The organism is Variovorax sp. LG9.2 (genome assembly GCF_035018885.1).
In the GTDB taxonomy this organism is placed as follows: domain Bacteria; phylum Pseudomonadota; class Gammaproteobacteria; order Burkholderiales; family Burkholderiaceae_C; genus Variovorax.
The window spans coordinates 170,936-270,993 of the sequence record NZ_JASJXB010000005.1 but is presented as its reverse complement, the minus strand read 5'-3'; the positions used below and the strand labels follow the sequence as shown (position 1 = coordinate 270,993).

93 protein-coding genes (1 of these 93 cut by a window edge) are annotated in these 100,058 nt (G+C 64.5%); 51 read left to right on the top strand and 42 right to left on the bottom strand.

Translation table 11 applies throughout. The features are described 5' to 3' along the window. On the top strand, nucleotides 1–564 hold a 564-nt coding region (locus QN413_RS07850; RefSeq protein WP_323496054.1), incomplete at its 5' end, for a HAMP domain-containing sensor histidine kinase. Nucleotides 565–840: 276 nt separating this feature from the next. Beyond that, complete coding sequence (locus QN413_RS07845) at nucleotides 841–1,431, top strand: NAD(P)H-dependent oxidoreductase (RefSeq protein WP_323496053.1); 591 nt, start codon at nucleotides 841–843, stop codon at nucleotides 1,429–1,431. A gap of 14 nt (nucleotides 1,432–1,445) precedes the next feature. On the opposite strand, the gene QN413_RS07840 is transcribed toward QN413_RS07845, so the two are convergent. Continuing rightward, on the bottom strand, nucleotides 1,446–2,102 hold the full coding sequence (locus QN413_RS07840) for an OmpH family outer membrane protein (protein ID WP_323496052.1): 657 nt from the start codon (nucleotides 2,100–2,102) through the stop codon (nucleotides 1,446–1,448). Between the two features lie 111 nt (nucleotides 2,103–2,213). Between QN413_RS07840 and QN413_RS07835 the strand changes: the two genes are divergently transcribed. Then, a complete protein-coding gene (locus QN413_RS07835) occupies nucleotides 2,214–2,471 on the top strand; it encodes a hypothetical protein (RefSeq protein WP_323496051.1) in 258 nt (85 codons plus the stop codon). 40 nt (nucleotides 2,472–2,511) lie between these two features. Continuing rightward, nucleotides 2,512–3,369 (top strand): glutathione-dependent disulfide-bond oxidoreductase, encoded by an 858-nt coding sequence (yghU, locus tag QN413_RS07830; protein WP_323496050.1) that lies wholly within the window; start codon nucleotides 2,512–2,514, stop codon nucleotides 3,367–3,369. 46 nt (nucleotides 3,370–3,415) lie between these two features. Here the strand turns inward: yghU and QN413_RS07825 are convergent, their stop codons facing one another. From QN413_RS07825 to QN413_RS07805, 5 genes are all read right to left on the bottom strand, one after another. Continuing rightward, on the bottom strand, nucleotides 3,416–4,630 hold the full coding sequence (locus QN413_RS07825; protein WP_323496049.1) for an OmpA family protein: 1,215 nt from the start codon (nucleotides 4,628–4,630) through the stop codon (nucleotides 3,416–3,418). Beyond that, nucleotides 4,624–5,919, bottom strand: coding sequence for a hypothetical protein (locus QN413_RS07820; RefSeq protein ID WP_323496048.1), 1,296 nt, complete (start codon nucleotides 5,917–5,919; stop codon nucleotides 4,624–4,626). The genes QN413_RS07825 and QN413_RS07820 overlap by 7 nt, the downstream gene beginning before the upstream one ends. A 580-nt stretch (nucleotides 5,920–6,499) precedes the next feature. Beyond that, the gene (locus tag QN413_RS07815) at nucleotides 6,500–7,612 is read right to left on the bottom strand and encodes a substrate-binding domain-containing protein (RefSeq protein ID WP_323496047.1); all 1,113 of its coding nucleotides are present in this window, start codon (nucleotides 7,610–7,612) and stop codon (nucleotides 6,500–6,502) included. Next, nucleotides 7,609–8,760: an ABC transporter permease gene (locus QN413_RS07810; RefSeq protein ID WP_323496046.1), complete on the bottom strand. Its 1,152-nt coding sequence runs from the start codon at nucleotides 8,758–8,760 to the stop codon at nucleotides 7,609–7,611. Before QN413_RS07810 ends, QN413_RS07815 begins: the two co-directional genes overlap by 4 nt. Next, nucleotides 8,757–10,340 carry a sugar ABC transporter ATP-binding protein gene (locus QN413_RS07805; protein WP_323496045.1) on the bottom strand — a complete coding sequence of 528 codons (1,584 nt, stop codon included), beginning with the start codon at nucleotides 10,338–10,340 and terminating at the stop codon, nucleotides 8,757–8,759. Before QN413_RS07805 ends, QN413_RS07810 begins: the two co-directional genes overlap by 4 nt. Nucleotides 10,341–10,487: 147 nt before the next feature. Here QN413_RS07805 and QN413_RS07800 point away from each other — a divergent pair, with 147 nt between their 5' ends. Further along, nucleotides 10,488–11,498 carry a LacI family DNA-binding transcriptional regulator gene (locus QN413_RS07800; protein ID WP_323496068.1) on the top strand — a complete coding sequence of 337 codons (1,011 nt, stop codon included), beginning with the start codon at nucleotides 10,488–10,490 and terminating at the stop codon, nucleotides 11,496–11,498. Nucleotides 11,499–11,514: 16 nt separating this feature from the next. Here the strand turns inward: QN413_RS07800 and QN413_RS07795 are convergent, their stop codons facing one another. The 4 genes from QN413_RS07795 to QN413_RS07780 all read right to left on the bottom strand — a co-directional run bounded on the left by QN413_RS07795 (nucleotide 11,515) and on the right by QN413_RS07780 (nucleotide 15,370). After that, nucleotides 11,515–12,549, bottom strand: a complete 1,035-nt coding sequence (locus QN413_RS07795) for an L-idonate 5-dehydrogenase (RefSeq protein WP_323496044.1) — start codon at nucleotides 12,547–12,549, stop codon at nucleotides 11,515–11,517. A gap of 20 nt (nucleotides 12,550–12,569) precedes the next feature. Beyond that, a complete protein-coding gene (locus QN413_RS07790) occupies nucleotides 12,570–13,343 on the bottom strand; it encodes an SDR family NAD(P)-dependent oxidoreductase (RefSeq protein ID WP_323496043.1) in 774 nt (257 codons plus the stop codon). 10 nt (nucleotides 13,344–13,353) lie between these two features. Further along, entirely contained in the window at nucleotides 13,354–14,352 is a 999-nt protein-coding gene (locus tag QN413_RS07785; protein WP_323496042.1) for a D-glycerate dehydrogenase, read from the bottom strand. A gap of 100 nt (nucleotides 14,353–14,452) precedes the next feature. Next, nucleotides 14,453–15,370: an NUDIX hydrolase gene (locus QN413_RS07780; protein WP_323496041.1), complete on the bottom strand. Its 918-nt coding sequence runs from the start codon at nucleotides 15,368–15,370 to the stop codon at nucleotides 14,453–14,455. Nucleotides 15,371–15,655: 285 nt separating this feature from the next. Here QN413_RS07780 and QN413_RS07775 point away from each other — a divergent pair, with 285 nt between their 5' ends. The 5 genes from QN413_RS07775 to QN413_RS07755 all read left to right on the top strand — a co-directional run bounded on the left by QN413_RS07775 (nucleotide 15,656) and on the right by QN413_RS07755 (nucleotide 21,844). Next, entirely contained in the window at nucleotides 15,656–17,983 is a 2,328-nt protein-coding gene (locus QN413_RS07775) for a catecholate siderophore receptor Fiu (protein ID WP_323496040.1), read from the top strand. Nucleotides 17,984–18,083: 100 nt separating this feature from the next. Beyond that, a complete protein-coding gene (locus QN413_RS07770) occupies nucleotides 18,084–18,764 on the top strand; it encodes a Fe2+-dependent dioxygenase (protein ID WP_323496039.1) in 681 nt (226 codons plus the stop codon). Between the two features lie 95 nt (nucleotides 18,765–18,859). Then, on the top strand, nucleotides 18,860–19,933 hold the full coding sequence (locus tag QN413_RS07765) for an NAD/NADP octopine/nopaline dehydrogenase family protein (RefSeq protein ID WP_323496038.1): 1,074 nt from the start codon (nucleotides 18,860–18,862) through the stop codon (nucleotides 19,931–19,933). Beyond that, nucleotides 19,923–20,969, top strand: a complete 1,047-nt coding sequence (locus QN413_RS07760; RefSeq protein ID WP_323496037.1) for a 3-hydroxybutyryl-CoA dehydrogenase — start codon at nucleotides 19,923–19,925, stop codon at nucleotides 20,967–20,969. Before QN413_RS07765 ends, QN413_RS07760 begins: the two co-directional genes overlap by 11 nt. Further along, on the top strand, nucleotides 20,966–21,844 hold the full coding sequence (locus tag QN413_RS07755; protein WP_323496036.1) for a zinc-binding alcohol dehydrogenase family protein: 879 nt from the start codon (nucleotides 20,966–20,968) through the stop codon (nucleotides 21,842–21,844). The genes QN413_RS07760 and QN413_RS07755 overlap by 4 nt, the downstream gene beginning before the upstream one ends. A gap of 19 nt (nucleotides 21,845–21,863) precedes the next feature. Here the strand turns inward: QN413_RS07755 and QN413_RS07750 are convergent, their stop codons facing one another. Further along, the gene (locus QN413_RS07750) at nucleotides 21,864–22,349 is read right to left on the bottom strand and encodes a MarR family winged helix-turn-helix transcriptional regulator (protein WP_323496035.1); all 486 of its coding nucleotides are present in this window, start codon (nucleotides 22,347–22,349) and stop codon (nucleotides 21,864–21,866) included. 148 nt (nucleotides 22,350–22,497) lie between these two features. Here QN413_RS07750 and QN413_RS07745 point away from each other — a divergent pair, with 148 nt between their 5' ends. The 23 genes from QN413_RS07745 (at nucleotide 22,498) to QN413_RS07635 (ending at nucleotide 50,031) form a co-directional block, all read left to right on the top strand. Further along, complete coding sequence (locus tag QN413_RS07745) at nucleotides 22,498–24,690, top strand: indolepyruvate ferredoxin oxidoreductase subunit alpha (protein WP_323496034.1); 2,193 nt, start codon at nucleotides 22,498–22,500, stop codon at nucleotides 24,688–24,690. Nucleotides 24,691–24,693: 3 nt separating this feature from the next. Next, the gene (locus tag QN413_RS07740; protein ID WP_323496033.1) at nucleotides 24,694–26,193 is read left to right on the top strand and encodes an indolepyruvate oxidoreductase subunit beta family protein; all 1,500 of its coding nucleotides are present in this window, start codon (nucleotides 24,694–24,696) and stop codon (nucleotides 26,191–26,193) included. Nucleotides 26,194–26,204: 11 nt separating this feature from the next. Next, nucleotides 26,205–27,206, top strand: coding sequence for a PDR/VanB family oxidoreductase (locus QN413_RS07735; RefSeq protein WP_323496032.1), 1,002 nt, complete (start codon nucleotides 26,205–26,207; stop codon nucleotides 27,204–27,206). A gap of 16 nt (nucleotides 27,207–27,222) precedes the next feature. Then, a complete protein-coding gene (locus QN413_RS07730) occupies nucleotides 27,223–28,557 on the top strand; it encodes an aromatic ring-hydroxylating dioxygenase subunit alpha (protein WP_323496031.1) in 1,335 nt (444 codons plus the stop codon). After that, complete coding sequence (locus QN413_RS07725; RefSeq protein ID WP_323496030.1) at nucleotides 28,557–29,048, top strand: aromatic-ring-hydroxylating dioxygenase subunit beta; 492 nt, start codon at nucleotides 28,557–28,559, stop codon at nucleotides 29,046–29,048. Before QN413_RS07730 ends, QN413_RS07725 begins: the two co-directional genes overlap by 1 nt. A 21-nt stretch (nucleotides 29,049–29,069) precedes the next feature. Next, nucleotides 29,070–30,692: an AMP-binding protein gene (locus QN413_RS07720; protein ID WP_323496029.1), complete on the top strand. Its 1,623-nt coding sequence runs from the start codon at nucleotides 29,070–29,072 to the stop codon at nucleotides 30,690–30,692. Between the two features lie 193 nt (nucleotides 30,693–30,885). Beyond that, nucleotides 30,886–32,076, top strand: a complete 1,191-nt coding sequence (locus QN413_RS07715; protein ID WP_323496028.1) for a thiolase family protein — start codon at nucleotides 30,886–30,888, stop codon at nucleotides 32,074–32,076. Continuing rightward, nucleotides 32,073–33,353, top strand: coding sequence for an SDR family NAD(P)-dependent oxidoreductase (locus QN413_RS07710; RefSeq protein ID WP_323496027.1), 1,281 nt, complete (start codon nucleotides 32,073–32,075; stop codon nucleotides 33,351–33,353). Before QN413_RS07715 ends, QN413_RS07710 begins: the two co-directional genes overlap by 4 nt. Nucleotides 33,354–33,372: 19 nt before the next feature. Further along, a complete protein-coding gene (locus tag QN413_RS07705; RefSeq protein ID WP_323496026.1) occupies nucleotides 33,373–34,185 on the top strand; it encodes a cyclase family protein in 813 nt (270 codons plus the stop codon). Continuing rightward, entirely contained in the window at nucleotides 34,182–34,916 is a 735-nt protein-coding gene (locus QN413_RS07700; RefSeq protein WP_323496025.1) for an SDR family NAD(P)-dependent oxidoreductase, read from the top strand. The genes QN413_RS07705 and QN413_RS07700 overlap by 4 nt, the downstream gene beginning before the upstream one ends. A gap of 110 nt (nucleotides 34,917–35,026) precedes the next feature. Next, the gene (locus QN413_RS07695) at nucleotides 35,027–36,196 is read left to right on the top strand and encodes an ABC transporter substrate-binding protein (protein ID WP_323496024.1); all 1,170 of its coding nucleotides are present in this window, start codon (nucleotides 35,027–35,029) and stop codon (nucleotides 36,194–36,196) included. Between the two features lie 37 nt (nucleotides 36,197–36,233). After that, nucleotides 36,234–37,274, top strand: coding sequence for a branched-chain amino acid ABC transporter permease (locus tag QN413_RS07690; RefSeq protein ID WP_323496023.1), 1,041 nt, complete (start codon nucleotides 36,234–36,236; stop codon nucleotides 37,272–37,274). After that, nucleotides 37,271–39,094: a branched-chain amino acid ABC transporter ATP-binding protein/permease gene (locus QN413_RS07685; RefSeq protein ID WP_323496022.1), complete on the top strand. Its 1,824-nt coding sequence runs from the start codon at nucleotides 37,271–37,273 to the stop codon at nucleotides 39,092–39,094. The genes QN413_RS07690 and QN413_RS07685 overlap by 4 nt, the downstream gene beginning before the upstream one ends. After that, a complete protein-coding gene (locus QN413_RS07680) occupies nucleotides 39,091–39,840 on the top strand; it encodes an ABC transporter ATP-binding protein (RefSeq protein WP_323496021.1) in 750 nt (249 codons plus the stop codon). The genes QN413_RS07685 and QN413_RS07680 overlap by 4 nt, the downstream gene beginning before the upstream one ends. A 120-nt stretch (nucleotides 39,841–39,960) precedes the next feature. Then, nucleotides 39,961–41,097: an ABC transporter substrate-binding protein gene (locus tag QN413_RS07675; RefSeq protein WP_416352154.1), complete on the top strand. Its 1,137-nt coding sequence runs from the start codon at nucleotides 39,961–39,963 to the stop codon at nucleotides 41,095–41,097. Between the two features lie 134 nt (nucleotides 41,098–41,231). Then, on the top strand, nucleotides 41,232–42,557 hold the full coding sequence (locus tag QN413_RS07670) for an aromatic ring-hydroxylating dioxygenase subunit alpha (protein ID WP_323496019.1): 1,326 nt from the start codon (nucleotides 41,232–41,234) through the stop codon (nucleotides 42,555–42,557). A 44-nt stretch (nucleotides 42,558–42,601) separates the two neighbouring features. Then, nucleotides 42,602–43,765 (top strand): ABC transporter substrate-binding protein, encoded by a 1,164-nt coding sequence (locus QN413_RS07665; RefSeq protein ID WP_323496018.1) that lies wholly within the window; start codon nucleotides 42,602–42,604, stop codon nucleotides 43,763–43,765. Nucleotides 43,766–43,820: 55 nt separating this feature from the next. Then, the gene (locus QN413_RS07660) at nucleotides 43,821–44,876 is read left to right on the top strand and encodes a branched-chain amino acid ABC transporter permease (protein WP_323496017.1); all 1,056 of its coding nucleotides are present in this window, start codon (nucleotides 43,821–43,823) and stop codon (nucleotides 44,874–44,876) included. After that, complete coding sequence (locus QN413_RS07655; RefSeq protein WP_323496016.1) at nucleotides 44,873–46,654, top strand: branched-chain amino acid ABC transporter ATP-binding protein/permease; 1,782 nt, start codon at nucleotides 44,873–44,875, stop codon at nucleotides 46,652–46,654. The genes QN413_RS07660 and QN413_RS07655 overlap by 4 nt, the downstream gene beginning before the upstream one ends. Further along, nucleotides 46,651–47,382 carry an ABC transporter ATP-binding protein gene (locus tag QN413_RS07650; protein ID WP_323496015.1) on the top strand — a complete coding sequence of 244 codons (732 nt, stop codon included), beginning with the start codon at nucleotides 46,651–46,653 and terminating at the stop codon, nucleotides 47,380–47,382. Before QN413_RS07655 ends, QN413_RS07650 begins: the two co-directional genes overlap by 4 nt. Beyond that, a complete protein-coding gene (locus QN413_RS07645) occupies nucleotides 47,372–49,018 on the top strand; it encodes an ATP-dependent acyl-CoA ligase (protein ID WP_323496014.1) in 1,647 nt (548 codons plus the stop codon). Before QN413_RS07650 ends, QN413_RS07645 begins: the two co-directional genes overlap by 11 nt. A 51-nt stretch (nucleotides 49,019–49,069) precedes the next feature. After that, nucleotides 49,070–49,438, top strand: a complete 369-nt coding sequence (locus QN413_RS07640) for a TA system antitoxin ParD family protein (RefSeq protein ID WP_409052957.1) — start codon at nucleotides 49,070–49,072, stop codon at nucleotides 49,436–49,438. Continuing rightward, entirely contained in the window at nucleotides 49,435–50,031 is a 597-nt protein-coding gene (locus QN413_RS07635) for a zeta toxin family protein (protein WP_323496013.1), read from the top strand. The genes QN413_RS07640 and QN413_RS07635 overlap by 4 nt, the downstream gene beginning before the upstream one ends. Here QN413_RS07635 and QN413_RS07630 read toward each other — a convergent pair. From QN413_RS07630 to QN413_RS07615, 4 genes are read right to left on the bottom strand one after another with little or no spacing between them, the layout of a single operon-like run. Continuing rightward, complete coding sequence (locus QN413_RS07630) at nucleotides 50,028–50,834, bottom strand: alpha/beta fold hydrolase (RefSeq protein ID WP_323496012.1); 807 nt, start codon at nucleotides 50,832–50,834, stop codon at nucleotides 50,028–50,030. The genes QN413_RS07635 and QN413_RS07630 overlap by 4 nt on opposite strands. Continuing rightward, the gene (locus QN413_RS07625) at nucleotides 50,831–51,580 is read right to left on the bottom strand and encodes an HpcH/HpaI aldolase family protein (protein ID WP_323496011.1); all 750 of its coding nucleotides are present in this window, start codon (nucleotides 51,578–51,580) and stop codon (nucleotides 50,831–50,833) included. Before QN413_RS07625 ends, QN413_RS07630 begins: the two co-directional genes overlap by 4 nt. A 16-nt stretch (nucleotides 51,581–51,596) precedes the next feature. Beyond that, nucleotides 51,597–52,691: an LLM class flavin-dependent oxidoreductase gene (locus tag QN413_RS07620; protein ID WP_323496010.1), complete on the bottom strand. Its 1,095-nt coding sequence runs from the start codon at nucleotides 52,689–52,691 to the stop codon at nucleotides 51,597–51,599. Beyond that, nucleotides 52,688–53,497 carry a GntR family transcriptional regulator gene (locus QN413_RS07615; RefSeq protein ID WP_323496009.1) on the bottom strand — a complete coding sequence of 270 codons (810 nt, stop codon included), beginning with the start codon at nucleotides 53,495–53,497 and terminating at the stop codon, nucleotides 52,688–52,690. Before QN413_RS07615 ends, QN413_RS07620 begins: the two co-directional genes overlap by 4 nt. Before the next feature lie 144 nt (nucleotides 53,498–53,641). Here QN413_RS07615 and QN413_RS07610 point away from each other — a divergent pair, with 144 nt between their 5' ends. From QN413_RS07610 to QN413_RS07580, 7 genes are all read left to right on the top strand, one after another. Beyond that, the gene (locus QN413_RS07610; RefSeq protein WP_323496008.1) at nucleotides 53,642–55,240 is read left to right on the top strand and encodes an ABC transporter substrate-binding protein; all 1,599 of its coding nucleotides are present in this window, start codon (nucleotides 53,642–53,644) and stop codon (nucleotides 55,238–55,240) included. Between the two features lie 18 nt (nucleotides 55,241–55,258). Then, on the top strand, nucleotides 55,259–56,275 hold the full coding sequence (locus QN413_RS07605) for an ABC transporter permease (RefSeq protein ID WP_323496007.1): 1,017 nt from the start codon (nucleotides 55,259–55,261) through the stop codon (nucleotides 56,273–56,275). Beyond that, the gene (locus tag QN413_RS07600) at nucleotides 56,272–57,186 is read left to right on the top strand and encodes an ABC transporter permease (protein WP_323496006.1); all 915 of its coding nucleotides are present in this window, start codon (nucleotides 56,272–56,274) and stop codon (nucleotides 57,184–57,186) included. Before QN413_RS07605 ends, QN413_RS07600 begins: the two co-directional genes overlap by 4 nt. After that, nucleotides 57,183–59,075, top strand: coding sequence for an ABC transporter ATP-binding protein (locus tag QN413_RS07595; RefSeq protein WP_323496005.1), 1,893 nt, complete (start codon nucleotides 57,183–57,185; stop codon nucleotides 59,073–59,075). Before QN413_RS07600 ends, QN413_RS07595 begins: the two co-directional genes overlap by 4 nt. Nucleotides 59,076–59,080: 5 nt before the next feature. Continuing rightward, on the top strand, nucleotides 59,081–60,469 hold the full coding sequence (locus QN413_RS07590) for an FAD-binding oxidoreductase (RefSeq protein ID WP_323496004.1): 1,389 nt from the start codon (nucleotides 59,081–59,083) through the stop codon (nucleotides 60,467–60,469). 67 nt (nucleotides 60,470–60,536) lie between these two features. Continuing rightward, nucleotides 60,537–61,499 carry a hypothetical protein gene (locus QN413_RS07585; RefSeq protein WP_323496003.1) on the top strand — a complete coding sequence of 321 codons (963 nt, stop codon included), beginning with the start codon at nucleotides 60,537–60,539 and terminating at the stop codon, nucleotides 61,497–61,499. Between the two features lie 236 nt (nucleotides 61,500–61,735). Beyond that, nucleotides 61,736–62,197 carry a hypothetical protein gene (locus QN413_RS07580; RefSeq protein ID WP_323496002.1) on the top strand — a complete coding sequence of 154 codons (462 nt, stop codon included), beginning with the start codon at nucleotides 61,736–61,738 and terminating at the stop codon, nucleotides 62,195–62,197. Between the two features lie 130 nt (nucleotides 62,198–62,327). Here the strand turns inward: QN413_RS07580 and QN413_RS07575 are convergent, their stop codons facing one another. Beyond that, nucleotides 62,328–62,531: a hypothetical protein gene (locus QN413_RS07575; protein WP_323496001.1), complete on the bottom strand. Its 204-nt coding sequence runs from the start codon at nucleotides 62,529–62,531 to the stop codon at nucleotides 62,328–62,330. A gap of 192 nt (nucleotides 62,532–62,723) precedes the next feature. Here QN413_RS07575 and QN413_RS07570 point away from each other — a divergent pair, with 192 nt between their 5' ends. Beyond that, complete coding sequence (locus QN413_RS07570) at nucleotides 62,724–63,017, top strand: hypothetical protein (protein ID WP_323496000.1); 294 nt, start codon at nucleotides 62,724–62,726, stop codon at nucleotides 63,015–63,017. Nucleotides 63,018–63,060: 43 nt separating this feature from the next. Here the strand turns inward: QN413_RS07570 and QN413_RS07565 are convergent, their stop codons facing one another. Both QN413_RS07565 and QN413_RS07560 read right to left on the bottom strand, forming a co-directional pair. Next, nucleotides 63,061–63,807, bottom strand: coding sequence for a FadR/GntR family transcriptional regulator (locus QN413_RS07565; RefSeq protein ID WP_323496066.1), 747 nt, complete (start codon nucleotides 63,805–63,807; stop codon nucleotides 63,061–63,063). Between the two features lie 115 nt (nucleotides 63,808–63,922). After that, entirely contained in the window at nucleotides 63,923–65,665 is a 1,743-nt protein-coding gene (locus tag QN413_RS07560) for an IlvD/Edd family dehydratase (protein WP_323495999.1), read from the bottom strand. Between the two features lie 153 nt (nucleotides 65,666–65,818). On the opposite strand from QN413_RS07560, the gene QN413_RS07555 reads away from it, so the two are divergent. Then, nucleotides 65,819–66,583, top strand: coding sequence for an SDR family oxidoreductase (locus QN413_RS07555; protein WP_323495998.1), 765 nt, complete (start codon nucleotides 65,819–65,821; stop codon nucleotides 66,581–66,583). 79 nt (nucleotides 66,584–66,662) lie between these two features. Beyond that, nucleotides 66,663–67,592: a dihydrodipicolinate synthase family protein gene (locus tag QN413_RS07550; RefSeq protein ID WP_323495997.1), complete on the top strand. Its 930-nt coding sequence runs from the start codon at nucleotides 66,663–66,665 to the stop codon at nucleotides 67,590–67,592. Nucleotides 67,593–67,628: 36 nt separating this feature from the next. Here the strand turns inward: QN413_RS07550 and QN413_RS07545 are convergent, their stop codons facing one another. The 7 genes from QN413_RS07545 to mltG form a co-directional block, all read right to left on the bottom strand. Next, nucleotides 67,629–68,450, bottom strand: coding sequence for a 2-keto-4-pentenoate hydratase (locus tag QN413_RS07545; protein WP_323495996.1), 822 nt, complete (start codon nucleotides 68,448–68,450; stop codon nucleotides 67,629–67,631). Nucleotides 68,451–68,464: 14 nt separating this feature from the next. Beyond that, nucleotides 68,465–69,166, bottom strand: coding sequence for an ankyrin repeat domain-containing protein (locus QN413_RS07540; protein ID WP_323495995.1), 702 nt, complete (start codon nucleotides 69,164–69,166; stop codon nucleotides 68,465–68,467). Further along, complete coding sequence (locus tag QN413_RS07535) at nucleotides 69,163–69,981, bottom strand: TatD family hydrolase (RefSeq protein ID WP_323495994.1); 819 nt, start codon at nucleotides 69,979–69,981, stop codon at nucleotides 69,163–69,165. The genes QN413_RS07540 and QN413_RS07535 overlap by 4 nt, the downstream gene beginning before the upstream one ends. Nucleotides 69,982–70,050: 69 nt before the next feature. Next, complete coding sequence (locus tag QN413_RS07530; RefSeq protein ID WP_323495993.1) at nucleotides 70,051–70,449, bottom strand: PilZ domain-containing protein; 399 nt, start codon at nucleotides 70,447–70,449, stop codon at nucleotides 70,051–70,053. Continuing rightward, nucleotides 70,446–71,495: a DNA polymerase III subunit delta' gene (locus QN413_RS07525; protein WP_323495992.1), complete on the bottom strand. Its 1,050-nt coding sequence runs from the start codon at nucleotides 71,493–71,495 to the stop codon at nucleotides 70,446–70,448. Before QN413_RS07525 ends, QN413_RS07530 begins: the two co-directional genes overlap by 4 nt. Then, nucleotides 71,492–72,169, bottom strand: coding sequence for a dTMP kinase (gene tmk / locus QN413_RS07520; RefSeq protein WP_323495991.1), 678 nt, complete (start codon nucleotides 72,167–72,169; stop codon nucleotides 71,492–71,494). The genes QN413_RS07525 and tmk overlap by 4 nt, the downstream gene beginning before the upstream one ends. Then, nucleotides 72,166–73,164, bottom strand: a complete 999-nt coding sequence (mltG, locus tag QN413_RS07515) for an endolytic transglycosylase MltG (RefSeq protein WP_323496065.1) — start codon at nucleotides 73,162–73,164, stop codon at nucleotides 72,166–72,168. The genes tmk and mltG overlap by 4 nt, the downstream gene beginning before the upstream one ends. 51 nt (nucleotides 73,165–73,215) lie before the next feature. On the opposite strand from mltG, the gene QN413_RS07510 reads away from it, so the two are divergent. Both QN413_RS07510 and QN413_RS07505 read left to right on the top strand, forming a co-directional pair. After that, a complete protein-coding gene (locus tag QN413_RS07510) occupies nucleotides 73,216–74,142 on the top strand; it encodes a folate-binding protein (RefSeq protein WP_323495990.1) in 927 nt (308 codons plus the stop codon). 72 nt (nucleotides 74,143–74,214) lie between these two features. Beyond that, nucleotides 74,215–74,988 (top strand): SGNH/GDSL hydrolase family protein, encoded by a 774-nt coding sequence (locus tag QN413_RS07505; protein ID WP_323495989.1) that lies wholly within the window; start codon nucleotides 74,215–74,217, stop codon nucleotides 74,986–74,988. Here the strand turns inward: QN413_RS07505 and QN413_RS07500 are convergent. From QN413_RS07500 to QN413_RS07480, 5 genes are all read right to left on the bottom strand, one after another. Further along, nucleotides 74,967–75,656, bottom strand: a complete 690-nt coding sequence (locus QN413_RS07500; RefSeq protein WP_323496064.1) for a substrate-binding domain-containing protein — start codon at nucleotides 75,654–75,656, stop codon at nucleotides 74,967–74,969. The two genes, QN413_RS07505 and QN413_RS07500, sit on opposite strands and share 22 nt — an antisense overlap. Before the next feature lie 118 nt (nucleotides 75,657–75,774). After that, nucleotides 75,775–76,782, bottom strand: coding sequence for a tripartite tricarboxylate transporter substrate binding protein (locus QN413_RS07495; RefSeq protein ID WP_323495988.1), 1,008 nt, complete (start codon nucleotides 76,780–76,782; stop codon nucleotides 75,775–75,777). Next, nucleotides 76,779–78,089, bottom strand: a complete 1,311-nt coding sequence (locus tag QN413_RS07490; RefSeq protein ID WP_323495987.1) for a gallate dioxygenase — start codon at nucleotides 78,087–78,089, stop codon at nucleotides 76,779–76,781. The genes QN413_RS07495 and QN413_RS07490 overlap by 4 nt, the downstream gene beginning before the upstream one ends. Before the next feature lie 13 nt (nucleotides 78,090–78,102). Then, nucleotides 78,103–78,804, bottom strand: coding sequence for a 4-carboxy-4-hydroxy-2-oxoadipate aldolase/oxaloacetate decarboxylase (gene ligK, locus QN413_RS07485; RefSeq protein WP_323495986.1), 702 nt, complete (start codon nucleotides 78,802–78,804; stop codon nucleotides 78,103–78,105). Nucleotides 78,805–78,806: 2 nt separating this feature from the next. Then, the gene (locus QN413_RS07480) at nucleotides 78,807–79,832 is read right to left on the bottom strand and encodes an amidohydrolase family protein (RefSeq protein WP_323495984.1); all 1,026 of its coding nucleotides are present in this window, start codon (nucleotides 79,830–79,832) and stop codon (nucleotides 78,807–78,809) included. A 198-nt stretch (nucleotides 79,833–80,030) separates the two neighbouring features. Here QN413_RS07480 and QN413_RS07475 point away from each other — a divergent pair, with 198 nt between their 5' ends. Continuing rightward, on the top strand, nucleotides 80,031–81,374 hold the full coding sequence (locus QN413_RS07475; RefSeq protein ID WP_323495983.1) for a LysR family transcriptional regulator: 1,344 nt from the start codon (nucleotides 80,031–80,033) through the stop codon (nucleotides 81,372–81,374). A gap of 28 nt (nucleotides 81,375–81,402) precedes the next feature. On the opposite strand, the gene QN413_RS07470 is transcribed toward QN413_RS07475, so the two are convergent. Beyond that, entirely contained in the window at nucleotides 81,403–82,311 is a 909-nt protein-coding gene (locus QN413_RS07470) for a YbgC/FadM family acyl-CoA thioesterase (protein WP_416352153.1), read from the bottom strand. Continuing rightward, nucleotides 82,308–83,252: an alpha/beta hydrolase gene (locus QN413_RS07465; protein WP_323495982.1), complete on the bottom strand. Its 945-nt coding sequence runs from the start codon at nucleotides 83,250–83,252 to the stop codon at nucleotides 82,308–82,310. Before QN413_RS07465 ends, QN413_RS07470 begins: the two co-directional genes overlap by 4 nt. A 118-nt stretch (nucleotides 83,253–83,370) precedes the next feature. Between QN413_RS07465 and QN413_RS07460 the strand changes: the two genes are divergently transcribed. Continuing rightward, nucleotides 83,371–84,507 carry an iron-containing alcohol dehydrogenase gene (locus QN413_RS07460; protein WP_323495981.1) on the top strand — a complete coding sequence of 379 codons (1,137 nt, stop codon included), beginning with the start codon at nucleotides 83,371–83,373 and terminating at the stop codon, nucleotides 84,505–84,507. A 29-nt stretch (nucleotides 84,508–84,536) separates the two neighbouring features. On the opposite strand, the gene QN413_RS07455 is transcribed toward QN413_RS07460, so the two are convergent. The 3 genes from QN413_RS07455 to QN413_RS07445 form a co-directional block, all read right to left on the bottom strand. After that, entirely contained in the window at nucleotides 84,537–85,610 is a 1,074-nt protein-coding gene (locus QN413_RS07455) for a patatin-like phospholipase family protein (RefSeq protein ID WP_323495980.1), read from the bottom strand. Between the two features lie 59 nt (nucleotides 85,611–85,669). Continuing rightward, complete coding sequence (yjjJ, locus tag QN413_RS07450; RefSeq protein WP_323495979.1) at nucleotides 85,670–87,049, bottom strand: type II toxin-antitoxin system HipA family toxin YjjJ; 1,380 nt, start codon at nucleotides 87,047–87,049, stop codon at nucleotides 85,670–85,672. 109 nt (nucleotides 87,050–87,158) lie between these two features. Then, nucleotides 87,159–89,534 (bottom strand): Tex family protein, encoded by a 2,376-nt coding sequence (locus QN413_RS07445; protein ID WP_323495978.1) that lies wholly within the window; start codon nucleotides 89,532–89,534, stop codon nucleotides 87,159–87,161. Nucleotides 89,535–89,660: 126 nt separating this feature from the next. On the opposite strand from QN413_RS07445, the gene QN413_RS07440 reads away from it, so the two are divergent. Further along, on the top strand, nucleotides 89,661–90,224 hold the full coding sequence (locus QN413_RS07440; RefSeq protein ID WP_323495977.1) for a hypothetical protein: 564 nt from the start codon (nucleotides 89,661–89,663) through the stop codon (nucleotides 90,222–90,224). A 52-nt stretch (nucleotides 90,225–90,276) separates the two neighbouring features. Here QN413_RS07440 and QN413_RS07435 read toward each other — a convergent pair whose 3' ends face one another. The 5 genes from QN413_RS07435 to QN413_RS07415 form a co-directional block, all read right to left on the bottom strand. After that, nucleotides 90,277–90,870, bottom strand: coding sequence for a DJ-1/PfpI family protein (locus QN413_RS07435; protein ID WP_323495976.1), 594 nt, complete (start codon nucleotides 90,868–90,870; stop codon nucleotides 90,277–90,279). Between the two features lie 41 nt (nucleotides 90,871–90,911). After that, nucleotides 90,912–91,859 (bottom strand): substrate-binding domain-containing protein, encoded by a 948-nt coding sequence (locus QN413_RS07430; RefSeq protein ID WP_323495975.1) that lies wholly within the window; start codon nucleotides 91,857–91,859, stop codon nucleotides 90,912–90,914. Between the two features lie 75 nt (nucleotides 91,860–91,934). Beyond that, nucleotides 91,935–92,942 carry an ABC transporter permease gene (locus tag QN413_RS07425; protein WP_323495974.1) on the bottom strand — a complete coding sequence of 336 codons (1,008 nt, stop codon included), beginning with the start codon at nucleotides 92,940–92,942 and terminating at the stop codon, nucleotides 91,935–91,937. Then, nucleotides 92,939–94,498 (bottom strand): sugar ABC transporter ATP-binding protein, encoded by a 1,560-nt coding sequence (locus QN413_RS07420; RefSeq protein WP_323495973.1) that lies wholly within the window; start codon nucleotides 94,496–94,498, stop codon nucleotides 92,939–92,941. The genes QN413_RS07425 and QN413_RS07420 overlap by 4 nt, the downstream gene beginning before the upstream one ends. 31 nt (nucleotides 94,499–94,529) lie before the next feature. Next, nucleotides 94,530–95,198, bottom strand: coding sequence for a GntR family transcriptional regulator (locus QN413_RS07415; RefSeq protein WP_323495972.1), 669 nt, complete (start codon nucleotides 95,196–95,198; stop codon nucleotides 94,530–94,532). Between the two features lie 202 nt (nucleotides 95,199–95,400). On the opposite strand from QN413_RS07415, the gene QN413_RS07410 reads away from it, so the two are divergent. The 3 genes from QN413_RS07410 to QN413_RS07400 are packed head-to-tail and all read left to right on the top strand — an operon-like array spanning nucleotide 95,401 to nucleotide 99,055. Further along, complete coding sequence (locus QN413_RS07410; protein WP_323495971.1) at nucleotides 95,401–96,624, top strand: iron-containing alcohol dehydrogenase; 1,224 nt, start codon at nucleotides 95,401–95,403, stop codon at nucleotides 96,622–96,624. A 22-nt stretch (nucleotides 96,625–96,646) separates the two neighbouring features. Then, nucleotides 96,647–98,134, top strand: a complete 1,488-nt coding sequence (locus QN413_RS07405; protein ID WP_323495970.1) for an NAD-dependent succinate-semialdehyde dehydrogenase — start codon at nucleotides 96,647–96,649, stop codon at nucleotides 98,132–98,134. 12 nt (nucleotides 98,135–98,146) lie between these two features. Then, nucleotides 98,147–99,055: an alpha/beta hydrolase gene (locus QN413_RS07400; RefSeq protein ID WP_323495969.1), complete on the top strand. Its 909-nt coding sequence runs from the start codon at nucleotides 98,147–98,149 to the stop codon at nucleotides 99,053–99,055. Between the two features lie 24 nt (nucleotides 99,056–99,079). On the opposite strand, the gene QN413_RS07395 is transcribed toward QN413_RS07400, so the two are convergent. Together QN413_RS07395 and QN413_RS07390 are read right to left on the bottom strand one after the other, a co-directional pair. Then, nucleotides 99,080–99,730 (bottom strand): PqiC family protein, encoded by a 651-nt coding sequence (locus QN413_RS07395; RefSeq protein WP_323495968.1) that lies wholly within the window; start codon nucleotides 99,728–99,730, stop codon nucleotides 99,080–99,082. After that, nucleotides 99,727–100,058, bottom strand: partial view of an intermembrane transport protein PqiB gene (locus QN413_RS07390; RefSeq protein WP_323495967.1) — the end only. 1,333 nt of this gene lie beyond the right edge of the window; only the last 332 of its 1,665 coding nucleotides appear in the window; its start codon lies off the right edge, out of view; its stop codon occupies nucleotides 99,727–99,729. Before QN413_RS07390 ends, QN413_RS07395 begins: the two co-directional genes overlap by 4 nt.

Here is a 100,058-nt window from a genome sequence, read left to right as displayed (position 1 = left end):
ACGACCTCGGAGGCCCGCGACTACGAATTCGCTGTGGTGAGCCTTTCATCGTTACTTGCGAAGAGCGTCGAGGAACTCGCCGCATATGCCTTGGCCCGGCACGTGCAGCTGTCGTCAAGATCAATGCATACCCATCATGACCTCGTGCGCGCGGACGGAGGAATGCTGCTGCGAGTGTTCGCCAATCTCTTGGAAAACGCGATTCGGCACAGTGCACCCGGCGATATTATTTGGGCGAACTGCAACGTCGAGAAAGGACTTGAGGCTGTGGTCAGTATTCAGGACGAAGGCACCGGCATGGCACCGGCCGTGCTGGATGCGCTGCTCGATCGCGGGGCCCAGGGCCTGACCGAGGCCGCCAAGCTTTCCGCTTCTCAACAAGACATTGAAGCGGCTCACAACGTTGCGCCGCGCGATGCCAGGACGCACGGCTTCGGATTCGCAATGGTCAGGCAGGTTGTGGCCGCGCATGGCGGCTGGATCTCCGGCCAGAGCACTGTCGGTGAAGGCACGACTTTCGCGATCGGCTTTCCTTTGGTGCATGCGGAAAAGCAATTTCAATAGCCCAGTCCAGCACCTTGCAATCCGCGTGCTGGCGAGAATCGCGAGGCCTGCTTTTAGGTCAGCAAGACGCCGGCGAAGATGATTCGCTTCGGAGGGGCTCAGCCCGGTGCAATACCGGACGAGAAACACCGCCTGATCGGCGAGATCACAATGTCCAACTTCTGGGGTCAGTTCAATCCCGGGGCGATTCATTAGGAGCGCCCATTTAAAGCGTCATGCCGCGATGTGCAAGACTCTCGCAATCCGATAATTTTTCAGAGAAAAGGCGGAGCATTCATGGCCGACAAAATCCTGGTTTTCTACGGTTCGTACCGGTCCGATCGCATGGGCATCCGGTTGGCCGACTACGTGGTGTCGATGCTCACGGCGCGGGGTGCCGCTGCCGAGCTGGTCGACGCGCAAGCCGTCGGCCTGCCGATGCTCGACCGCATGTACAAGGAGTACCCGAAAGGCGCGGCACCGGCCGCTATGGAAGCGCTCGCCGAGAAGATCCGCACCGCGGACGCCTTCATCTTCATCACCGGCGAATACAACTGGGGTCCACAACCCGGATTGAAAAACCTGACCGACCACTTCCTCGAAGAATGGTTCTGGCGACCGGCTGCCGTGGCGAGCTATTCGGCAGGTCGGTTCTCCGGTGTGCGATCAGGTTCGATCTGGCATCAGATCCTGTCGGAGATGGGCATGGTGGTGGTGTCGAGCACGCTCGCGGTCGGCCCGATCTCGCAGACGCTGGACAGCGAGGGCCACGCAACGGGAGCGCCCGGTGCCGCACTCGACAAGTCGTTCGGGCGCTTTGCCGACGACCTGGCGTGGTGGACCGAAGCCACGCGCGAGCAGAGGGCGCGCAAGGTGCCGCCTTACTGATTTATCGAGGTCTGCTACTTGTTTCCGCTGACCGCCGAATCGAGTGTTTTCAGTACTTTGTCGGTGACGTCGTAAGCCGGCCGGATATAGACGATCTCCTGCAGGATGGCGTCGAAGCGCTCCGTTTCTGCAACCTGCTTGACCGCGCGCGAGGTGGCTTCCAGCAGCTTTTGCAGCTCTTCGCCGCGCCGGCGCTCCTGGTCCGCCTTGAACGCCTCGCTGACGCGATTCAATTCGCGCTGCTGTTCGCCCAGCCGGCGCTGACGCTCCAGACGCTGTTCGTCGCTCAGATTGGGCATGTCTTTCTCGAGCCGGGCGACGGCTGAGCTGAATGCCTGTGCCTGGTCTTTGCCGGCTTTGGCCCGGACCGCGAACTCGACTTCAAGCGCTTCTTCGGCGCGCTTGCCCAGAACCGAATCCCGCATCACTCGATCGACGTTGACATAGCCCAGCCGGAACTGCTGCGCGCTCGCAGTGCCGCAAGCGGCCAAGGCAAGCAGCACGCAGAAAGAAGAGACGAGTCGCCTGTGGGTACGGGTAAACATTTGTTGGGAGAGGCTGGTCAGAGAGAGGTCGGTTCGACTCGAATGATCCCATGCTTGGCCGGCGCACCCAAAAATTGGGAGTCTTAACCCTTGGGACACCGTTTGGTGATGTGGGCTCGTATTCATCTGTTCGGCACCGAACCGACTCGGTCATAAAAGGCGCGCGAAAATTTCGGCATGTTATTTACTGCACGCCAACGCCCCGTACGCGCACTGTGGCTGATACCGATCGCGCTGATGATCGGCGGTGCTTTGCTTGTGGCATCGACATGCAGCCCGAGCCCTGACGGCTCGTTGCTGGTGGTGGCGATCCTCGGCGCGCTGCCCTGGTCGCTGTGCCTGCTCATGCTGGACGCCACGCCGGGCTTTGCGGAAACGGCCGGACGGCTTGTCTCACTTGGCATCGTTCTGAATCTGGTCGGGGTGTGGTGGGGGATGCTTGCGTTTGTGAAGCGCCGCTCAAGACGTCGCCCTGCGGAGGTTCGGCTTTCATGATCCACTGGATGTTTGGCCCTACACACATCGAGATCGACACATGACAGCACCATCGGACTACATCCCACCCAAAGTCTGGACCTGGAACAAGAGCAACGGCGGCAAGTTCGCCAACATCAACCGCCCGATCGCCGGGCCGACGCATGACAAAGAGCTGCCCATAGGCCGCCATCCCTTGCAGCTCTATTCGCTGGGAACGCCAAATGGCATCAAGGTGACGGTCATGCTGGAGGAGTTGCTGGCACTCGGCCACCAGGGCGCCGAGTACGACGCCTGGCTGATCAAGATCAACGAAGGCGATCAGTTCGGCAGTGGCTTCGTCGACATCAATCCCAACTCCAAGATCCCGGCGCTGATGGACCGCAGCGGGCCGACGCCGATCCGGGTTTTCGAGTCGGGTGCGATCCTGGTGTACCTCGCCGAAAAGTTCGGCGCCTTCTTGCCGACCGAACCAGCGCATCGTGCTCAGTGCTTGTCATGGCTCTTCTGGCAGATGGGCAGTGCGCCGTACCTCGGCGGTGGGTTCGGGCATTTCTATGCCTATGCGCCGACCAAGATCGAGTACGCGATCGACCGCTTCGCAATGGAGGTGAAGCGCCAGCTCGATGTGCTCGACCGGCGACTTGCGGAGTCACCTTATCTGGCAGGGGACGACTACACGATCGCCGACATGGCGGTGTGGTCCTGGTACGGCGCGCTGGCCAAGGGGCTGGTCTACGAGGCGGCGGAGTTTCTGGAGGTCGCGTCGTACACGCACGTCCAGCGATGGACGGACCAGATCGCGGCGCGGCCCGCGGTGAAGCGCGGGCGCAGGGTCAATCGAGTGTGGGGCGACGCGGCCGAGCAGATGCCCGAACGCCATGACGCCAGCGATTTCGACATGACGACCAAGCCGTGACGTCGTGGCTCCGGGGCTCGCCGACGGTCAGCCGTTTCATGCTGCCTTAGCCGTTGCAGGCGATCACCTTGAACTCGACGCGCCGGTCGAGCGCATCGCGCAAGTCGTCCGTTCCGGTCCCCACGATGTTTTCGCGAAATCCAAGGCCGGCGTCACGCAGCTTGCGTGTGAGTTCGGGGGCTTCGGTTTCGAGTCGCCGCTTGACGTACGTTGCGCGCTGCAGCGACAGCCGGCTGTTGATCTGCTCGGAGCCGGTGCGGCTGGTGTGCCCGGTCACCACAACGCATTGCTCGATCAACGCGCTCTGACGCGCGATCTGGCGCAGCCACATCGGATACGGCCCACTGACCCGGGTGTCGACCACGAAGTCGGTCGTTCCTGGCTTGAAGAGGAATTTCACGCTCAAGTTGTTGGTGGCCAGGCCCAACCGCACCATGAGCCCAAAAGTTTTCTCCGCCGCATCGGTTTGGCCGAGCTGCGTCTGCGAAAGGTACAGACCACTGTAGATGCCCATCTGCTGGCCGTCCGGGCGCAGCGATGCGGCCTCGTAACGCGCCAGCGCTTCGGTATAGCGCTTCTCGTTGTACGCCGCGTTGGCGTCGGCGAGCAATGCCGAGGTCGGCAACCGTTCCAGATAGAGCGCATCCGCAGGCATGCCGGCCTTGGTCTGCGAGGTGCGGATGTAGCCTTCCACCACGCGGTCTTTCGCGATCACCGGGCTGTCACGGTAGACGGCGGTCGGACTGGTATTCAGATTGTTGTCGCCCACACGTGAAGCAGTCTGGGCCAGCACCAGCCCGGTCTTGATATCGGTGAGCGCAAGACTCAGGCGGTACTGCGCGGCGCCGGCCGTGCTGCTGGTCTGGGTCAGAGTGCCGTTCAACACGAACTGGGCGCCGGCCAGGCCGGTGGCGTCGAAGGCCGAAACAGTGAACTGCTTGAAGCGCGAGCGCACGCGTTCGGCCACGCGCTGTTCGGCGATGCGCGTGACCTCGGTCTGCTGCCCACTGGTGCCGTCCAGCATCGGGTCGACCACGATGATGCGCGGCGCCTTCAGGCGGGACTCCACCGTTGCCATGAAAGTCGGTAGCTTTTGAGTTTGCGCGAAGAGGTCGTCGACCGACTGGTCGAGTGCCTCATCGAAGGGTATGGCCATGTCGCGCTCGGATACGCGCGGCGCGCCGCAGGCGACCAGGGCCATGGCACAGCCCAGGAGCGCGGCCCGTGCGAGCCGTTGAAGTTGGGTTTGGGTGATCAGCATCTGGTTCTCAGGGTTTCTCGGTCGGTACTGGTCAGTGGCGCACCTGCCGAGGCGCGCATGACGATCTCGCTGCAGCGGGAGGCGCCAGCAGGTTCGGCGGCGGATCTTTCGGCTTGCGGGATGGCTGCGACAGTCGATGGGGATTCGACGCGATGGGTCGTTGTCGACGGCAGCTTCGCTATACGCAAAGAAGTGGCTTTGGGCGCTGGAACCGCGTCCGGTATGCGATCAGCGACCTTCGGTGGCGCAGGCGCCACCATCGCTGGCGGAGCCGGGGTAGTGATGGCAGGCGACGGAACCGCATTGGTGATGGACACCGGCGTCGGTGGTGCCGAGGATGCCGAGGATGCCGAGGGTGTAACGGCGGCCGGAGTTGCAGGCGCGTGAGCGTCGGCCGTCGCTGTGTCGTGCGACGCCGACGCTGACAGCAGCAGCACCCCCACGCCGAACATGATCGTGACGACTCCGGCCAGTACCGAGGTCGCGCGACTGGCCAGCCTGGTCAATACAGCACCGGGTTGCAGCCACAACCCGTGCGGCCTCTTCGTGACGCGCGACACGTCCAGCAAGACCAGCAGCACGGCGACACCAAAACTGACGGCAAATCCGATGCGCGTCAGCGAGCCACCGGGTGCCAGCCGCTCGAGTCCCGAGATGGCCAGGCCGACGAACGCCGCCAGCGCATTGAACGGAAATACCCACGTGCTTATCGCCTTCAGAATCTGCTGCTGGGTGGTGAGAGGAGGCGCTTCGGGTGGCGCGACGTGTATGGCGCGGGGTAGCGTCGTCGGGATTGGAGCCGGGGTACTGGCGCCATAGAGCTGCTCGAGATGAGCACGCAGCGCGGGCTCGGGCACCTGCAGCAGGAAGGTCTCGATTCGCCGGCCATTTTCTTCGGTGAAACCATCGGTCGGCCTAAACGCTGCCCGGTGCGCCACAGACAAGTCCGACACCGAAACATGGAAGGCGCCGGACACCAGGATCTCGCCGACGAGGGCATGCTGCATCACATGCTCGGCAACGTTGATCCCCTCGCCAAAGAAACTGGGCATCCCGTTCACGTCCTTGCGCGCGACCAAAGATCCAAGGTGAAGACCCGCCCTCGACTGCTGCGAGCCGTCCTGGCGCATCCAGTCGGCCAAACGAAACGCTGCGGTCAACGCGGCATCGACGTGATTCTGAAAACTGATGGCGACGCCTTCCCCGGCCGGGAGGATGGTGCGGTCCGGTTCCGGCACGCCGGCCAGGAGACTGGCGAGGAGCGCCTGAAGCTGTGCGTGCCACTCCATCCGCGCGCTGCCGTCCCACTCGGCTGTCGAGACGGGCTGAAGGCACAAAACGCTGCAGACGATCGAGTGACTGGGCGTAGACCGGTTCACTCGCTTGACGGCGTTGCGACTGCAAAGGAAGAGTCACTTTCACGCGCGACTATTGCTGTGTGCGGCGCGTATCTGCTCATCGTTGGGGGGTGGTCTGCAAGCGCCAACGGGCGAGGCAGGATGGCAAGAAAAGAAGGGCGCACAAAGGACTTGGTATCAAGGCAGACGGTGGCCGACAGCGAGTTGGGCCGTAGGTCCAGAGAGATTCACATAAGTTAACAATCGTAAATGAAAAAGGTTCACTTACAACTTTAGTTAGAGCTGCAAATCCTGCGCGTGGTACCCGGCCCAACCCGGCCTGCGCCGTCGGACGAGGGCATGCAGGCAAAGCTGTACCGACGCCGCAGAGGTCGATCTGCTGCAGTTGCGGCTAACCAGGTTGCTGTGCCCGCTGCAGATACGCGCCGAAGCTCTGCAGAGCCCCGACGCGGGCCATCGATTCCCCCTTCGATGCGGGGTGAAGGCGTCTTTCCGTTGGGTCAGTGGCTATTTACGGCTTGCCCCAAATCCGCTTGTACTGATCCCGATAGCCGTTGTCCGGGTCGAAGATGTTCTTGGGGCCACCGTCCTTGCCGACGTTGTCGACCGTGACCAGATGCACCTTGGGGTTGTAGCCCGACCAGGCCACCTTGTTGAAGGCTCGGTTCAGTTCATCCACGACCTGCCAGCCCTGCATGTTCAGCGGCTCAGGCACGGTGCCGGCTTGGAAGCGCTTGCTGCGGATGCGCTGGTAGGCCGCTTCGGAGCCGTCGCCCGCCGACACCGCCTTGGGATTGCCGTCGCCTTTCTTGCCGGCCGCCGCGAGCGACGGACCCATGAAGTCGAAGTACAGGTCGTTGATGGCCAGCGAATGGGTCCATTTGTCGCCGAAGCGTTGCAGCAACGACGTCGTCAGTTGCGGCATGCGGGTCGAGCTTTCGGAGATCGGGCTGTCTTCGAAACTGAGCACCGTGCAGCCGCCGCACTTCTTGATCACGGCTTCCATCGCCTTGGCCTTGTAGAGCGCGATCGCGTATTGCGAGTCGGTGAAGATCACCACGCCGGCCTTGCCGCCGGAGTCGACCACCGCCCACGAAGCGGCCACATCGGCGACGTCGTCGGTCACGGTGGTGACGTTGGCGTACAGGCTGGCTTTTTCATTAGGGCCCGGCTTTTCACCCGAATGCCAGCCGACCAGCGGCACGCCGGATTTGGCCGCGTTCTCGAAAGCCACCTTCTGCTCGGTGGTGTCGAAGCCGCCCACCACGATGCCGGCCGGCTTGAGTGCCAACGCCTGGTTCAGCGCGGCCGTGCGTCCGCTGACCGAGCCCTGGCCGTCGATCACACGCACGTTCCAGCCGATGGCTTTGCCGGCTTCTTCGACGCCCTTCGACACGCCGACGATGCCGCCGTTTTTCATGTCGCCCGCGACGAACACGATGGTGCCCCCCGCTGCGGCTTTGGGGCCGGTGGTGGGGCCGTCCCACTTCTCCTGGCTCATGGTCGCGACGGCTACCTTCTGCTTGGCGGCGTCGAGAAAATCGTCGGCCAGCGCGTGCCCGGCCAGGCCGGCCGTGCAGAGCGCGAGGACCGCGGTGGTGATGCGGGTGCGAACAGTCTTCATCTTGATGTCTCCGTTGGTTTTGTAATGGAAGCGAGGGAAGCGAGAGAGGTGAGGGAGTTGAGAGGGAGCGTCGAAGGTGTTTCCTGCGGGTCCAATGCCAGTTGTCGCTCGGCGATGCGCCGCTTGATCGACAGGTTGCGGCGCTGCTGCGCATACCCCGCGATGCCGATCGACACCAGCAGGGTGAGCCCGTTGAACAGCGGTTCGACATAGAAGGCGCCGCCGAATTGCTGGATGCCCGAGATGCCGATTGCCAAAATCGCCACGCCGACCAGCGTGCCCCAGACGTTCACGCGGCCGGGCCGAATGGTGGTGGAGCCGAGAAAGGCGCCGACCAGCGCCGGCAGCAAAAACTCCAAGCCGACACTGGCCTGGCCGATCTGCAGCCGCGAGGCCAGCAGCACGCCGGCAAAGCCCGACAGCAAGCCCGACGCCACGAAGGCGCCCATCACGTGCTTGCGCACCGAGATCCCGTTGAGCTGGGCCGCCTTGGGGTTGGCGCCGATCACGTAGAGTGCGCGGCCGAGCGGCGTGAATTCGGTGACCAGCCACAGTGTCACGGCGACGGCCAGCACGTAGAACGCTGCGATCGGCAAGCCCAGGAAGCTGCCGCCGGCGAGGCCGACAAAACCATCGGGCAGATCGCCCACCACCTGACGGCCACCGCTATGCCACATGGCGAGCGCGTAGATCACCGTGCCGGTACCCAGCGTGGCGATGAACGAGTCGATCTGCACCAGCTCGACCAGCAGGCCGTTGAGCACGCCGAACAGCGCCGCACAAGCCAGCACGATCAGCACCGCGAGCGGCCACGGCACACCGAATCGCGTCTGCAGACTGATGGCGAGGATGTGCCACAGCACGATGCCGTAGCCCACAGTGAGGTCGATCTTGCCGGTGATCATCGGGATCGTCGCGGCCAGCGCGAGCAGCGCGATCACCGACTTGTCGGACAGGATGGCGCGCAGGTTGAACAGCGTCGGAAAGGTGTCGGGCAGCAGCAGCGAGAACAGCAGCGCCAGCGCCACGGTGAGCATGACAAGGCCGTACACCGGAATGGCGCGGCCGAACCGCTGCACCAGCGTGAGCGCCTCACCATCGAGCGACTTGTCCGGCTCCAGTGCCGTGGACTTGATGGAACTGCTCATGCGAAGACTTCCTCTGTGTGTTGGGTGTCGGCATGCAATGCACCGCCAGCGGCCATTGCGAGCAGGCGCTCCACCGTGATCTCGGCGTCCGTCAGCTCGGCTGCGATCAAGCCGTCGCGAAACACCAGCACGCGGGTGCAGACGGTGGCGACTTCCTCGAAGTCGGTCGACACCACGACGAGCGCGCTGCCAGCTTCAGCGCGCTCGCGCAGCACGCCGTAGATCTGCCGCTTGGCGCCGACGTCGACACCGGCCGTGGGTTCTTCAAGCACCACGAGCGGCTTGTCGAGGTCGAACCAGCGCGCCAGCACCACCTTCTGCTGGTTGCCGCCGGAGAGCTGTTGCACCTCGGCGCCGGGCGCCGGTGGGTTGATATCGAAGCGCTCTATCAGGCGGAGCGCACTGGCGTGCTCGCGTCGCCGGCGGTTGAAAGAGATGCCGCTATCACCATGCAGCGAAGGATTCGGAAACAGGTTTTCGAGCACCGACATCGAGGCCGCGAGGTTCTCTTCCAGTCGCTCGCTGGCGACGTAAGCCACCCCCGCCCGAATGGCATCTGCCGGGGTGCTGAAGCACACCTCGTGGCCGAGCAGCCGCATGCGTCCGGCCGACAAGGGCTCGCGGCCGAACAGCGCGCGGCTGATCGCCTCATGCCCGGCACCGCGCAGGCCGACCAGGCCGACCACTTCACCGCGGCACACTTCGAAGCTCAAGGGCCCGGCGTTGCCGCTGGCCGCGCCGTCGAGTTGCAACACCGGCTCGGCGCCCGCACTGGCACGGCACGCCGCCTTGGCCACGCCCGCCGACAGTGCCTTGCCCACGATCAGGCTGACCAGTTCGCTTTCATTCGTTCGCGAGGTCGTTTTGATCGCGACGAGCTTGCCGTCGCGCATGACCGCTGCGCGGTCCGAGATGGCCATGACTTCGTCGAGCCGGTGCGACACGTAGATCATTGCCATGCCCTGGCTGCGCAGACCGCGCAAGACGCCGAAGAGGCGTTCCACATCGGCCATCGGCAGACTGGCGGAAGGTTCGTCGAGCACCAGCAGGCGGGCCTGCACCTCGAGCGCGCGGCCGATCGCCAGCAAGGATTTCTCCGCCCGCGTAAGAGAGAAGACGCGACGTTCAGGATCGATGTCGCAGCCGACGCGCGCCATCACGCGCACGGCCGCACGGTTCGCCGCCTTCCAGTCGATCAGGCCGAAGCGCCGTGGATAGCCCATGCCGAGCGCGACGTTTTCGGCCACCGTCATCCACTCGACCAGGCCCAGGTCCTGGTGGATGAAGGCCACCGGCTGCGACCGTCGATCGCTGCTGCGCCAGGCGTCTTGCGGCCGGCCCTTGAAGAAGATCTCGCCGCTGTCAGAGGGATAGATACCTGCCAACAATTTGATGAGTGTCGACTTGCCCGCGCCGTTCTCGCCGAGCAGCGCGAGGATCTCGCCGCTGCACACGTCGAGCGTGACGTCGTCGACCGCCTGCGTGCCGCCGAAGCGCTTGCTGATCCCATCAAAACGCAGCAATGTCTCGCTGTACGGCGTCGGGGCGCCGCTGCCTCGCGGGTGCAAAACTTCGGTCATCGACGCAGTTTCGCCCTTGTTGCGTTACCGGTAACTGGTGCTTACCCGGAGCGACCGATCGGCACGTTCCTAAATATGATTCGCATGCGCTCTCGAAAACAAACGATGCCTTCTCGCGCTACCCCCGACCCAGGACGCCAGGTGACCATGGCCGACGTGGCGGCGCGCGTCGGCGTGTCGAAGATGACGGTGTCGCGGGCTTTGAGCCGCGCCTCACAGAGCGACCGAACCACGTCGGAGGCGCTGCGGCAACGCATCCTGCAGACCTGCACGGAGATGGGCTACGTGGTCGACCAGACCGCGCGCACCTTCTCGTCGAAGCGCTCCGGCTTCATCGCGGCGATCATCCCGTCGCTCAACAATTCGAACTTTTCGGACACGGTGAACGGGATCATGGCGGCGGTCGAGGGCAGTGGCCTGCAGTTGCTGCTCGGCTATTCCGACTACCGGATCCAGAACGAAGAGCGGTGGGTCAAGGCGATGCTGATGCGCCGGCCGGAAGGCGTCATCCTGACTGGCGGCAGCCATACCGAAGCGACGCGCGCGACGTTGCTCGCCTCGGGCGTTCCGGTGGTCGAGACATGGGACCTGCCGCAAAGTCCGATCGAACACACGGTCGGTTTCTCCAACGCCGAAGCCAGCGGTGCACTGGTGCGGCATCTGCACGGCAAGGGCTATCGCAACATCGCCTTCATCGGCGGAACTTCCAACCGCGACACGCGCGGTGCCGACCGCAGGCGCGGTTATGGCGATGCCGTCCGGAAGCTCAAGCTGCCCGCTGGCCGGGTCATCTCGTTCGGTCAACCGCCGATCTCTATGGAGCAGGGCGGAGAAGCGATGGCGCTGCTGATGAAGCAATGGCCTGACGTGGATGCCGTCCTGGCGGTGTCTGACCTGTCGGCCTTCGGCGCGTTGGCCGAGTGCCAGCGGCGCGGCTGGAATGTGCCGGAGCGCATTGCCATCGCAGGCTTCGGCGACTTCGAAGTGGCGCGCAGTTGCCATCCGCGGCTCACGACCGTCGCCATCGATTGCGCCGGCATCGGCCGTGCTGCCGGTGAACTGCTGTTGCGGGCGATCGAAGCTGCGCGTAACGGTGCGCGACTGCCACCTGAAACAGTGCGCACGCCTTTTCAGATCGCGCAGCGCGAAAGCACCTGAAGCGCAGACGTCTTGCTCAGTCGAAGTTCAGAATCACCTTCATCGCCTGCGACCGATCCGCTGCCAGTGCGAACGCCCGCGCTGAATCGCGATAAGACAGTGTTGCCGAAATCAGCGGCTTCACATCGACCAGGCCCTTGTTCAGCAACTCGACCGCCATCGCGAACTCTTCATGGAAGCGGAAGGCACCGCGCAGCTCGAACTCCTTGGCCACGATGGTGTTGATCGGCAGCGTCATCTCGCCGCCAAGGCCGAGCTGCACGATGATGCCGCGCGGTCGCACCGCATCGAAAGCACCGACCAGCGCACGCGCGTTGCCGCTGGCTTCGAACAGCACGTCGAAGCTGCCTTTGTCGGCGGTGAAGCGCGCGAGGCCATCGGGCTCTTCGGCGACGTTCACGACTTCATCGGCACCGACTTTCAGCGCCTTGCCCAGCGTGTGCGCGCCGACATCGGTGGCAACGATATGGGCTGCGCCAGCGCGCCGCGCCGCGATGATCGCCAGCGCGCCGATCGGGCCGCAACCCGTGACCAGAACGCGCTTGCCGAGCAGCGATCCGGCACGGCGCACGGCATGCAGCGCCACCGACAGCGGCTCGGCCATCGAGCCTTCGCCGTCGCTGACCGAATCCGCCAGCTTGTGGGCCTGATGCGTCTCGACAACGATCTGCTGACGGAAGGCACCCTGTACGTGCGGCGTGCGCATGGCACTGCCGTAGTAGCGCATGTCCAGGCAATGGTTCTGCAGGCCTTGCTGGCAGAACTTGCAGACACCGCACGGCCGGCTCGGGCTGATCGCCACACGCTCGCCGGCCACGAATCCGCGCACGTCCGCGCCGACCGCCTCGATCACGCCGGCTACCTCGTGGCCGAGCACCATCGGCTCCTTGATCCTGATGGTGCCGAAGCCGCCGTGCTGGTAATAGTGCAGGTCGGAGCCGCAGATGCCGCCGCAGCGCACGCGCACCTGCAACTGGTCGGGGCCGAGCGGCGCGGTTTCATAGGTTTCGACGCGCAGATCGCCGGGCGCGTGAATGACGAGTGCTTCCACTTTTTGTGTGTCCTTGATTTTTAAAGCTGTGCCGTCACGCCGCCATCGACGTACAGGATGTGGCCGTTGACGAAGTTCGACGCGGCGCTCGACAGGAACACTGCCGCGCCCACCAGGTCTTCGACGTCGCCCCAGCGCCGCGACGGCGTGCGGCCGATCAGCCACTTGGAGAAGTCCTCGTTCTTGACCAGCGCTTCGTTCAGCTCGGTCTTGAAATAGCCCGGCCCGAGCCCGTTCACTTGAATGCCGTGCTGGCCCCAGTCGATCGCCATGCCCTTGGTCAGCATCTTCACCGCGCCCTTGCTGGCGGTGTAGGGCGCGATCCCCGGGCGGCCCAGCTCGCTCTGCACCGAGCAGACGTTGACGATCTTGCCGCGCTTGCGGCCGATCATGTGGCGCGCCACCGCCTGGCCGACGAGGAAGACGCTGTCGAGGTTGGTCTTCATCAGCTCGTGCCAGTGCGCTTCTTCGAACTGATCGAGTGGCGCACGGCGCTGCATGCCGGCGTTGTTGATGAGGATGTCGATGGGGCCGATGTCGCGCTCGATGCGGTCGACCGCTTCCTTGACGGCTTCACCGGATGTGACGTCGAAGCTGGCCGTCACGATGTCGGCGCCTTCGCCGCGCAATGTGGCTGCAGCGGCTTCGAGCTTGTCTGCGTTGCGTGCGTTCAGCACGATGCGTGCGCCCGCGCCGGCGAGTCCGCGGGCCAGGGCAAAGCCGATGCCGGCGCTCGAGCCGGTGATCAGTGCAGTGCGGCCGGTGAGGTCGAAGCTTTTGAGGATGACGTTCAAGACAGATCTTTCATTGCGCTGTCGTCAGCACATCGGGATTGACCGGCGTCGGCGGCTTGCCGGCATGAGGCCCGGCGCCGAGTGCCGCGATCAGGTTGTCGACCGTGAGCGATGCCATCGCACGGCGCGTCTGAATGGTCGCGCTGCCGATGTGCGGCGTCAGCACGACGTTGGCGAGCCCGAGCAGGGCCGGATGAATTCGCGGCTCACCTTCGAACACATCGAGGCCGGCGGCAGCGATGGTGCCCGCCTTCAGAGCAGCGGCCAGCGCCGCATCGTCGACGATGCCTCCGCGCGCGATGTTGGTCAGCGTGGCGGTCGGCTTCATCAGGCGAAGCTCCTCGGCACCGATCGTGTGGTGCGAAGAGGCCGAGTAGGGCAGCACCAGCAACAGGTGGTCGGCTTGGCGCAGCAGCGTGGCCTTGTCTACATAGCGGGCGCCGATGGTCGCTTCGGTCGCGGTATCCAGCTGCGTGCGGTTGTGATAGATCACCTGCATGCCGAAGCCCAACGCACCACGCCGCGCGATGGCCCGGCCGATGCGGCCCATGCCCAGAATGCCCAGCGTCGCGCCGTGCACGTCGGCGCCGGCGAACTGGTCGAAGATGCCGCCCTTGTTCCACTCTCCGGCACGCACGAAGCGCTCGGATTCGCCCAGGCGCCGGGCCGTGGCCATCATCAGCGCGAAGCCCAGGTCGGCCGTCGTTTCGGTCAGCACGTCGGGCGTGTTGGTCACCAGCACGCCACGTGCCGTGCAGGCCGCGACATCGACGTTGTTGTAGCCGACGCCGACATTGCAGACCGCCTTGACCGTCGGGCAGGCGTCGAGCAATGCCGCGTCGATGCGCTCGCTGCCATGGCTCATCACGCCCTGCTTTCCGTGCAGGCGTTGCTTCAGTTCGTCAGCGCTCCAGATCGTGTCATTCGGGTTGTCTTCGACCTCGAAGTGATCGCGCAGGCGCTGGGCGATGTCGGGGAAGGTGGCTCGGGTGATGAGGACGGAGGTCATGGCTTGTCTTCTTTATGCTGGTTGTTGTGTGCAGAACGAGCGTATTCGGCGAAATGGGCTCACGCAAAGATAACTTTTTTGAACTTAGGTTGGTGAAGCATCAGAGACGCTGCGTGGCGGAGTCCGCGAAGAATGCTTCGAAGCCATCGAATGGTTCGAATCGGCCATCGCGCAACACCAGCCTCGACACGCCCGGAAACGCACGCTCGCGGTCGCCATGCGCCACGTCGCCTGGGTAGCAAAAAACGCGCGCCGTATCGACCTCAATATGAACCGGATGAATGAGCCGTGGCGGCGTGGCACGCGCGGCGTCGAACGCTTCATCGGCGCTGGCGTAGCGCGACAGGTGGGCGAGGGTGATGATCTGCGGCGGTGCCAATTCGATCTCGCGCTGCCAGTACATCTCCAGAGCTTGGCGCGCGCCGAGCCAGCGGCCAATCGTCGACTCGTGGTCTGCGACATCGGCGGTCTGACCCACAGGCATTCGAGCCACGAAAAAGCGCGTGTCGAAGCGACGGCGCGGCATGTTGGGTATGACCGGCGTGATCCAGCGCGACCATGGTGCGATGAGGCTGCTCGACAGCGTCAGGCCGAGCGCGTCCAGCATCGATTCGAACGGCACATCGCGCGGAAGCGGAGTCGAGTCCAAGGCCGAAGCAGGGGGTTGCCAGAGCCCATCGGAACCATCGGCCAGCAGTACGCCGGCCTCTTCGAAGAGTTCGCGCAGCGCCGCCACGTGGATGGCCGCAGCGACTGGCGCCGAGAGCTCTGGCTCGCCGAGCGCCGCGTGCAGATCCCCTGCGTCGCGATCGAGCCGATGCACCGAGAGCGGGTCGGCCGCATCGAGCTTGCCGCCCGGAAAGACATGCACGCCGCCCAGCACGCTGGCCTCGATCGCACGGCGCATCAAGAAGGTTTCGAGGCCCTGCGCGCCGTCACGGAGCAGCACCACGGTGGCTGCGACTTCAAGACGGGCAGGGGCTGGGTGGGGGCCGGAGTCGCTGCCAAAACTGTTCATTTGTTGGAGTTTGATGCGTCGCAGCCTGCCCAACTTCACCGGGCAGAAAAAAGGAACTCATGCTGCCGCCAGACAGTTGTCGCACCACTACAACACGCAAAGCGGTTTACGTACGTTCCGTAAAGGAAATGCAAAGATCTAACTGAGAGTCATTATCATTAACGCTGTTTCGCGGCGTGTGCTGCGAGCCAGCTCATCCAGCCAATCCCTCCAGCGCCCTTGCGGGCTGCTCGCCCGGGACCCGCCAGTCGAGTTCTCATTTCCCGCCTTTTCGGAGAACCCCTCATGGCCTACATCAAGAGCCGCAAGCACGCCGTCGCGCGCCCGTCACCCCAACTCACTGGCGTCGCTGCAGCTGCGCTGATGGCATTCGCCCTGCCTGTTGCTGCACAAACCGCCGGCAGCGCCACGTTGCAGGAAATTCGCGTGCGAGACTCCGCGGGCGCCAGCGACTACAAGGCCGACACGTCGGCCAACCCCAAATTCACCGCGCCACTGGTCGACACGCCACAGACCATCCAGGTGCTAAAGGAGCAGATCCTGCGCGAGCAGGGCGCCACGACGCTGACCGAAGCGCTGCGCAACACGCCCGGTGCCGGTGCCTTCTACCTCGGTGAAAACGGCAACACGAGCACCGGCGACGCCATCTACCTGCGCGGCTTCGACACTTCCAGCAGCATCTTCGTCGACGGTATCCGCGACATCGGCTCGGTCTCGCGCGACACCTTCAATATCGAGCAGATCGAAGTCGTCAAAGGCCCGGCCGGCAGCGACACCGGACGCACTGCGCCCACCGGTTACATCAACCTGATCACCAAGAAGCCGACGCTGACCGACAGCTTCTTCGGCTCGGTCGGCTTCGGCAGCGACAGCTTCAAGCGCGGCACCATCGACTGGAACAAGGCTCTGAGCGGACCGGGTGGTGCAGGCGCCGCCTTCAGACTCAATGCGTTCACCGAAGACGCCGACGTGTCAGGCCGCGATGTCGTGAAGAACAAGCGCTCGGGCATCGCGCCGTCGCTGGCGCTGGGTCTCGGCACGTCGACACGCCTGTACTTCGACCTGGTCCACATCCAGCAGAACAATGTGCCTGACGGCGGCGTGTCCACGATCGGCCTGCCTGGCTACTCGACGCCCGACGCGACCACCGTGCGCGGTCGCCGGACCTTCTTGAACTCTGCTCAGCCGGTTAATTCGAGCAATTTCTACGGCACCTCGTCGGACTTCGACCACGTGACGCAGAACATGTTCACGGCCCGCGTGGAGCACGACCTCACGCCCGACATCACCTTGCGCAACACCTTCCGCTACGGCAAGACCGAGCAGGACTACCAGCTGACGTCGTTCATGGCGACCACCGCGAACCTGCTGACGCCCAATGCCACGGCCCCGCTGGGCTGGACCGTAGCTCGCAGCAATCCGACGAACAAGAATCAGGAGAACACCATCCTGACCAACCAGACCAACGTCAGCGCCAAGTTCGACACGGGAGGCGTCGGCCACACGCTGAACGCCGGCGTCGAGTTGATCCGCGAAGAGCAGGACACGCTCGGCTACTACGGACAAAACGTGGCGGTGTTCGGCTACCCCGGCATCCGCACCAGCGGTGCCTGGCCTGCCGCCAACCTGTACAACCCCAACCCGAACGTGCTCGGTTACCTGCGACTGCAGAACGGCGCCAACACCGAAGGCAAGACCACCACCGTCGGCGCCTACGTGTTCGACACGGCCAAGTTGAGCGAACGCTGGAGCCTGACCGGCGGCCTGCGCTTGGACCACTACGCGACCGACTATGCAGCGAATGCGCTGAACGCCACCACCGGCGTGCTCACACCGAGCGCGTTCTCGACCTCGGGCAAGCTCTGGACCGGCAAGCTCGGCGTCGTCTACAAGCCGACCGACAACAGCAGCATCTACGCGGCCTACGGCACCGGCGCGCAGCCACCGGGCGGCAACAACTTCGCACTGGCTGCCAGCGGGACCGGCAACAGCGCAAGCCGCACCGACTTCTTGCCGCAGAAAACCAAGACTTATGAGCTGGGCACCAAGTGGGAAGTGCTCCACAAGAAGCTGGCCTTGACGGCGGCCATCTACCGGACCGACGTGAGTAACGACGTGGTGCAAGACGCCGTCAGCGGCCTCTACTACCAGACCGGCAAGAAGCGCGTGCAGGGCATCGAGCTCGGCGCGGCCGGCGCGATCACCGACAACTGGGGCGTGAGCACCGGTTTCACGACGCAAGACACGAAGATCCTGAGCGGCCCCTCGGTGCTCGCAGACGGCGGCTCGGTGCTGGCGTACACGCCCAAGAATTCGTTCAGCGCATGGACGACCTACAAGCTTCCGTTCGGGCTGACAGTCGGCGCTGGTGCCCGCTTCAACGGCAAGCTTTCGCGCGGCACCGATGGCGCGCTGGGCACGCCTGCCTTTATCGACTCGTACTGGGTGTTCGACGCGATGGCTTCTTACCGCATCAACAAGAATATCGACCTGCAGTTCAACGTCTACAACCTGGCCGACAAAGACTATGTGGCTGCGATCAACAAGAGCGGTTACCGCTACACGCCGGGTGCGCCGCGCACCTATCGCATGACTGCGAACTTCGCTTTCTGATCCACGATCTTGTCGACTGCGGAGTGTCGCGCCGGCAGCGGTGCGACATTCCAGCCCCTGCCTTGCGGTCGGGGCTTTTTTCTTGTGAGGCTGCTTCAACATGATGCTGCATGTACCCGATGTGCTGACGTCCGATCAAGTCTGCGAACTTCGATCGGCCCTCGATGGTGCGGACTGGGGAGACGGTCGAGAAACCGTGGGCGAGCAGGGCGCCCGGGTCAAGCGCAATCGCCAGTTACCAGAGTATTCGGTGGTCGGTCGCCAACTCGCAAAGACGGTACTGATGGCGCTGTCGCGCAGCGCGCTGTTTCATTCGGCCGCACTGCCGCTTCGTTTCGTGCCACCGCTCTTCAATCGCTATGAGAGTGGCGAGCATTACGGCCTGCATGTCGATGGATCGGTCCGCTCGATTCCTGGCACGGGCGAGCAGTTGCGCACCGACCTGTCGTGCACGCTGTTCCTGAGCCATCCGGACGACTACGACGGTGGCGAACTCGAAGTCGTCGACAACTACGGCACGCATGAAGTGAAGCTGCCTGCGGGCGACCTCGTGCTGTACCCGTCGAGCAGTCTGCATCAGGTGCATCCCGTGACGCGCGGCGCGCGCGTCTGTTCTTTTTTCTGGCTGCAGAGCATGGTGCGCGACAACCATCAACGCGAGATGCTTTTTGGCCTGGATCAGAGCATTCAATCGTTGCGGACGCGACTCGGTGAGTCGGCTGAAACGGTCGCGCTGACGGGCCACTATCACAACCTGTTGAGGCTCTGGGCTGAGGTCTAGCTACGTCGCTCGGCTTCAAGATGCAATGTTGACACATGAATCAATGAAAAGTAATGTATTGACTTCATCGATGTCTGCTTTCTCGAACTCCGAACATGAAAATTGCAATTCTTGGTGGAGGTCATGGCGCCTACGCCGCCGCAGCGGACCTTTCTGAAGCGGGCCATGAAGTGCGGCTGTGGCGTCGCGACGCGGCCGCGCTCCATCCGGTTATTCGTGCCGGCGCGATCACGCTGAAGGATGCGGCTGGCGTGCGTGAGGTGCCGCTGGCGCTCGCGACCGCCGACATTGCCGCAGCCCTCGACGGCGCCAGGCTCGTCGTCATTCCCACGCCTGCCATCGCGCAATACGACATCGCGCTTGCCATGGCGCCGCATCTCGTTGATGGGCAGGTCGTCTTCCTTCCGCCGGGTACCTTCGGCAGCTACGTGATGGCGAGGCTGGTGAAGCAGTCGGGCAACCTGGCCGATGTCGCCTGGGCCGAGACCGGCACCTTGCCTTACCTCGCGCGCAAGCACGGCGAGCGTGAAGTCAATGTCACCGTCCGCGCCATACGCCTGCCGACCGGTGTCTACCCGGCGCGCAAGTCGGCCGAGGCGATAGAGGTGATCCGCGAAGCCTTTCCCGCCGTGCATGGCTGCGGCGATGCGTTGTCCGGTGCGCTCATGAACGCCGGCCCCGTCATCCATCCGCCGCTGATGGTGATGAACGCCGCGCCGCTGCAGCACTTCGAGCGCTGGGACATCCACAACGAAGGGACGCAGCCGGCAGTGCGCGCGGTGACCGACCAGTTGGACAGGGAACGCATCGCAGTGCGCGAGGCCTTCGGCCAGGGCGCACCGCACTATCCGCTCGCCGACCATTACGACAACGACAAGTGGATGTACGGCGATGCCCACAAGCAGCTGGTGAAGTCCGGTGACTGGCGCGAGAACATCGACTTGCACACGCATCGGTACATCACCGAAGACACTGAACTCGGGCTCGCCTTCCTGGCCTCTGCCGCACGCTATGCCGGCGTGGACGCGCCGATCGCGCACGGCTTGCTGGCCATCGTCGGCGGCTTTCTCGGCCGCGATTTGCGGCAAGGTCCACGCACATTCGAGAGCCTGGAACTGGCGGCGTTGAGCAAGGCAGAACTCGCGCAGAGGCTCCACCATGGCGAATGAGTCACTTGTCCCGTCGACACCGTCGACAGCGTCGACGCCGTTGACACCGCTGCCCCGCTTCGCCGCGGTCGGTGCCGGTCGCATGGGGCGCGGCATCGCGATCGCGTTCGCCTATGCAGGGCACCGGATCTCGCTGATCGATCTGCGCCAGCGCAGCGACGAAGCCTGGCGGCACCTCCGCGATGAAGCGAGTGCGGAGATCGAGGCGGCTCTCGCAGGACTCGCGCAACTCGGCGTCATCGATGCAGCGCAAATCCAGTCGATCGCCGCCCGCGTGGACTACGTGGACGCAGCCGCCGCACCTCGGGCATTGGCAGCCGCCGAACTGGTCTTCGAAGGCGTGCCCGAAACCATGGCGGCCAAGCGCGATGCCTTCGAGCAGCTCAATCGTCATTGCCGCGACGACGCGATCCTGACCTCGACGACCAGCAGCATCCTGGTGACGCAGCTCGCCGCGCTGGTGCGACTGCCCGAGCGTTTCCTCAACATGCACTGGCTCAATCCGGCGTACGTGATCCCGGTCGTCGAACTCAGTTGCCATCCGGGCACCGATGCCGCGGTGCTGGCGCGCACCAAGTCCTTGATGGAAGAGATCGGCAAGCTGCCCGTCGTGTGCGGCGCATCGCCGGGCTACATCGTGCCGCGGTTGCAGGCGCTGGTGATGAACGAGGCAGCCCGCATGATCGAGGAGGGCGCCGCCACCGCCGAAGAGATCGACAAGGCGACGCGCTATGGCCTGGGCCTGCGCTTCGCCGCGATCGGCGTGGTCGAGTTCATCGACTTCGGCGGCTGCGACATCCTGCATCACGCGAGCCGCGAGATGTCGGCATCGCTGAGCAAGGAGCGGTACACCGCGCCGGCCATCGTCGATCGCATGGTCGAGGAAGGGCGGCTCGGCCTGAAGACCGGCAGCGGCTTCTACGACTATCGGGGCCGCGATGTCGCCGCCTACCGGCGCGACGTGCTGGCTCGCACGCTCGGCGAGTTGCGGCACGCCGGACTCTGGCGCGCAGCGGCCGAAGAGACGCGCTCATGAAGGCCGTTCGCATCCATGGCTTCGACGCAGTGCCGGTGCTGGAAGACGTAGCCGATCCTGTGCCACGACCGGGCCGCAGCATCGTGCGCATGCAGGCGGCCACTGTGGGCCACATCGACCGCACCGTGTGGCGCGGCAGCTTTCTGCGGCATCCGCCGTTCCCGTACACGCCGGGCGTGGAGGCCGCCGGCATCGTCGTCGCGAGCGAGCGTTACGCGGCCGGGCAGCGTGTGTGGTTGCGCGGCAGCGGCCTGGGCACGCTGTTCGACGGCACCTGGTGCGAGCAGATCGACGCCCCCGACGAAGCGCTGGGCCTCTTGCCCGATGCGATAACGATGGCGCTCGGCTCGGCTTTCTTTTCACCGACCACCTCGGCATGGGTCGCGCTGCACGAAGTCGCGAAGCTGCAGCCTGGCGAGCAGGTGCTGGTGACCGGCGCGAGCGGCGCGGTGGGCTCGCTCGTCATGCAACTGGCATGCGACGCCGGCTGCGATGCAACGGCGGTCGACCCGCTTGCCGATGCGCCTCCGCCCGCTAGCGCGGACCTGCTGGTCGACACCGTCGGCGGGAGTGTGCTGTCGTCGGTCTTGCCCTGCGTGCGCCCCGGTGGCCGCGCGGTGCTGATCGGCTACACCGCGGGCCCGACGCTGGCGCTCGACATCGCGCACTTCCTGCAGCGCGATGTGGCGCTGTTGCCGCTCAACATGTTCCGGCGCGAAGCGGCTGGTCGTGCCATGGTGCCGGAGCTGTTGGCACGTCTGGCCGATGGCCGTCTGCAGCTTGAAGTGCGGCCCTTCGCATTGGCCGATGCAGCATTGGCGCTCGACTGGATTGCGCAGCGCGGCCATCGTGGCCGCGCGGTGCTCGTTGCCTAGCAGTCCCTGACCTCGGTCGCTAGTCTTCTTCGGTCGGCTCGACCGGCACATGCACGTGCTGGTCGATCATCTGCCGCAAGGTGTGCTTCAGTTCTTCGGCACGCCGCAGGCCGAAGGGTTGGAGCACGCGCCGCTCGTGATCACGTGCCAGTTCCATCAGGTGCTCGACCGCCTTCAGCCCCTTCTTCGTGATGCGCACCAGCGTGATGCGGCGATCACTCTCATGGGGCAGTCGCTCGACCTGTCCGCGCGATTCCATCCGGTCCAGCAAACGCGTCACCGTCGGCTGCTTGGTCACGGTCACTTGCGCGAGTTGGCCGATGCTGATCGGTTCGCTGCCCGCGAGCGATGCCATCACACGCCACTCGGAAATGGAAAATCCCTGCTGCCGCGCCACTTCGTGGAACTCCGACGAAATGAGCTGGGTGGCCTGCGCGAGCAATGCCGGCAAATAGTCGTCGACGAAGCGATGCGGTCCGGTGGTGTGCTCGACCGCCTTAGCCATAAGAGCGACCCACAGTCACCGTAGGCATGCTGCTTGCGTGCACAGGGTTATTCATGATTGTGGATACATTCATTTGTCAACATTATAGAAAGTGTGATGTGGCAAGCGAAACGCATCCTCCCACGACCGACAAGAAGAAAGCACCACGATGGCTGAGCGTTCATTCGTCGAAGAAGTCAAGAAGCTGAGGCTTTCCGGCGGAGACGTGTTCCGCGGTGAAGGCATTCTGGCCGTCACCAAGGCGTTGCTCGAATCCGGGGTTTCTTATGTGGCCGGCTACCAGGGCGCGCCGATCTCGCACCTGATGGACGTGCTCGCCGATGCGCAGGACATCCTGACCGAACACGGCATCCGCTTCGAGAACAGCGCGAGCGAGGCCACGGCAGCCGCCACGCTGGCTGCATCGGTCAACTACCCGCTGCGCGGCGCGGTCACTTTCAAGGCCACCGTGGGCACCAACGTGGCCTCCGATGCGCTGGCCAATCTCGCTTCCGGTGGCGTCACCGGCGGGGCTTTGATCATCGTGGGCGAGGACTACGGCGAAGGCTCGTCGATCATGCAGGAGCGTAGCCACGCCTTTGCCATGAAGTCGCAGATATGGCTGCTCGATCCGCGACCCAACCTGCCGAGCATCGTCGACGCGGTGAAGCAAGGCTTCGACCTTTCAGAAGCCAGCAACACGCCGGTGATGCTGCAGTTGCGCATCCGTGCCTGCCATGTGCACGGCCACTTCATCGCGGGCGACAACAAGCGCGCCAAGTTCACGCTGAAAGACGCGCTGGAGAATCCGCAGCGCGACGTCAGCCGCATCGTATTGCCGCCCGCGAGCTTCCTGCACGAGCAGGAAAAGATCAAGGAGCGTTGGCCCGCCGCGGTCCGCTTCATCGAAGAGCGCGAGCTCAACGAGTTCTTCTCGGAAGACGCCGACGACATCGGCATCATCGTGCAGGGTGGCAGCTACAACACGCTGCTCCGCGCGCTCGAACGACTCGGCCTGGCCGATGTCTATGGCAACACGCGGGTGCCGCTCTACGTGATGAACGTGGCCTATCCGGTAATCGAGAGCGAGGTCATCCGCTTTTGCGAAGGCAAGCGCGCGGTGCTGATCGTGGAGGAGGGCCAGCCCAACTTCGTCGAGCAGAACCTCGCGACCATCCTGCGCCACGCCGGCTCGACCACGGCGCTGCACGGCAAGGACATGTTGCCGGTGGCAGGCGAATACACCTCTTCCGAATTGCTGAAAGGCGCCCGCAGTTTCTGCGAACGCTACGAACGGCTGGCGCCATTGCTGGCACCAGTCCAGGCACGCAAGATCATTCCGTTGATGGAAGTCGCGGAGATCGGCGTCGACAACGCCCCCGAGCCGGCGTCGCCATCCAGCGCACTGGGCGACGTGGTGCATGCGCGGCCACCGGGCTTTTGCACCGGCTGCCCCGAGCGCCCGATCTTCAGCGCGATGAAGCTGGTCGAGCGCGAACTCGGCGCGCACCATGTCAGCGCGGACATCGGCTGCCATCTCTTCTCGATCCTGCCGCCCTTCAACATCGGCAACACCACGATGGGCTACGGCCTGGGAGGCGCGGGCGCGTCGGCGCTGAATGCACCGGCCGGCAAGCGCGCCATTTCGATGATGGGCGACGGCGGTTTCTGGCACAACGGCCTCACCAGCGGGATCGCTAATGCGGTCTTCAACAAGAGCGACAACCTGACCGTCATCGTCGACAACAACTACACCTCTGCGACCGGCGGGCAGGACATCCTCTCGTCGCACGCCGTCAACAAGACGCGCAGCACCGGCCATGAGATCGAGCGTGCGGTGCGCGGCGTCGGCGTCGAGTGGGTCAAGACGCTGCGCCGCACCTACGACGTCGCCGGCATGCGCGATGCACTCAAAGATGCGCTCACCACCACGACGAAAGGCCCGAAGGTCTTGATCGCGCAGTCGGAGTGCATGCTCAACAAGCAGCGCCGCGAAAAGCCGCTGGTGCGCAAGGCGATAGCCGATGGCAAGCGCATGGTGCGCGACAAGTTCGGCGTGGATTCGGACACCTGCACCGGCGACCACTCGTGCATTCGCCTGTCGGGCTGCCCGTCGCTGTCGATCAAGCCGAATCCCGATCCGTTGCGCACCGACCCGGTCGCGACCGTGCTCGACACCTGCGTCGGCTGCGGCGTGTGCGGCGAGGTGTCGCATGCCGCCGTGCTGTGCCCATCGTTCTACAAGGCACAAGTGATCAGCAACCCGAACCGCTGGGACCGCATGCGCGAACGCGTGCGTGCCGGTGTGATCGGCTGGCTGCAACGCGGTGAAGCCAAGCGCCGTGAAGCGTATGCGTTCTAAGCGATGACTCAACCAATAAAGATCGCGATATTGGCCATGGGCGGCGAAGGCGGCGGCGTGCTGGCCGACTGGATCGTCGACATGGGCGAGGCCAACGGCTACGTCGCGCAGACCACCTCGGTGCCGGGCGTGGCGCAGCGCACCGGCGCCACCATCTATTACGTCGAGCTCTACCCGATCGCGCAAGCCGAAGCGGATGGCGGCCGGCCTGTGCTGGCGCTGATGCCGCTGCCGGGCGATGTCGATGTGGTGCTGGCGTCGGAATTGATGGAAGCCGGGCGTGCGGTGCAGCGCGGCCTCGTCACCAACGACCGCACCACGCTCATCGCATCCACGCACCGCGTCTATTCCATCGCCGAAAAGAGCGCGCTCGGTGATGGCCGGGTCGACAGTGCACAGTTGTTGGCGCACACGGCAAAGGCCGCGATGCGCTTCATCCGGTTCGACATGGCCCAGGCGGCAGAAGCGTCGGGCAGCGTCATCAGTGCCGTGCTCTTCGGCGCGCTGGCGGGGTCGGGCGTGCTGCCCTTCAGTCGCGCGCAGTTCGAATCGACCATCGAGCGCGGCGGCGTCGGCGTGAAGCCGAGTCTCAAGGCCTTTGGCGCTGCTTTTACCCGTGCGCAGGCGGGCGACGATGGCGAAGCGCCTGTTGAGGCCGTCGTTCCCACGCCCGTCCCGCAGCCGCGGCATCCGGCCGTGCGTGCACTGCTCGAACGCGTGCAGCGCGACTTCCCCGCGGCGGCGCACGACCTCCTGCTCGAAGGGGTGCGCCGCTCCATCGACTACCAGGACTTGAACTACGCCGGCTTGTACCTCGACCGGATGGCATCCATCGCTGCGCTGCCCGCAAGCGACGGGCAACGACTGCTGCGCGAGACCGCTCGCCATTTGGCGCTGTGGATGTCTTACGAAGACACAGCCCGCGTCGCTGCCTTGAAGACCCGCGCCACGCGTTTCGATCGGGTGCGTGGCGAGGTGCGCGTGCAGGTAGACCAGGTAATGACGATCAACGAGTACATGCATCCGCGCATGCAGGAAATCTGCGAGACGCTGCCCGGCGGCCTCGGTCGCTGGCTCATGGCCTCCACGATGCCGAAGAAGTTGGTCGAGCGCTTCACGCAGCATGGCCGAGTGATCCAGACCAGCTCGCTGCACGGCTACCTGATGCTGCGCACCGTGGCCGGCATGAAGCGCTGGCGCCGCTCGACCATGCGCTACGCCGAGGAAAACCGGCGCATCGATGAGTGGCTGCAACGCATTGCCACTACTGCGCAGCGGAATCCGGAACTGGCTGTCGAAATTGCCCAGTGCCAGCGACTGGTCAAGGGCTACAGCGATACGCATGAACGCGGCGTCCGCAACTACGACACCTTGATGCGCTCGGTCGAGCGTGCGGGTGCGATGCTGGCGCCTGCGACCTTGCGCGAGCTGCGCGATGCGGCGCTCGCAGACGAACATGGCCACAAGCTGCAGGCGGCGCTGATGCGGCATGCGCTAGGCTGAAGAGACACCACATGACCACTTCGGCCGTACCCACCGCCACGCTCCAGCTTCGCGTTGCCGAAGCGCGCGAACTCAATCCGCTGATCCGGCTGCTGCGTTTGCGGCGCGACGACGGCAGGGCATTGCCCGGCTTCGCTGCCGGCGCACACATCCGCGTGCAGGTGTCGTTGCCCGACGGCAAGACCGACTGGCGCCACTACTCGCTCATCAACTTCGCGACCGAGCGCAACGCTACCGTGGCCCCGGCGGAGTACGTGATCGCCGTACGCAAGGAGGCCGATGGCCGCGGCGGCTCGCGCTTCATGCACGAGCGACTGAAACAGGGCGACACGCTCGCCATCGAAGCACCGAAGAATGACTTTCCGCTGCACACCGGTCCGGGCGGTTCGGTGCTGGTGGCCGGCGGCATCGGTGTGACACCGCTCGCGACCATGGCCGCGCGCCGCCGGGCCGAGGGCGCAGAAGTTCGAATGCACTACGCCGGCCGCAGCCGCGACCACATGGCCTTCCTGCCTGAGCTGCAAGCGCTTCTGGGCGACGGCCTGCATGTGCATGCCGACGCCGAAGCCGGTACGCCGCTGGACATCGAGGCGCTGCTGAACGACGTGCCGACCGGCGATCGTCTCTACGTTTGCGGCCCCAAGGTGATGCTCGACGCCGTGCTCGCCCATACGCAGGCGCGCGGCTGGGAACACGACCGTGTGCATTTCGAGCTCTTCACCGAAACCGTGATGGAGGAGGGGGATCAACCCTTCGAAGTGGAACTCGCGCAATCAGGCCAGCGCTTCACCGTGGCGGCCGATCAGACATTGCTCGACTGCCTGATCGACAACGGCTGCGACCCGATGTTCGACTGCAAGCGCGGCGAATGCGGCGTGTGCGTCGTGCAGGTGATCGAAGGGGAAATCGACCATCGCGACTACGTGCTGACCGCCCGCGAGAAGGCGCAGGGAGATGTCATGCAGATGTGCATCTCGCGCGCCAAGGGTGCGCGCCTGGTGATCGATCTTTGAAGGAGTGATGCGAGCCATGCAGACTTCAACACGACACGCGACCTCGTACCGCGACAACCCCGACGCCATCCGCGCGCTGGTGCGCAACGACCAGGTGCATCGCGACCTCTACACCAGCCAGGAATTGTTCGAACTGGAGCAGGAGCACTTTTTCGCCAACACCTGGAACTACGTGGGCCACGAGAGCCAGTTGCTCAAGTCGGGCGACTGGATCACCAACGAAATCGCCGGCCGGCCGTTGATCGTCGTGCGCCACACCGACGGCAGCGTGCGCGCCATGATGAACCGCTGCGCCCACAAAGGCTCGCGACTGGTGAGCGCGTCGTGCGGCAACACCGGCAAGTTCTTCCGCTGCCCGTACCACGCCTGGACCTTCAAGACAGACGGCGCCTTGCTCGCCATCCCGCTGAAGGCCGGTTATGAAAATACGGCCCTGCACGAGTGCGAATCGGCCAGGGGCCTCACCACGCTGAAGCATGTACGCACGCATCGCGGCTTCATCTTCGTGAAGATCAACGATGCCGGGCCGGACTTCGACGAATACTTCGGCGACTCGCTGAGTTCCATCGACAACATGGCCGACCGCTCGCCCGAAGGTGAGCTGGAAATAGCGGGCGGGTGCCTGCGCTTCATGCACCAGTGCAACTGGAAGATGTTCGTCGAGAACCTCAACGACACGATGCATCCGATGGTCGCGCACGAGTCTTCGGCCGGCACCGCCAAGCGCATGTGGGCCAACCAGCCTGCCGACGCGCCCAAGCCCATGGCCGTCGAGCAATTCGTGCCCTTCATGTCGGACTACAAGTTCTTCGACGACATGGGTATCCGCACCTATGACAACGGCCACAGCTTCACGGGCGTGCACTTCAGTATCCACAGCAAGTACGCGGCGATTTCCGAGTACGACGATGCGATGAAGGCGCGCTACGGCGCAGAAAAGACCGCGCAGATCCTCGGCATGGCGCGGCACAACACCGTGTACTACCCGAACCTCACGATCAAGGGCGCGATCCAGTCGATACGGGTGATCAAGCCGATCGCCGTCGACAAGACGCTGGTGGAAAGTTGGACCTTTCGCCTCAAAGGTGCGCCGGCCGAGCTGCTGCAACGCACCACGATGTACAACCGCCTCATCAACTCGCCGTTTTCCGTCGTCGGGCATGACGACCTTCAGGCCTATCGCGGGATGCAAGCCGGCCTGCATGCCAGTGGCAACGAGTGGGTCAGCCTGCATCGCGGCTACGACGCGTCGGAGTTGAAGGGCGGCGAGATCACCACGGGTGGCACGAGTGAATTGCCGATGCGCAACCAGTACAGAAGCTGGGTAGAACGTATGACGGAGACCATGTAATGGCCAACGAGACTGAAATCACTCGCCAGGACCTGATCGACTTCGTCGTGAACGAAGCGCATCTGCTCGACACGCGTTGCTACGAAGAGTGGAACGCGCTCTTCACCGACGACGCGTTCTACTGGGTGCCACTGGTGCCCGACCAGGAAGACGGCATCAACCACACCTCGCACATGTACGAAGACAAGCTGTTGCGCGACCTGAGGATCGAGCGCCTCAAGAGTCCGCGCGCGTTCTCGCAACAGCCGCGCAGCCGCTGCCATCACTTGCTTCAGGTGCCGGTGGTCGAGCAGTTCGATCCAGAAGCCGGTCGCTTCGTGGTGCGCACCGCGTTCCACTACACCGAGTCGCAGGGGGACGAGCTTCAGTTCTACGTCGGCACCTTCTTTCATCATCTGACCGTGCACGAAGGCGCCTTGCGCATCACGCAGAAGCGCGTCAACCTGCTCAACTGCGACGCGGCATTGCCGGCGGTGCAGCTCTTCATATGAGCACGGTGTGACGAGCAAGCTATGACTAGCACGGTTCACGATGTTTTTTCGGCGACGGCGGCACGCACGCCCGGTGCGGCGTTCCTGTTCACCGAGTCGGTCACAGCAGAGGCCTATGGCATCGAGGCCGGTGCGATCACATGGGGCAAAGCCGCCGCAGAAGTCGAGCGTCTGCGTACGGCCTATGCCGCAGCCGGCTACGGCCACGGTCATCGCATCGGCTTGCTGCTGGAGAACCGACCCGCCTTCCTGTTCCATTGGTTCGCGCTCAATGCCTTGGGTGCGAGCGTGGTGCCCATCAACGCCGACATGCGCTCGGCCGAGCTGAGCTACCTGATCGGCCACAGCGAGATCGGCCTCGCCGTCACGCTGCCCGAACGTGCCGCAGACCTGCAGGCCGCCGCCGCACTGGCCGACGTGGCCTTCGAGACGATGGGCCCCGACGACGGGATGCCCACCGCCAAAACCGCCGCACCGCGTGTTGCCGAGCCGATCGGCGCCGACACCGAGTGCGCGCTGCTCTACACCTCGGGCACCACCGGTCGCCCCAAGGGCTGCATCCTGAGCAACGCCTACTTCGTGAATGCGGGCGAGTGGTACGCCGCGCTCGACGGCGTCTGCAGCGTGCGCCGCGACACCGAACGCGTGATGACGCCGCTGCCGCTGACGCACATGAACGCGATGGCCTGCTCCACGATGGTGGTGCTGGTCGCAGGCGGTTGCCTGGTGCAACTCGACCGCTTCCATCCAAAAAGCTGGCTTCAAAGCGCATGCGAGAGTGGTGCGACCATCGTCCATTACCTCGGCGTGATGCCCGCGATGCTGCTGTCGGCGCCGCCATCGCCCGCCGACCGTGACCACGCGATCCGTTGGGGTTTTGGCGCCGGTGTCGACCGCAAGAACCACGCACCGTTCGAAGTGCGCTTCGGCTTCCCGCTGGTCGAGGCATGGGCCATGACCGAGACCGGCGTCGCCGCCTGCATCATGGCCCACCGCGAGCCGCGACTCGTCGGCGAAAGCTGCTTCGGCCGACAAGAGTCGTTCGTCGAAATCAAGCTCGTGGACGACCAGGGCAACGACGCCGCGGTCGGCACCCCAGGCGAACTGCTTGTCCGCTCGACCGGCGCCGATCCGCACCGCGCTTTCTTCGCCGGCTACCTGAAGGACGAAGCAGCCACCAATGAAGCATGGGCCGACGGCTGGTTTCACACCGGCGACCTGGTTCGGCGCGATGCAGAAGGCAACTTCTTCTTCGTCGACCGCAAGAAGAACGTGATCCGTCGCAGCGGCGAGAACATCTCGGCCGTCGAGGTCGAGAGCGTGCTCAACCAGCACCCCGCCGTCAAATCCTCCGCCGTCGCAGCGACCCCCGACGCCGTACGCGGAGACGAAGTGCTCGCCTGCATCGTGTTGCGACAAGACGCCGACCAGACCGCCAAACAACAGATTGCCGCGAGCATCGTCGACCATGCCTTGGCCCAACTCGCGTACTACAAGGCACCGGGCTACATCGCCTTCATCGACACCTTGCCACTCACGCCGTCACAGAAGATTCAGCGTGGGGAACTGCGGGCTTTGGCTCTGACCTTGCCGTCTCAAGCGAACTGCATCGATACACGTTCGATGAAGAAGCGGCAGGGCTGAATGAACATGCATTCGTTTATTCGCTGCGTCGTTGTACTGAGGCGGCACTACACAGCCTCACCCGTGCCGAGGGCGCTGGGTGGTCCCCGCAGCGAAGTAAAGGAGGAGGCGAAGCCGGGGGACATGAGCGGAGGGGACTACCCAGTGGCCTCGGCACGAGCCAACGAACGCACCCGAGCCCGGACCCACTGAAATGGCAATAACAAAAAAACGCCGTCAGTCCTACGAAGGCGTAGCCGTGGCCGTCCCCGTCACGGTCCCCTACGAGCGCTACTCCACCCGCACCGCCCACTGGTTCCTGGGCCGCGCAGTCGATGCATTGGTCCAGTCCAGTGGCATCAAGAAACAACAGATCGACGGTTTCTGCGTCAGCAGTTTTTCATTGGCGCCGGACACCGCTGTCGGCCTCACCCAGCACCTCGGCCTCTCGCCGCGTTGGCTCGACCACGTGCCAACAGGCGGCGCATCCGGCGTGATGTGCCTGCGTCGCGCCGCCCGAGCCGTGCAGTCCGGCGATGCCGACATCGTGGCCTGCGTGGCCGGCGACACCAACCATGTCGATTCCTTCCGCCAGACCCTCGGCGCCTTCAGCAACTTCTCGCGCGACGCGACCTATCCGTATGGCGCGGGCGGCCCCAACTCGGTGTTCGCCTTCATCACCGCCAACTACATGCGCACCTTCGGCGCCACGCGCGAAGACTTCGGCCGCATCGCCGTCGACCAGCGAACCAACGCGCTGAAGAACCCGCATGCGATGTTCAAGAAGCCGCTCACGCTCGAGGCTTACATGGCGGCGCGCCCGATCTCCGACCCGATCCATCTGTTCGACTGCGTCATGCCCTGTGCCGGCGGCGAAGCATTCCTCGTCATGAGCGAGGAGCGGGCACGCGACCTCGGCCTGCCGCACGCGCTGGTGCACGGCGCCATCGAGCGTCACAACGCGTATGCCGACGATCCGATCATGGTGCGCGGCGGCTGGCGCATGGACCGCGACGATCTCTATGCGCAGGCCGCGGTGAAACCATCGGACATCGACTTCGTGCAGACCTACGACGACTACCCGGTGATCGTGATGATGCAGTTTGAGGACCTCGGGTTTTGCGAGAAGGGCGAGGGCCCTGCCTTCACGCGCGCGAACACGATGACGCACGACGGCAGCTTTCCCAACAACACCAGCGGCGGGCAACTGTCGGCTGGCCAGGCCGGTGCGGCGGGCGGGTTTCTCGGCATGACAGAGGCGATTCGCCAGCTCACCGGCGACGCGGGCGACCGCGCCGTGTCCGATGCGCAGTGGGGCCTGGTGGCGGGTTTCGGCATGGTCACCTACGACCGGTGCCTGTGCACCGGTGCCGTGATCCTCGGGCGTGGGGAAGGCCGCTCATGACGATGCCCTTCATCCACCCGCCGCGCAAGAACCCGGTGCTACGCACTCGGCAGATGAACCTGCCGCCGTGGGCACGCGGCCGCGTCGCGCTCGGCATCACGGCCGCTGCCGCAGAGGGCCGGTTCGAACTGCAGGTCTGCGACGACTGCGGCACGGTGCAATACCCGCCGCGCGAGGTCTGCCACAAGTGCCTGTCGGTCAGCCTGCGCTGGCGCGAACAAAGCGGGGAAGGCGCGCTGCTCGCCACCACCACGCTGCACCACAGCAACGACCTGTACTTCCGCGAGCGGCTGCCCTGGCGGCTGGGCCTGGTGCATCTCGATGCCGGTCCGACGCTGATGGTTCACCTGCACGGTGAAGTCGCAGAAGTTGGCGAGAGCGGCGACAGGGACAAAGCCTCGACCCGCGTGCGCGTGGGCGCCCGACTCGACCGCGCGGGGCAGGCCGTGCTCATTGGTTTTCCGAACGAAGGAAGTGCTCATATGGCCGACGACAAGATGCTGCGAGAAATGACCAGCGACCCCAAATTCCGCAAGGTGCTGGTGACCGACGGCAAGACCGAAGTCGGCCAGGCGCTGGTGCGCGCGCTGGTCAAGGCCGGTGCCGACGTCGTCTGGGTCGGTCATGCCGAGCCGTGGAAGAAGCTGGGCGGGCTGGACGACATCTCCGCGCTGCCGCAAGTCACGCTGGTGCCGCTCGACCTGACCAACGGCCGTGCCGTGACCGAGCTGGCCGCAGAGATCGGCGGCAAGGTCGACATCGTGATCAATAACGCCGAGGTGCATCGCGCCTTCGGCATCGGTGCACGCCGCGGTACCGACGCGGCCAAGGCCGAGATGGACATCAACTACTTCGGCCTGCTGCGGCTGGCGCAGGAGTTCGGCCCGGCGCTCAAGGGGCGCGCGGCCGACGGGCAGACCGGTGCGACCGCGTGGGTCAACCTGCTGTCGGTCTATGCGCTCAGCAACTTTCCGCCGCACGGCACCTTCAGCGCTTCGAAGGCGGCGGCCCTGTCTCTGTCGCAGTGCCTGCGCGCCGAAATGCGGCCGGCCGGCATTCGCGTGATCAACGTGTTCCCCGGTCCGATCGACGACGACTGGAACCAGCAGATGCCCGCACCCAAGCTGGCCCCCGACACGCTGGCCAACGCCATCGTGAAAGCGCTGCGCGATGGTGTGGAAGACATTTACCCCGGCGACGTCGCGCAAGAGTGGCTCGAACGCTGGCGCGACAACCCCAAGATCCTCGAGCGCGAGCTGGCCGCGGGCGGCAGCTGAAAGCAGGAGCAGAGCCAACATGACAAGCACGACCGAACTGATGTCCGCCGTCGAAATTCTCGGCAGCCTGGTGAGCGCGATGAGCACCGGCCGTATCCGCGTGATCGACCTCACGCAGACGCTCACACCCGAGTTTCCGCAGATCGCGCTGCCGCCCGAAATGGGCCAGTGCTGGCCCTTTCGCATCGAGGAAGTGTCCAAGTACGACGAGCGCGGCCCGGCCTGGTACTGGAACAACTTTTCTTGCGGCGAGCACACCGGCACGCACTTCGATGCACCGATCCACTGGATCTCCGGGCGCGACCTGCCCAACAACTCGGTCGACACGATTCCGGTGCAGAACTTCGTTGCACCCGCCTGCGTGATCGACTGCTCGACCGACGTGCAGTCGAACGACGACTACCTGTTGAGCGTCGCCGACATCGAGCGCTACGAAGCCGCACACGGCCGCATTCCAAAGGGCGCGTGGGTGCTGATGCGCACCGACTGGTCCAAGCGGGCCGACCCCGAGGCCTACCAGAACTTCGACGAAACCGGCCAGCACACACCCGGCCCGAGCACCGAAGCCGTGCGCTTCCTCGTGGAGCAGCGCGACGTGCTGGGCTTCGGCTCGGAAGCCATCGGCACCGATGCCGGGCAGGGCTACCACTTGCGTCCACCGTACCCGTGCCACTACTACATGCACGGAGCCGGGCGCTACGGTCTGCAGTGCCTTTGCAACCTCGACCTGTTGCCGCCTGCCGGCGCGGTGCTGATCTGTCCGCCGCTCAAGATCGAGAAGGGCAGCGGCAGTCCGCTGCGCGTGCTCGCCTTGATTGGGGTTGGCTCGTGAGCGCAGCGCCGCGCAAGGTCGCCGCAGTCACCGGCGGCAGCGCCGGCATCGGCCAGGCGATCTGCGAAGACCTGCTGGGCAAGGGCTACGAGGTCGTGTCGCTGTCTCGCCGCAAGGCGAGCATCGACCATCCGCGCATGCACAGCATCGAGGTCGACTTGGGCGACAGGGCTGCAACCGCCGAGGCCGCGGCCGAATTGGTGCGCCGCTTCGAGGTCGATACGGTGGTCCACAACGCGGGCGTGATTCGCCCCGCCTTGCTCGCGGACGTCGACCTCTCCGATCTGGATGCCCTGACTGAATTGCACCTCGGTTGTGCCATCCAGCTGCTGCAGGCCGCATTGCCACGCATGCGCGCACAGCACTTCGGCCGCGTCGTCCTGATGTCGTCGCGCGCCGCGGTCGGCCTCGCGACCCGCACTGCGTATTCGGCGACCAAGGCCGGCATGCTGGGCATGGCGCGCACTTGGGCGCTCGAACTCGCGGCCGACGGCATCACGGTGAACGTGGTGGCGCCGGGCCCGATTCGCACCGACATGTTCTACGACGTGGTGGAAGAGGGCAGCGACAAGGAGCGCGCACTGGCCGCGTCGGTGCCTGTCAAGCGGTTGGGCGAGTCGGCCGACGTCGCGCGGGCCGTGAGTTTCTTCGTCGACCCGGCCAATGGATTCGTCACCGGCCAGGTGCTGTACGTTTGCGGCGGCACCAGTGTCGGCAGCCTTGCCTTGTGATGTCTACAGAGACATTTACCGTGCCTTCGACTTCGACTTTTCTTTCGAGCAACGCGCGTTGCACCGTTTCTTGCTCTGTTCAGTTTCTTCTCAACCTGGAGTTCTTTTCCATGCCCAGCAAACCTCTCAAGTCACACAAGTCCCTGACGGCGCTCGCCATCTTCGCGGCCATCGCAACGTTCGCGGCGCCAGTGCTGGCGCAGGTGAAGATCGGCGTCGTGACATCTTCGACCGGACCGACCGCGCTGGTCGGTATTTCTCAAAAGAACACGGTGCCGCTGCTGCCGACCAAGATCGGTGACCTCACCGTCGAGTACATCTCGCGTGACGACGCCAGCGACTCCACCAATTCGGTGACCGAGATCAAGAAGCTCATCAGCGAGTCGAACATCGACGCGCTCATCGGCCCGAGCGGTTCGCCCAACGCGATGGGCGTGATCCAGTTCATCGCCGACGCCGGCGTGCCGATGCTGGCGCTGGTCGGTACGGCGGCGGTCGTGTTGCCGATGACCGAGCCGAAGAAGTGGGTCTTCAAGACTACGCAGAACGACGACATCATCGCCAAGGCGCTGGTCGGCCAGATGGTCAAGATGAAAATCAAGACGCTCGGCGTCATCGCGCTCAACGACCCGTACGGCGAGAACTGGGTCAAGGTGGTGGGCGAACTCGCTGCCAAGAACGACATCAAGATCGTCGCGACCGAACGCTTCCTGCGCACCGACACCTCCGTCACCGCGCAAAGCCTGAAGGTGCTCGCCGCTGCCCCGGATGCGGTGCTGATCGCCGCCGCCGGTGGCCCGACGGTGCTGCCGCAGACCACGCTGTTCGACCAGGGCTACAAGGGCCAGATCTTCCAGACGCACGGCGCTGCGCTGCCCGACTTCTTGCGCCTCGGCGGCAAGAAGGTCGAAGGCACGATCCTGGCCGCCAGCCTGATGCTGGTGCTGCCCGAGATCGCCGACAGCAACCCGTCCAAGAAGATGGCCATCGACTACATCGCGGCCTACGAAAAGCTCAACGGCAGCAAGCCCGCCACCTTTGGCGCCAACGTCTACGACGCCGGCCTGCTGCTGCAAAAGGCGATACCTATCGCTGCGCAGAAAGCCAAGCCCGGCACCAAGGAGTTCCGTGCCGCACTGCGCGACGCGCTGGAGCAGACCAAGGAGCTGGTCGCGACGCAGGGCGTGTACACGATGACGGCGGCCGATCACAGCGGCTTCGACGATCGCGGCCGCGAGCTGATCACTGTCAAGGATGGCAACTGGAAGCTGCTGAAGTAAGCAGCGCAGACGAAGAAAGAGCGAAGCGCGTCACCGCATGAATCTCCAGATTGCAGTTCTCCTGGGCCAGGACGGCATCACCAACGGCGCCATCTATGCGCTGCTGGCCTTGTCGATCGTGCTGGTCTTTACCGTGACGCGCGTGCTTCTGATTCCGCAAGGCGAGTTCGTCGCCTATGGAGCGTTGACGATGGCGGCCATTCAGGCTGGCCAGCCCAGCGCAGTGGCGTGGCTGGTGACGCTGCTGTTCGCGGCTTCGGCCGCGGTCGACGTGGCGCTGCTGCTGATGCGCAGCGAGCGCGCCGTGCCGCTGCGCTGGATGTTCGCGGGCAAGCTGCTCTATCCGTTGCTGATGCTGCTGGCGGTCTACAAGCTGCCGCTCGCCACGATGGCGATGCCGCTGCAGATTGCGTTGACCCTGGCCTTGCTGGTGCCGCTCGGTCCGTTGTTGTACCGGCTGGTGTTTCAGCCGATCGCCGATGCGCCGGCACTGGTGCTGCTGATCGTGTCGATCGCGCTGCATGTGTCGATGGTGGGCGTCGGCCTGCTGGTCTTCGGGCCTGGCGGTGCGAGCACCACGCCACTTGTCGACGCGATCATCGAGGTCGGCGGCGTCCGAATCAAGGCGCAGACGCTGTGCGTGATCGCGGTGGCGTTGCTGCTGATCGGCGCGCTCTACCTGATGTTCGGCCGCACCTTGTACGGCAAGGCGCTGCGGGCCGCGGCGATGAACCGCATGGGCGCACGGCTCATGGGCATCTCGCCGGTGTTCGCCGGCAAGGCCACTTTTTCCCTGGCCGCGCTGATCGGCGCGATGTCGGGCGTACTCATCGCGCCGATGACCACCATCTACTACGACTCGGGTTTCATCATCAGCCTGAAGGGCTTCATCGGCTCGATCATCGGCGGGCTCGTGAGCTATCCGATCGCGGCCATCGGTGCGGTGGTCGTCGGGCTGATCGAAGCTTTCTCGGCCTTCTATGCCAGCACCTACAAGGAGATCATCGTCTTCACGCTGATCATCCCGGTGCTGCTGTGGCTGTCGCTCACCAGCAAGCACGTGGAGGACGAGGAATGAGCGCTAAAAGCTCATTCATCGGACTCGGCATCTTCGTGCTGCTGCTCGTCGTCGCGCCGCTGGTGGTGCCGCCGTTCTATGTCACGCTGCTCAACTACATCGGCCTCTACGGGTTGGTCGCGTTGGGTCTCTTGCTGCTGACCGGCGTCGGCGGCCTCACCAGCTTCGGGCAGGCCGCGTTCGTCGGTATTGGCGCCTACACGACGGCTGCGCTCTCGACCGGCGTGATCCCGGTGCCGGAGCTGTTCACCTGGGCCCAGCACTCGCCGTGGATCGCGCTGGTCGCCGGCCTGTTGCTGACGCTGGCGGTCGCGCTGGTGCTGGGCGCGCTCACACTGCGGCTGTCGGGCCACTACCTGCCGCTCGGCACCATCGCATGGGGCCTGAGCCTCTACTACCTGTTCGGCACCTTCGATCGACTGGGCGGACAAACCGGCCTGCCGGGCATCCCGCCGATCTCGCTGTTCGGGGTCAAGCTGGAAAGCGCCAACCAGATGTACTACCTCATCTGGGCCTTCGTGCTGGTGGCGGCGCTCACCACGCAAAACCTGCTCGACTCGCGCCAGGGCCGCGCCATTCGTGCGCTCAAGGGCGGTGTCGTCATGGCCGAGGCGATGGGCGTGGACACGGCGCGCTCGCGCATGGTGATCTTCGTCATCGCCGCGCTGCAAGCTTGTGCGTCGGGCTGGCTGTATGCGCACCTGCAACGCTTCGTCAATCCGTCGCCATTCAGCCTGCAGTACGGCATCGACTACCTGTTCATGGCGGTGGTGGGTGGTGCCGGCCAGGTGTGGGGCGCGTTCCTCGGAGCTGGCGTCATCATCGTGTCGAAGCAATGGCTGCAGGACATCTTGCCGAGCCTGCTGGGCCGCAGCGGCAACTTCGAGATGATCGTCTTCGGCGCGCTGCTGATCCTGCTGCTGCAGCGTTCGCGATCGGGACTCTGGGGCCTGGTCACACGCTGCATGACGAAGCTGCTGCCCAAGTCGAAAGCCGGGCGCATACGCAGCGTGTCGCTGACAGCCGAGCCGCTGCCGCGCCGGCCGATGCCACCCAGTGGCGAGGTCGTGCTCCAGGCCAGGGCGGTCACGCGTCGCTTCGGCGGACTCATTGCCAACGACGCCATGGACCTTACGGTGCATGCCGGCGAAATCCTCGCGCTCATCGGCCCCAACGGCGCGGGCAAGAGCACGATGTTCAACCAGCTGTCGGGCGTGGACACGCCGACGTCGGGCCAGGTCATGTTTCGCGGACAGTCGATCGCCGGCCGCGGCTCGCGTGCCATCGCCAAGCTGGGCCTGAGCCGCAGCTTTCAGCATGTGCGGTTGATGACCGAGATGAGCGTGCTGGAAAACGTGGCCATCGGCGCCCACCTGCGCGGCAAGCGCGGCGTGCTGGCGGCAGCGTGGCGGCTCGACCGGATCGAAGAGGCGCGCCTGATGGCCGAGGCTGCGCACCAAGTCGAGCGCGTCGGCTTGAAGGACCACATGTTCGACGAGGCAGGTTCGCTCGCCTTGGGCCAGCAGCGCACGCTGGAGATTGCCCGCGCACTCGCCAGCGACCCGAGCCTGCTGTTGCTCGACGAGCCCGCCGCCGGCCTGCGCCATCGCGAGAAGGAAGCGCTGGGCGACTTGCTGCGCAAGCTGCGCGGGGAGGGCATGGCGATCCTGCTGGTCGAGCACGACATGGACTTCGTGATGGGCTTGGTCGATCGCGTGGTGGTGATGGACTTCGGCCAGAAGATCGCAGAGGGCTTGCCCGACGAGGTGCAGAAGAATCCGGCGGTGCTCGAGGCTTACCTGGGCGGGGTCGAAGCATGACAGCCAAGGTGCTCCAAGTGCGCGACCTGACCGTCTCTTACGGCAAGGTCGATGCACTGGTCAAAGCCAACATCGAGGTCGGCACCGGCCGCATCGTGACGGTGATCGGCCCCAACGGCGCCGGCAAGACCACGCTGCTCTCTGCCGTGATGGGCGTGCTGCCGTCGCGCGGCGAGATCGTGCTCGACGGGACCGTGCACCACTCTCCGCAGGTCGAGCAGATGGTGCGCGCCGGCATGACGCTGGTGCCTGAAAAGCGCGAGCTCTTCGCCGACATGAGCGTGCAGGACAACCTCGCGCTGGGCGCTTTCGACCGGCATCGCCGTGGCCTGCGCGACAGTGCGGAAACGCTGACGGAAATCTACGGTCTGTTCCCGCGCCTGCAGGAGCGGCGTGAGCAGCTTGCCGGCACGCTGTCGGGCGGCGAGCGCCAGATGCTCGCGATCGGCCGCGCCCTCATGGCCAAACCACGACTGCTGATGCTGGACGAGCCCAGCCTCGGCCTCGCGCCGCTGATCGTGCGCGAGATTTTTCGCATCATCGCGGCGCTGCGTGGGCGCGGTGTCTCGATCCTGTTGGTGGAGCAGAACGCACGTGCCGCGCTGCAGGTCGCCGACTACGCCTATGTGCTGGAAACCGGCGCCATCAGCATGCACGGCCCGGCCGCCGAACTGGCGCAAGACCCGCGTGTCGTCGAGGCCTACCTTGGCCTCGCCGGCAAGCACCAGGACCAGCTTTCCCGATGAAAGCGCCGTACTGACATCCATGCTTCGAATTCGACGCCACGACACGCCGATATTGTTGACACCTCAATGTTTCGAACTTCATATTCCTCTGAAAGGGCACCCATGACACCGTTCAAAAGCATGACCCGCACTGCCGTCGCACTCGGCATCGCCATGGGACTCTCGGCCGCCGCGATGGCCGCGGACCTCAAGATCGGCTTCATCAGTTCGCTCTCCGGCCCGGTGTCCGCACTCGGCATCCCGTACGAAAAAGGCATCCGCGCTGCCATCGCCGAAAGTCCGATGCTGGCCGGCCACAAGGTCGAACTCATCGTGCTCGACGATGCATCGGACCCGACGACGGCCGGCCGCAACGCGCGCAAGCTGGTGGTCGAAGACAAGGTCGACGTGCTCATCGGCACCTCCGGCGTGCCCGGTGCCATGGCCATCGCCGCGGTCGCGAAAGAACTCAACGTGCCGCTGATCTCGCCGACCCCGGTCACGATCGCCGGTGGTGCCGACACCTGGACCGTGACGGTGTCGCAATCTTTCCCGCTGATGGTCTCGGCGGTGGTCGAGCGCATGCAGAAGGCAGGCGTGAAAACGGTTGCATACATCGGTTTTTCCGACGCGCTCGGTGACCTGGCCTACGACTCGCTGAAGACGAGCACCGACGCCGCCGGCATCAAGATCGTCGCCAACGAACGCTATGCGCGCGCCGACGCATCGGTCACCGGCCAGATCCTCAAGATCACCGCGCTGCGCCCCGACGCGGTGTTCGCCGGCAACTCCGGCACCCCCGGCGCGCTGCCGTACCTGGCACTCGCAGAGCGCGGCTATAAAGGTCAGCTCTACGGCACCCACGGCCTCATCAACGCCGACTTCGTGCGGGTGGGTGGCGCCTCCATAGAAGGTCTGCAAGTGCCGAGCGGCCCCGTGCTGGTGGCCGACCAGATCGCCGCCGACAACCCGATTCGTGCCGTGTCGATGAACTTCCGCGCCGCCTACCAAAAGGTCAACGGCGCGCCACCCAACGACGCCTTTTCGTCGTACACCTACGACTCGTACCTGCTGCTCGGCGATGCAGCCAAGCGCACCAAGGGCGAGCCGGGCACACCGGCTTACCGCACGGCATTGCGCGACGCGATCATGAGCACGAAGGAGCTGGTCGGCACGCACGGCGTCTACAACTTCAAGCCGGACGACCGTTACGGCTCCGACAAGCGTGGCGTGGTCATGGTGAAGATGCAAAAGGGTCAGTGGAAGCTGGCTCCTTGAGATGAAGACCGGCGCTCGTTCTCGTTGTTTGGTGGTGCGTCTGTGGCGCACGGGGTGGGATCGCGCAGCGCCCGTATCGGTGGCCTCGGCACGAGCCAACGAATGCACCCGCACCCAGTTCCGGAGCCCCTGACATGTCGAACTACCGCGACAACCCACAAGCCATAGCTGCATTAGTCGAACAAGACCGTGTCCACCGCGACCTCTACCTGAGCGACGAGCTGTTCGCACTGGAGCAAGAGCGGCTGTTCGCGAACACATGGCTCTACGCCGGCCACACGAGTCAAGTACCGAACACCGGTGACTACTGGGCCCTGGAACTCGCTGGCAAACCGGTCATGCTGGTCCGCCAACCCGATGGCCTTGTCCGTGTCTTCTACAACCGCTGCGCCCACAAAGGCAGCCGCCTCGTCACCGACGAACACGGCAACACCGGCAAGTTCTTTCGCTGCCCGTATCACGCCTGGACCTACAAGCTCGATGGCGCACCGCTCGGCATGCCGCTGAAGGGCGGTTACGAAGGCACGCGCCTGACCGAGTGCGAATCCGGCCAGGGCCTGGTCGAAGTCAGGAACACCGTGGTCTACCGCGACTTCGTCTTCGTGCGAATGGCCGACGAAGGCATCGACTTCGACAGCTTCTTCGGCGACGTCAAGCAGGCCATCGACAACATGGTCGACCGCTCCCCCGAGGGCAAACTGACCGTCGGCGGCGGCGTGTTGCGCAGCATCATCCATTGCAACTGGAAGATGTACCTGGAGAACATCAACGACACCGTGCATCCGATGTCGACGCACGAGTCGGCGACACAGGCTGCGAAGTCGGTCTGGGCGACGCATGATGCCGACGAGCCCAAGCCGATGGCGATGGAACAGATCCTGCCGTTCGGCGCCGGCTACGATTTCTTCGACAAGATGGGCGGCCGTGTGTTCGCCAACGGTCACAGCATCCTGGGCGTCAACTTCAGCATCCACTCGGGTTATGCGCAGCTGCCGGCATACGAAGCGGCGATGCGTGCGGCGCATGGCGAACAGCGCGCGGCCGACATCCTGGAGCGATCGCCGCAGAACTCGGTTTTCTATCCGAGCCTGTCGGTCAAGGGCTCGCCGCAGGCCATCCGCGTGATCCGGCCACTGGCCGCGAATCGCACGTTGATCGAAGCCTGGAGCTTCCGTGCCGCAGGCGCACCCGAGGTGTTGTTTCAGCGCGCGATGACCTACAACCGGCTCGTCTTCTCGCCGATGTCTGTCGTCGCGCACGACGACGTGCACCTGTTCGAGAGCATGCAGCGCGGCCTTGCGGCCAACGGCAACGACTGGGTCAGCCTGCACCGCAATTTCGACGCGGCCGAGATCGGGCAAGGCACCGTCACGACCAACGGCACCAATGAGCTGTTGATGCGCAACCAGTTCCGCGCATGGTCCCGCTACATGGCATCCGCATCCGAAACGTCCACCTGAAATCCCCTTTCCATTTTTCAATCCAACCCAAGAGGAGTGACACCATGAAGCACCTGATCCCGACCCTGACACGCGGCGCGCTCACAGCGGCACTGGCCGTCGGCTTTGCGATGACCGCGCTGGCGGCCGACCTCAAGGTCGGACTCAGCACCTCGCTTTCCGGCCCCAACTCGTCGATCGGCATTCCGTATGCCAAAGGCATGCAGGCCGCTCTGGCATACAAGGGCGAACTCAACGGCGTGAAGATCCAGCTGGTCGTGCTGGACGACGGCTCCGACCCGACGGCGGCAGGCCGCAATGCGCGCAAGCTGGTGGAAGAAGAAAAGGTCGACGTGCTGATGGGCACCTCGGGTGCGCCGTCGGCCGTGGCCATCGCCCAGGTCGGCCGCGACAGCAAGACGCCGATGATCGCGCTCACGCCGATCTCGTGGGACCCGATCGAGAACCCGTGGGCCGTGACCGTGGCGCAGCCGACCCAGCTGATGGTCGATGCCGTGGTCGAGCGCATGAAGCGCAACGGCGTGAAGACGGTCGGCTACATCGGCTTCTCGGACGTCTGGGGCGACCTCGTGTACGACGCGCTGATGAAGGCCGCACCGGCTGCCGGCATCAAAGTACTCAGCAACGAGCGCTATGCGCGGGCCGACTCGTCGGTGACCGGGCAGGTGCTGAAGATCGTCGCCATGCGTCCCGACGCGGTCATGACCGGCGGCGCCGGCACGCCGGGCGCCTTGCCCTATCTGGCGCTGGCCGAGCGCGGCTTCAAGGGCGGCGTGTACGGCCAGCATGGCCTGATCAACCCGGACTTCGTGCGGGTGGCCGGTGCTTCGGCGCAGGGCTCGCTGATGCCGACCGGCCCGGTGATCGTGGCCGAACAATTGCCTGACAGCGCCCCGACGAAGAAGATCGCGCTTGAGTTCCGCGCGGTGTACCAGAAGGTCAACAACGCGCCCACCACCGATGCGTTCTCGGCCTATTCGTTCGACGCGTGGCTGGTGTTCCTCGACGCTGCCGCGCGCGCCATGCCCAAGGCCGCCCCGGGCACGCCGGAATTCCGCGTAGCCCTGCGCGATGCAATTCTCAGCAGCAAGGAAATCGTCGGTACGCACGGCGTCTACAACTTCAAGCCCGGCGCGCTCTACGGCGTGGACGAGCGCGCTCGCGTGATCGTCAAGCTGGACAACGGCCAGTGGAAGCTGGCCCCTTGAGCGGACGCGGCGAACTCGGCAAAGCACGAGCGATGCAGACGCAAAGGATGACCCGATGACCTGGGACGTCGCGCTCATCCTGGCGATGGACGGGCTGGCCAACGGCTCGGTCTACCTGCTCGCGGGCCTGGGCCTGGTGCTGATCTTTTCGGTCACGCGCGTGGTCTTCGTGCCCTTCGGCGACGTGACCGCGTTCGCGGCGCTCACGCTCGCCGCTTTCCAGACCGGCCGCGTGCCGCCGACCATCGGCCTGGTGGCGGTGCTGGCCGTGCTGGCGACCGCCACCGAACTCGGCAGCCTGTGGCGCCGTGGCGAAGTGGCGCGTATGCCCAAGGCGTTGCTCGCTTGGGGTGTGCTGCCTCTCGTGCCGTGCCTGCTGGCCTGGCTGGCGGCACGGCCGGGCATGCCGGCGCTGGTGCAGATCGCCGCGACGCTGCTGCTCATCGTGCCGATCACGCCGCTGCTGGCGCGCGTGGTTTACCAGCCGATCGCCGATGCGTCGGTGCTGGTGCTGCTGATCGTCTCGCTCGCACTGCACTTCCTTCTGTCGGGACTCGGCCTGCTGTTCTTCGGCCCCGAAGGTTCGCGCACCGAACCGTTGGCAAGCGGCGTGTTCACGCTGGGCGACAGCTTCGTGGTGAGCGGGCAGGTGCTGCTGATGGTCGGCTCCGCCATCGTGTTGAGCGGGCTGTTCTTTCTGGTGTTCGAACGCACCGTCGCCGGCAAGGCGCTGCGCGCGACCGCGGTGAACCGCGTCGGTGCGCGGCTGGTCGGCATCCGGCCGGCACGCACCGCCCTCATGGCGTACGGCAGCGCATCGCTGCTCGCCGGACTCATCGGCATCCTGATCGGGCCGGTGACCACCATGTACTACGACTCGGGCTTCATCATCGGCCTCAAGGCCTTCGTCGCCGCGATCATCGGCGGGCTGGTGAGCTACCCGGTGACCGCCCTCGGCGCACTCGCCGTCGGCTTGGTCGAAAGCTACGCATCGTTCTGGAGCGGCGCACTGAAAGACGTGATCGTGTTCAGCCTTCTGATCCCCGTCCTGATGCTGCGCTCGTACCTGTCGCGCCATCAGGAAGAAGAGCAGGAAGAGGTGGACGAATGACACCGCGCAACCGCATGTTCATGACGGCGGCCATCGTGCTGCTGCTCGCGCTGGTGCCACTGGTGGCCGGCAACTTCACCGTGTCGCTGCTCAATGATGTAGGCATCGGCGCGCTGGTCGCGCTCGGGCTGGTGCTGTTCACCGGCATCGGCGGGTCGACCTCTTTCGGGCAGGCCGCCTTCGTCGGCATCGCGGCGTATGCCAGTGCCTGGCTCACGACCACGCAGGGAATGTCGCCGTGGATCGGGCTCCTGTTCGCGCTGGCGCTCACGGGAATCTCGGCCCTCGCGATCGGCATGCTCACGCTGCGCCTGGGCGGGCACTTTCTTTCGCTGAGCACGATCGCGTGGGGCCTGTCGATCGCGATGTTGTTCGGTAACGTCGAGGCGCTCGGGCGCCACACCGGGCTCTCGAACATCCCGCCGCTGCGGATCGCGGGCTGGTCGCTGGCCGAGCCGCGCGCCATCTATTACCTGATCTGGGCACTGGTCGGGCTGGCCTTTTTGTTCAGCCGCAACCTGCTGAGTTCGCGACCCGGCCGTGCGATCCGCGGGTTGCGCGGCGGTGCCACGCTGCTGGCGAGCGTGGGTGCCGATGCTTACCGCGTGCGGCTCACGCTGTTCGTCACCGCGGCGCTGTTCGCAGGTCTCGCCGGCTGGCTCTATGCGCACATGAACCGCTTCGTGAGCCCATCGCCTTTCGACGTGCGCGCGAGCATCGAGTACCTGCTGATGGCGGTGGCCGGTGGGCTCGGTCAACTGGTGGGTGCGCTGGTCGGTGCAGCGCTGGTGTTGCTGCTGAAGAACGGCCTGCAGGACTTGTTGCCGCTGCTCACGCAACGCGCAGGGCAGCTCGAAGCCATCGCTTTTGCCGCGGTGTTCATCCTGCTGCTGCACTTCGCGCGTGGTGGCCTGATGGGCTTCGTGCGCCGATGGACGCGCGGGCGTTGGGCAGCGCTGCCGTCGACGGCGCCGGTCAAGCCGGTCACGCCGCTGGCGCAACGCACGCTGCCGGGTCGTGGCACACCGATCCTGTCGGTGCAGGGCGTGGTCAAGCGCTTCGGTGGATTGATCGCAGTCAACGAGGTGAGCTTCGACGTCGCAGCGGGCGAGATCATCGGACTGATCGGCCCCAACGGCGCGGGCAAGTCGACCATGTTCAACCTGCTGACCTGCACCCTGCCGATGACTTCGGGCCAGGTGCGCTTCATGGACCAGAACATCGCGGGCCTGCCGCAACGCCAGGTTGCGCGACTCGGATTGGCGCGCACCTTCCAGCACGTGAAGCTGCGACCGCACATGAGCCTGCTCGACAACGTCGCGCTGGGTGCTTATGCGCGGACCGGTGCCGGCGTGCTCAAGGCCGGGCTCCGGCTCGACCGTGCCGAAGAACAACAGGTGCTGCAGGAAGCACAGCGCCAGCTCGATCGCATCGGCCTGGGCGACCGCTCGCACGAGATGGCCGGCAGCCTGCCGCTGGGCACCCAGCGCATTCTGGAGATCGCGCGCGCACTCGCGGCCGACCCGGTGTTGCTGGTGCTGGACGAACCCGCGGCCGGCTTGCGTCGCAAGGAAAAGATGGCGCTCGGCGCGTTGCTTCGCAAACTGCGCGAGGAGGGCGTGACCATCCTCATCGTCGAGCACGACATGGACTTCGTGATGAAACTGGTGGACCGATTGGTGGTGATGAACTTCGGCTCGAAGCTGGTCGAGGGCGTGCCCGCCGTGGTGCGCGCGGACGAGCGCGTGCAGGCGGCTTACCTGGGGAGCGTCGTATGACGGCCATGTTGGAAATCGGCGAGCTGCATGTCGGCTACGGACAGGTCGAGGCCGTGCGAGGCGTCTCGCTCGCCCTGCAACCGGGGCAGATCATCTCGGTGATCGGGCCTAACGGTGCGGGCAAGACCACGCTGCTGGCCGCGGCCATGGGCCTGCTGCCGAGCAAAGGCGCGCTGCGCTTCGAGGGCGAAGACCTGCACGGGCTCGATGTCGAATCGCGCGTCGAACGCGGCCTGTGCCTGGTGCCGGAAAAACGCGAGCTCTTCGGCGAGCTGACGGTGCTCGACAACCTGCAGCTCGGTGCCTACGCGAAGAAGTTGCGCAGCGATGCGATGAAGCGGCAACTGCAGTCGGTGTACGACCGGTTTCCGCGGCTGGCGGAGCGCCGCTCGCAACGCGCCGACACGCTTTCTGGCGGCGAGCGTCAGATGCTGGCGGTCGGTCGTGCGCTGATGTCGGCACCGCGCCTCTTGATGCTCGATGAACCGAGCCTCGGCCTGGCGCCGCTGATCGTGCGCGACATCCTCGCCATCGTGCGCTCGCTGCGCGACGATGGCGTCTCTATCCTGCTGGTCGAGCAAAACGCGCGCGCCGCGCTCGAGTCGTCGGACCACGGCTACGTGCTGGAGACCGGCGAGATCGCGCTCTCCGGCGCGTCGGCTGAACTGGCGAGCGACCCGCGCGTGCAGGCGACCTACCTCGGCGGAGGCACGCACGATGACGAGTGAGCTACGCGCGCTGCCGCCCGCGCAACGCACCTTGCCGGCGATGCTGAAGCGGCAGGCCGTGCTGTTCGGCGCGCGGCCGCTGTTGAAGGTGGCGGGCCGGCAATGGGCGCATCGAGACGCCGCCGCAGCGGCTGCCGTCCGGGCGGCCGCACTCGCGCAGGCCGGCGTGGTGCGAGGCGAACGCATCGCAGTAATGGCGGGCAACTGCATCGAGTTCATCGAGACTTTTCTTGGTGCGGGCTGGCTCGGCGCGGTGGTCGTTCCGGTCAACACGGCATCGATGGGCCCGCAGATCGAATACGTCCTTTCGAACAGCGAGGCAAAGCTGCTGGTGATCGGTGCCGGTTGCGTCGAGCGGCTGAAGATGGCAAACCTCGGCCGCACGGCGTTGCGCGAGATTTGGGTGGTCGGCGATGTGGGCGAGGTGGGAGCGATCGTTGCGTCCCGCGAGCTGCCGCCCGGCGTGCGTGTCTCCCGCTATCCAGAAGGCGTCCATGGCGCCGAAAGCGCGCAAGCCCATCCGCCCGCCACCGTGCACCCCGGCGACCCGCTCGCCATCCTCTACACCTCGGGCACCACCGGCCCTGCCAAAGGGGTGATCTGCCCGCACGCGCAGTACTTCTGGTGGGGCGTGAACAGCGCCGAAGTGCTGGGTGTCGGCCGCGACGACGTGCTCTGCACGACGCTGCCGCTCTTTCATATCAATGCACTCAACACCTTCGCGCAGGCTGCATTGACGGGTGCCGAGGTGGTGTTCGAATCACGCTTCTCGGCATCGGGCTTCTGGCCGTCGATGCGCGCGAACGGCGCGACAGTGGTCTATTTGCTCGGCGCGATGGTGCCCATCCTGTTGGCCCAGCCCGAGGGTGACGGAGAGCGCAATCATTCGGTCCGCATCGGGCTCGGGCCCGGCGTGCCATCGGCAGCGGGGCAGGCTTTCAAGGCGCGTACTGGCGTGACCTTGCTCGAAGGCTATGGCTCGACCGAGACCAACTTCGCCATCGCCACCGCGCCGGCGTCGCCGCGCGGCGGTGTGATGGGCTGGCTGCGCGAGGGCTTCGAGGCGCGTGTCGCCGACGAAGACGATGCGCCCGTGCCGGACGGCGAGGCCGGCGAATTGCTGCTGCGTGCAGACGAGCCTTACGCCTTCGCGAGCGGCTACTTCAACATGCCGGAGAAAACCGTCGAGGCCTGGCGCAATCTCTGGTTTCACACCGGCGACCGCGTAGTGTGCGATGCCGACGGGGCGTTCCGTTTCGTCGATCGCATCAAGGACGCGATCCGCCGTCGCGGCGAGAACATCTCGTCTTTCGAGGTCGAGCAGGTGCTGGCAAGCCATCCGGATGTGGCGTCTTGCGCGGTATACCCGGTGCGCTCCGAGCTGGCGGAAGACGAAGTGATGGCGGCGCTGGTGGCACGCGAGGGTGTGCAGATCGACCTCACTGATCTCATCGAGTTTTGTACGAGCCGGCTGCCGTACTTCGCGGTGCCGCGCTACATCGACGTGCTGCCCGACCTGCCGCGCACCGAGAACGGCAAGGTCCAGAAATTCAAGCTGCGCGAGCGCGGCGTGGGGCCGCAGACCTGGGACGGCCAGCCGGCCAGATCGAGGGGTCGGCCTGAAAGCGCAATTTGAATCGTGGTGCCATAATTAAATCCAAGGTTTCATTAAGGAACCGCTGGAGCGATGATGGCACAAGCCGTAAAGATTTCCGATCTAGAAATGGACGCCTTGCGCGATGCTGCGCGGGTGAACAGCCGGTCGATCTCGGGGCAGGCCGAGCATTGGATCCGTATCGGCCGCGCGATCGAACGCGATCCGACCATCGGCTATTCGAAGGTCGACCTGGCGCTGCGCGGTCTTGAGCCGCTGGCGCTCGACACCCTCGGCGATGCCGAGCAGGACGCCTTCATCGAACGCATGGGTGACGCTCCAGCCACCGCGGTTGAACAGGATTTCTGGCGCAAGCGGCAACGAAAGGGTCTCGGCGTGGGCCTCGATGACGACGGCAACCTGGAGTTCGGCAAAGCAGTCCGGCCAACCGGCGGCCGGTGAGCCGCGCAACGATGTTTTTGCTGGCCGGACCGAACGGCGCCGGCAAGTCGACGCTCTACGAGCTGGCGATCGCACCTCGTATCCAGGCGCCTTTCATCAATGCCGACCTGATCCAGCGCGAAGAACTGCGCGACGCGTCCATGTCTGCGGCGTACACCGCGGCCAGCATCGCAGAAAACCGGCGGCGGCTGGCGCTCAAGCAGGGACTCAGCTTCGTTTCTGAATCGGTGTTCTCGCATCCGTCGAAACTGGAATTAGTCGATGACGCCAGGCGTGTCGGCTTTCGAGTCGTGCTTTACCACGTCAACGTAGGCAAGCCTGAGTTGTCGGTCAGCCGAGTGGCGTTAAGGGTAGGCGAGGGCGGACACGATGTGCCCGAAGACAAGATCCGCAAGCGCTACGACCGCAATCAGCCATTGATCCGCCAAGCGGTGCTGCGCGCCGACTTCGCCTTTGTGTTCGACAACTCGCAGCTCAACGTCTCACCGCAGCGCATTCTGAGTTTCAAGGCAGGGCGCATCACCGCGACTGCCAGCGCGATACCGGACTGGGCTGAATTGCTCTATGCAGAAGAACTGCGCGCTTTCGGCTAGCCGGACAATTTCAATGTCGCGAGGAACTCCATCACGGCTTCGGAAAAGACTTCAGGCATCTGGTCGGGCAGCGGCACCATGCCGTGCTCGATGTTCAGCAGCCGGCTGCCGGCGATGGCTTGTGCGACCCTTGGCGCTGCCGGAAAAGCATGCGGGTCTTCGGTCGGCGCGATCACCAGTGTCGGGCTGGTCACCAGTGGCGCTCTTGTCTCCATCGCATAGCGATTTACCACGCGGTGGCCTTCGACGGCGAGGTGGCCTGCCTTCAATGCGTCGGCGATGAATCGTTCGAGAAGAGCGATGTCGCCAGGCGGATAGAAGGGCATGCGCCGCTGCCACAACTCGGTCAGATGTTCGCCACTGGCCTTGCGCTCGACCTCGTCGATGATTCGCTTGCCGTGGTGCGTTGCACGGCGTGGCGCGTCGACGAAAGGACATGCCGACAACACGAGCGCACTGACCCGTTCGGGCCGGCTCGCCGCCATCTCCAGGGCCACGGCCGCGCCGGTGTGATGCCCGACCACGGCCACTTGTTGCAAGCCCAATGCATCCAGCAGATCGAAAGCGACTTCGGCCCATCGCTCGATCGTGTTGTCTGCGGCCGGCAACGCGTCCGAATCACCGAAGCCCGCCGTGTCCATCGCGATGGCGCGGTAGCGCGCACCGATCAACGGCAGCACATCGCGGTACTCGTCCCACGATCGCGGCGTCTGGTGCAGCAACAGAACCGGGAACCCCTGGCCAGCGCTGGCGATATGAATGCAGCCCGATCGGATCGGCACGAACTGGCGATCGATGGTCATGATGCAAGGGCTGCGGTCGCGCGCTTGAAACCTTGAACCACGACATCGATGTCGTTGGCTGCGACCACCATCCGGTAGCCTTGCTCGCGTCGCTGAAGCGCTGCATCGGTCGTGCCGGTGAAGGCGCCACATGGCACTGAAGCGTCGTCGCAGGCGTGCTTGATTTCGGCGCAGGCCTCTGCATGTTTCGATGCATCGCCTGCACCGATTTCGAGCGACAGCGCGAGATCGCCGGTCCCGATGAACACCAAGTCCAGTCCTTCGACGGCAGCAATCTCCCGTGCGTTGGCCAGGCCGGCCGCTGTCTCGATCATCACCATCACGGCGATGTGTTTTGCGCCTTCGAGGTACGCGCCGAAATCCATTAACGGGCGCACGCCGCCGGCGGACCGAATGCCGTGCGGCGGGTACTTGGCGCAACGCACGGCGTGGCGACATTGCTCGGCGCTTTCGACCAAGGGGACGATCACGCCTTCTGCTCCTGCGTCCAGTGCCATGCCGATCGCCGTGGCCGAGTTTTCGGCGACACGCACGATCACCGGGATGTGGCTCGGCACCACGCCGATCGCGGCCTCCAGCTCTCGGCGATCCCAGAGGCCGTGCTGCATGTCGATGACGATGGCTTCGGGCTGCGCGCGCGCGGCGGCTTCGACGAGTGCGGCCGATCCGAGTGCGAGCCACGAGACGGCGATGCAGTCGCCCCCGGCAATGCGCGCTTTGAGAGTGGGTTGTGTGGGATTGAACATGGGTGGTTTGACGGCTTCAGGTAACGCGGAGTCCGGCCTGCTTCATAAGCGGCAACACACGGTCGCAGAAGAAAGGCAACTCGTCGGTGTAGTTGACGAAGGTGAGCGCTGCACCGGCATAGCCTTCGTTGGAAATCTTGACCAGGTCTTCGACGATTTTCTCGGGCGTGCCGACCAACGGGTACGTTCCGGCGCCGCCCGCGAAGCGCTTGCGATAGAGGTCGAACGCATTCTTGTCGTGCGAGTTGGAGAACTCTTTTTTCTGCGCCATGTGGTTGTCGACGGCGCCATGGTCGGCCAGCGTTACCGCATAGCGCTCGTAGTAGTCGTCTGCCTCCTTTTGCGTCTCGCGGCAGACGACGTGGCATACGGTGTAGATGCCGACATCGCGGCCTTGCAGCTTGGAACGCTCCTTGATGTCGGCGTAGTGTTTGCGGCCATCTTCGATGTTGGAGAAGGTCGAGAACAGGAAGTCGCAGTTCTTTGCCGCGAAGTCGCGCCCCTGTGGACCAAAGGCCGCATTCATGGTGAGCGGTCGCGGCACCTGAATGCTCGCAGGTCGGCTGACGACGCCTTTGAGCGCGTAGTACTTGCCCTGGAAGTCGAACGGCTGATGGTCGCCATAGCAGCGCTCGATCACTTCCAGCCATTCCGCCGCCTGGCCATAGGCGTCGTCGCTGAGCTTGGCGCCGAACATCGCGAACTCGTCGGGATTCCAGCCGCAGACGATGTTGAGCCCGGCGCGCCCGTTGCTGATGTGATCGACCGTCGCCAATGCCTTGGCCGCATACACGGGATGCAGCAGGGGCACATGCACCGTCATGAACAGGCCGATCTGCTTGGTGACCGCAGCGAGTCCGGCCGCCCAGGTGAAGGTCTCGAAGGACCACTCGCGAACATGGTTCTTGCCACCGAAGCCGCGCCACCGCGCGATGGGCAGAAAGAACTCCAGGCCCGCGCGGTCGGCGATGCCCGCCGCGTTGAGGTTGTCGTCCCACCGCGCGCGCCAGCGCTCCGGCACGTCGGTGATGGCGAGGCCTCCGTCCGCATTGGCGGAGAACACGCCAAGCTTGAAACGATTGGGGCCTTTGAGCGGGTGCAAGTGATTCATGCGATGAGATCTCTGGAGGCCGAATGGCTTTTGCGGGCCGTAGTGGCCTTGGTTGCAGCAGTTGCAGTTGCAGTTGCAGGTGCGGAAGATGCTGCGGGTGTGGCTTCGCCGTGCACCGTTTCGTGCGTCGAGAAGTACGCGGCCTGTGCATCGGCCATGAACCGCTCCATAGCCTTGAAGGCGAGTGCCGCATCACGCTTGACCAGTGCCGCGTGAAGCTTGGACAGACCATCGACCACAACTTGTCGGGTTTTTTTGTTCACCAGTGTGAGCAGGCGCACGGTCTGCACATGGTCGACAAAGCGCCCTATGGTGTTCGCAAGGCGCTGGTTTTTGACCCGGCTCAGCCACGCTTGGCGGAAGGCCATGTTCGCCAAGGCCATCTCTTCGTCGTCGTTGTTCGCGGCCGCCTGGCGTGCCCGTTTGAGTGCCAGCGTCAGTTCTTGCTTTGCCGCTGCATCCACGTTGGGCGCCACGCTCGCGATGGCCGCAGGCTCCAGCAGGCGGCGTACTTCGAAAATGTCGCGCACGTCGTCGAGGCTCAGTGTCGGCGCCACGAAGCCGCGAGTCGTGCCGACCAGATAGCCCTCGTTCACGAGACGCAGCAACGCGTCGCGCGCCGGCATGCGCGAAGTGCCATAGGCAGCAGCCACCTCGACATCGACAAGTCGCTCTTCAGGCTGGAGCGGCGTGTGCTGCAGGCGCTTGCGCAACTCGTCGTAGATGCGGTCGCCCAAGGTTTCCGCGCGGGCCAGTGGTTTGGGCGCGGCCCTGGCGGCAGCCATCGTCGGCGCTGCTTTTTTCATTGATTCCTACGGAACGTTTCTTGCATCTGGAAACTGTATACAGTATATTTTCATTTGTCCAATCGCCTCTTTGGGCGCTTCAGTGGCGCGATGCTTGCAAGCGTTTTCCCATCGGTTCCTTCAGACCAATCAGCGAGAACTTTCATGAACGATTTCTTGAGCTCGGGAACCCCGACAGACGCAGCACTGTCTCTGGCTGCACCGTCGTCTTTGAAACCATCGCGCCGCAGCTTCGTACTGGGCGCGCTCACCGTGGGGGCCGGCAGCGTGCTGCCGTGGGACCTGGCCAATGCGCAGATTACCGACAAGTCGAACCTGGCCATCGCGTACCCGGTCGACGTGCCCACGTGGGACCCGGGCGCCTTGTCCATCCCGACGATCCAGGCGATCTATCACACGGTGTTCGATTCGCCACTGCGCTACTCACAACATTTGAAGCTCGAGGCGCGCCAGATCAAGCAGTGGCGCTGGCTCGACGACAAAGCGACGCGACTCGAGATCACGTTGCGCGACGACATCCTGTTCCACGACGGCTCGCGCATGACGATGGACGACGTCAAGTACAGCCTGTCCGAACGCCCGAAGGCAGACAAGAAGTTGCTGGTCGGTGGCATGTTCAACACGCTGGCCGATGTGGAAGTGCAGTCGCCCACCAAAGGCGTGCTGGTCTACAGCCGGCCGACGCCGGCGGGGCCGATCTACCTGGGCTTCCTGGCGATGTACATCGTGCCGAAGGCCTACATGACCCAGGTCGGTGCCGAGGGCTTCAACGCCAAGCCGATAGGCGCCGGCCCTTACCGCATGGTCGAACATCAGCGCGGCTCGCGTATCGTGCTGGAGGCTTTTGACAAATACTGGGGTGCTGCGCCTGCCATCAAGCAGGTCACCTTTTTGATCGTGCCGGAGCCATCGGCGCGCGTGGCGCTTGTGGAGTCGGGCAGGGCGGCGATGGCGGTGCAGTTGCCGATGCGCGAAGTCCAGCGTCTCGCCACCAAGACCGGCATCGTCACAAAGATCTATCCGTTCTCCGAGGTCTACATGCTTCGGATTCCCAACTACGTGAAGCCGTTCGAGAACGACCATGTGCGCAACGCGATGCACCTGTCGATCGACAAGGCCGCGTTGTCCAAGGCCTTCTACGGCGGCGTGGCCAAGCCGCTGTCGGTGATGACGCCGGAAGGCACGCCGTCGTTCAGCGACTTCCAGTTTCCATTCAACAAGGCCAAGGCCATCGAGGAGCTGAAGGCCGCCGGCTTCAGCACGAGCAATCCGGTCGCGCTGACGCTGCTCAGCACCAATGGCACCTTCCCCAACGACTTCGACATGGCACGCGCCATCGCGCAGATGTGGAAGGCAGTCGGCATCAACGCGACGATCGAAGAAACTACACCGGCCAAGCTCGTCGAAGCTGCGCAGAACGGCAAACTGACGGGCGTGTTGCTCTACAGCTGGGCCAACAGCACGGGCGATCCGGAGAACTATGCAGGCCGAATCTTCGACCCGCGCCTGCGCTTCGCGACCTGGAAAGACATGTCACTCGCGCCACGCATCGACGGGCTGATGACCGAAGTGGACGAGGCCAAGCGCATGGCTGGCTACAAGGCACTCAACGCGGAGTCCTCGGAGAAATCGTGGGCGATCCCGCTGCTGCAAGGCGTGGCGACTGTCGCGTATTCGTCGACGCTGCAGCCGGTGCTGTTCGACAACGGCTACGTGTTGCCGGTCGAATACAAATACCGCTGACAAGGCACGCGCGCCCCTGTGTTCCAACTCGTTTCCACCATCGTGATTCGCCGACTGCTGGTGGCGATTCCCACGCTGCTGTTGCTGTCGCTCGTGGTGTTCGTGGTGTTGCGATTGCTGCCCGTCGATCCGCTGGCGATGATGCTGCCGCCGTCGGCCACCGCAGCGGATTCAGCAGCGTTGCGGCAGCAGATGGGCATGGACAAACCGATCCCTGTCCAGTTCCTGATCTGGCTCTGGGATGCGGCGCGCGGGAGTCTCGGCAACTCCATCAACTTCCGCCAGCCGGTCGTCGGCTTGATGGTGACTGCACTGCCGGCGACCATCGAACTGGCCATGGTCGGCTTGGTGCTGGCATTGATGATCAGCATTCCCGGCGGCGTCATCGCCTATGTGCTCTACAAGCGCAAACGCGAGACGGCGGCCGACCTGGTCGTCACCTTGCTTCAGTCGATTCCGTCGTTCCTCTGGAGCCTGTTGCTGATTCTCGTCTTCGGTGTGCTCTGGCCGGTGCTGCCGTTCAGCGGCCGCGTCGGGCAAGAAGTGACGCTACCGGGCATTACCGGATTCGCCTTGATCGACCTGCTCGTTACCGGGCAGTTTCAGGCCTGGCTGAGCGCGCTGTCGCATCTCTTCTTGCCTGCACTCGCACTCGCGTTGAGCTTTGCGCCGCTGGTCATCCGTGTGCTCCGCTCCGGGCTGATCGATGCCGCTAACGAGCCTTATGTCGAAGTTGCGCGACTTCGCGGACTGTCTGAGACCCGCATTCTCTGGCGCCATATGCTGAAGAACGCCGCGCTGCCGACGATTACCATGATCGGTGTGCAGTTCGGCTTCCTGTTCGGCGGCGCGCTATTGGTCGAAATGATCTTCGGCTTCCCCGGCCTGGGCAATCTGATGGTGCAGGCGGTTCGCGGCAATGACTTGCCGTTGATCCAGGGCATCTCGCTGATCTTCTGCGTGCTGATGCTGGCTATTACGGTTGTCGTCGACGTGCTGTATGCCTTGCTGAATCCGAAGTTGAGGAATCTGTGACGCAATCACCGGCGCCAGTGTCGATGCCCGCCGCTGTGAGTCGCTCTGCAAAGCAGCGCGGTGCGCTCAGGCAGTTGGCCTCGCAGCCGCGCGTGCTGATCGGCGGCGGCATTCTCCTGCTCGTCGTTCTGGCTGCGCTCTTTGCACCGTGGGTCGCTCCGCACGATCCGCTGGAGCAAGACCTGCTGCACATGCTTTCGCCGCCGATGTGGTCGGCAGAAGGCGACGCTTCTTTTCCGCTGGGCACCGACAGCCTGGGTCGCTGCGTGTTGTCGCGTGCTGTCTACGGTGCCCGTGTGGCGCTGCTGGTGGCGATCGTTTCCGCATTCGGCGCGATGCTGCTGGGCAGCACGCTCGCAGTTGTCGGCGGCTACTTCGGCGGCAAGATCGACCGCGGCATCAGCTACGTGGTCGATTTGTGGATGTCGTTTCCGCCGGTCGTTCTGTCGTTGATCCTGCTGGTAGGGCTCGGCTCTGGCGTCGACAAAGTGATCCTTGCGGTCGTGCTGGTCGACTGGACGCGCTTCGCTCGTGTGGTGCGGGCCGACGTGCTGGTGACGCGGCGCCGCGACTACGTGCTGGCCGCACGGCTCATCGGTTTCACGCACCTGCGCACCATGTTGCGCGAGGTGCTGCCCACCGTGGTGCCGCTGATGATCACGCTGTTCTCCATCGAGATGGGCATCGCGATCATCGTGGAGGCGACTCTGTCTTTCATCGGCCTTTCCGTGCCGCCGGACATCACGACCTGGGGCCAGATGCTGGCCGATGCGCGCAGCGACATGCAGAGCGCCGCGTGGGTGATGCTGGTGCCGGTCGCCTGCATCGTCGTTACCGTGCTCGGCTGCAACCTGTTGGGTGACGGAATCCGCGTTGCGCTCGATCCGCGCTTGCGCACACGGAGCGAATGACGATGCTGTCCATCTCGAACCTCACGCTGACCACGCGGGTCGATGGCAAACCCGTCGAATTGCTGCGCGACATCACGCTGTCGGTGCAGCGCGGCAAGGTGCTCGGACTGGTCGGCGAATCGGGTGCCGGCAAGAGCATGATCGGTCGCCTGATCGCGGGCCACACGCCGCCGGGCTTCGCGGTGACGCAGGGCCGAATCGACTTCGACGGCAAGAACCTGCTGTCGCTCGGCGCGCGCGAATGGCGCGGCCTGCTCGGACGGCGCATCGCCTTCATTCCGCAAGAGCCGTTGACCGCGCTCAACCCGGTGTTGACCATCGGCCAGACCTTCGACGAGCACCTGATGCTGCTGGGCATTGCCGCCAGCCGGCGCAAGGATTTGATCGTCGCGCAACTGGCTTCCGTGAAGCTGCCGCACCCCGAGCAAATGGTCCGCCGCTATCCGCATGAACTGTCGGGAGGGCAGTGCCAGCGCGTGTTGATCGCGATGGCGTTCGTGGCCAATCCTGCGCTGATCATTGCCGACGAGCCCACCACGGCGCTCGACGTAGTGAGCCAAGCGCACATCCTTACGCTGCTTGCCGAACAACAGCGCCAGCACGAGACAGCCGTCATTCTCATTACGCACGACCTGCGGCTCGCCGCCCACGTGTGCGACGACATCGCGGTGCTGTACGCAGGAGAGCAAGTCGAATACGGACCGGCCGCAGACGTGTTGCGCGAGCCGCGCCATCCGTATACCTGGGCACTGCACGATGCGACGCCCGATGTGCACGGCATTCAGCGGGTGCTGCCGATGCTCGGGGGTCAGATGCCGGGACTCTCGGCATTGGCGACGCTCGGCGGTTGTCGATTCGCGGCACGCTGCCCGACGCGCAATGCGACCTGCGAAGTCGGCGTGCGCGCTTTACGTGAGTCTTCGCCGGGTCATTGGGTGCGCTGTGCCGATACGTGCGAAGTGGCGCCGCATGTCGTCGCCTCCGTAGACGATTCAACAAGCGCCGCTGGCAGCGCCAACTGGCGCGCACCGCAAGGCGATCCGACTGCGGCACCCCTCGTCGAGCTGCGCAACGTCACGCTGCGCTACACCGCGCGCCGCGGCCTGCTGGGCCAGCGCCAGGTGCACACCGATGCAGTGAGCCAGGTGTCGCTCAAAGTCCAGCCGGGCGAGTTCGTCGGCATCGTCGGCGAAAGCGGCAGCGGCAAGACTTCTGTCGCGCGGCTGATCGTCGGCGCAGAGAACATCACCGCCGGTGAGCTGCTGATCGAAGGGCAAGACCGCGCCAAGGCCGCGTCGACCGTGCAGCGCCTGACCCGCGAGCACGTGCAGATGATCTTTCAGGACCCGCACTCGGCACTCAATCCGCGGCGCAGCGTGTTTCGCTTGTTGACGCAAGCGTACGAGGTCGGTCACATCCCCGGTGCGTTGCAACGATTGCCGAGGCAGGAGCGCGCATCGCAGTTGCTGCAGGACGTCGGCCTGGCGTCCGATGCGCTGGAGCGATTTCCCAGTCAGCTGTCGGGTGGTCAAAAGCAGCGGGTGAACATCGGCCGTGCGCTGTGCGTGATGCCGCGGCTGGTGGTGGCCGACGAGATCGTGTCGGGCCTCGACGTGTCCATCCAGGCGCAGATTCTCAACCTGCTGCTTGAACTCGGGCGCGAGCACGGCATCGCCTTGTTGCTGATATCGCATGACCTCTCCGTGGTGCGCTACCTGTGCTCGCGCGTCATCGTCATGCAGTCCGGCAAGGTCGTGGAAGAGGGCAGGACAGACGAGGTCTTCGCCAACCCGCAACACGCCTACACCCGCTTGCTGCTCGCCTCCGTCCCGCCCGCCGATCCGGCCACCGCATGGCCGCCGGTGCCGGCCTCTACCGAAACAGCCTGAACACCATGCCAATTACCTTCGAACTCGAACTCCAATCCGCGCTGCCCGACAACACAGTGACGTTCGGCGAAGCGATCGAGCCGAAGTACTGGCATGACTGGAGCGGGCTCGCGCCGGTTCAGCCCTTGGCGCTGGTGCGGCCGAGGACGACACAGGACGTCTCGATTGCGATGGCGCTGTGCAACGAGCGGCGTATCGCGCTCGTCCCACAGGGCGGCCTCACCGGGCTGGCAGGCGGTGCGCAACCGGTCGCCGGCGGCGTGGCGATGTCGCTCGAACGCATGAGCGGCGTCGAGGAAATCGATGCGGTGATGGGTACGATGACGGTGCTGGCCGGCACGCGGCTTTCGGAGATACAGGATGCGGCGGAAGCAGCCGGCCTGTACTTTCCGCTGGACCTTGGTGCACGTGGCTCCTGCAGCATCGGCGGCAATCTGTCCACCAATGCCGGTGGCAATCGGGTCATCTGCTACGGCATGGCGCGCGATCAGGTGCTCGGGCTCGAATATGTATTGCCCGACGGAACCATCGTCAGCTCGCTCAACAAGATGATCAAGAACAACGCCGGCTACGACCTCAAGCAGTTGTTCATCGGATCGGAAGGAACGCTCGGCATCATCACGCGCGTCGTGTTGCGCCTGCAGGCCAAGCCAATTTCAATCGCCACGGCGATGTGCGGCTGCCGCGACTACGAGGCCGTACTGACCTTGCTGAAGACCGCACGCGCCAAGCTCGGCCCGTCTCTTTCAGCTTTCGAAGTGATGTGGCCGAGCTTCGTGGACTGCATGACGGCCGGCCTGCCGCAACTGCGCAAACCCTTTGCCGAGGCACACGGCGTCTACGTGCTCATCGAGGCGAGCGGCTTTAGGGAAGAGGGCGAATCGGCGCACCTGGAGGCGTGTCTTTCGGCCTTGCTGGAGGAGGGCGCCCTCACCGATGTGGTGATCGGTGCGTCTGAACGTGACGCGAAGGAACTCTGGGCCCTCCGCGACAGCGTCTCGGAGTATCCGAAAGTGCTCGGTGCGGTGATCGGATTCGACATCGGCTTGCCGACGACACTGATGGGCGAGGCGGTGTATCGCGTGCAGCGAGAGGTCAAGGCGCAGTGGCCGGACGCGCACGTGCTTTGCTATGGGCACATCGGTGACAGCAACCTGCATGTCGTCGTCAACGTACCTTCTGCGGGCGCGCATCAGCCGCATGCCGAAGTCGATGTCCTGGTCTACGAAATGGTTCGCAGCATGGGCGGCACGATATCGGCGGAGCACGGCATCGGGCTCGTCAAGAAGCCGTTCTTGTCGTTCACTCGATCGCCGGAGGAGATTGCCTTGATGCAGCGCATCAAGGCAGCGCTCGACCCGCACAACGTGCTGAATCCCGGCAAGGTTTTTTAAGGGCGGGACAGTGGGTCCGCGGACATCGGGCCCCGACTACGATGGCGGCAAACGCACTGGAAACATCATGACCAAACCCTTCACTCAATCACCGACTCTCTGCGGTGCACTGCGCACGCCGCGCCAGATGCTGGCCGATCAAAAGTACGACGGGCACAAATCCATCCACGACGATGCCATGGCCGAGGGCCTGGGCCTTCGCGCTGGCCCGATCGAGGGGCCGACGCACTTCAGCCAGTTCGACCCGTTGCTGTTCCACGTCTTTGGCCAGGCGTGGTTCGAGACTGGCTGCATCAGCGCGCATTACCAGAACATGGTGGTTGAAGGCGAAGAGGTGCGTGCCTTTGTCGATCTGCCGTTGTCGCCTGAAGAAGGGTCGCCGCGTCTGGTGCGTATCCACGCAGAGAAGCGCGACGGGACACCGGTGCTGACCGGCACCGCCTCGGTGGGCGATGCGACCGATGTGCCGCATGAGATTCAACAGCGCATCGCCAAACTGCGACCGGCCACAGGGCTTGTGATCAACCGCGACCTGAAGGTGGGGCAGCAGGGTGCTGCGGTCGAAAAAATCCGGATGGGGTTCGATCAGCACATGGGCGACCACTATCCCTTCACGCTCGCCGACAAGCTCGCGGTCATCACGGAACCCTGTGCCTGGTACACGCGCGAACACGGGGCCGAATCGCCATGGGGCCGCGCCATCATTCCGATGGAAATGATCAGCGTGCTGCTCGGCAGCACGTCGGGTGAGTCCGGCCTGAGCGGTCGCAAGCCAGCCGTCGGACTGTTCGCGGGACAAGAAATCCGCTTGATCGCGGGGCCGCTGTTCGTCGACCAGGACTACGAGTTGGAGCGAGAGATCGTCGCCCTGAGCGAGAGCGCGCGCACCGAGTCGGTCTGGATACGCACGCGTGTCTATGACGGTACGGTGGCATCGCGGCCGCTGGTGGCGGAAATGATCCTGAACGGGGCGGTGATGAAGGCGTCTTATCCCGCGTACGAGGTCGAGGCGAAGGCACTGTACGACTAAAGGGTACGGCTGGTAGCTGGCCGTCGTGCGACGGTGCTATGTGATGGTCAAAGAAGCGACGGCCGTCAGTTGGACTTTGAACGGCCGACCATCGCGGTTGTGTGCGCTTCCGCGCTGTGCCGCGTTCCGTAAGTGCCGACACTGCTGAATACGCTTTTCGGCCTTGCTGGAACGTCGAGTTAGTAACCGGGAGCACTGGCACGCGTAGCACTCTACCGATCCGGAGGATGTGAGCTATGAAACGATTCCTGATTAACAGGTGGCCTCGAGTGAGTTCTCGACCCGTCGAACGCGCTCAGCGGGCGGTTTCCTACCGGACGACATTCGATCGAAGCGCGGCCTTCGACGACACCGAGCCGTGGTCAGGAACCCTGCCGCACTACACAGCAACTGCCATCGGGTTCAAAGTCTGGGCCATTGTTTTCGCCGTTGGCCTGTTACCGATCGCAGCCGTTGTCGTGGCATCGGCGAGCGGCTATGGAGTGGCGCGCCTGGTCGACGAGGTCGGTCCGGGGTTGCTGCTGTGCTGGCCGCTCGTGCTGGCGGTCGGAACGAAGTTGCTCGTTCGAAAAATTGTCGCGGAGCGAAACAAGGTCGCCGATGAGTGGAAGAAACCGTTGTTGGTCGAGCGTTCCCGCGTGGCGTCACTCGAGATCGTGGCCCGTGCCCGCTACGAGACACCAAGCTACCGCAGATAGACGACCAGCAGTTCCAGGATTGAATGTCGCCGTCCCGGGTGTTGATGACGCCTTCGACCGACGTCGTATAGATCGTGTCGTTGCAGCCGGCGAGGAACTCGCGCGCCTCCTTGGCCAAAGCGTTACCGGGTTAGCGCTCTGTCGAAGTCGTAGAGGTTTCAGTTTCCATTGGCTTCTTGCGAGACATCTGGCGCGACTGTCGACGGCCATGCGTTTCAGCGAACACGATGGCAATGAGGATCAAGGGCATGACCAACAGCACGAACGCGCCAAAGACGTAGACCAGGCCGCCCATGACAAGGGCACTAAGGAGAATCGCCAGCAGTCGGACCATTGGCCATGATCCGAACCTGGGATGACTTGGTCAATCCAGTGAATCCCGAAGCCGGATCGATCAGGTGCGCATCGATCGTCTTCCGCAATTGGCATTTAACATAATATACATTGTATTATTTCTGATTGGGTTCGCCGCCATGATTCGACTCAACGGCTCGACAGAAAACAAAAACTAACTACAATTAGTTACATGCACCGTGCGCGCTTTCCCATCGCCAACCAATTTCAACGCTTTAAGAAAGTGCTGACCTTGTCGGACTACTTGCGCAGTACCAAACGTCTTGCACCCGGAGAACTCAGAGCCATCGCCGGCTCACTTCGTCGGAGTGGTCAGGACGTCAGTGGCAACGCCGAGCGCATCGCCGCTGCGATCGAATCGGTAGCAGCCTGGCGCGCAAGCAGCGCGTCGTCGGCTATGAAACGCGATGCACCGCCCACCACGCTGTTCGAACGTCTTTCTGACTGGGCGACCGCTTCGTTTTAGCCATCCCCAGCCGTTCAAGACTGGTTCGAACGCCATAGCTGGTCTACGCCAGATCGATCCCCGAATCGAGAATGACCGACAGATCTCCCCTCGTCTCTTCGAGCTGCAGCAACGTTGCCTGGCGCGCAGCCAGAGAGTCCCGGCTGAGCAAGGCAGTGAGGATGGCCTTGTGCCGCGGCAATGACAGCGAATGCGTGTTGGGCAGCTTGCTGCTGAGCTTGATCGATTCGCGCAACGCCAGCGACAACATGTTGCCGATATACGCCAGCAGATCGTTGCCGGTCGCCTCGGCAATGCGGCGGTGGAACGCCAGGTCGGGCTCCAGCAGTTCGTCTATCGTTTTTGCGGCTTCCATGCCGGCATAGGCCTCCGCCACGCCCTGAAGGCTTTCGTCGCTGGCCACCTTGGCCGCAAGTGCCGCCACCGCCGGCTCGAAGATCCGTCGCACCGTCAGCAGCGTTTGCACGAACTCGGGTTGTGGTTTGGCCTGAATGAGCCAGTACAGAACGTCGGGATCGAGCAGATGCCACTCGTTGCGTGGCCGCACGATGGCACCCGCACGCTGTTTGGAAAGCACGAGCCCTTTGGCGACCAGCACTCGCGTCGCTTCCCGCAACACCGGCCGGCTGACGTCGTAGGTGGCGCAGAGCGACGCCTCCATCGGCAAACGGTCGCCGACCCGGTACTCGCCGGAGACGATGCGCATGCCCAGATCGCGGACGATCTGCGAGTGCATGCTTTTGCGGTCCGGCGGCTGGTGATATCCCGGGGCGCTGTGAGAACCTTTCATTTCGGCGGCAATTCGTACGGGTTTGTCGAGTCCGACGATCTGGATGCCGTCCATGGTGCTGTCTCCTGAAATTGTTATGGCTGTCTGTTGCGCTGTTGCGCTGTCGCGCTGTGGCTCAGTGGGAATGCCGCGGCACGACCGAGCCGCGCTGGCCGACCAGAAAGTCGAAGTCGCAGCCTTCGTCGGCCTGCAGCACATGCTCGACATAGAGCTTGCGGTAGCCACTCGCATCGGCCGGATCGGGTCGTTGCTCCGCCTGCCATGCGGTCAGTCGCGATGCGAGCTCGGCCTCGGAGATGTCCAGGTGCAGGCGCCCTTGCATCGCGTCGAGCTCGATCCAGTCGCCCTCGCGCACCACGGCAAGCGGGCCGCCGGCACGGGCCTCCGGAGAGACGTGCAACACCACCGTTCCGTACGCTGTGCCGCTCATGCGCGCATCCGAGATGCGGACCATGTCGGTCACGCCCTGCGCCAAAAGCTTTGCCGGCAAGCCCATGTTGCCGACCTCGGCCATGCCGGGATAGCCTTTGGGGCCGCAGTTTTTCAGCACCATCACCGAGTCCGGGGTAATGGCGAGTTCAGGGTCTGCGATGCGCGACTTGTAGTCTTCGAGGTTCTCGAAGACTACAGCCTGGCCGCGGTGTTTCAGCAATGCCGGCGTTGCCGCCGAGGGCTTCAGCACGGCACCCCGTGGCGCCAGGTTGCCGCGCAGCACGCACATCGCGCCGTCCGCGGCCAGCGGGCGATCGAGCGGGCGGATCACTTCGTCGTTGTAGATCGGCGCGTCCTTGACGTTGTCCCACAGGCTCGACCCGTTCGCGGTCAGCGCGCCCGGATGCGGCAGCAGTCCGGCATCGCCCATGCGGCGGAGCACGGCCGGCAGACCGCCTGCGTAATAGAAGTCTTCCATCAGAAAACGGCCGGACGGCATCAGGTCGACCAGCGTCGGCGTGCCGCGCCCCACGGTGGTCCAGTCGTCGAGTGCGAGCTCGACGCCGATGCGTCCGGCGATGGCTTTCAAATGAATCACGGCGTTGGTCGAGCCGCCAATTGCTGCATTGGTGCGGATCGCATTCTCGAAAGCCTGGCGCGTCAGCAGCTTCGACAAGCGCAAGTCTTCGCGCACCATCTCGACCATGCGCATGCCCGACATGTGGGCCAGTACATAGCGGCGCGAATCGACCGCGGGAATCGCGGCGTTGTGCGGCAGGGTCACGCCGAGCGCCTCCGCCATGCAGGCCATCGTCGATGCGGTGCCCATCGTGTTGCAAGTGCCGGCAGAGCGCGACATGCCCGCCTCTGCCGACATGAACTGGTGCAGCGTGATGGTGCCGGCCTTCACCTGTTCGGACAGTTGCCACACGGCGGTGCCGGAGCCGATGTCGCGGCCTTCGTGCTTGCCGTTGAGCATCGGCCCGCCGGTGACGGCGATTGCCGGAATATCGCAACTGGCGGCGCCCATCAGCAATGCGGGCGTCGTCTTGTCGCACCCCACCAGCAGCACCACGCCGTCTATGGGGTTGCCACGGATGGCCTCCTCGACATCGATGCTCGCCAGGTTGCGGGTGAACATGGCGGTCGGTCGCAGGTTTGATTCGCCGTTCGAAAAAACCGGGAACTCCACCGGGAATCCGCCGGCTTCGAACACGCCCTGCTTCACGTGCTCGGCGATCTTGCGGAAGTGCGCGTTGCACGGCGTCAACTCCGACCAGGTGTTGCAGATCCCAATGATCGGCTTGCCGTGGAACTCGTGGTCCGGGATGCCCTGGTTCTTCATCCAGCTGCGGTACATGAACCCGTTCTTGTCGGTGGTTCCGAACCATTCGGCGGACCTGAGCTTGACGGGCGACTTCGACATGGGAACCTTCGTGAATAGGTGAGCCAAGAAATATAGTCAGACTAATTGATCGATTGTTTCAGTACAAACCCCTATGTCTCGCCCTTTGACGAGATTAAGTAAGACTACATAATCGGCCGCCCTACTCTATCGCGCCACCGCGCAGGCCCCGCAATGACCGACCACGCCCGCTATCCCAGCCTTGCCGATCGCACCGTCCTCATCACCGGCGGTGCCACCGGCATCGGTGCCACTTTGGTCGAGGAGTTCGTGATGCAGGGCGCCAAGGTGGGCTTCGTCGACATCGACGAGGCCGCTGGCAAGGCACTCGCAACGACGCTTGCCGGCGCTGCGCACGCACCGGTCTTCTGCCCTGCCGACGTCACCGACATCGCCGCCCTCGATGCAGCGATCGACGCCGTGCGCGGCCGCTTCGGGCCGATCACCGTGCTGCTCAACAACGCAGCCAACGACCGGCGCCATCGCATCGAAGACACCACGCCCGCGAGCTGGGATGCGGGCGTCGCCGTCAACCTGAAGCACCAGTTCTTCGCGGCACAGAACGTCGCCGGCGACATGCGGCAGGCAGGCGGTGGGTCGATCGTCAACTTCGGCTCGATCAGCTGGATGCTCAAACAGGGCGGCATGCCGGTCTACACCACGTCCAAGGCCGCCGTGCAGGGACTCACACGCAGCCTGGCGCGCGACCTAGGCCCGTTCAACATCCGCGTCAACACGCTGGTCCCGGGTTGGGTGATGACCGAAAAACAGGTTCGCCTCTGGGTCAACGATGCAGCGCGTGAAGACATCGCGCGAGGTCAGTGCATCAACCGTCCGCTGTTGGCCGAACACATCGCTCGCATGGCGCTTTTTTTGGCGGCAGACGACAGTGCGATGTGTACCGCACAAGACTTCGTGGTGGATGGAGGCTGGGTTTGACTCGCCGGCTGGTACACGGCTGACAAGCACTGCCTGAACCCCGTTTTCGTTCTGGTCCGTTCTCGTTCCGAAAGAACCTATGACATCGACAAAATCCAGGCGCTATGAAGGCGTGTTTCCCGTGGTCCCGACCACCTTCACCGAGCAGGGCGAGCTGGACCTGGAAAGCCAGAAGCGTTGCGTCGATTTCATGATCGACGCGGGCTCCGATGGCCTGTGCATCCTGGCGAATTTCTCGGAGCAGTTCGTGCTCTCCGACGAGGAGCGCGAGGTGCTCACGCGCTGCATCCTCACGCATGTGGCGGGCCGCGTGCCGGTGATCGTCACCACCACGCACTACGGCACGCGCATCTGTGCCGAGCGCTGCCGCCGCGCGCAGGATGCAGGCGCCGCCATGGTGATGGTGATGCCGCCGTACCACGGCGCCACGCTGCGGGTGCCAGAGGCACAGATCTTCGAGTTCTATGCTGCGCTGTCCGATGCCATCGACATCCCGATCATGATTCAGGACGCGCCGGTCAGCGGCACCGTACTGTCGGCGCCTTTCTTGGCGCGCATGGCCCGGGAGATCGAGCATGTGCGCTACTTCAAGATCGAGACGGCTGGCGCGGCCTCCAAACTGCGAGAGCTGATCAAGCTCGGCGGCGATGCGATCGAAGGCCCGTGGGACGGCGAAGAAGCCATCACTTTGCTGCCCGACCTCGACGCCGGCGCAACCGGCTCGATGACCGGCGGTGGCTATCCGGACGGCATCCGCAAGATCATGGATGCCTGGCGTGCCGGACAGCGCGACGATGCGGCAACCGCCTACCAACAATGGCTGCCGCTCATCAACTACGAGAACCGCCAAGGCGGCATCCTCACCGCGAAGGTGCTGATGCAGGAAGGCGGCGTCATCGCCTGCGAGGCACCGCGCCATCCCTTCCCTGCGATGCATCCTGCAGTGCGCGCAGGGCTGCTGGAGTCTGCTCGCAGACTGGATCCATTGGTGCTGCGCTGGGGGCGTTAGGCCCGTGTCTTGGGAATGGTCTCGACCCACTCGAAGTCATCCGGCGTCGACCTGCACCTCGACCGAACCCAGCCCTGAAACCTCGAAGCGGAAACGCCCCGACGTGCTCGGGAACTTGGTGGTGACCATGCTGCCCGTCATCACGATGTCGCCGCTCCGCAGACTGCCTCCGCTCGCAGCGAGATGCTCGGCCAGCCACACCACCGACAGCAGCGGATTGCCGAGCACGTCGGCGCCGCGTCCGGTATCGAGGACGCTGCCGTCTTCGGTAATGACGCTGCCTTCGACCGACGCCAGATCAGGCCAGCTCGACTGGAAGGTGCCTACGACGATGCCGGCGTTCCAGGCGTTGTCGGCAACCAGCGAGAGCATGTCGAGCGTCTTGTAGTCGCAACCCCGGTCGTCCACGATTTCGATGGCCGGCGCGACACCGTCGATGGCCGCAACGACTTCCGCGAGCGTGACGGGTTGACCAGAACGATCGGACGGCGCCAGATCGCGACCGATGCGCACCGCGATCTCGAACTCGATGCCGAAGCGGCCGTAAGCCGAAGGCTTGAGCACGGCGCCCGAAGCATGAACGCGGTCGGCGAACACGACGCCCGCTACGGGCGTGTCGATGCCGCACATCGCCTGCATGGCGGTCGATGTCAGGCCGATCTTGTAGCCAGCGCGTGAAACGGCGCGGCTCGCTGAACGGAGGGCGTTGAAACGGTCCTGCACGCGGTACGCATCGGGCATCGTCCGAATGCCGCGGGCGGCGGCGAAGGGCTCGAAGCGGCGGCTGTCGGCGTGCTGCTTCGTGAGCCATTCGGCGACGTCTTGCGCTGCGGGGAAGTCCGTTTGTTCTGTCTCCATTGCTGATCCTTGCTTCACCACTTCCCCTCGGTGGCCGCTGGCTTGTCGACAGGGGTTGCCGGCGGCCTCACAACCGGCTTGGCCAGCATCGCCGCGGTGATCAGCCCGACCGCGTCTGGCCGCCTGCCGCGCTGCGCGAAGTCCAGGGCCGTCATGCCCTGCTGGTTCTTCATCGCAGTGTCGGCACCTTCGTCGAGCAGCAGTTTCACGCTGTCCGACGAGCCGTACATCGCGGCCATCATCAGCGGCGTGGTGCCGTTGGGCGACTGCGCGTCGATGAAGGCAAAGGCCTCGAGCAGCTTCTTCATGATCTCGACGTTGCCGCCAGAGGCCGCATAGTGCAACGGCGTCCAGCCCGGTTTATTGACGTCGGCATCGCGAGCCATCAGCTTGGCGACGATGTCCTGCTGGCCTTTGAGCGCCGCCATCATCAGCGGACTTTCGTCCTGCGCGTTGCGAGCTTCGACGTTGGTTTTGGGCGAAGCGATCAGTACCTCGATGACGCGCGGCGATGGCTCGCGCATGGCGATCAACAGGCCGGTCTGGCCTTTTTCATCCTTGGTGTTGGGGTCGAAACCGCGTTTTATCAGATCGGAGACGCCGCTTGCGTTGTCGCCACGCACAGCCCTGAAAAAGTCATCGAACGAGCCAGCATGCGCTGAAAAAGAACAATAGAAACCAACAAGATACAGCGCTTGTTTAAAGTGATACTTCATTTAAAGACGGCGGCTTTGGCACCGCTGAAAAGAGTTTCGAAATTGTCGCTCGTGGCCTTGGCGATGGCTTCGATCGGCAGTTGCCGCAACGCTGCGATCTGCCGGGCCACGAAAGGCACATACGACGGGTTGTTGGTCTTGCCGCGGTACGGTACCGGGGCGAGGTAGGGGCTGTCGGTTTCGATCAGCATGCGATCGAGCGGGACGAAGGCGGCCACGTCGCGAAGGTCTTGCGCCTTCTTGAAGGTCAGGATGCCGGAGAACGAAATGTAGAAACCGAGGTCGAGGGCGGCGCGCGCCACCTCGGCCGTTTCGGTAAAACAATGGAAGACGCCGCCGGCGGCATTTCCGGTGGCGTCTTCGCCCTCCTCCTTCAGGATCGCCAGCGTGTCGGCCGAGGCTTCGCGGGTGTGGATCACCAGCGGCTTGCGCGTTTGCTGCGCGGCGTGGATGTGCACGCGAAAGCGATCGCGCTGCCATTCCATGTCGGCGACGCTGCGGCCGCCCTTGCGCTCTTCCATCTGGTAATAGTCGAGCCCGGTTTCGCCGATGGCGATGACCTTTGGCAAGGCGGCGCGCTCGACCAGATCGGCGACGCTCGGCTCGGCGATGTCTTCGTTGTCCGGATGCACGCCGACGCTGGCCCAGAAGTTGTCGTAGCGCGCAGCCAGTGCCTGGACTTCGGCGAACTCTTCAAGGGTGGTGCAGATGCAGAGCGCCCGATCGACCTGCGCTTCGGCCATGGCCGCGCGGATCTGCGGCATCTGCTCGGTGAGTTCGGGGTACGTAAGGTGGCAGTGCGAGTCGGTGAACATGCCCCGATTGTCGCCAACCGCAGAAGACCGCGCCGATCACCGCGACGCTGATGGCGCGGGTCGGCGCGCTTAGATCGTTTGCGTAGCGCGGTCGGATGCCATCGTGCCGCCGAGCGCTTCTTCGATGCGCGCCTTGAGCTGGCGCGACTTGTCGTCCGACGGAAAGCGGATGCCGACGCCCGGTGATCGATTGCCGGCCGCGCGTGCCGGTGTGATCCAGGCGACCTTGCCGGCCACCGGATAGCGCTGCGGATCGTCCGGCAGCGTGAGCAGCACATAGACATCGTCGCCCAGCCGGTACTCGCGCGAGGTCGGGATGAAGATGCCGCCTTCGGCGAACAGCGGAATGTAGGCCGCGTACAGCGCGCCCTTTTCCTTGATCGCCAGTTGGATGACGCTGGGCCGGGCCGGGCCTGTCGCTGCCGTGCCGCTGAACCCGGCGGATGGTGGAATGAAGGGTGTATTCATGGGCGTTGTGCGGCGGAGTTTAGGGTGCTTCGTGCTTCGCTCACAAGGGCCTCGAGCATCAAGCCGGCGTTGAACGGATGATCCGCGGTTTTTGCCGCATTCGCGAGCGACTTCGACCAGCGCGCCAACGCGATGTGCGAGGGCACTGCCGGCAGGTCGGCCGTCTCGAAGAAACGGGGCGCGGCACCGCAGCCCGTGGCCATCAGGTCGTGACACACCTTTTGCAGCGCGTCGATGGCCTGCGCGGGTGCATGGTCCGCAAGCGCACTGACATCCCCTCGCAGCATGGCTTTGGGAAACAACGACCAGGCCTTCGGCGAGCGACCGCTTTGCGCCAGCCGCAGCGCATTCGAAGGCCGGCCGCCGGCCGCACGCAACAGGCCAGCGACATCGGCATCCGGCACGCCGTGCGCGACCATCCAGGCGTGGGCGTCCGACGCCTCCGGCCACGGCAGCGTGAAGCCGAGGCAGCGACTGCGAATGGTCGGCAGCAGCTGCCACGCGGCCTCGCTGGCGAGCACGAAGCGGATATCGCCGACCGGCTCTTCCAGCGTTTTCAGCAGTGCGTTGGCCGTGATGTGGTTCATGCGCTCGGCCGGATACACCAGCACGACCTTGCCGCGACCGCGTGCGCTGGTGCGCTGGGCAAAGCCGACCGCGTCGCGCATCGCCTCGACCCGGATCTCGCGGCTCGGCTTGCGTTTTTTATCGTCGATGTCGGACTGCGACTTTTCGTCCAGCGGCCAGCCGAGTTCCATCATCGCGACCTCCGGCATCAGCACGCAGAGGTCGGCGTGGGTACGAACCTCGATAGCGTGGCAGCTGGTGCAGTGGCCGCAGGCGGTGCCGTCATCCTTGGGCTCCTCGCACAGCCAGGCCGAGGCGAGCGCCAAGGCGAGTTCGTACTGGCCGAGTCCCGATGCACCTTGCAGCAGCCAGGCGTGGCCGCGTTGTCGAAGCAGATCGGCGAGCGGCACGCGCAACCAGGGCGACAGAACGGGTGCTGGGTTTCCGACACCGGTAGCGACAGGTTTTTGGGTGCTCATATCGATGCGCCCGTACTTCTGGTGATGAGTCCGCGATCGAACAATGCGGCCTCGATCTGCTGCCAGACCTGGTCGCGCCCCTGGCTGGCGTCGATGCGAACGAAGCGCTCGGCGCCTGCTGCGCGCTCGGCATAGCCCGCTGCCACGCGCCGGAAGAATTCGACCGGCTGCGACTCGAACTTGTCGGGCACGCGGGCGCCAGCCAGGCGCTCTGCGGCGATGGCGGGGGCCAGGTCGAACCAGAGCGTGATGTCGGGCTGCAAGAGTGCGTTGCCTGCACTGCTCGCCCCGCCCAAATCCGCGCGACCGCCTTGCACCCAACGCTCCAGCGTCGACAGCACCGTCGTATCGAACCCGCGCCCCGCTCCCTGATAGGCGAAGGTCGCATCGGTGAACCGATCGCACAGCACTACATCGCCACGTGCCAGCGCAGGCTCGATCACCTTCAGCACATGATCACGTCGCGCCGCGAAGACCAGCAGGGACTCGGTCAGCGCATCCATCGGCTGCTCGAGGATCAGGCCGCGCAGCGTCTCCGCGAGCGGCGTGCCGCCAGGCTCTCGCGTGCGCGTTATGGTGCGGCCCTGTGCCTTGAACAGAACTGCCAGCGCATCGATGTGGCTGGATTTCCCGGCGCCGTCGATGCCCTCCAGCGTCAAAAACAAACCGCTCATTGACCGCCTCTCTGGTACTTGTTGACCGCGCGGTTGTGCTCGTCGAGCGAACTGCTGAACTGGCTCGTGCCATCGCCGCGCGAAACAAAATAGAGCGACCGGCTGCGCGCCGGTTGCACCGCGGCAAGCAAGGCGGCCTTGCCCGGCATCGCGATCGGCGTGGGCGGCAAGCCGGTGCGAAGGTAGGTGTTCCAGGGCGTGTCGGCCTGCAGATCGCGCTTGCGCAGGTTGCCGGCGAAGCCCGTGCCGAGCCCGTAGATCACGGTCGGGTCGGTCTGCAACGGCATGCCGACGCGCAGCCGATTCGCGAATACCGCCGCGATTTCGGCGCGATCATTGGCTTTGCCTGTCTCTTTTTCGACAATGCTTGCCAGGATCAGTGCCTCATCGGCCGATTTCAGCGGCACATCGGTGGCGCGGGCGGCCCAGGCGGCTTCCAGCTTTTTGTCCATGGCGCGCATTGCCCGTTGCAGCAGGGCGACGTCGGTCGATCCCTTGGAATAGGTGTAGGTGTCGGGAAAGAAGCGGCCTTCAGGGTGCACGCCGGGTTTGCCGAGTTTGACCATCAGGGCGTCGTCGGTGAGGCCCATCGTGTCGGCCTTGAGTTGTTCGGACTTGGCCAGCGCCGAGCGCACCTGCCGGAAGTTCCAGCCTTCGACCAGCACGACGCTTCGCGTGGCTTCTTCTCCGCGCACCAGCACCGCGAGCAAGGTGCGTGGCGTGAGCCCGCGTTCCAACTCGTAGCTGCCCGCCCGAATCTGCCGGTCTTGCCCCGAAAAGCGAAACCACCAGTAAAGCAATTGCGGCTGGACTTCGACGCCGGTGTCTGCCACGGCTTGTGCGATGCCACGCGGCGTGGTGCCCGGTTCGACCGACAGATCGACCGAAGGCGCCGGTAACTTGAGTGGCTGGTTGACCCACCACAAAGCCCACGCGCCGGCCCCCAGCGCAACGAAGGCGCCCAGCAGAAAAATAGTCAGAAAAAAGCGTCGCATGGGTTGGCCCTGCAGGTCGAGCGGAACAGGGTCGGCCATGATAATTCAGCCATGACCTCTGTCGTTCTCAATGGGGTAACCCCCGCGCTCTCCACCCTCGGCGTCATCCGTGCCGAAGGCCCCGACGCCGCCAGCTTCTTGCACGGCCAGCTGACGCAAGACTTCGCGCTCCTCGGCGCGGGCGAAGCGCGCCTCGCAGCGCTGTGCACCGCAAAGGGTCGGATGATCGCCAGCTTCATCGGTATCAAGCCGCAGCCCGAAACCATCCTGCTGGTGTGCAGCAAGGACATCCTGGCTGCAACGCTCAAGCGCCTGTCGATGTTCGTGATGCGCGCCAAAGCCAAGCTGACGGATGCAAGTGCTGAGTTCGTTGTTTACGGTCTGGCTGGCACTGCGATTGCCGGCAACGGCGGTGATCCGGCCGCAGCGCCCGGCCAGCGCGCCGCGTTGACCGAGGTCAGCCTGGTGTCGCTCTACCCCTCCGACGGCGTGCCGCGCGCGTTGTGGATCGCACCGTCCGACAGCGCTGCGCCCACCGGCACACCGCTCGACTTGGGCCTCTGGCAATGGAGCGAAGTCCGCAGCGGCATCGTGACCTTGACCACGCCGGTGGTCGAAGCTTTCGTGCCGCAGATGCTCAACTACGAGTCGGTCGGCGGGGTCAACTTCAAGAAGGGCTGCTACCCCGGCCAGGAGATCGTGGCGCGCAGCCAGTTCCGCGGCACGCTGAAGCGCCGCGCTTACTTGGTTCAGGCCGATGGCGCGGTCGCAGTCGGCGACGAGGTGTTCGGCGCGTCGGATGCAGAACAATCCGTCGGGACCGTCGCGCAAGTCGCGCCAGCGCCCGACGGCGGCTGGTCGGCGTTGATCTCGATGCAAATCGCCGCGCTGGACGCCGGTGGTCTGCACGCCGGCACTGCGAGCGGGCCGGCGCTCACAGTCGAGCCGTTGCCGTACCCGCTGCTCGAAGACATTTAACGCGTCGCGCCTGGCGACCTTTCGGATGCCTGTCGCCAATATTCCTCTTCATTTGGACATGAGCATGGGCGCATGGACACATGGGAAAACTCGCGGCGCCCGGCGCTTGAACTTCACGCGCTGGGGCGTCGGGCTTATGTTCAGTGGTTCGCGCTGACGGGCAGCTTTCTTCTACTCCTCGGCCTGCAAGGCTGCTTCTTCAATGCGCCCCGGCTCGCAGCGTGGGAGCTCGGGGCGACCGGCCAACTGCCAGATTGCTCGGTCGCCCTCTACGGCGACTCCATCCTTTGGGGCGCCCACAACGGCCTGAACCGCTGGCCCGATCCACCCGGCATGATGCTCCGGCGACTGCGCCCCAGATATGGAGTCACGGACCGCACGATGCCCGGCGCGAGCGCATATGCCGAGGCCATGAAGTTCACGAACATCCATCTTGCGAGCCGCATCGTCGTCCTGCAATACGGCATGAACGATGCCGGCAAAGGCTACCCTTACGAAGCAGCGCTGCGGGCCATGGTCCTGCATGTCAAGGCGCAACGCCGCACGGCGGTGATCACTGGCATTTCGAATGTTGTCGGCGGCATGGCCCTGCGCGACGAGTACGACACCACAGCGCGGCGCGTTGCAGCAGAGACCGCCGTCGAGTTCGCCGATTGGAGCCAGGTCGACTTCGACCCCGCCGACATGGCGGACCCGGTGCATCCTGGGGAGGCGTACTCGGCGCGGCTGACCCAACGGCTCGCCGAAACGCTCGACCGGGTGGCGCCTGAGTGCCGCGGTGGTAGCGTCGTCGTCCCGGTCGAGTTGAGCCGCGCGTACCCCGATCAGACCGCGGCCATGCCGTGACGTCGCTTGGCGTCCGTCGCATCGGCGGACGCCAGGAAGCGGATCAGATCACCAACGGCAGCCGGCTGCTGCCCGCCTGCGAGCGGCGCCGCCGAAAAGACGGTCGTGATGCGCGCCTCCGGTGGCATCGGGCCGATCAGCTGGATTCCTTGGATCCCGATCATCTCGCTCATTTGCTGAAACCCCAATGTGGCCGCACCGCTCACGAGCAATGTTCCGACAGGCACGCCGGGCGATGCCTGCACCAGCCTCCCCTTCACTTCCGCTGCGATGCCCCAGCGCTCGAACAGCGCCATGAGCTCGACGCCGCTCGGGCCGGTCGAATAACCGATACGGTCCGCGCCCAGCACCGCACTTCGCAGTGCTTCAGCCGTCGCAATATTCGGCTGCCCGGCGCCGACGCGCACCGCGACGCCGACATCCGATCGGAACAGGTCGGCCTTGCCGCTGCCGTCCAGCTTGCCGTTGGCGATCAGTTTGTCGATCGCCTTCGAGTCGAGTACCGCCAGGTCGAAGCGCTCCCCTTCGTCGATACGCCGCGCGGCGTCGACGCCACCCACCGACACGAAAGACACCGGCACGCCGGAACGCTTCGAAAAGGCTTCGGCCAGGTCGGCAAGCAAGGCACGGGACGCCATGGAAGAGATGCCGCGAATGGTGGTCGTCATGGCGTCATTGAGGGGTAAGGGGCGCGCAGCGACCTGGGCATCCGCGGCACGTGTTGCCAAAGCCAGCGCGCCTGCGAGCGCAGAGATGCAGGCCTTGCGTCGATGCATGGGTGGCATCTCAATCGGGCTTGATGTGCGCATCCCGGATCAGCTTGCCGTAGCGCGCGGAATCGACCTTGAGCAAGGTCTCGAACTGCTCCGTGGGCCCTGGTAACGGTATGCCTCCGGCCGCAGCCAGCTGATCGCGAACTTCCGGCGATGCGATCGCCTTTTGCACCGCGTCATGCAGCTTTGCGATGATGGGCTTGGGCAGGCCTGCCGGCGCGACGAAGCCATACCAGACACTGGCCTCGAAGCCTGGATAGCCCGACTCGGCCACGGTGGGCACGCCGGGCAGCACCGCCGAACGCTCGGCGCTCATCACGGCCAGCACCTTGAGCTTGCCGGCCCGGGCCAGCGGCAACGCTTCGAGCGCGTTGATGGCGACCACGTCGACATGGCCGCCCATCACGTCGGTGATGGCCTGTGCGCCACCCTTGTACGGCACATGGCGGAGGGAGAGCCCCGCGGTGTGCTGGAAAAGTTCCATTGCCAAATGCGGTGTAGAGCCGTTGCCCGGCGTGGCGACGGTCAGGCTGCCGGGCTTGGCCTTGGCCGCTGCGATGAGCTCCGGCAAGGTCTTGATGGCGGAACCCTCGCTGGTCGCAAAGACGACCGGCACGCGGCCGACCAGCGAGATCGGCGTCACTTCACGGTCTAGGTCGTACGGGGCCGGCTCGAAAAGCGACGGATTCACCGCCAGCGCGTTGGCCGCCAGCAGCAAGGTGTACCCGTCGGGCGTACTGGTGATCAGCGACTTCACCGCGATGTTGGTGCCGGCGCCCGGCTTGTTCTCGACGATGACAGGCTGGCCCAGCACAGCGGACATCCGCAGGCCGACCGAACGCGCGATGGCATCGACCGCGCCGCCGGCGCTGTAGCCGACGAGGATCTTGATGGGCTTGGAAGGATAGGCGTCCGCAGCCAACGCGGCGGTCGCGATGCCGAGCGAAGTGCCAAGCACCAACAAACCGGCGACGGCGAGCCAGGGGCGGCGAAGAAGATGACGACGAAAAAGTTGATTCATGGCTTGTCGGTGGGTTGAGGAACCTTGCTATCCCAGGCTTGCGGTGCGGCGTCTTTGCCGGCGACCGAATAGAGCGCGCCGGGCGCGTTACGCGTCTGCTGGAAATCTTCCAGCGACTGTCCGCGCATGGCGGCGTAGATATGCAGGTTGGAGACGCCGATCACCGCGCCCAATTTCTCCAGCATGAAAAAGATGACGCCGTAGTGGATGAGGCCGCGCCAGTCGCGGCCTCGCACCAGATCCCGTTCTTGCGCGGTCAGGCGCGCCGCCTCGAACGCGGCATCCTCGTCGGCCAGAAACGCCGAGCGATGCGCGGGCTGCGTCATGCCGTGAAGGAACTTGTTCAGCCGGTAGGCGCGAACGCTGGTCTCCAGCGTGAAGGGGTGCGTGCCGTCCAGCGCCTCGATGCCGGCAAGCTGCTCGTCGATGTGACGGCGGTGGCGTTCGACCCCGCCGCCGATCGGTGCGCTCGCCAGGTTTTCGTAGATGACGGTGGCGATGCCCGTCATCGAAGGCAGGTAGTAGGTTTGGTGCACCTTTTTCACGTTGGACGACAGTGCACCGCGCATGACCAGCCACATGATCACTTCGGCTCCCTCCATGCCACCCAGCGCGGCGAGCTCGGCCTGGGTCATCTCGGTGAGCCGCACCGGGTCGTTCTCGATGAGGTCGAGAAACTGCGCGTCCCATGCCGTGTTGTTGAAGCCGGCCCGCTCGCCATGCACCTGGTGCGACAGGCCGCCGGTGGCGACGATCACGACCTTCAGGTCTTCCGGGTAGCTCTCGATGGCGCGCCGCAACGCCTGGCCGAGTCGCCAGCAACGCCGCGCCGAGGGCACCGGCGACTGCAGTACGCCGACCTGCAAGGGCACCACCGGGATCGGCCACGCGGGCTCGTGCGCGCACAGCAACGACATCGGCGAGAACACGCCGTGGTCGAGAGCCCGGTCCTGGAAGAACGACATGTCGAACTCGTCGGCCACCAGCGAACGGCCGATGTGTTGCGCCAACGCCGGATGGCCTGCAAGCGCCGGCAGGTCGCGTTCACCGCCACCTTCGTCCGCGACCGCATGCCGCTCCCCAACGCCAAGCGCGAATGCCGAATAGTGATCGAAGAAGAACGAGCTGACGTGGTCGTTGTAGATGAAGAAAAGGACGTCTGGCGCGCTGTCCACCAGCCAGCGCTGCACGGGCGCAAAGGCTTCGAAGATGGGCGCCCACACCGGGTCTTGCTGCTTCTTCTTGTCGAAGGCGAAGCCGATGGTGGGAGTGTGCGAACAGGCGACGGCGCCGATGATGCGAGCCATGCAAGCGCTCCTGTCAGTCGATGTAGCGCAGGCCGGCCTTGGCCAGGGGCTCGCGCATGGCGTACATGTCCAGGCCGAGTTCGCCCCTGGCGAAGCGGGCGCGTTTGTCCGTTTCGTTGGTCTCGCGCTTTTCAGCCGCATCGGCCACCTGCATCGCGAGCGAGGCCGGCACCACGACCACGCCATCGATATCGGCAATGACGACATCGCCCGGGTGCACCATGGCGCCCGCGCAGACCACGGGCACGTTGACCGATCCGAGCGTCGACTTGATGCAGCCCTTGGCGTGGATTGCACGGCTGAACACCGGGAAGTTCATTGCGGCGAGGTCGCGCACATCGCGCACACCGCCGTCGATTACCAGGCCCTTGCAGCCGCGCGCCTGGAACGAGGTGGCGAGCAAGTCGCCGAAGAAGCCGTCGGTGCTGTCCGTGGTGCAGGCCGCGACAACCACGTCGCCGGGCTGAATCTGCTCGGCCGCGACATGCATCATCCAGTTGTCCCCGGGTTGCAGCAGCACGGTGACAGCCGGGCCGCAGAAGCGCGCGTCCGGGTAGATGGGGCGAATGCGGGGCTGCATCAGGCCGAGGCGGCCCAGCGCCTCGTGCACCGTCGACACACCGAAGCGCGAAAGCTTCTCGACTGCGGCCGGGTCGGCGCGCGTGATGTTGCGATGAACGACGCCGAGTTGCTGGAGCGTGTGCGTGATTGACATGATCAAAGTCCTTTCGCGGCGAGCGCACGGTCGAGCCGCGGGAAGACGCGGCGCGCATTGCCTTCGTAAATCTGCTTGCGGGCGGTCGTGTCCAGCGAAGAGGCTTCGATGTAGCGCTTGGTGTCGTCGAAGTAGTGCCCCGTCTCGGGGTCGATGCCACGCACCGCGCCGATCATCTCGCTGGCGAACAGGATGTTGTCGACCGGTATCACCTTGGTCAGCAGGTCGATGCCCGGCTGGTGGTAGACGCAAGTGTCGAAGAAGATGTTCTTCAGCAGATGGTCTTGCAGCAACGGCTTCTTCATCTCCTGCGCCAGGCCGCGAAAGCGGCCCCAGTGGTACGGCACCGCGCCGCCGCCATGCGGGATGAGAAAGCGAAGCGTCGGAAAATCCTTGAACAGGTCCGAGGTGAGGCACTGCATGAAGGCGGTGGTATCGGCATTCAGGTAGTGCGCGCCGGTGGTGTGAAAGCACGCATTGCAGCTGGTGCTGACGTGAATCATCGCGGGGATGTCGTACTCGACCATCTTTTCGTAGATCGGATACCAGTGCCGATCCGACAAGGGCGGCGAAGTCCAGTGACCGCCTGAAGGGTCTGGATTCAGATTGATGCCGACGGTGCCGAATTCACGCACGCAGCGGTCCAGCTCGGGGATGCAGGTCGAGGGGTCGACGCCTGGCGACTGCGGCAGCATGGCCACCGGGACGAACGCGTCGGGAAAGAGCTGCGACACCCGAAAGCAGAGTTCGTTGCAAATCGCGGCCCAGGTCGAAGACACCTCGAAGTCGCCGATGTGATGCGCCATGAAACTGGCACGCGGCGAGAAGAGCGTGAGGTCGAGGCCGCGCTCGCGCATCAATCGCAGCTGGTTGCTTTCGATGGACTCGCGCAGTGCGTCGTCGCTGATGCGCAGCTCCGAAGCACGCGGCATGGACGTGCCGTCGCGGAGGGCGCCGATCTGCCGGTTGCGCCAATCTTCCAGAGCTTTGGGCGCCGTGGTGTAGTGGCCGTGACAGTCGATGATCATGTGGGCTAATCCGTCGAGATGCTGCGGGGTTGAGGGAGATGGGGTGCCGACGCAATGCATGGCTTGCCACGACGGCGAGTATGTCGGCGAGCCCCCGCGAGCGCGATGCATTCGACTTGATCTGACACCAGACTTCTTTATCAAAACGGGTTTACCCTGACGCGCAATGCGAATGCCATCAAGGCGACAATTCGCGAAATGAAGCCGACGCGGCAACGCTACAAACTTATCGACGACGCCCGCACCGACGCTGAGGTCGACACGCACTTCGATGCGCTGGACATCAACCTGCGCCACCTTCGGGTTTGCCTCGCCGTCGCAACGGCCGGCAGCGCTGCAGGTGCAGCGGAAAGTCTTTACCGCGTGGCTTCTGCGGTGACGCGCTCCATCACCGAACTGGAACACGCGCTCGGTCGCCCGCTGTTCGATCGCCGCGCCCGCGGGATGACGTTGAACTCCTATGGGGAACTCGTGATGGCGCGTGCACGGCGCATCGAGCAAGTGTTCGCGGAGGCCGGAGGCCAGCTCCTGGCACGGGGCTGCATCGCAGCCTCGGTGGACGTTCGCTCGCGCTTCGCCACGATCCTCAATGGCCGGCGACTGGCGGTCATCGCGACCCTGGTCGAGAAGCGAAACATGGCACTGGTTGCGCGCGAGTTCGGTATCACGCAGCCAGCGATCAGCAGCGCACTGAAAGATCTGGAAGACGGTCTCAGCACCCCGTTGCTGGAACGCGGTGCGCGCGGTATGCGACCGACTCCGGCGGGCGACATCGTGGCTTTCCACTTCAAACGGGCGCTTGCCGAACTGCGCCACGTCGGGCCTGACCTCGCAGCCAGCGAAGGCACGCTGCGAGGCAGCATCCACATCGGCGCCCTGCCGCTCGGCCGCACGCAAATCCTGCCGCTCGCCATTGCATCGCTGTTGCGACGCCACCCGCACTTGCACGTGGCCACAGTTGAAAGCCCGTACGACGCCCTGGTGGCGTCGCTGCGCAACGGCGACATCGACTTCATCCTCGGCGCGCTGCGCGGGGAGGCCAGGGATCTTCAGCAAGAGGCGCTGTTCGAAGACCGCATTTCGGTGATCGCACGTGCAGGTCACCCACTCGCAGGCGGTTCACGCATCGACTTCGATGCGCTGCGTCAGGCGCGGTGGGCGCTCTCACGGCAAGGGTCACCCTCGCGCGAACTGCTCGAGCGGTTTTTCTCCGGCGCAAGGCAGGTCCCGCCTGCCCCCGCCGTGGAAACTGGCGATCTCGCGGTGCTGCGCGGTCTGCTCCTGGAGAGCGACATGCTGACCGCCCTCTCCCCGCACCAGCTGCGCTACGAAATCCGTGACGGCAGTCTGGTGGTGCTGGATTTCCCGCTTGAAGCGACACGCCGCAAGATTGGCATCACGCAACGGCTCGGTGCGTTCCCGTCTCCTGGCGCTCGGGCATTGATGGATGAAATCGCCTTGCTGATCGCGCGGTCGCCGGATTTTTCGGCTGACGCGCGCTACCGTTGCAGCCGGTGGCGCAATCACATCGGCCGCCGCTGATGCGGTCCGCTTCGGCTACTCCGCAGTGTCAGAGCACGCGACGCATCTCGATGTGCGCGATGCCCGCCTCGTCGAACGGCGCACCCGACACCGCATAGCCGAGCTGCCGATAGAAGGCCTCCGCACTGCGTTGCGCGTACAGCGTCAGCGCACGATCACCCCGCGCTCGGGCAGCGTCTTCCAGTGTCTTCATGACCGCGGCGCCGTGCCCGCCGCCGCGCAGCGTGCGATGCACCGCCATGCGACCGATGCGTCCGACGCCCTCTGACGCCGGGAGCAATCGTCCGGTCGCGATCACCTGGCCGAGCCGGTTGCGCGACACCGCGTGCAACGAGCTTTCGTCATGGTCGTCCCACTCGTCTTCCTCTGTGATCTTCTGTTCCTCGATAAAGACGACGCGACGCAACGCGCTGGCAGCTTCGCACAGCGTCGACCAGTCGCCGGTCTGCATGGCATGCACCGCGCCACCGGCCTCGTAGTCGGTAAAGAGCTGGCGCAATACCGGAGGCACCGGCTTCGATGTTTGCGTCGCCGGGTCCGCAAAGACGTACACCAGCTCGCAGGTGACCAGCAATTCATCGCCGCGGAATAGCCCGCCATGAAACACGATCGACGAGGTGCCGACGCGCGCGCACTTCATGGCGACATCGAGCACGTCGTCCATGCGCGCCGACGCGGCGAATTCGATCGTCGCCTTGCGCACATAGAGGTCGCCGCCGAGCATCGGCATCGCCTCTTCGTAAGGCAGCGCCAGCGCGCGCCAGTAGTCGGCGATGGCGGTGTCGAAGTACATCAGGTAGTGCGCGTTGAAGACGATCTTCTGCATGTCGACTTCGGCCCAGCGCACGCGGAGGCGGTGAAAGAAGCGGAAGTCGTTGCGCTGCTCGTTCATCGGGTTCTTGATTTCGGTCATGGTCTCAGTCGGCGTTTTGGTCATGGTTCGAGTGCTTGTCTGAGTGCTTTTGCGGCGTCGTCCTGCGCTTGCAGCGCCTCGGGAATGGCGCGGCCCATCTTGATGAACTCATGGATCACGCCGCGATAGATTTCCAGGTCGACGGCAACGCCAGCGGCGCGCAGTTTGTCGGCATACGCCACGCCTTCGTCGACCAGCGGATCGCATTCGGCAAGGCCGATCCACGCCGGCGCCACCCCATCGACATCGTCGGCATTGAGCGGTGCGAAGCGCCAGTCGTCGCGATCGGCCGGCGTGCGCACGTACTGGCCGAAGAAGTAACTGATGAGCGACTCGGTCAGCAGCGGGCCGTCGGCGAACTTGCGATGCGACGGTGTGTCCTGGTGCGCCGTCATGCCCGGATAGATCAGCAGCTGCAATGCGAGCGGCAAGCCCGCGTCGCGTGCCAGGATGGCGCAAACCGCGGCCAGCGTGCCGCCAGCGCTGTCGCCACCGACCGCCATGCGGGCTGCGTCGAGGCCGAGCTTGGAACCCTGCCTTGCGATGAACTCGAAGGCGTCCCAGGCATCGTCCGCCGCGGTGGGGAACCTGTATTCGGGTGCGAGCCGGTAGTCGACCGACACCACCGCACAACCGCTCTTGCTGCTCAACACGCGGCAGAGCGTGTCGTGCGTCGCAATGCTGCCGACGGTGAAGCCACCACCATGAAAGTAGAGGAGCACCGGCAGCCTCTTTTTCGACGGCACAGCAATCGGCGCATACAGCCGCGCTGGCAAGTCGAATCCATCGCGTGCGGCAATCATGAAATCCTCTACGCGTGCCAGCTCAGGCTTGGGCACTTCGAGCACACCCGAGCCTTTTTCATAGGCCGCCTTCGCTTCTTCGGCGGACACCTGATCGAGCGGAGGATGCCCGGCCCGCGCCATGCGTTCGACCACGCCCGCCATCTTCGGCGTGAGCCTCATGCGCGGGTTCCTGAAGCTTCATACGCGACAGCGGCAAGGGTTTTTTGCGTGTGCAAGACTCTCTCCTGTTGTTAGATTGGGCGGCTCGAATCCTACCGTCCGCACGCAAACCCGCTCTATGTCCCTCATCCAGTACCTCACCACGATCCAGTTCGAATTCGGCGCCATCAAGCTGTTGAGCAGCGAGTGCGCGCGCATCGGTATCAATCGGCCGCTGATCGTCACCGACGCCGGGGTCCGTGCAGCCGGCGTGCTGCAAAAAGCGCTCGATGCGCTGGGCGATCTCGATGTCGCGGTGTTCGACCAGACACCTTCCAACCCGACCGAAGCCGCCGTGCGCGCCGCTGTCGAGATGTACCGCGCGCACCGCTGCGACGGCCTCATCGCCGTCGGCGGCGGCTCGGCCATCGACTGCGCCAAGGGTGTCGCCATCGCAGCCACGCATGAAGGTCCGCTCAAGACATACGCGACCATCGAAGGCGGCTCGCCCAAGATCACCGATGCGGTGGTGCCGCTGATCGCCGTGCCGACCACCAGCGGCACCGGCAGCGAAGTGGCGCGCGGCGCCATCGTCATCGTCGACGACCATCGCAAGCTCGGCTTCCACAGCTGGTTCCTGATGCCCAAGGCGGCCATTTGCGACCCGGAGCTCACGCTCGGCCTGCCGCCACGCCTGACTGCCGCGACCGGCATGGACGCCATCGCGCACTGCATGGAAACCTTCATGTCGGCCGCCTTCAATCCGCCGGCTGACGGCATCGGGCTCGACGGCCTGGAGCGCGCCTGGCTGCACATCGAGCGTGCCACCAAAGACGGCAGCGACCGCGAAGCACGGCTCAATTTGATGAGCGCGTCGATGCAGGGCGCCATGGCGTTTCAGAAGGGGTTGGGTTGCGTGCACTCGCTCAGCCACAGCCTGGGCGGAGTCGATCCACGGCTGCACCACGGCACGCTCAACGCGCTCTTCCTGCCAGCGGTCATCCACTTCAACGCGGCGGCCGAATCGGTCCAGAAAGACCGGCGCCTGCAGCGTATGGCGCAAGCCATGCATCTCGAAACGGCCAGCGATCTTGGCAATGCGATTCGCGACATGAGCGCGCGCCTCGGCTTACCCAAGGGGCTGGCCGAAGTCGGCGTGAACCCTGATCAGTTCGAGAAGATCATCGACGGCGCAATGGCGGATCACTGTCATCTGACCAACCCACGCCGCGCCACGCGCGACGACTACCGCGAGATGCTCGAAGCCTCGATGTGAGCGCGATAAGCGCGCGGCATGAACGTGACCTAAAGCGGTAGCACTTCACCGATGTCGTCGTGCTGCAATCGCTCGGCGAGCTCGTCGGCCAGCCGCTGCGCCTCTCGCGTCGCCCGTCCCCAAGCGGCGATGCGTGCGGCAGGATCGTCGGCGAAGTGCACGAAGTCGTTGCGGTCGGGCAGCTTGCCGTTGGGCAGGCTCCTCACCCAATCGGCATCGGGCGCCAGCACGACCATGCGGTCCAGAAAGCCGGTCGGCTTGTGGCGCCACTTCAGGCTCTTGTCGAGCCAGCCCGGCACCACTGCGCGCTGAAAGTGCGGGTACAACACCAGGCCGTCGTCGGTCGGCTGGTAGTCGAGGTGCAGGTGGTAGTCGGTGATGCCGCCGTCCCAGTACGCGCCCGGTGGCGCACCCGGAATGTCGTGCACCGCCTCCAGCAAGAACGGGATCGAGCACGAAGCCTGGATCACCAGCTTGAAGTTGGCATCGCTCAGGTCGAGCCGGCGCGTCTTGAAATCGTTGGTGCCGAAGGGCAGCGCGGCCCCCGCCGTTGAAAACACGCAGCGCTCCAGCCATGCGCCCAGGCTCTTGCGGTGGATGCTGTTGGTGGCAAATGCAGCGAGGTAGCCGAAAGGCGTGCGCGCCCTGCCCTCGCGCCCGAGGATGTGCCGCCCGCGCGAGGTGACGACATGCAGCTTGTAGCGCGGGTGCTTCAGTACCTCACCGATGCGCCCGCCGAAGAAGGCCTTCAGGTTCTCGGAAAAGCGCTGGCTGACCTGGCGTGCCGTCAGGCGCTTTTGTCCCGGCGGCACGTCGAAGCGCTGCTGCACGTAGTCGTGCTCGAAACGCGCGAAGGCCTTGACCGGATCGTCCAGGCACGCGGTCGCGAGCCGCCAGGCGCCGATCGACGCGCCGACCAGGTTCACCGTTTGCGTTGACCGTGGCAGCCAATCGCCGAACAGAAAGCGGTCGATCGGCCCGAGGATCAAGCCCTTGGGGCCCCCAGCCGCACCGGGAATCGTGCGCACGTCTTTGGGCTTCAGGCCGTGGCGTTCGATATGGGCCCGGGCCACGGGGCCGGCGTAGATGCGCAGTGCTTTCATGTGATCGGATCATCAAGCAAGACGCGTGCGCCCTTTGCCCGTCGCTTGACGCAACGCCATCAAAGGCGGTCGCGTAACCGCATCAGTTCATCGACATTGCCGGCGCATATGGCACGGAAGTCGTTGCCGATGCGGCGGTCGGCAGCCGCTGCGCGCCAGAACGCGATGGCGGCCGCGCAAGCGACGAGCCACACCTCGCGTTGAGGTGGCAGCGGCAACACCGGCGACAGCTCACGCGCGGGCACTTCGCCACCCGCGAGCGGCGCATAGCGCATGGGCAGCATGTCGTAGAGCGGCGCCAAGGCGAACCGGCCCTGTTCCGGCCGAAAGCTCAAATTCCCGGTGTGCATGTCGGTGTTGCCGATGAGCCGGCCGAACCACCACAGATGCTGCACGCAGATTTCGTCTTCCGGTGTGACCAGATCGAGTGCCGCGAGTCGCGACATCAGCCGCGGCCATTCCATGGTGCTTTCGCCGATCAACTGGGCGTTGAGCACGTCGAGCGCGCACAGCGGACTGCGGCCGAACGCGCCTTGCCGGTCGAATCGTTCCACTTCCAGAAACGTGCGGCCACCGTGGACGAGCACGCGGCTCGCCGCGCAGACCACGCCCGGCATGGCGGAGGCGTGCAGCGACGCCAGGTGTTCGCACACCAGCAAGTCGGACCAGCGACGCACCGCCGCCGAGTGTTCGACGCCCGAGAACTTGACCAGCACGTGCGGCGTGGCGCTGCTGGCGAGTGTGCGTCGTGCGGTGAACTTGGGGAACTCGCCGGCGGCGCTGGAGCCTGCGACGCCCGCAGCCAGTGCGTGCCCGGCCAAATCAAGGTAGTGCTCGGCGATGCCGGATTCCGGCAATGGATCGATGGCGGCCGCCTTGGCAACGAGCCATTGTTCGCAGGCCGCTTCGCCGACGATCAGGTTGCCGCTCAGGTCGGTGCCGCGCTGGCTCATGACGAACAGCACGTCGTCGTCGCTCCACTCCAACGGGTTGGGCGCGACGGCCAGCGCCCTGTGCTCGATCTGCGCGAACTGTCGGCCCATGTAGCCTTGCGGACGCATTTGTTGCAGCGGATATGGCAGGCCGGCCCACCAGCCGTCGCGCGCTTCGTCCGGCACCGGCCACGGCGTACCGGCCAGATCCATCCAGCTGCCCTCCGGACGCAGCGGCACGAGTCGGGTTGCGGCATGCACCTGTCCTGCCTCGTCCACGGCATACACCGGTAACGGTGCACTGCTGCCGCGCAGCGGGCGAACCAAGGCGTAGCGTGCGCGGCGGGCCTTGCCGGCACTGACGGTCGCGTCGGCCAGCCGGTTCAGCAGCCGATGCACCGTCGGCACGCTGATCCGCAGGGCCGCCGAGAGATCATTGGCGCTGGCCGGCCCCCGCGCCAAAACGGCACGCAATTGTTCCGGGCTCGCCACCGAGGGAGTCGGCATTGCAATCAGAGAAGATCGATGAATTGATTCACATGAGTATTATTCAATGAAATCAATGGTTTAATCAACAATATGCGTTTGAGAAGAGAAGATTTATCGAGGGATTCGTTTATTTTCGCAGCCCTTGCAGCTTTGCAAATGCGCTCGCCATCTGACTGGCCGGTTGAGGCGCATTGTCTTTTCGCGAGCCCTGCTGCTGGCCGCGACCCGCTCCTTCGAACCGGTTGTCGCGCGGGCCGTCACGCCGCGCCGGCGCCGCATCCAGCCGCATCGACAGCGCGATGCGCTTGCGCACCGGGTCGACCTCCATCACCTTGACCCGCACGATGTCGCCGGTCTTGACGATCTCGCGCGCGTCTTCGACGAACTTGTTCGCCAACTGGCTCACATGCACCAGCCCATCCTGGTGCACGCCGATGTCGATGAAGGCACCGAACTGTGCGACGTTGCTCACCGTGCCTTCGAGGATCATTCCTTCGACCAAGTCCTTGATGTCTTCGACGCCGTCGTTGAAGCGCGCCACCTTGAAGTCAGGGCGCGGATCGCGGCCGGGTTTTTCGAGTTCGCCCAGGATGTCCTTGACGGTGATGACACCGAACTTCTCGTTGGCGAAGAGTTCTGGCTTGAGCGTCTTCAGCATGTCGGCACGGCCCATCAGCTCGCCTACGGCCAAGCCGGTCTTCACCATGATCTGCTCGACCAGCGGATAGGTTTCCGGGTGCACGCCGGTGATGTCCAGCGGGTTGCTGCCGCCGCGCACGCGCAGGAAGCCGGCACTCTGCTCGAAAGCCTTGGGGCCGAAGCCGGCGACTTCGAGCAGCTGCTTGCGGGTCGCGAAAGCGCCGTGCGCCTCACGCCACTTCACCACCGCCTTGGCCACGCTGCCCGACAACCCCGACACCCGCGCCAGCAGCGGCACGCTGGCGGTGTTGAGATCAACGCCGACAGAGTTCACGCAATCCTCGACGACAGCATGCAGCGTGCGCGCGAGTTCGCTTTGGTTGACGTCGTGCTGGTACTGGCCGACGCCGATCGCCTTGGGGTCGATCTTGACCAGCTCGGCCAACGGGTCTTGCAGCCGCCGCGCGATGCTGGCGGCACCTCGCAGGCTGACGTCGACATCGGGCATCTCCTGTGACGCGAGTTCACTCGCGGAATACACCGAAGCCCCCGCCTCGCTGACCACCACCTTGTCGATCGCCATCTCCGGCGCGCCAGCCTGCACGGCCATCTTGGCAAGTAGCTTGATGAGGTCGGCGGCGAGCTTGTCGGTCTCGCGACTCGCAGTCCCGTTGCCGATCGCGATCAGGTTGACGCCGTGCTTGGCGCACAGTTTGCCGAGCGTGTGCAGCGAGCCTTCCCAATCCTTGCGGGGTTCGTGCGGAAACACGGTGGCGGTTTCGACCAGCTTGCCGGTGGCGTCGACCACCGCGACCTTCACCCCTGTGCGGATGCCGGGGTCGAGGCCCATCACCACGCGCGGGCCGGCCGGTGCGGCCAGCAACAGGTCGCGCAGGTTGTCGGCGAAGACTTTGATCGCAACCTTTTCGGCGTCTTCGCGAAGGCGGGTGAACAGGTCGCGCTCGGTCGAGAGCGACAGCTTGACGCGCCATGTCCACGCTACGCACTTGCGCAGCAAGTCGTCGGCTGGCCGTGCACTGTGGCTCCAGCCCAGGTGCAGCGCGATCTTCCCTTCGGCGATCGACGGCTTGCCCGGCTCCGGCTCGACCGGCAACACCAGCTTGGCATCGAGCATCTCCAGCGTGCGGCCGCGGAACACCGCCAGCGCGCGGTGTGACGGCACCCGGCCGATCGGCTCGTCGTAGGCGAAGTAATCGCGGAACTTGGACACATCGACGTTGTGCTCGTCCTTGCCCGACATCAGCGTCGACTTGAACAGGCCTTCGCTCCAGAGCCACTCGCGCAGGCGCTGCACCAGCACCGCGTCTTCTGCCCAACGCTCCGACAGGATGTCGCGCACACCGTCGAGCACCGCCGGCACGGTGGAAAAATCCGGTCCCGGCTTGCCGTCGTCGAGCAGCGTCGCCGGCTTCAAAAAGGCCAGCGCCTCGGCCGCCGGGTTCCGCGTGGGGTCCGCGAACAGCATGTCGGCCAACGGCTCGATGCCGAACTCGCGGGCGATCTGACCCTTGGTGCGGCGCTTCTGCTTGAACGGCAGGTACAGGTCTTCCAGTTCCTGCTTGGTCGGCGCGAACTCGATGGCAGCGCGCAGTTCGGGCGTCAGCTTGCCTTGCTCGTCGATGCTTTTGAGCACCGCGGCGCGCCGGTCTTCCAGCTCCCTCAGGTAACTCAAGCGCGCTTCCAGCTCTCGCAGCTGGATGTCGTCGAGGCCGTCCGTGGCTTCTTTGCGATAGCGCGCGATGAATGGCACGGTCGCTCCGCCATCGAGCAGGTCGATCGCAGCCTTTATCTGGTGTTCACCGACCTTGATTTCGGCGGCGAGCTGGCGAATGATTTTTTGCATGTCTGAAGGGAGTCCCTGAGCGTGCGCCGCCAGCGGGGCCAGGGCGCGATTCGAGTGAAGCGCAGAAGTTTGCCATAGCGCTTTTTCCTGTCATGGCGCCTCCCGGGCGAGGCCCACAATGGTCTGGTGACGAGCCCGAAACCTTCGCCCGAACCACCACGCCAGCCGGTACCGCGTGCCGCTGCCGGCACACCGCTGTGGATGCTCCGAAAAGTGCTCCACGGGCTGCTGACCGCCATCTTGGTACCGGTGCTGCTTTTCGAGGAGTGGGGTTGGACACCGCTCGCCGATCTGGTCGGCCGTTTGACGCGTCTGCCGTTGTTGGCGCGCGTAGAGGACAAGGTGCGAAACCTGCCGCCATGGGGCGCGCTGCTGGTGTTTTTCGTTCCCGTGCTTCTGTTGCTCCCGGTCAAGGTCTTGGCCCTCTTCCTGTTCAGCGAAGGCCATGCGGTCAGTGGCTGCGCGGTGCTGATCGGTGCCAAGCTGATCGGCACGGCCATCGTCGCGCGCATCTTTCAGCTGGTCGAAACAGCGCTCATGCGCATCCCGCTTTTCGCCCGCTGGTATCCGCGCTGGAAGGGGTGGAAGAACCGAGTGCTGTACTCGGTTCGCGAAAGCGCTCCGTGGCGAGCGGTCCGCGCGTTTCAAGAGGCGACGCGCCAGCGCTGGCGCCGCTTCTGGCGCCTTTGAAACGCAGTCGCCGGCGAGCAGGGCTATTTCCAGCCCTGTTCTGCTCGGTGATTCAGGAGTGACGAATCTCTGTGCCCAACACCTTCAAGCATTCGCGAATAAAGGCTGCCAGCGCTGTCCAACCCTTCGCAGAAACCATAGTCCCGTCGACGTAAGCATCGGTTGGCGACAGGTCGATGTAAGTGCCACCGGCCAGGGTTACCTCCGGCTCGCAAGCGCCCAGAGCTGCCACTTTCTTGCCGCGCACGACCCCGTCGACCGCGATCAAAATTTGCACGCCGTGGCAGATGGTGAAGATCGGCTTCTTCTCTTCATGGAAGTGCCGCACCATGGCTTGGATGCGCTTGTCGGTGCGGATGTACTCCGGACCGCGGCCACCGGCGGCGTAGACGGCGTGGTATTGATCGAGTTGTTCCTGTGCCTCCGAGAACGTCTTGTTGATGGTGAAGTAATGACCCATTTTCTCGGTGTAGGTCTGATCGCCCTCGAAGTCGTGCAGCGACGTCTTGATCAAGTCGCCGGCTTTCTTGTCAGGGCAGACCACGTGGACGGTGTGGCCCACGGCCTCCATCGCCTGCTGGAATACGAAGATTTCGTATTCCTCGGTGAATTCGCCAGTAAGCATCAGGATTTTTTTTCCGGGCATGGTGTCATTCTTTCGGTTGATGATTGCTGCGTTGTGGGGAGTCAGAACGGCGAATCCGGAAAGTAATATTCCTTGGCGTTTTGCTTGGTGATGAGCGGCGCATCCAGTTTGACTGCACCACGCACGGGCGCCTGGGCTGCCAGGTTTGCCACCGTCAGATAGATCGCCGTCTTGATCATCGAAGGTGGATAAGGCGTCTCGACAGGCGTCACGGCGTCGCCGTCCATCACCTTCTTGATGATCTCCTTCATGCCATTGCCGCCCAGTGCGTACTTGATTTCCTTGCGGCCGGACTGCTTGATCGCTTCCAACACACCCAGGAGCATGTCGTCGTCGTTGGCCCACACGGCATCGATCTTCGGATACTTGGCCAGGTAGTCCTGCATCAGCTTGAAGGCCTGGTCACTGTTCCAGTTGGCGTACTGGATGTCCAGCACCTTGAGTTCAGTGCCCTTGATGGCATCCTGGAAGCCCTTTATGCGTTCCTCGTCGATCACGGTAGGAATTCCGCGCAACACAACCAAGTTGCCCTTACCTCCCAGTTTGTCGACCAGAAACTTTGCTGTGTTGCGGCCCACGGCGATGTTGTCGCCGGCAACGTACAAGTCCTGTATCGAAGGATCGTTGAGACCACGATCGACGACGGTGATGAACGCGCCCTTGCCCTTGACCGACTTCACCGGGCCGGAGAGTTCTTCTGAACTGAAAGGCAGGATGACCAGGGCCGCAAGGTTGCGACTGGCCGACAGATCCTCCAGTGCGCTGACTTGAGCCGAAGCCGAGGGAGAGGTCTTCACCACGACGTCGATGCCCGGAAAGGCTTTGTTGATTTCCTTGGCTGCAGCTTGCGCGTGGTAAACAACGCCGGCCGTCCAGCCATGGTCTGCCGCCGGAATCGACACCGCCACCGTCTTCTTCTGTGCATGCGCTCCGCCCGCCGCCAACAGCGCACCCAGCGCCAAGCCCGCGATCCACTTTGTCTTGAACATGTTTGTCTCCGTACTTATGTAGATTTGAAAACTGCATGGACCCCCACACCGCTGCCTCGTGGGGTCCGAACGAGGCTATTTCGATTTGGAGAATCGCTGGATCAGCATCGCGATGATGATGATTGCGCCCTGCACGGCACCGACGAGGTACTCGGAGACCAGGTCGGAAAGCACCATCAGGTTGGCGATTAGCTCTAGCACGACCGCGCCGGCCAACGTGCCCCAGATACGCCCGGTACCGCCGCGCAGTACGGTGCCGCCGATGACCACCGCGGTGATCACCTGGAGCTCCCACAAAAGTCCGGTGGTCGGGGTAGCGGCGCCCAGACGCGGCACGTAGCACATGGCCGCAATCGCGACACAGGCGCCCTGGATCATGAAAGCGATGGTGCGTGTCTTCACGATAGAAATGCCCGAGTAACGGGCCACGTCCTCGTTCGCGCCCACAGCGGCACAGCGCCGGCCGTACTTCGTCTTGTAGAGGATGAAGGCGCCTGCCGCCGCAACCGCGAGCGCGATCAGGATGGGGATCGGTACCCCCGCAACCGTGCCGAAGTAGACGGGCCGGTAGATGTCGCGCAGCGAGCGGTCGATCGGAATGGTGCCGCCGTCCGACAGGTAGGTGATGAGAGCGCGAAAGATGCCCATCGTGCCCAGCGTGGCGATGAAGGCCTCGATCTTGCCGACGGTGACGATCAGTCCGTTCACGAGGCCGCAGACCAGACCGACCAGCAGGGCCACGCCCATGCCCAGGGGGATGGCCCATCCGCCGTAACCGGACGCCAACCCGTTCATGAACATGATCATGACGCCGGTGATGAAAGCGGCCATCGAGCCGACGGACAGGTCCAGTCCGCCCGAAGAGATCACGAAGGTAGCGCCGACCGCGATGATGGCGATGAAGGCACTGCGCGCAACCACGTTGCTCAGGTTGGTGGCGGACAAAAAATCGGGATTGACCAGATAGCCAATCATCAACAGCGCACCGAGTGCGAGGAAGGGTCCTGCGTCGGTCCAGCTGATCGCGAACTCTCGTTCGCGAGCGCTCGCGACAGTTGGGGGAACGTGTGGAATGGCGCTCATGTACGGCTCTCCTGGTGGACCTGGACGTCGCTGGTCGCCAGCAATGCAATGTTTTTTTCGGTCATCTGTTCGCCGGAGACCTCTCCGTTGATTCGGCCCTGGCGCATCACCAGGATGCGGTCGCAAATGCCGATCAGTTCCTGCATCTCCGACGAGATCACGATGCACGCCTTGCCCTCGCCCACGAGCCGCTGGATGAAGGCGTAAACCTGTGCCTTGTTGGCAATGTCGATGCCGCGTGTCGGCTCGTCGATGATGACCACCGAGGGCCCGGTCAGAAGTACCTTGGCCAGCAACAGCTTCTGCTGGTTGCCGCCCGACAGCTGGCCGGCCCGCACCCGTGGGCTCTTGAGCCGGATGTCGTAGTCCTGGATGCTCTGTGTCAATGCACGCTCTTCGGCGCGCCTGCGCAGCCAGGGCCCCGGATGGAATCGGCCCAGAGCCGACAGCGTCAGGTTGGGCGCCAGCCGCTCCTGCAGCAACAGGCCCTTGCCTTTGCGGTCTTCCGTCAGGTAGCCGATACCCGCATCGATGGCCTCGCGCGGCGAGCGGAGATGCACGGGATTGCCATGCAGTTCCACCTGCGCCGTGGCTGGACGCAGCCCGACGATGCCTTCAAACAACTCGGTACGCCCCGCGCCGATCATGCCGGCGAAGCCGAGGACTTCGCCCCTATGGACCGTGAAGGACACGTCCTTGACCCACCCCGGCACGCAGGCGCTTCGCACCGCGAGCATCGGCTCGGTCGTCGACCGCAAGGCACGAGGCGGATACAGCGAGGCCAGTTCGCGCCCGACCATCAGGTGCGCCATGTCCATCTGGCTCAGCGTGTGGCCAGGGTGCGTGCTGACCATGCGGCCATCGCGCAGCACCGTCAGTCTGTCGGAGACGCGCTGCACTTCATCGAGCCGGTGACTGATGTAGAGCACCGCGATGCCCTGCGCCTTCAGGCTGAAGATGATGGTCAATAGGCGTTCGACTTCGTCGCCGGTCAGCACGGCGGTGGGTTCGTCGAAGATCACCAGCCGGTGCTCGTCCAGCAAGGCCCGGGCTATCTGTATCAGCTGCCGCTCGGCCAGCGGCACATCACGCACCAGTGCATTCGGCGAAACGTGGCAACCGAGTTCAGCCAACTTCTCGGCTGCCATGCGGCGCATCGTGCGGTCGTCCACCATTCCCATGCGGCCAAGCTCTCGGCCGAGGAACAGGTTTTGCGTCACGGTCAGCCCTTCGGCCAGCAAAATTTCCTGGTGGACCAGCACGATGCCGGCCTGTTGCGCCTGGTGCGGTGTAGCGAAGTGCACCGGCTGGCTGTCGAGTATTAGCGTGCCTGCACTAGGGCTGATGTAGCCCGACAGCAGCCCCATCAGCGTCGACTTTCCGGCGCCGTTTTCGCCGATGACGGCGTGAATCTCACCGGCCCGGATATCGAGCGTGATGTCCGAAAGCACTGTGACTGGACCATACCGCTTGCTCAAGGCGTCCGCGCGCAACAACGGTCGCATGGCGGCTGGTGCGTCGACCTGATGAAGCGGTGTTGCGCACGATGTCTGCATTCCGTGGTCCTGCAAGAGCATGTTCACGCCTTCAGTCGAACGCTGGCAGGAGACGGTCGCGCGAATGCTCGATGTGCGCACGCATCGCCGCAGCGGCGGCCTGTGGGTCACCCGCGGCAAATGCATCGAGCAATGCCTGATGCTCATCCAGCGCCTCTTCGGTGACGCGTCGGTGAAACATCAAACGAAAGATGTGGAAGTGGGTGTGCTGGAACGCGAGCGTCTCTCTTATCAGCTCGTTGCCTGCGAACGCCATGATGCTGTCGTGGAACACGCCGTCCTGCCGGGCGAACGCGGAGTAGCGCAGCCGTTCGTCGGCAGTGTCACCACGAGACATGCCACCGGCCGCCTCGCGGAGTACAGACATCTTCCTCTCGTCCATCGCAGCTGCCGCCTTGGCCGCGGCGTGCGGCTCCAGTTGCAGGCGCAGTTCATACAACTCGTCGAAACGGTGCCGCGTAATTTGAGGGGCAGCGCGGTAGCCGACGAGATGCTGCTTGACCACCAGACCCTCCCCTTCGAGACGGCCCAGCGCCTCGCGAATCGGCGTGTGAGAGACGTCAAATTCCTTGACCAGACTGTCCACCGTGATGCGCGAGCCCGGCGCGATCTTCAGCGCCATGAGCTGTCCGAAGATCGCTTCATAAACGTCCTCTGCCAAGCTGCCGGCGCGTGGGATAGCGGTGCTGTCAGGCGTCATCTCCGCCGGTCTGAGTGAAGTCATGGAACTCGGAATTCTTTGATTAGGTAGATGTTTTGACTGGCCGCAAAGGCTGCATCGTACGATACTATATCCTATACGATCCGATATAGGGATGGCTTTTGTGTTTGACCAAAATCCAGCCGCTCGAGCTGCAGGCCCATGCTTCCACCCTCGCAATCACTCCTGAAGGACAACAAAAATGACACTCTTTGCCGCACTGAGACTGCCTCGAGAAATTCTGTTCGGCAAAGGCCAGCGGCACGCGCTGCCGGCCGTCGCCGGCCGACTGGGCCAGCGCGCGCTGGTGTGCACCGATGCGCGCCTCGCCGCGACACCCGTATTCGGCGAAATGATGGCCGCTCTAAAGGCTGCCTCCATAGAAGTCTTGGTGCATGACGGTGTACAGCCTGACGTGCCGCGTGACAGCGTGGCGCTGTGCGCTGACGAAGTCAGGTCCTTTCAGCCCGACCTAGTGATCGGCATCGGTGGCGGCAGTTGCCTGGACATGGCCAAATGCGTGTCGTTGCTGCTCGCCCATGGCGGCGCACTGCAGGACTATTACGGCGAATTCAAGGTACCCGGCTCGGTGCTTCCCATCATCGCGGTGCCGACTACCGCCGGCACCGGCTCCGAGGTCACCCCCGTCGCGGTGGTGAGCGATCCGGAGCGCACGCTGAAGATCGGCGTATCCAGCCCCTTCCTGATTCCCAGTGCGGCGATTTGCGACCCCGATCTCACGATGACCTGCCCGCCCAGCCTCACCGCGATCGCCGGTGCTGATGCCATGACCCACGCCATAGAGGCCTTCACCGCGGCCCGCAAGCCGCCCGGCCATGAACTGGCGCAACAAAACGTCTTCATCGGCAAGAGTGCACTGAGCGACCAATTCGCCCTGTACGCGATCCGACTGCTGGGGCGCAGCCTCGAGAAGGCCGTGGCCGATGGTTCGGATGAATCAGCCCGCGCCGATGTGATGATGGGTGCACTGGCCGCCGGTTGTGCCTTTGGCACTGCCGGCACAGCGGCAGCGCACGCGGTGCAGTATCCGGCAGGTGCCTTGACCGATACTGCACACGGCTTGGGCGTCGCGACGATGTTGCCCTACGTCATGAGCTACAACCGTCGCGTGTCTGCTTCGGCTTTCGCCGAGGTGGGCGAGGCACTGGGTCTGGCGCCTACCGGCAGCACCGACGAACAGGCCGATGCCGCCATCCGCGAAGTCAGCCGGCTGTTCGCAGCCATCGGCATCACGCTCACCCTCGCCGCGTTGGGCCTGACGGCAGACCAGATCGACTGGACTTGCGAGCAAGCCATCGGCATCCAGCGCCTGGTCAAGAACAACCCGCGCGCCATCGACCTTGCCGGCATGCACCAGCTCGTCCAGGCGGCTTTCGACGGCGATCTCGCCGCGGCGGCACGTTGAACTTACCTTCAGGAATCACCCGATGAACGCACGCCCTCCCTTTGGACAAACTGGCGCGCAGGCGCTTGACTTCGACTCGCTTCCGCACGGCCTCTACGTCGGCGGCCAGTGGCGCGCAGCCAGCAGTGGGCGGACCATCGACGTCGTCGACCCCTCCACAGAGAGCGTGATTGCCGCGGTGCCGGATGCCACCCTCGAAGATGCCGCCGCGGCCGTGGCGGCGGCTGCCCTGGCGGCACCGGGTTGGCGCAAAACTCCGCCGCGCGAACGCTCGGAAATTCTGCGCCGCTGCTACACGCTGATGACCGAGCGCGCAGAGATGCTGGCCCTGCTCATCTCGACAGAGAACGGCAAAGCACTGCGCGATGCGCGCGGGGAAGTGGCCTACGCCGCCGAGTTCTTTCGCTGGAACAGCGAAGAGGCGGTACGCATCACAGGTGAGTTCGGCACGGCGCCGTCGGGGGCGAACCGCATCATCGTCGACTACGTGCCAATCGGCGTTTGCGTACTGATTACGCCGTGGAACTTTCCTGCGGCCATGGCAACCCGCAAGATCGCGCCAGCCCTCGCGGCGGGCTGCACGGTCATCCTGAAGCCCGCCAGCGAGACGCCGCTAACGGCCTATGCCCTTGCCGCGCTGTACGAAGAAGCGGGCGTGCCGCTTGGCGTGGTGAATGTTCTCACCACGTCAGAACCCGGCCCCTTCACAGCTGCAATGCTGGCCGACCCGCGGGTGCGCAAGCTCTCGTTCACCGGGTCCACCAGCGTGGGTCGCAGCCTTCTCGCAGAGGCCGCCAAAAGCGTCGTCTCTTGCGCGATGGAATTGGGTGGCAACGCGCCTTTCATCGTCTTCGATGATGCGGATCTGGGAGCCGCACTCGACGGCGCCATGATCGCCAAGATGCGCAATGCGGGCGAGGCCTGCACGGCCGCCAACCGTATCTATGTGCAGTCCGGCATCCACGACGCGTTCGCACGGGGTCTGGCTGAACGGATGGCCGCCCTGAAAGTTGGCCCTGGTGCAAATGCAGACACCGAATGCGGTCCGATGATCACGCGCAAGGCGGTTCAGAAGATCGATCGGCTGGTTCAGGACGCCATAGAGCGCGGCGCCCAGGTGGTGTGCGGCTCCGCGGTTCCGGATGGCAAAGGCTTCTTTTATCCGCCAACCGTATTGACCGACGTTCCGGCCGGTGCCCTGATGGCGCACGAGGAGATCTTCGGCCCGGTTGCGCCCATCACGCGCTTTGAGACCGAGGCTGAAGTCATTGCGCGTGCCAACGATACCGAGTACGGCCTGGCTTCCTATGTGTACACACGCGATGTGGGACGCGGTATGCGAGTTGCCGCGGAATTGGAGGCCGGCATGATCGCCATCAACCGTGGGTTGGTCTCCGATCCTGCCGCGCCATTTGGCGGCGTCAAGCAGAGTGGTCTCGGCCGGGAGGGCGGGCAGCACCACGGCATCTCCGAGTACATGGAGGCGAAATACATTGCCGCCACGTTCTGAGGCATTGCGTCCATGACCGCCCTGCTTGCGCAATCTGGGGAACTGCTGTCGTTGCCCCATGGCTTTCCCAGCCTGGATGCCATCAACGAGGCCTACAACCCGCGCCTGCGTGCCGTCAATCTCGACGCTTCATTGCGACACTATGCAGAACAGAGCGAAGCAGCGCGTCGCAGCCATCCGTATATCGCTGGCGTGCCCTACGGCCCCACGCTCGCGGAGACTTTGGACATCGTGCCGGCGCGCCGACCGGGCGCTCCGGTCTTCCTCTATATCCACGGCGGCTATTGGCGCGCCAACGCGGCACGCGACTTCAGCCACATGGCGCTCGGTCCGCACGCCTTGGGCTACACGACCGTGCTTGTCGACTACGCGCTCTGCCCTGCCGTCACGCTGGACGAGATCGTGCGGCAGGTGCGGGCCGCGGCAATATGGGTCATCCGCCATATCGATCAGCATGGTGGAGATCCCCAGCGGATTGTGATCGGTGGCCATTCAGCCGGTGGGCACTTGGGTGCGATGCTGCTTTGTACGCCGTGGCAGGAGCGCTATGGACTGCCGGCAGACCCGTTTGCCGGCGCCGTTCTCGTGAGCGGTTTGTTCGACATCGCTCCATTGCGCTATAGCTATTTACAGCCAGCGATTCAGCTTGACGAAGGGCTCGTGGCCCGCAACTCGCCACGGCATCAGGTGCGCCCGTCCCGCACGCCCCTAGTCCTCAGTTGGGGCACGCTAGAGCAGCCCTCGTTCGAACAGCAATCCACTCAAATGCATCGCGCGTGGCTGGACAAGAACAACTACGCCGAACTGCTGCCGCTTACCAACGCCGATCATTTCACCGCGATCGAGGGGTTCGAAAAGCCGGAAAGCTTGTTGTGCGACGCATTGCATCGCCTGGTCGAGGGCCGCATTCGCGCCGATTGAGCTTTGCGTCGCGGTCGCCGACGGTCAGCCGCAGGCGCCGCCCGGCTTGAGCCCGGCCGCGGTCACGCTGCGCGCAATCGCAGAGGCGGCCGTCGCCGTCACGCGCTGCGCCCCCTGCGCCACGGCGTCGATGCCTGCACCGACCGGCTCGCTCGTGTCGAAGCTGCAAGCGGTGGGCACGGTTTCGTCGGAGCGCTTTACGGTCCAGGCAAAGCTGCCGTCGACGCGCGTTCCTTCGATGGCGTCGAAGCGGCGAACCTGTATTGCGATGCGGTAAACCGGCTGCGACGTCTGGCGCCCACCCTTGCTTGCATCGAAAGCACCGAGGCGACTGGCCACGCCACTCGACAGCGCATCGCGCAGCTCGTCCTCGAAAGACGACGCCCAACGATGCTGCTCGAGCACATTGACCTGCGCGCTGCGGTCACCGTTCTGCCGCACGACCATCTGCGGCCGCGCGAGACTCTCCGGCATCGAGAGTGGTGCGAGTTCGATGTAGATCGGCGCAGCGCCATTACTGACCGGGGACGCGTTGCTCGCATCCGCAGCTTTCGCAGTGGCCTCAGTGCTCGCCGGGTTGGCCAGTGTGTAGTACATCGTCGGCTGGCCTGCACAGCCGGCCACGACCAATGCGGCCAGAGTGGCGGACACCGCTGAACTCAAAAGCAACTTCATTTCTTGTCGTCCGGTTTGCCGCGCAACAGCGACTCGGGGTGGCGTTCGAGGTAGTCCGTCAATACGCGGATCGAACCGGCGGCACGCGTCAGTTCACGCAGCGTTTGCCGCACGTCCTGCTGCAGCGGCGAGTCGTCTGCGAGCGTGCGCTCGGCGGTGTTCAGCGTCTTGCGCGCGTCCTTCATGGCCGCGGTGATCTCGGGCGTCACGTCGTTGTTGATGCGGGTCACCGTGGTCTCGGCACTCTTCAACGTGGTGTCGAGCGTGGCGAGGGTCTTGCGCAGATCACCCGAGATTTCTTGGTACGGAATCTTGTTGAGCTTGGTCG

Coding starts and splice junctions, on each gene's coding strand:
- QN413_RS07845 (WP_323496053.1), top strand. CDS start 841: ATGGCCGACAAAATCCTGGTTTTCTACGGTTCGTACCGGTCCGATCGC.
- QN413_RS07840 (WP_323496052.1), bottom strand. CDS start 2,102: ATGAATACGAGCCCACATCACCAAACGGTGTCCCAAGGGTTAAGACTC.
- QN413_RS07835 (WP_323496051.1), top strand. CDS start 2,214: ATGATCGGCGGTGCTTTGCTTGTGGCATCGACATGCAGCCCGAGCCCT.
- yghU (WP_323496050.1), top strand. CDS start 2,512: ATGACAGCACCATCGGACTACATCCCACCCAAAGTCTGGACCTGGAAC.
- QN413_RS07825 (WP_323496049.1), bottom strand. CDS start 4,630: ATGCTGATCACCCAAACCCAACTTCAACGGCTCGCACGGGCCGCGCTC.
- QN413_RS07820 (WP_323496048.1), bottom strand. CDS start 5,919: ATGGAGTGGCACGCACAGCTTCAGGCGCTCCTCGCCAGTCTCCTGGCC.
- QN413_RS07815 (WP_323496047.1), bottom strand. CDS start 7,612: ATGAAGACTGTTCGCACCCGCATCACCACCGCGGTCCTCGCGCTCTGC.
- QN413_RS07810 (WP_323496046.1), bottom strand. CDS start 8,760: ATGAGCAGTTCCATCAAGTCCACGGCACTGGAGCCGGACAAGTCGCTC.
- QN413_RS07805 (WP_323496045.1), bottom strand. CDS start 10,340: ATGACCGAAGTTTTGCACCCGCGAGGCAGCGGCGCCCCGACGCCGTAC.
- QN413_RS07800 (WP_323496068.1), top strand. CDS start 10,488: ATGGCCGACGTGGCGGCGCGCGTCGGCGTGTCGAAGATGACGGTGTCG.
- QN413_RS07785 (WP_323496042.1), bottom strand. CDS start 14,352: ATGACCTCCGTCCTCATCACCCGAGCCACCTTCCCCGACATCGCCCAG.
- QN413_RS07780 (WP_323496041.1), bottom strand. CDS start 15,370: ATGAACAGTTTTGGCAGCGACTCCGGCCCCCACCCAGCCCCTGCCCGT.
- QN413_RS07775 (WP_323496040.1), top strand. CDS start 15,656: ATGGCCTACATCAAGAGCCGCAAGCACGCCGTCGCGCGCCCGTCACCC.
- QN413_RS07770 (WP_323496039.1), top strand. CDS start 18,084: ATGATGCTGCATGTACCCGATGTGCTGACGTCCGATCAAGTCTGCGAA.
- QN413_RS07765 (WP_323496038.1), top strand. CDS start 18,860: ATGAAAATTGCAATTCTTGGTGGAGGTCATGGCGCCTACGCCGCCGCA.
- QN413_RS07760 (WP_323496037.1), top strand. CDS start 19,923: ATGGCGAATGAGTCACTTGTCCCGTCGACACCGTCGACAGCGTCGACG.
- QN413_RS07755 (WP_323496036.1), top strand. CDS start 20,966: ATGAAGGCCGTTCGCATCCATGGCTTCGACGCAGTGCCGGTGCTGGAA.
- QN413_RS07750 (WP_323496035.1), bottom strand. CDS start 22,349: ATGGCTAAGGCGGTCGAGCACACCACCGGACCGCATCGCTTCGTCGAC.
- QN413_RS07745 (WP_323496034.1), top strand. CDS start 22,498: ATGGCTGAGCGTTCATTCGTCGAAGAAGTCAAGAAGCTGAGGCTTTCC.
- QN413_RS07740 (WP_323496033.1), top strand. CDS start 24,694: ATGACTCAACCAATAAAGATCGCGATATTGGCCATGGGCGGCGAAGGC.
- QN413_RS07735 (WP_323496032.1), top strand. CDS start 26,205: ATGACCACTTCGGCCGTACCCACCGCCACGCTCCAGCTTCGCGTTGCC.
- QN413_RS07730 (WP_323496031.1), top strand. CDS start 27,223: ATGCAGACTTCAACACGACACGCGACCTCGTACCGCGACAACCCCGAC.
- QN413_RS07725 (WP_323496030.1), top strand. CDS start 28,557: ATGGCCAACGAGACTGAAATCACTCGCCAGGACCTGATCGACTTCGTC.
- QN413_RS07720 (WP_323496029.1), top strand. CDS start 29,070: ATGACTAGCACGGTTCACGATGTTTTTTCGGCGACGGCGGCACGCACG.
- QN413_RS07715 (WP_323496028.1), top strand. CDS start 30,886: ATGGCAATAACAAAAAAACGCCGTCAGTCCTACGAAGGCGTAGCCGTG.
- QN413_RS07710 (WP_323496027.1), top strand. CDS start 32,073: ATGACGATGCCCTTCATCCACCCGCCGCGCAAGAACCCGGTGCTACGC.
- QN413_RS07705 (WP_323496026.1), top strand. CDS start 33,373: ATGACAAGCACGACCGAACTGATGTCCGCCGTCGAAATTCTCGGCAGC.
- QN413_RS07695 (WP_323496024.1), top strand. CDS start 35,027: ATGCCCAGCAAACCTCTCAAGTCACACAAGTCCCTGACGGCGCTCGCC.
- QN413_RS07690 (WP_323496023.1), top strand. CDS start 36,234: ATGAATCTCCAGATTGCAGTTCTCCTGGGCCAGGACGGCATCACCAAC.
- QN413_RS07685 (WP_323496022.1), top strand. CDS start 37,271: ATGAGCGCTAAAAGCTCATTCATCGGACTCGGCATCTTCGTGCTGCTG.
- QN413_RS07680 (WP_323496021.1), top strand. CDS start 39,091: ATGACAGCCAAGGTGCTCCAAGTGCGCGACCTGACCGTCTCTTACGGC.
- QN413_RS07675 (WP_416352154.1), top strand. CDS start 39,961: ATGACCCGCACTGCCGTCGCACTCGGCATCGCCATGGGACTCTCGGCC.
- QN413_RS07670 (WP_323496019.1), top strand. CDS start 41,232: ATGTCGAACTACCGCGACAACCCACAAGCCATAGCTGCATTAGTCGAA.
- QN413_RS07665 (WP_323496018.1), top strand. CDS start 42,602: ATGAAGCACCTGATCCCGACCCTGACACGCGGCGCGCTCACAGCGGCA.
- QN413_RS07660 (WP_323496017.1), top strand. CDS start 43,821: ATGACCTGGGACGTCGCGCTCATCCTGGCGATGGACGGGCTGGCCAAC.
- QN413_RS07655 (WP_323496016.1), top strand. CDS start 44,873: ATGACACCGCGCAACCGCATGTTCATGACGGCGGCCATCGTGCTGCTG.
- QN413_RS07650 (WP_323496015.1), top strand. CDS start 46,651: ATGACGGCCATGTTGGAAATCGGCGAGCTGCATGTCGGCTACGGACAG.
- QN413_RS07645 (WP_323496014.1), top strand. CDS start 47,372: ATGACGAGTGAGCTACGCGCGCTGCCGCCCGCGCAACGCACCTTGCCG.
- QN413_RS07640 (WP_409052957.1), top strand. CDS start 49,070: ATGATGGCACAAGCCGTAAAGATTTCCGATCTAGAAATGGACGCCTTG.
- QN413_RS07630 (WP_323496012.1), bottom strand. CDS start 50,834: ATGACCATCGATCGCCAGTTCGTGCCGATCCGATCGGGCTGCATTCAT.
- QN413_RS07625 (WP_323496011.1), bottom strand. CDS start 51,580: ATGTTCAATCCCACACAACCCACTCTCAAAGCGCGCATTGCCGGGGGC.
- QN413_RS07620 (WP_323496010.1), bottom strand. CDS start 52,691: ATGAATCACTTGCACCCGCTCAAAGGCCCCAATCGTTTCAAGCTTGGC.
- QN413_RS07615 (WP_323496009.1), bottom strand. CDS start 53,497: ATGAAAAAAGCAGCGCCGACGATGGCTGCCGCCAGGGCCGCGCCCAAA.
- QN413_RS07610 (WP_323496008.1), top strand. CDS start 53,642: ATGAACGATTTCTTGAGCTCGGGAACCCCGACAGACGCAGCACTGTCT.
- QN413_RS07595 (WP_323496005.1), top strand. CDS start 57,183: ATGACGATGCTGTCCATCTCGAACCTCACGCTGACCACGCGGGTCGAT.
- QN413_RS07590 (WP_323496004.1), top strand. CDS start 59,081: ATGCCAATTACCTTCGAACTCGAACTCCAATCCGCGCTGCCCGACAAC.
- QN413_RS07585 (WP_323496003.1), top strand. CDS start 60,537: ATGACCAAACCCTTCACTCAATCACCGACTCTCTGCGGTGCACTGCGC.
- QN413_RS07580 (WP_323496002.1), top strand. CDS start 61,736: ATGAAACGATTCCTGATTAACAGGTGGCCTCGAGTGAGTTCTCGACCC.
- QN413_RS07575 (WP_323496001.1), bottom strand. CDS start 62,531: ATGGTCCGACTGCTGGCGATTCTCCTTAGTGCCCTTGTCATGGGCGGC.
- QN413_RS07570 (WP_323496000.1), top strand. CDS start 62,724: ATGCACCGTGCGCGCTTTCCCATCGCCAACCAATTTCAACGCTTTAAG.
- QN413_RS07565 (WP_323496066.1), bottom strand. CDS start 63,807: ATGAAAGGTTCTCACAGCGCCCCGGGATATCACCAGCCGCCGGACCGC.
- QN413_RS07560 (WP_323495999.1), bottom strand. CDS start 65,665: ATGTCGAAGTCGCCCGTCAAGCTCAGGTCCGCCGAATGGTTCGGAACC.
- QN413_RS07555 (WP_323495998.1), top strand. CDS start 65,819: ATGACCGACCACGCCCGCTATCCCAGCCTTGCCGATCGCACCGTCCTC.
- QN413_RS07550 (WP_323495997.1), top strand. CDS start 66,663: ATGACATCGACAAAATCCAGGCGCTATGAAGGCGTGTTTCCCGTGGTC.
- QN413_RS07545 (WP_323495996.1), bottom strand. CDS start 68,450: ATGGAGACAGAACAAACGGACTTCCCCGCAGCGCAAGACGTCGCCGAA.
- QN413_RS07540 (WP_323495995.1), bottom strand. CDS start 69,166: ATGAAGTATCACTTTAAACAAGCGCTGTATCTTGTTGGTTTCTATTGT.
- QN413_RS07535 (WP_323495994.1), bottom strand. CDS start 69,981: ATGTTCACCGACTCGCACTGCCACCTTACGTACCCCGAACTCACCGAG.
- QN413_RS07530 (WP_323495993.1), bottom strand. CDS start 70,449: ATGAATACACCCTTCATTCCACCATCCGCCGGGTTCAGCGGCACGGCA.
- QN413_RS07525 (WP_323495992.1), bottom strand. CDS start 71,495: ATGAGCACCCAAAAACCTGTCGCTACCGGTGTCGGAAACCCAGCACCC.
- tmk (WP_323495991.1), bottom strand. CDS start 72,169: ATGAGCGGTTTGTTTTTGACGCTGGAGGGCATCGACGGCGCCGGGAAA.
- mltG (WP_323496065.1), bottom strand. CDS start 73,164: ATGCGACGCTTTTTTCTGACTATTTTTCTGCTGGGCGCCTTCGTTGCG.
- QN413_RS07510 (WP_323495990.1), top strand. CDS start 73,216: ATGACCTCTGTCGTTCTCAATGGGGTAACCCCCGCGCTCTCCACCCTC.
- QN413_RS07505 (WP_323495989.1), top strand. CDS start 74,215: ATGGACACATGGGAAAACTCGCGGCGCCCGGCGCTTGAACTTCACGCG.
- QN413_RS07500 (WP_323496064.1), bottom strand. CDS start 75,656: ATGACGACCACCATTCGCGGCATCTCTTCCATGGCGTCCCGTGCCTTG.
- QN413_RS07495 (WP_323495988.1), bottom strand. CDS start 76,782: ATGAATCAACTTTTTCGTCGTCATCTTCTTCGCCGCCCCTGGCTCGCC.
- QN413_RS07490 (WP_323495987.1), bottom strand. CDS start 78,089: ATGGCTCGCATCATCGGCGCCGTCGCCTGTTCGCACACTCCCACCATC.
- ligK (WP_323495986.1), bottom strand. CDS start 78,804: ATGTCAATCACGCACACGCTCCAGCAACTCGGCGTCGTTCATCGCAAC.
- QN413_RS07480 (WP_323495984.1), bottom strand. CDS start 79,832: ATGATCATCGACTGTCACGGCCACTACACCACGGCGCCCAAAGCTCTG.
- QN413_RS07475 (WP_323495983.1), top strand. CDS start 80,031: ATGAAGCCGACGCGGCAACGCTACAAACTTATCGACGACGCCCGCACC.
- QN413_RS07470 (WP_416352153.1), bottom strand. CDS start 82,311: ATGACCAAAACGCCGACTGAGACCATGACCGAAATCAAGAACCCGATG.
- QN413_RS07465 (WP_323495982.1), bottom strand. CDS start 83,252: ATGAGGCTCACGCCGAAGATGGCGGGCGTGGTCGAACGCATGGCGCGG.
- QN413_RS07460 (WP_323495981.1), top strand. CDS start 83,371: ATGTCCCTCATCCAGTACCTCACCACGATCCAGTTCGAATTCGGCGCC.
- QN413_RS07455 (WP_323495980.1), bottom strand. CDS start 85,610: ATGAAAGCACTGCGCATCTACGCCGGCCCCGTGGCCCGGGCCCATATC.
- yjjJ (WP_323495979.1), bottom strand. CDS start 87,049: ATGCCGACTCCCTCGGTGGCGAGCCCGGAACAATTGCGTGCCGTTTTG.
- QN413_RS07445 (WP_323495978.1), bottom strand. CDS start 89,534: ATGCAAAAAATCATTCGCCAGCTCGCCGCCGAAATCAAGGTCGGTGAA.
- QN413_RS07435 (WP_323495976.1), bottom strand. CDS start 90,870: ATGCCCGGAAAAAAAATCCTGATGCTTACTGGCGAATTCACCGAGGAA.
- QN413_RS07430 (WP_323495975.1), bottom strand. CDS start 91,859: ATGTTCAAGACAAAGTGGATCGCGGGCTTGGCGCTGGGTGCGCTGTTG.
- QN413_RS07425 (WP_323495974.1), bottom strand. CDS start 92,942: ATGAGCGCCATTCCACACGTTCCCCCAACTGTCGCGAGCGCTCGCGAA.
- QN413_RS07420 (WP_323495973.1), bottom strand. CDS start 94,498: ATGCAGACATCGTGCGCAACACCGCTTCATCAGGTCGACGCACCAGCC.
- QN413_RS07415 (WP_323495972.1), bottom strand. CDS start 95,198: ATGACGCCTGACAGCACCGCTATCCCACGCGCCGGCAGCTTGGCAGAG.
- QN413_RS07410 (WP_323495971.1), top strand. CDS start 95,401: ATGACACTCTTTGCCGCACTGAGACTGCCTCGAGAAATTCTGTTCGGC.
- QN413_RS07405 (WP_323495970.1), top strand. CDS start 96,647: ATGAACGCACGCCCTCCCTTTGGACAAACTGGCGCGCAGGCGCTTGAC.
- QN413_RS07400 (WP_323495969.1), top strand. CDS start 98,147: ATGACCGCCCTGCTTGCGCAATCTGGGGAACTGCTGTCGTTGCCCCAT.
- QN413_RS07395 (WP_323495968.1), bottom strand. CDS start 99,730: ATGAAGTTGCTTTTGAGTTCAGCGGTGTCCGCCACTCTGGCCGCATTG.